Source organism: Chryseobacterium sp. FH2 (genome assembly GCF_001045455.1).
Lineage (GTDB): Bacteria > Bacteroidota > Bacteroidia > Flavobacteriales > Weeksellaceae > Chryseobacterium.
Map to the genome: position 1 here is coordinate 1 of NZ_LFNE01000011.1, position 115,343 is coordinate 115,343.

Consider the following 115,343-nt stretch of genomic DNA (forward strand, 5'->3'; position numbering starts at 1 on the left):
ACTCAAAAGTATTCCGTTTTAAGTGGGGCAAAAGTATGACATCTTTACCTTTACTTCCAAATTCACTTAACATAAAATTTAAAATTGTGGGAAAATAAAACCCTAAAATACTGATAGACCAAAACTTAAAATATAAACAATACTTATCCACAATGAGCAGATTTTTATTCTAACCGTTTTTAATCGAGTCCGGAAAGGAGTTTTGCCCCTCATGATATCCTTTGCTCCCGACGCAATAGAACAGTTGGAAGGCTCGCAATTTAATATAATGAGCTAAAATTTAAGTGTCTTTTTTGATCGAAAAGGATTATATAATAAAAAAGCAGAGTTTAATTACTCTGCTCATGATTTACATATATAACGCTTAAAAATTCGGCATAGGATTTTTCTAATCCTATTATGTCACCACTTTTTAAATTTAAACCACCTATTCCTGTATCGTCCGATTTAATTTTTGTTGCTGAAATCTGGAAATACTGATTTTTTTCTCCAGATTTAGGCTGCAATTTTATCGTAGAGCCTAACAATTTTTTTGTGGATATTGTATAAATTTCGCCAGGAACAGTTTTCAAAACTAAATAAGTACGTGGTGATAAAATATAATCTTTCTTGTTTATGCTAATTTTCTGATCCTTATCCGAAGAAGCAAACAAATATAAATTTCCTGTTTGATCCGTAAGCTTTTCTTCTGATAGGTAATATAAATTGAATCGGTAATTGGCCGGGTTGAAATCAAGTGGAGAACCATCTACATTTTCGAAAGCTTTTAATGAAAATGTATTTGCCCCAATTTCTTTTGCTTTCTTATATATTAATGAAAAAACATTTACATCATTTTTTGAGTAACCCTGAACTTCTATTTCTCCCAAATATTCTGCGTCTTTTTCCTCACCGTTTATTTTATACAAAAACTTATCTGTATTTTCATGTGTCTTCTCAACTTTTGTCATGTACACATTTTGCGCATTCAAAAACTGAGCAAAAATAACAAAGACAACTATAATTAAATTTTTCATATATTATGTTATTGTGAAAGGATTTCTATACATTCTTCCAAACTATTTTCCCAATGCTTCGGCTCAATCTTATAGATTTCTTCTATTTTATCTAAACACATTGTGCTTCTTTTGGGTCTTTTCGCCGGTGTTGGATATTGCCCGGTTGTCAATGAGTTTAGCTTGATTGAAGATTTTGAAAGCTCAGCTATTTTTTCAGCAAATCCAAACCATGTGGTTTCCGGATAATTGGAAAAATGAAAAACTCCGAAAGTCTTATGTGGAGCTTCAATAATATTCATGATAGCTTCGGCAAGATCGTTTGCGTTGGTTGGCTGACCGAACTGATCTCCAACAATTCCTAATTCTTCTTTTTGTAAGAATAAATTCAACATTGTTTTCACAAAATTTTTATTGAATTCAGAATACAACCAAGAGGTTCTTAAAATGATAGTTTTCGGATTATTTTCTAAAGCTAATTCTTCTCCTTTTAATTTTGATTCTCCATAAACTCCGATTGGACTTGTAAAATCATCCTCAGAATAACTAAGATTGGTTTCTCCATCGAAAACATAGTCTGTAGAAACATGAATTAAAATAGTTCTGTACTCTTTACAAGCTTGAGCAAGGTTTGCGACACCTTGTGCGTTTACTGCAAAAGCTTTCTCTTTTTCAGTTTCAGCAAGGTCTACTGCTGTGTATGCAGCTGCATTGATGCAAAAGTCAGGTTTATTGTCGTAAAAGAAGCTATTTACCTGATTTTCGTTTGTGATATCTAAAGTTTGTGAATCCGTAAAGATAAATTCATAATCTAATTCAAAATCAGGAGCAATTTTTCTGATGCAGTTTCCCAATTGCCCGTTACTTCCTATAACTAATATCTTTTTCATTATGAATTTTTTGCGTTTTGAACTCTTAGAAACTTAACTCTTGACTGGAAATCTTTCTGTTCCAAATCAACATAGAATTTATTAAAGGTATTTTTGATATCTTCAGGATGAACTTCTGATTTTCTGGTTTTCATATTAAAATAAATAACCGTAACCCATAGAACTGCATGAATTATTTTTTCATCCAAACTTTTCATTAAAATTTCAACTTTTGCAGTTCTGTCCTGCACCTCTATAGTTTTGCTGCTAATGACAACTTGAGTATTATATCTTACTTCTTTTAAATATGCTATTTCATTTTGAATTGCAATCCAAGTACAGCCGGTCTGTTTTGTATATTCTTCATAAGTGAAGCCATAAAAAGTTTCTACATGATCTTCTCTGGCATTGAACATATAATCCAGATATTTTACATTGTTCAAATGACCTATCGGATCACAATCACTGAAACGAACCTTGACTGTCGTTGATACTTCTCTTTCCATTTGGCAAAAATAAAAAAACCACCTCTAAAAGAGATGGTTATTTTATAAATGTTTATTAATTTATTAAAATTATTGAACACCTAATTCTTTCTTAACAGCCGGAGTAGCATCAGGACCTCCTTTGAATACAAATGCAGAAGAATTAGCATCCATAATGTAGTCATACCCGTTTGCTTTAGCAACTTTGCTTACCGCATCGTTTAATTTTTTCTCGATTGGTTCGTAAGCAGTATCTTGTTTTGCAACGAAATCCTTCTGAGCTTTGTCGTTCATTTGTTGAATTTCTTCTTGCATTTTAGCTAATTCGCCTTCTCTTGCTTTGTTTTCTTCAGCAGTTTTCTTCGGAGCTTCCTCAGAATATTGTTTTAATTTAGCTTGTCCTGCATCAGCTTTCTTTTTGATTTCAGCTTGTTTAGTATCTAAGAAAGCTTTCAAATCAGCGTCTGCTTTTTTCTTTTCAGGCATACCGTTAAGAACAGCAGCAACATCTAAAGTAGCAATCTTTTGAGCTTTTGCCATACCTACTGATACAACCATCATAACTGCCCCAAATAATACACTTAATTTTTTCATAATTGGTAAATAAATAATTTAATTTGTTTTTAGATTTTAAATAATGGTAAAAGTTAATTCCTAATTACTACTTTTTACCTTTAGTTTTAGCTTTATCGTTTTTATCATTACCTTTCAGCAAGATATCTAAAACTTTATCTGTATAGTCATATCTTGGTTGAAGGAAAATAACATTCACGTTATTGCTTTTATCAAGAACTATGCCCAACCCATTTTTCTCAGACATCGCCTTGATTGCTTCCCAAATCTGATCCTGAAATGGTGTGACTAAGTTCGTTCTCAGTTTTGTAATCTCTCCATTTGCTCCGAAACGTAAGCTGGTAGTGGTTTTGATATTTTTTTCCAAATCCAAAACCTCTTTTTCTCTAAGCTTTAATTGTTCACCGACTAATAAAACCTTTTCATTTTCAAAAGCAGATCTCTTCTTTTCGTATTCAGACTGTAAATTTTGAAGGTCTGACTGCCAAGTATCGATCTGTGAATTTAATCTTGCTTCAGCTTCTTTATACTGAGGAAGTTTGTCTAAGATAGATTCTGTATCTACAACTCCTATTTTCTGCGCATTCCCGAAACTGAACAGCAAAAATAATACAAATGTGAAAACTATTTTAAAATTCTTCATATATAATGAATTATAATGATTGGTTCATCAAGAAGTGTGTTTTCCAGCCTGAAGGTTCAGTTCCGAGAACTGTTTTATCAAACCCGTATGCGAAGTCAAATCCGATTAACCCGAAAGCTCCCATATAAACTCTTACCCCAATCCCGACTGATCTTTTAAGCTGGAATGGATTGTAATTGCCCCAAGAGTTCCAAACGTTACCTCCTTCAGCAAAAGTCAAAGCATAAATTTTAGCTGTCTGATTCAGTGAAATCGGGTATCTAAGTTCTAAAGTAAATCTGTTATAGATTGTCCCCCCTCCTTTTTGAGTAATATCATCTGCAGTGCCTCCATAGGTAGAAGCGTTTTCATAACCTCTTAATGGAATAAGCTCCCTACCATCATATCTACCTCCGAATAAACCGGTACCTCCTACATAGAATCTTTCGAATGGCGGAGCACCCAGCTCTTTACTATATCCGTCCATGAATCCCATCTCAGCAGAAGATCTCAATACAAGTTTTCCTACAATTTCGTTATATACATCAGCTTTAAACTTGATTTTATAGAATTCCATCCACTTATATTTGTCAGTAGGAGACATTGTAGAATAATCTTTATTACTAAATAGCGAGTATGGCGGAGTGAATTTTGCCGAAAGCTCAATATTAGAACCTACTGTTGGGAAAATCGGATCAATACCTGCCGAGTTTCTGCTCAAACCTAAGTTAAGACTGAAGTTATTTGCAGTTCCGTAGTATTCCGTTGTATCTCCAAATTCAAATGGATAATTACTGAAATCATATTTCTGATATTGAATACCAGTATACAATGAGAAATAGTCATCCGGCCACTTCAATAATCTGTTAAGACCTACAGAAGCGGAGAAAATATTTAATTTCTGATCGTTTCCGTAAGTATCTGAATATTTAACTCTTGAGTTATTTAAACTTACAGAAAGTGCAGTTGGCCTTGTTCCAAATAACCAAGGTTCTGTGAAAGATACTCCATAGTTTTGGAAATATTGTCCGGCCTGTGCCTGAAGAGATAATGTCTGACCATCACCCTGAGGAACCGGCTTAAAGTCTTTAAACTTAAGGAAATTTCTTAATGAGAAATTATTAAATGTCAATCCTAAAGTTCCGATAAAGCTGTTACCTCCGTAACCTGCTTGCAACTGAACCTGAGAAGAACCTTTCTCAACTAATTTCCAATTGATATCTACAGTATTATCTTGTTGATTTGGCTGAATGTCCTGACCAATTTGTTGAGGATCAAAGAATGACATTCCCGCTAAATCAAAATATGTTCTTTTTATATCGCTTTTAGCAAAAAGGCTTCCAGGTTTTGTTCGTAAAGCTCTCAGAATAACATGGTCATGGGTCGTTACGTTACCTTGCCAGCTTACTTTATTCCATGTTGCTTTTTCCCCTTCATTGATACGGATTTCAAGATTAATTTTATCTCCATCTACAGATTTTTCAACCGGAGTAACGTTAGAGAAAAGGTAACCGTTATTCATGTAAACTGATTTTATATCAGAATCATCTTCTTTACCACCGTCTTCCCCAACTTTTTTATTGAAACCTACAGCATCGTAAATATCCCCTTTCTTATATCCTAAAAGTCTTTGTAAATATTCTGTAGAGTAAACCGTATTCCCTGTGAAAGTCACATCCCCGATATAATATTTTTTACCTTCGGTAAGCTTCACATTAATTTCATAATTGTTTCTCTTATTTCTCCAAACGGAGTCAGAAACAATAGTAGCATCCCTATAACCTAATGAATTATAGTAATTAATAAGACTTTGCTTATCTTCCTGATATTTGTCTTCAATAAATTTTGAAGATTTCAAGATACCTCCAATACCAAATCTCTTTTGCTTAGTTTCTTTAAATGCTTTATTTCTAAGCTTAGAATCTGTTACAGTCTGGTTACCTTCAAATTCGATATGATCGATTTTTATTCTTTTTCCTTTGTCTACATTTATCGTCCAGTCTACCAAAGCAGGATCATTAGCATTCACTTTGTCCTGAATAGTAATTTTAGCATCAGCAAAACCTTTCTTTATGTAGTCTTTAGGAATGTTTGTTTTAAGGCTTGAAACCAAATTCTGAGTGATTTTGGTTCCAGGTTTTAAGTTATTATCTTTTGCAAGCTTTTCATTTTTAGATTTACCTATTCCTTTTCCGGTAAATTTTACCTCTCCAAGTTCTTTTAAATCCTGAAGATAGAATCTCAAAATGACAGTCTCTCCTTCAATACTTTGTACATAAACCTCTACTTCCGAAAAAGATTGAGTGTCCCACAGTTTCTTTACAGCATTGCTGATTTTCTGCCCCGGAATATCTACACTTTCTCCTTTAGTAAGCCCAGTAAATCTAAGGATTTGGGCTGGTGTGTATTTTTTAACCCCATCTACAACAATGTCTTTAAGGACATAGGTTCCTGTCTGGCTTTCTGCATATACAGCATTATTTACTTTAGTGCTGTCTTGTGGCGTTACCTGTCCATAAAAATGTGCAGAAGCAACAAACATAACGATGGGCAATAGTCTAAACTTCATTTTATCGTAGTCTTTCTTTTCTTAAAATTATTGGATTTTTATCTGTTCACCGGTCATACCGTATCTTCTTTCTTTGTTTTGATAATCTACAATACACTGAAAGAAAATGTCTTTACTAAAATCCGGCCATAGAACATCTAAAAACTGCAGCTCTGCATAGGCGATCTGCCAAAGTAGGAAGTTGCTGATTCTTATTTCACCACTGGTTCTAATAAGTAAGTCAACAGGAGGAAAATCTTTTGTATAAAGATAGTTTTCGAATAATTTTTCATCTATATTCTCTACGTCCACCTTGCCCTCTTTCACATCAGAGCTTATATTTTTTACAGCATTCAGTATCTCATTCTGAGAGCCATAGCTTATAGCTAATACCAAATTACCTTTTGTGTTTTCCTTTGTAAGCTCTACCACACGCAGTAATTGTTCTTTTACTAACGTTGGAAGCTTTTCTAAGTTCCCGATAACATGCATTCTCAACCCTTTGCTGAAAATCTCTTCTGCTTCCAGCAACAAGGTTTCAACAAGCAAATTCATAAGGGTATTTACTTCCTCTGCCGGGCGATTCCAGTTTTCTGATGAAAATGTGTAAAGAGTCAGATATGGAATATTAATCTCATTACAGGCGTTAATTGCATTTCTAACCGCATTAATAGCATTTTTGTGACCGAAAGTTCTTTCCTCGCCACGAGATTTCGCCCATCTTCCATTACCATCCATAATAATGGCTACATGTTTCGGTAAATTCTCAGAATTTATTTTATCTTTTATCAATGACATATTAATATTACTCACAATAACATGGTGGTCTTCCGAAAGAATAAGTCAACCCTAAACTAAAGGTATTGATCCAATCTCTTGAACTTCCATCTCCAACGTTTCTTTTATTCACAAACTCAGCTTCTCTTTCTTTCGCTACTACGTAATAAGCTCCTGTTTCAAGCAAAGAGCCACCTGTAGAAGGGCTTAGGATATCTCCATTAAAATTAGACTTCACATCTTTTGTAAGAATCTTACTATAATCCAACTGGTCTGTAAATGTATATCTAAATGTAGCTTCCGCAAATATTCCCCAACTGTGATTGAATTTATATTTTAAACCTAATCCAAAAGGAATATTAAAAGTTGTTTTCTTTCCTGTAGAGTAAACGGGAGTTGTCACAAAATCCAATTCATTGATTGGAGCCTGAGCAACGCCATCACCATCTCTTCTAAAATCATGTACCATTGTGGCTCTAGGTGCATCAAACATTAAAGTACCGATTCCCCCAAAAATATAAGGGCTTACCATACTTATCTGCTCATTATTCACAGGGAAGAAGTTGTATTCAAACATTAAACTTGCTTCATATACATCATTCTTACCAAATGAGTTTCTATTCTTTCTATACTCTTCTTTAGCTACTTTATCATTAAACTGAATCTGGTTGTAACCAAGGTCTAACCTTACAGTCTGATATGGGTTAAAATTAAATCTATATAATAAACCTCCATAAAATGGCACTCCCCAATCTGATGCCTTACCTAAATCCAATGGCTTCTGTAAAATATAATTCGTTCTTCCTATATCACCCACTAGGTTACTCATACCTAGACGAATTCCCAATTCGTTTCTTTGAGCTTTAACACTTACCACTGTTCCTAAGGCGGCAAGGAAGCTAAACAATAATTTTTTATTCATAAAAGAATACGGATTTATGGTTATTTTAAAATTTAATTTTTGCAAATATAAAACATTTTTATATTAATGATAATCTTAATGTTTAGTTAAAAATAAACAAAAAAACATAATTTGTTATAAAGTAAACGGCAAAGTAGCAAAATTATTCTTTTTTTAATAGAAACAAAACAATTTATACAAAAACAAACCCCCATTATATGAGGGTTTATTAATATTATTTTCTACTCAATATTGTTCTTACCTTATTTCTGATCCTTATTAGTAAAGGCTCTTTATAATTTTTATCTTCATCAAAATAGCCGTATCCGTAACCATAACCGTATCCATAACCGTAACCATAGCCCTGCTTCGTATTATAGTCATTATAGACAAGTCCTAAATGCTCGATTTCACCGTTATGATACTTTTCGGTAATCATTTTCAGCATATATTTTTCTGTATATTCATGACGTACAACATATATATTTGCATCAGAATATTTCATTAATTCATAAGAATCTGCCACCAATCCTACCGGTGGTGAGTCTATAATAATAAAATCATATATTTCTTTAAGCTCTTCAAGAAACTTAATATTTCGCTGACTCATCAATAATTCTGAAGGATTCGGCGGAATAGGACCTGAAGTTGCCACATCCAGATTCGGAATATTCGTTTTATTGATAATTTGATCAATCGGAACTTCCCCCGTCAGATAATTGGAAATACCATATTTATTATCAATCCTAAAATCTCCGAAAATTTTCGGTTTTCTTAAGTCCATTCCAAGGAGAATTGTTTTTTTATCACTTAACCCCAGAACTGAAGCAAGGTTGATCGAAACATATGTTTTTCCTTCTCCTCCAATCGAAGATGTCACTAATATGATCTTGCTTTTTCCGTTTTCACCTGACAAAAACCTTACATTGGCACGGATGCCTCTAAATGCCTCTGAGACAGAAGATTTTGGCTGTTCCAAAACGGTAAGCATGTTTTCATTATTATTGTTACCAATAACTCCCAGCAATGGAATTTTAGTTGCACTAAGAAGTTCCTTGATATTACGAATCTTATTATCCAGCAATTCGCCAACCAAAATGAATAATAATGGCAAGCATAGTAACACACCATAAATTCCAAGTTTTGTGGCCTTTACATTCGGCCCAATAGGAGGTTGCCCTACATTTTTGGCCGGGTCAATCACTGTAACATCAGACTGATTGGTTGCCATCCTCATCTGAGTTTCATTTTGTCTGCTCAATAAGCTGTTGTAAGTTGCTTCAATCATACTATAGCCCCTTTCTGCATCAAGATATTTTCTTTCTTTTTCAGGATAAGATGTCAGATCTGAATTTGCATTGGAAACCTCAGTATTAATTTTATTAATTTCAGTATAGAATTTTGTATAATAATTTCTTAAGGCTCCGTTAGATGTTAATTTAGCATCGCTAATCAATCTATCAATCTCCCTCATCGGCTCTGAATTCGGAGTATAAATTGTAGCCATTTCTCTTTTTTTAAGATATAAGGCTTTTAATTCTGTCACGGTAGCTGTGAAAATACCATCTTGGAAACCTGCAGCACTTGTACTGATCATGTTATCAAAATTCTGGGTTTCCATGTTTCTTCTGATTTCATTTAATGATTCCAGCTTACTTTCAAGATCAGCTTTTTTAGCTTCAAGATCTTTAATTTTAGTTAAAGATTTTTCATCCCTGTCTTTAATATCGTAAAGTTGTTCCGAAGTTTTCAGGTAATTGAGTTCAGCCGCACTGGAATCCAACTTCTTTCTTATAGCATCTAAATTTCCCTGTAAATAGGATGCCGTGTTTTTATCTACCGTATTCTTATCTATAAGCCTTTTCTTTTGTAATTCACTTACAGACTTATTCAGGAAACTGACAGTACCATTCAAATTAAATCCTTTTTTGGTAATGATCATGATAGTTCCAATTTCTTTATCAAACTCAATACCTATAGTAGAAACGATGTCATTAACAGACTGATTTACAGAACTCAAACTAACAATAATATTATCAAGTTTGATTTTAGTGGCAACAGGATTCTGAATCAATCTGAATCTTAAATTCGGACTGTTATACCATTCACCAACCCTAATCGTTTTGTTTTCAGGTCTGGCATAAGGATTTATAACCTGATATCCTTCAGTTTCAAAATTGTATACACTTGTAGACTGCCCTTCTTCGGGTAAAATAACTTCATAAGTATTTCCGCTTTTAGGAATTAAAGTGATGGGATAATTTATTTGCTGAGGATATTTCTTATCGATTTGTAAAAAAACCGGTGAATCATCTTTGTCTAAATAGGTGGATTTAATAGCTCCTTTAGTAGAGTAATTAACAAAAAGATCCAGCTCTTTTACCAGAAACTCATTATGAGATCTCGATAAAAGCATCTTTTTTAAATAAATCCCGTCCTGATTTCCGTTTTGCCCCCAAATAAAGTTGATAGACTGGCTTGGTGTAAAATAACTCGCAGTATTATTAGAAACACTCAAGGATAGATTCGATGCATATATATTCTGAGCATAATATTTATTATAAACCCATGCTACTCCGTATCCTATGAGCAACATAAGTGCAAACCAATACCAATTGCTTATTATACGTCTAATAAAATGTTCAATATCAAATAAAGTAAAAGCACCATACTTCTCTTTATCTTCTTTTTTCTCTACAGTAGTATCTTTTTCTGGAATCATGATTAAAGGTTTTTAAGAAGTAGATAGATTGATAATGCCGTAGTGATTACCGACACTCCTGTAGTCAATGTCTGAATAGGATCTTTTCCGAATCCATTTAAGCTTTTTGCTCTCGTATTAAGCAAAATTTCATCTCCATTTTGTACATAAAAGTAAGGAGAATTCATTACATCCTCACGTGTAAGATCTATTTTTGCAATTTTGATTCCTTCAGGTAGCTTTCTGTGGATTACAATATTTTTTCTGTCGATTGTTCTGTTTAACCCTCCGTTTATTGCAAGAGCCTCAGTGATAGTAAGTGTATTTTTATGAGCTACTTTTTCTCCTGTAAGACCTGAGGTTTCTACATCTCCTAAAATATAATAAGTGATACCATCCGTATTCAACCTTACCTCAGTCTTCCCTTCCTGAAAATTTTCATTTACTTTTTGCTGGATTTCTGCAGTGATATCTTCAATAGTTCTTCCTTCAGCCTTGATATATCCAATCCCAAAAACATTTATATCACCTTTAGAATCTACTTTTAACCCATTGAAATAGAAGCTGACATTACCGCCTCTTCCTCCGCCTCCGCCTACAATTCCCGCTCCACCCCCGCCGCTTCCGGAAGCTGCATTGTTCGCACTTGGGGCAACTGAACTTCCTGATGTATTCAGGGAAGAATAAAACTGCGAAGCATCTCCTTTAGGAGTCGTAATAATATTAAGATTTAAAATATCATTTTTTGTAACTCTATAAATAGGAACATTATAGGGAACAAGCCCTTCTTCATTGATAACGAGGCTTTCATTAGGCTGCATGTACCTTACATCTTTCGTTGTAACACAAGATGTAATCAATAAAGGCAATGTCAAAAGTAAATACTTAAAATTTTTCATCATATTTCAACGTTGTTTGCAAAAATAAAGATTTAATTGATAGTCTTTTTATTATTTCTCAAAAGATAAATAATGTCTGGCAAATAAGCACCTATAAAGCCTAGAGCAATTACAATCAATAATAATAAGTTTATATTAAAATGTCTAAAACAGTAAGCAATAGCCACTATAAAAAGATAATACAATATTATATAAAAACTTGATCTTCTATGGGTCAAATCAAGTTTAAGTAATTTATGGTGAATATGGTTTTTATCGGCATCAAAAGGAGATTTTCTATTATATAATCTCACAAAAATCACATTCAGAGTATCCACAATAGGTAAAATTAATATGGCCACAGCTATTACCGGTGCAGACTGAAGATGATATTTTGGAACTCCAGGCAGCGATTTATCTATAAAAATATCAATAAAACAAATAGAAGTAAATGCCAATAAGAATCCTAACAACATAGAGCCGGTGTCTCCCATAAATATTTTATTAGTCCTATAATTAGACAGATTATAATACAAAAATGCTAAAACAGCTCCGATTATTACAACAGAAAGCACCACTAAAGGGTAATTATATTCCCCTAATCTATAATAACTTATGCCAAAAAGTGCGCTGCAAATTATGGAATATCCGCCTGCCAGACCATCTATCCCATCAATTAAGTTAAATGCATTAATAAGTATAATAAAAGTAATAATGCTGAATAAAATACTCACAAAATACCCAAGTTCAAATATCCCAAAAATCCCAAATAAACTTCGTATTCTTATATCAGATCCTATTACAATCAAGGCAGAAACTATAATCTGTGCAACCAGTTTTTTATAAGCCCTCATTACGACAATATCATCCATTACACCAATGTATAACAGGATAATCATAGACGCAAATAAAAACTTATACAGTTCGAAAAGTTCGTACGCAAAAATAGAAGCACAAATCCCTATAGAATAAAAAACGGCAATCCCTCCCAAATTGGGAATCTTTCTGAGATGAGAACTTCTCACACCGGGCTCGTCCATAAGATTTTTCCTTCTGGAAATTTTTATGATGGTAGGAACAGAAAAGAATGAGATTAAAAAAGAGAATATAAAACCTAACCCTATTTTTACATAAAAAATAGAAATTCCCGTCTCGCTCAAGAACAATTCAAAATTCTTCATTTTTTCTTATCAAGTACGTGTTTGTGTTTACTTCTTCGCAGAGTCTTATGAAGAACCTCAAAAAGGGCTTTCATATCAACGAAACCATAAGTACTTACATTTGTGTTTAAATTATTTTTCTTATCAATTTTTTTTGCCCGGCAAAAAATAATAAATAAAAGATCTTTTTTTTCAGTGGCAAATATAACAGATAATTCTTATCAAAACGACAATAGTTTAATATATCTTTAATTTTTATACTTCTTTCATCCATGAAAACCTCCAGTTTATCAGCCATATTATAAAAAGTTTTTTCATCCTTTACATAAGCCAAATAAGCCAAAAATGAATATACACCTTCAAAAATTTGAAAATTTTTCAATTCTTTCTTTTTATGAAAATAATTTGATCCTCTGAAAGTATATTCAACATCTTCAACGGCTTTCAAAATATCCAAACCTCTTTCTGTATGGGTTTTCGTGATAGAATCCGTGCGCTCAAGATACTGATAATGAAAGCTTTGAGTCTGAGCCAACGTTTCACATTTTAATAAAAGTTGCGGGATTAGCTGAATGTCTTCAAAATGAGCTCCTTTTTTGAATCGTTTTCCGTCAAAAAGTTCTTTTTTGAAAAGTTTATTACATGCAAAATAGCTTACATCCGAAAACACAGAAAAATTCTTTTCCAAATCAATTTTTTCCGGCATATTTGGAATTTGTGTCAATTTTTGAGTAATATTTCCGTTCTGATCAACTTTTTGGATGTTGCAGATAACCATTTTCGTCCGGTGTTTTTCTGCAAGGGCCAGCATTTCTTCAAACATTGTTGAAGTAACATAATCATCACTGTCTACAAAACCGATATAATCACCTGCAGCTCTGTCAAGTCCGAAATTCCTGGCATCACTTAAGCCTCCGTTTTCTTTATTGAAGGCTCTAATTTTTTCAGGATATTTCTGAACATAATTTTGAATAATCTCTTCAGAATTATCTTTACTTCCATCGTTTACCACCAGGATTTCAATATTCTGAAGAGTCTGATTAATCAAAGAATCGAGGCATTTTGCCAAATAATTTTCGACATTATAAACAGGAACAATGATGGAAACTTTTACGGGGATGTTTGTCATACACTAAATTTTCATCAGTCTTGCATTCAGCCAACCTTTTTTGGCATCATCAAAATCTTTTCTGGAACATGGAATACAGTTTTCTATATTTTCATCATCCCCAAAATACCACAGATTACTGAAAGTATCACGTCTGAAGGTATATTGTCTGTCATCAATCAGAACATAAAAGGCTTCGTAATGCCTTTCTTTCGGGTGAGACCTTTGAATGTTAATTCCTTCTATCAAATACCACATCATTTGTGCTAAAAGCTGATGATTTAGTTGATTTTCAGAATATATATTACAATTAAAGATTCCCACAGATTTTAGATTTTCGCTTAACCCAATTTCTTTCATATATGCACAAATTTCTCTTCGATTCAAGCCGTTCACTTGCGGATTCATAGAAAAGGGTTCGCTAAAACTCTCAATAGCATCACAATTTACCGTTACCAAATCTGCTTTTCTGAAAAACGGCTCTGTTTTTTCTGTGGAATTCATCATTTCAGCTAAACGGACAATATCAAACTCTACTTCTTTAATTAACCTCACTGAATCAACTTCATTTAAATGTTTCTGATATCCTAAATGATGATAATTTTTTATGGCAAAATCTTTTGCACCAAAAATTTTACTTAAAAAAGTATGATCGTTAATTATTTCGCCCTGCTTTAGAGAAATAATATTGCTTACCTGAGTATAATTAATACTTTTTATATGAAAATTTAAAGCTGAGAATAATGAAAATGCAAAATCATTTGAGCCTCCAATAACTATCGGAATAGCCCTTTTATAATGACAAGCAGATAAGACTTCCTGTAAAATATAATGAGAATCCTGAATTGATTTCCCCGAAACCAAATCACCCAAATCCACAATTGGAATTTCAAAATCTAATTGTGAAAGCTTATAAAACTCTTTTCTGACATTTGTAAAATCCTGTACTTCGGCATCCCCATTTGCTCCTCTGTAATCTGAAACAAATAAAAGTACAATGCTGTCTTCTTTTATATTTTTAGTAATCCGGCTTCCGATTTGCCAGTTTTCAGTTTTAAAATTTCTTGGTGAAATTATAAAATCTTCAAAATTCATTAGTCTGAAATTTTTATATTAATATCTTTTGGCATGGTTACTCTGAATTCTTTAAGATTTTCTATGAGTCCATTTTTCCCGTCAGGTCTTATAGAATAGATACTGACTTTTGAGTCACCGCTAATATAATTATTTTGTATCGTCCATTGGCCAACTTTTTGGAAATTATCGGGCATATGAAGCCAACTGTCATATACAAGAGCGATATCATAACTATTATTTTCCGAATATTGATAAACAAAATTTCTTAACTGAGGATTTTCTTTATTGAATTTGCCATGATCATTTTTTCTTATTTCCGCTATTTGAGCAGTTCCTAAACCAAAAGTATCTAATAAATGAATATCCGTAAAATACGTAATAGCGCCAATATCATTAGCTACAACTCTTGACTGGTTATAATATTTTTTGAGAAAATTTGCCATCTGAATCTGCTGATCAAAGATATTTTTTGATGCTAATGTTTGTTTCTCAAACATTGTCCATGTCCTGAAATAAACAGGCAGTGCTAATAAAAGTATAAAGGCAAACCTCAAAATTCTCTTTTCGGAATTGAGAATATCTTCGATGAAATCTTTCAGCGCATAAACAAATAAAACCAGCAAATAGGCTTCGTATCTCAACAGCCATCCAAAATTGGCAAACAAAAGATGCAGAAAAAACCCTAAAAAAATTATGATTTGAATATTATTACTCTTTAGAAAATCAAACCAACCACTCTTTTTATTTTTGAATATTGATATCAATAAAAATATGAATAATGCCAATAAAGAAAGTGCGCGGTATCCGTTTCCTAAAACTCTAATAATAAATTCTGTGAATCCCCCATCATTAGTATTTCCCTTTAGAATAAGAGAATTTGGCAAAAAAAACGATCCATTTTGAATTGAAATAATCCCGTAAATAATAACCGGTGATAAAGAAATAATTCCAAGAAAAATACTTGTAAAGAATTTTTTTTCAACAAAAAATAAGTAAATACACATAAAAAATATAAAGAACAGACTCTCATATCTGAAACCTATCGACAGAACAGAAAACAATAACAACAGATTAAAATCTTTTGACAGATGATATTCTGAATATTTTTTAAAATAAAATATACTCAGCAATAAAAATAAAGTGTGAAAAATATGTTCCATCCCTACCAATACCATTGTAAATAAAGGCATACACCAAATTACAAGATTTATACAGACAAAATAGGTCTTATTGCTTACGGTCTTAAAAATAGTATTAATAGAAAACAATAAAAAAAGAGCGGCAATCAGATTTAGCACAATTGGCCAGTATTCATAATTACCAAAACATTTAATAAAGAACGCCAGCAATAAAGTAAAAAAGGGCGAAGATGTAGTAGATGAAAATTCATACTCTGTAATTCCCCATACATTATGCAGTGCAAAATTTTTCGCTATAGAAAGATGAATATAGGCATCATCTAAAGGATAAATATATTTTCCTGCAAACGAGGTCACATCATACATCAAAAAAATGATACAAAGACCAAAAAGTAAAAGTATCAATAAGGAACAAAGATTTCTCATTATTTATGTTTTTTTAAACCCAAAATTACCATGTACATCAATAAATGATTAGCTCAATAGTAATTAACGGAAAAAATCAGCATTTATGTATCAGCCACTGAGGGGAACAGGTCTAATACAGAAACGCTAACAATTTATTATTTCTTTTTTGCCGGAGCTTTTTTCGCTGTTGTCGTCTTTTTTGCCGTTGTTGTTTTTTTAGCTGCAGGCTTTTTCTTTTCTACAAAAGCATTTTTATCCTGAGCAGTAATCCATTTCTTGACTTCATCAAGAGAAATATCTTTTAACTCTTCCGCATCATATTTTGTATCATCATTTTTCTTTGGAATTTTAAACATCGCTTTTCCAAATTTGATGAATGGCCCCCATCTTCCGTTTTCAATGGAAATTTTTTCTTTTTCCCACTGTTGGATATATCTGTTTGCCTCTTTTTCTAATTTAGCATCAATTAATTCATTAATATCACTTTGAGAAAGATTATCAAAATTATATCTCTTCGGAACGTTGATGAAAATACTTTGATATTTGATAAAAGGCCCAAATCTTCCTGTTCCTTTTGTTACAGGCTCACCTTTGTATGTTGCAATCGGTGCGTCTGCCTTTTTCTTTTCATTGATGATTTCCTCGGCACGTTTTTGATCTACGGAAAGAGGATCTTCACCTTTTGGAATGCTGATAAAAGTTTCTCCCCATTTCACATAAGGGCCAAATCTTCCAACACCTACAGAAACAGGCTGCCCATCAAACTCATTTAAATCAAAAGGTAATTTGAAAAGCTCCATTGCTTCTTCAAAAGTGATGGTTGCGATATTTTGCCCGGTCATTAACGATGCAAAAACCGGTTTTTCCTCATCCTCCGTTTCTCCAATCTGAATCATGGCACCAAATCTACCGATTCTTGCATGAACATTTTTACCTGTTTTAGGGTCAACCCCTAAAAGCCTATCTCCTGTGGCCCTGTCTGCATTTTCTTCTACATCTTCAATTCTCGGATGGAATTTAGAATAAAAATTTGTCATCATTTCCTTCCACTGCTGGTCACCGTTTGCAATTTCGTCAAAGCTTTCTTCTACTCTTGCTGTGAAACCGTAATCTAAAATTTCTTTAAAATTATCTGTCAGGAAATCACTTACTACCTCACCAGTATCTGTTGGGATAAATTTATTTTTATCTCCACCAAATTTTTCAACAAGAATTTCTTTTTTTATTTTATCCTTCGTTAAAGACATTTTAATCACCTCCCGAGTTTGCGGATCAATCTCACGCTTATCAACATATTCACGGTTTTGAATCGTCTGAATTGTTGGTGCGTAAGTTGATGGGCGACCAATTCCCAATTCTTCAAGCTTTCTTACCAAACCGGCTTCTGTATATCTAGCGCTTGGTCTTGTAAATTTTTCTGTTGCTGTGATTTTTTTGTATTCTAATGTTTCTCCGACACTTACTTTTGGAAGTAATTTTTCGTTGTTCTCTTCGTCATCATCTTCTGTCTTAACAATTCCGTAAGCTTTTAAGAAACCATCAAAAATGATAACCTCTCCCTGTGCTTCAAAATTCTGTGGTAATTTGGCATTACCTATTTCAATCACGGTCTTCTCAATTTTAGCATTTGCCATCTGAGAAGCCAGTGTTCTTCTATAAATTAACTGATATAATCTATTTAATTGAGCATCGCCAATGCTTGTTACTGCAAAATCAGTCGGACGAATAGCTTCGTGAGCTTCCTGTGCCGATGCCGATTTGGTTGTATAATTTCTTGGTGAAGAATATTCAGCGCCATATTCTGAAATGATTTGTTTCTTTGCCCCTTCAATAGCTTCCTGAGAGAGATTTACCGAGTCTGTTCTCATATAGGTAATATACCCTTCTTCATACAGCCTCTGGGCAAGACGCATGGTGTTGGTAACATTATATCCTAATCTTGAAGAAGCCTCCTGCTGTAACGTAGAAGTTGTAAAAGGTGCAGAAGCAGAACGTGTTCCCGGTCTGGTTTCAACATTAAGAACTTTGAATTCTGCAGTTTTTGCCAACTCTAAGAATTTTTCTGCATCTTCTTCTTTTTCGAAGTCTTTTTTTAGTTTGGCAGCAATTTCCTGCTCTGTTTTATTTAAGAAAATCCCGTCAAGTTTGAAACTTGCTTTCGGTATAAACTCGCGTATTTCTTTTTCTCTTTCAACAATTAATCTTACGGCAACCGACTGTACTCTGCCTGCCGATAATCCCGGTTTTACTTTTTTCCAAAGAACGGGAGACATTTCGAAACCTACGATTCTGTCTAAAACTCTTCTTGCCTGCTGTGCATTTACTAAGTTTTGATCGATATCTCTGGGATTATCAATCGCTTTTAGAATGGCATTTTTAGTAATCTCATGGAAAACGATTCTTTTCCTGTTTTCGGGCTTTAGCTTTAGCTCGTCCGCCAAGTGCCATGCAATAGCTTCTCCCTCGCGGTCTTCATCGGAAGCTAACCAAACCATTTCGGCTTTTTTCACAGCAGCTTTCAGCTCTGTTACCAATTTCTTTTTGTCGGCAGAAACTTCGTAATCGGGGCTGAATGTAGTAAGGTCAATTCCCATTCCTTTTTTAGGTAAATCTCTGATGTGTCCGAAGCTTGATTTTACTTCAAAATCTTTTCCTAAATATTTCTGAATAGTTTTGGCCTTAGCTGGTGACTCTACGATTACTAAATTTTTCGACATTCTAAAAATTTTTGCAAAAGTAAAGCTTTTTTATTATATAGGTTTTGTAATATCAGTTTAATTTAAAAATCTCCCTTATTTGATTAAAACTCCCTGAGAAAAAATTAAAAGAACTAAAACCTTCGCACAGAGCCCTTTAACACTAAAAATACGGAGTATTAGTATTGTTTATATTTTATAGATATAGAATTTTTCTTCAATTGTAATAGATAAGGTTTGTAGTAAAACAAAAAAAGAGATGGGATGCTTAGCCGTCCACCTCTTTACCTTATCATTTAACAGCTATTGTTTTATAATTTTCCCTATTATTTCAGAATTTACTCTTATGAGGTAAACCCCGGGAACCAACGATGACAGGTCTGTCTGCCCATTTTTGAATTCACCCGATTTCACAACCTGTCCTGACATATTATAAACCTGATAAAAATATCCTTTCTCTTCAGGAGCTTTGATGTGAAGAACATCTTTTACCGGATTCGGGAATATAGAAATTTTATTTTCCTTAATTTTTTCCATAACCTCAGCTTTACTTAAAGGAGAAGAGGCTTTTGTCGCAGGAAGTGTTGTAATTTGTAATTTAGGAATTGGCCCGCTTTCGTTATTACCTGTTTCGTATTTTACTTTCACACAACGACAACTCATCGCAAAGTAAGGATCGTTGTTATCATAATAAGCAGTCATCTTATTTGCTGTCGCAGCAGCATCAAAAATAACATTTACAGGTCTTCCCAGATAATTTGAGTTCAAAGCGTCTGTCCAAATTCCCGGAAACTGAAAATTTATCACATTAAATGTTCCCTGCGGAGATTGATTACTTATCACACCTCTGGTTCCTCTGGACCCAGCATTCGGGTAATTACCAACACGATAAGAAGGATCATTATATATATATCCAATGGTTGTCGCCGTACTATTCCTTACTCTTAAGCCCAAATAATCATTAAGAATACTCCATGCACTTGCTGCATTTTTATCTTTTTTATACCATGGTGAGTGACCGAAGTCTTTATTTGAAATAATAGAAACACTCGTCACATCCGGAATCCTCCAGCCTTCAGGACATGGGTCAAAAGGGGATTTTTCGCCCCCTCTCCCCCATCTGTCATAAGCCAAATTAGGCTCTGTTGCCAGCCAGTCTGTACCATTAGTATAAAGAGGCTGAGCGCTATTGTAAGAGGAAAAAGTACTCGGAACCATATAAACCAAAGGATTTCTCACTGAATACGATAATACTTTCGCCACTTTTTCAGAAGGTTTATCTGTTGGTAAAATATTTGAATTTACAGCATTAGCATACATATTATAGGGAACAATATAACTTCCCGACAAATTATTGTAAGCCGCATAGGTAAGTGTGGTATAAGTAACCGTTCCATTAGCCGTTACGCTACCTAAAAATACATTGCTTGAACTTCTATTATCTACATTTTGCAAAACAGGAAGCGGATCCTTTCTTCCCCACTGATAATGGAGACCTCCGGAAGCTCTGATTTGTAACAGCTCCGCAGCATTTGGAGTCAGTGGATTGATTACAGTCGGGAAAGCATCTGTTGCCCCAAGATTTCTATCCATAAACTCCGTTTGCAATGGCGAATATCCTTTCTCTATGTAATTCACATAATTCGTAACATTTGAAAGCGGAAGCTCTGTTGTATAATGATAAGATGCAACGGGAGTATCTGTCACCCAAATATGCCACGACCAATACACAGGATTTGTAATACTTCCGTTATGAAGTGTAATTACAGCATTTCCGCTTTGGTTTGGATTAATCAATACCGATATTTTAGAATTGAGAAGATCTTGCAATGAACTTGGTGAAGCATTAATAATATTCACTTTATTTATCATGTTTGAATTTGTTGTCCAAAGTACATTTGCTTTTAAACTATTAAAACTTGCAGAATTTAATATATTTTGGTTATTAAGAATCTGACTCTGAACTGAAAAAGCTTTACTTACAGGAATTTCAATAGTTGATCCTGCGGAGTTCTTCACAATCTGATACGTATTGGGGTTATTAATTCCTTCTCTATATTCTAAAATAGGAGCTAAATACTCTGTAGGAAAATCATAATTATCAATAATATATAAGGGATCTTTAATACATCTGCATCCGTTTGCATCTGAAGTCCCTGAAGCCATTAAAGGCATATAAAAATATCTTCCTTTTACATTCGGCAGGCCTGCATCCGGAACATCCGGCTGATCTTTGTCTGGTATCATCCATAACATTCTTGCGCTTACAGCAGGAGAAGCGTCAAAATGTCTGGGCATTGTAGCTGTCCACAATCCTGTATGATGTGCATCACTATATTGGCCTTCATGGGCACTCCTGACCAACTGCCCTGTCCCCGGATAGATTCCCATATTATTTCCGCCAACATTTGATAAATCAAATCCAAAATTAGAATATACCCTAAATCCCGTCATGTAAGCCGGCACGCCTGAATCAGTCGGTTTAATTATATAATATTTATTAGATTCAAAGATATTTTTTCCAATACTCGTTCTTACACTGAAAGGAGAATAATCAATTCTGATATCATCAATATACGAGGTAGAACCCAGATTTGCTACCAAGACTGATGGAATACGCCAACCATTCGGACATGGATCATAGGCTGATTTATCCCTGTAAGGATTTGAGTTTGCATCTGCGTTGTAATTAGCTGTTATAATTTTCCCCTGAGCATTATCAGACCATAAATTAAGCTCTCCGAGCTGATGATCAGGCAGTGCAGAAGAGCGGCCGAACCAATTGACGGGCAAATTCGAGTTGTTATTATAATAAGCCTGGCCTGAATTGTCATCTTTATTTACATAAATAAGACTTAATGGATTTTTAATCGCAAGCTTAATATTGTTTTCTATAAAAGCGCTTGACAAAGGCACATACTTCGTAAGATTGTCAATAGTAAAAGCTCCGGACATATTTTTTGCACCTCTGTGACGAACTCTTCCTATCGTACCGCTTACTTCATAAAAATCATCTGATTTTGTTATTAATGGCGGGATTGGATCTTTTCTCCCCCATTGGTAAAGCAGTCCTCCACTTCTGCTCCACTCCGAAGATGTCATAGAGCTGCTTATGGCTCCAAGATTTCTATCCATCCATTTCCATTCAGAATCAGGGATTACTTCTATTGTTCCGTCATTTCTTTGTCTTTTAACATTTGCATAGCTTTTATAAGAAGGCCCGTTTGCAGGATCATCAGTCACCCAAATATGCCAGCTCCAATATACTTCACCATTTACTTTTAACACAACAACAGCATTTCCTTCTCTGGTCTTATTTATAGGAACTCTGATTTTGGCATTTGCTCCCGAATCTACTAATTCTAAAGAATAAGAAGCACCTGTTTTTATCAATCCGTGAACATCTTCCCACAAAACCTCAGCAACAGCTTTACCCATCGGAATACCGGACGCACCCAGCATCTTCTCCTGCTCCCACATGACATAAGCTTTTTTTACAGGAATATACAAGCCTTCATTACCCTGAGAAGGATCAAAAATATAGCTATTAGGAGCCTTCGTCCAATCCGGAGCAGCCGATTGTCCTCTTTTTTGGTTTAATTTTGGAATATTATTTACAGACGTTGGTTTTACCATTGTATTATCAAAAAACATATTCTTTTTTGGATAGGAATTCCTGATTAAAGAATCTGAATGCGTGAGCTGTAATTGGTTTTTATATACTTTTAAATTCTTAGAATAAATACCGATCGAGACTAGGCAAAAAATTGCCACTAAATTTTTTACTGACTTTTTCATACTCTTGAATTTTGCGCTCTTTATCAAAATACAACATTTACGCCCTTAGTAATAAAACTTTATTTATTATATAAATTGTAAATAGATAAACAAATTATACAAATAAAAAAACATTTATAATTAATTACAAGTACGAATAGTTTATTTCAAAACACAAGCATTGCAAAAATAAAAGAATATTGGACTGTTTTTTATTACTATAATCAATATAAACGAATATTAATAATAGAAAATTAATAGATAAAATAAATCCATATTGAATCAATAAAAAAAAAGACAACATATAAATGCTGTCTTTTTTATCATTTAAAGAGATCTTTAACTCCAAAAATATTATTTATGTTTCAATTCATTTCTTTTAATATTTTTTAACAGGAAAGCCATTGTCAAAGATATTAATACTATTACCAATATCATAAATGGACAATACCATATAAAAAAATCAATATGCGGATGAATATGTGCATGCTCCTTAAACAAAATAAGCCAACTGAGCGGAGCTGTTATCGAAAACCAGGTGGTAATAACTAATCTTCTGTCAATATTTTTTACATACAAAAATACAGAACAAACAATACCCAAGAAAATAATAACAATAAAAGGCATTTTTACAAAATCTTCATTTACGAATGAGCCTCCAATATACCTGAGAAGTATATCCAAATGATACTGCTTCAGAGTATTCAGATAAGCGTATTCTCCATTATATGAATATTCTCCGTTAGCCCTTCTTGCATAGGCATCTACAAGGTGAGCAATTCCATCTTTAAAATTACCCGTTAAGATGTTAAATTGAAATAATTGAAATGAAATTGTGAGTATAAACGGAAGTATGACAATTAAAAAATGCCTTCCTATAAAATTCAAATAAAACGATCTTTTATTTTCGAATAAATAATAGATATATGGAATAGCAGAAGATATTAAGAATACTGTAATAAATTCAAATCCGGTGAACCAAAACTTAATAAAAAATAACAGCGATGATACAATTACATATTTTTTAATGCTATAATTTTCTTTATTTTGTTCAAAAAAGAACATAGAATAAACAAAAGGCAAGAAATAAACCCAGTTGCACCACCAGGTACTTTTCCCGTATAAAAATATCCAATAATTTAAAATTAAAATCAAGAAAGAGATTATAGTTGTCAGTAATCCGAATTTTCTTTTTACCCAAATCATAAATAAAGTTAACAAAACACTTAACGCTAATGAGTTTAGCATTCTAAAAATAGTTATACTGACTTTATTATCTAAGTTGAAAATTTTATCAAAAACGCTGTACAATATAGCCTGACCTCCAATTTGAGATTTATAAGCCCAATAATAATATTTTCTGGGATGCTCGTTATTGATATACTTGGCATAAGATTTTCTTCCGGCAATACCCCTGTTAGAGAAATCCCGATCAACATAAAAAACGCCTGTAAAACCTCCGTCTTCAAATATTCCACCCTGTTGAGAGTTTAACAGTTTCCCAATGACTAGTGTCTCAGATACTTCAACTAAACTGTAATCAAACCTTTCCTTTGGAATAAGATGAAACAAATTAAACTGACTATTACAAAACAATAAAATAGCAAAAAGAAGGAAAATCAATCTATTCTTCATGTCATTTTGTACTATTATACCTTACCTTAAAGTTCTTTTTATCAATTATACTGATATTATCCAGAATAAGGCCGGTCATAAAAGAAAGCAGAGATACAATGACCAACATTATCGAAAATATAAGAGTCGGAACTTTATATACATATTTATATTCAAAGTACTCTTTGATAGGAACAATCATAAATAAGAGACCAATAACGAATAACACACCAGCCACTGCACCGAAAAACAATAAAGGTTTATAAAGCCTTACCAGATTAAAGAAAAGTTTGATAACTTTAAATCCGTCGGTAAAAGTATTTAGTTTTGATTCACTGCCTTCCGGTCTGTCTCTATAATTTATTGAATATTCTTCTATTGACAAGCCGTTATGAAGAGAATAAATTGAAAGGTCTGTTTCTAACTCAAAGCCTTTTATAGTGCTGGCATAATTTTTCACAAATTTTCTTGAAAAAATTCTATAACCAGATAAGATATCTTTCAATTCTGATCCAAAAAATACATTAATGAGACTTCTTACCAGATTATTTCCGAAATTGTGAAAAGCTCTTTTGTTTTCTTTTTTGTAACTGTTATTAGATAATCTATCTCCTACAAGCATATCACAATTGTTCTCAATAAACTGATTCACCATCTCCTGAACACAGTCTACCGGATAGGTATCATCCCCATCAATCATAATATAAATATCAGCATCTATTTCGCGAAACATTTTGAAAACAACGTTTGCTTTTCCCTGTCTTCTTTCATGCCGGACAATTGCACCCGCTTCCTTTGCAATATCAGATGTCCCGTCTTTTGAATTATTATCATAGACAAAAATTTCTGCTTCAGGAAGAAAAGTTTTAAAATCCTTTACAACTTTCCCAATCGTCAGAGCTTCATTATAACAGGGGACAAGTACGGCTATTTTAGGATACATCATTAGCGATAAAATTTTCTATTTGATAGTAATCCAATTTGTTGAGAGACCTGCAAAAACAGACAAGCCGTTTCTGCAAAAATGCTTTTTTCTTCATCATGAGTATATAAATTTTTGACAAAAATAATAAAAAACTGCAGATAGTCTTTTAAATTAACATAAATAAAAAAACTGCCCCAAAAATTTGGGGCAATATAAAATTTAGAGAAAATTATTAATGAAGTTGAATATAGTTTCTATGTATGCTGTCATTTAAGTATTATGATTAGGGGAGTAGAAAGTTTTGGTAAAGATCAATTGTAAATTTACCCGCAGTAATATTTCTAAAGCTGGAAAAAACCAAGAAATTAAATACAACCAAAAATATTATAAATGCATAAATAAGCGTTTTACTGGTTTTTGAGACCACATACATTGCATTTGGAATTATTAAAAATCCAAAACCGGTAAATGCACCCACCAGTCTCGAGGAGAAAACCGGGTTATTCCTGAATATAAAATAAAAACAAATCCCGACAAGTGCATAGTTTCTTTGATATTCATAATACGGATATTTCTCTTTCAGCTTGGTATCATAGAAAAACAGGAAAAACGTAAGAATTGCGGTCATTACTTCAGGAATACCTATTCCTCCATTAAGCCTTTCTGCACTTTCCTCCATATAGGCATTAAAACCGCCAATGACCGTGCTATCAGAAGCAATACCGTCCAAAAAGCTGCCAAAAACCCTATACACCTCAAAAGGTGATAAAAATATAGATACTACAATTGCACCAAGCATAATTGCTTTATTTACAGGAATACGGGCCACCCAATACATAGGTAAAACAGCATAACATACATTATGAATTCCCCCCGCTAAATAAATACATAAAAGATAATAAAACAGCTTTCTCTCCTTGATAAACCTTACAGCATAGTATACTATAAAAATTCCTAAATTCTGTCTCATCTGCCCACATTCTCCAATAAAAAAGCCGGGTATGAACATAAACAAAATGAAGGTAAAGGGATAAAACGTATTATCTTCCACATACCTCATCTTAAAGAATATTGCTAATACAGCCACTACAAACGTAAGCATGTAAAAGGGGGCATTAAAAATATTAAGCAAAATTTTATTGATAAGGATATACAGCCATTCTACAGCTATAGGCTGCGGGCTATCAAGATGTAACCCCTTTAAAATAATACTGAAATAATCAATGGTATCAGAATACACATATATTCCCCTATAACTACCATAATCAGGGCCCGCATCACGAAAACCCGCCACAAGAATCATAAAGCCTCCAAGGAAATACAGGTATTTTCTATCTACCTTTCCTCTAAATACTTCTTGGTAACTAAATATAACTAGGAAAAAGATTATTATCAGAAAATATGGGTGTAGTAAACTCATTATCTAGGTGTATGAATTTTTATAATTTTTTTTCATCTGTCGGAACTTTGCAAAAGTAGAATATTTTTTCATTTTCGTCAGAATATTTTGTTGATTTTCAATGAAAACTTATTATTAAATGTTTTGAACTAATACTTAAAAAATTAAATTTGCAAACTTGATTTTATAATGCAATGCATCATTTCTTTATATTTTTATATTATTTAATTTCCAAAAACAGGCTTCTTTCTGCATGTATTGCAGTGGGAATTGCTCTTTTGTGCGGGTTTTTTGCTTCAAAAATAAATTTTGAGGAAGATATCAACCAGATAATTCCTAAAAATGAAAAGTCTGATCTTACTGCCAAAGTTTTGAAACAGCTCAACTTCTCAGATAAAATCATTGTTATCATTGAAAATAAATCCAAAGAGGATAATTTTCAGCTTTCGGAAACTGCAGATGCTTTTTTAATTCAAATAGAACCTTTACAAAAATATATCGGCTCTATTCAGGGAAAAATAAATGATAACGAAATTTCAGAAACCTTCGATTTTGTCAATCAAAACCTTCCTTTATTCTTAGATGAAAACGATTACAAGGAAATTGAAAGAAAACTTCAGATAGACAGCATTGCAAAACAGGTGGAAAACAATTACATTTCTTTAGCTTCACCCACAAGTTTGGTCACAAAAGACTTCATAAAGAAAGATCCGCTGGGAATCACTTTTTTAGGAATCAAAAAGCTGAACGCTTTAAATATCAGTAAAGATTTCAAGCTTGAAGACAATTATATCGTTACTAAAAACGGGAAAAACCTGCTTCTATTTATTGAACCAAAAAATAAAAGCAACGACACAAAAAATAACGAAGTATTTGTTAATCAATTAAATGAAATAAAAGATAATCTCAACAAACAATTCAAAGGAAAAACCGAAGTCAGTTATTTTGGCTCGCCTGTCATTGCTGTTGCAAATGCTCAGCAAATCAAAAAAGATATCCAAAATACAGTCATGATTTCCATGACGGTACTTTTGATTTTGCTGATTTATTATTTCAGAAACTTTTTTACACCAATCATTGTTTTTCTTCCGACCGTATTTTCAGTTTTACTGGCTTTGTTGATTTTATATTTTATTAAAGACAAAATTTCTGCAATCTCATTGAGTGTAGGAGCTATTTTAATAGGAATTACGATTGATTACGCCCTGCATATTCTTACCCATTATAAGCACAATAATAATATTGAAGAGCTTTATAAGGAAATCACACAGCCTATCATTTTAAGTAGTGCGACGACTGCTGTTTCTTTCTTATGCCTTATTTTTGTTCGCTCAGAAGCATTGAAAGATTTAGGACTTTTTGCAGCAATTACGGTTATTTTATCTTCTATTACAGCATTGATTATTGTTCCTCAACTATATAAACCCAAGCAAAAGGAACATGATTTAAATACCAATTTCATAGACAGAATCGGTTCTTATCCGTACGAGAAAAACAAACCTTTAATTATTGGCTGCTCTATCATTATTATTGCCTGCCTTTTCGGTTTTAGACACGTTGGATTTAATGAAGATATTGGGGATTTAAATTACATTCCGAAAGATTTGAAAATAAGTGAGGCAAAACTTGAAAAACTTTCAGACATCACTTCAAAATCCATTTACACCATTTCTTATGGAAATTCCGAAAATGAAGCGCTGACAAGAAACTCTCAACTGAGCAATTTCCTTGAAAAAGAAAAAAAAGACGGAAAAATTTTAAGTTACAACTCTCTTGGAAATGTGGTTTTATCTGAAAAAGATCAACAAAAGAAAATTAAGGAATGGAATGCATTCTGGAACAGCAATAAAAAGAACCAAACTATTTCCGAACTAATCAATAACGGGAATAAATTTGGCTTCAACGGTTCTGCATTCGACCAATTCAATGAAAATTTAAATAAAAACTATTCTACTTTAAGCTTAAAAGACTACAAAAAAATAAAAGCTTTACAGATTTCAGAATTTTTAAGTCAGGAAAACGGTTTTTATACCGTTTCGAATGTTGTGAAAGTAGACGAAAAGAAAAGGGATACTTTCATCAAAGATGTTGAGAAAAAACATGATGCTTTGGCTATCGACCGCCAACAAATGAATGAAAATTTTTTAGGCTTGTTAAAAAGAGATTTTAATACATTGATTAATTATTCTCTTCTGGCAATTGTTTTGACGATAATTGTTTTCTTTAGAAATTTTGAACTGACAGTTCTTACCATGTTTCCCATTGTGTTAACGGGAGTAGTGACGGCAGGAATTTTATATTTTTTAGGTTTAGAATTAAATATTTTCAGTACCGTTGTTTGTACATTGGTTTTCGGGGTTGGAGATGATTTCAGTATTTTCCTGACAAAAGCAATGCAGAAAGAGCACACTACAGGGAAAAATGAACTTCCCACATACAGAACATCTATCATTTTAGCAGTTTTCACAACAATTCTTTCCATCGGTTCTTTGATTTTCGCGAAACATCCGGCACTGCATTCTTTAGCATTAGTTGCATTAATAGGAATGCTCTCCGTAATTATCATCACTTCAACTTTGTATCCGTTTTGGTTTAGATTGTTAATTACAAACAGAGCAAAAAAAGGACTTTCACCAATAACGTTCAGATTATTTATGCGTTCAATTCTATCATTTTTGTATTATGGATTGGGCGGATTATTTTTCTCTTTCTTCGGGCACTTTTTTGTACGAAAGGCAAAAGGAAAGACGTTGGATAACATTAAGAAATTTATTGCATTATTTTTAAAATCTGTTTTACATGTTACACCATTTGTAAAGAAGACAGTCATTAAAAATCCGAATGAAGATTTCAGCAAACCTTCTGTCATCATTGCCAATCACACCTCTTTTCTGGATACTTTAGCGCTTGCGATGGCAACACACAAGATTGTCTATTTGGTGAATGACTGGGTCTATGATTCCCCGGTTTTCGGAAAACTGGTAAAAGCCTTAGGCTTTTTCCCCGTTTCTCATGGTATTGAAAACGGAATGGAAAAACTGAAAGAAAAAATAGCAGAAGGCTACTCATTAATGGTATTTCCGGAAGCTGAACGTTCTTATACTAATAATGTAAAAAGGTTTCACAAGGGAGCATTTTATATTGCAGAACAATTCGGATTAGATGTTGTTCCGGTTTACATTCATGGAAATTCCGAAGTTTTGCCTAAAGGTGATTTTATAATCTATGACGGAAGCATTACCGTAAAAGTTGGTGACAGAATCAGTAAAAATGATATGAATTTTGGGGAAAATTATTCCGAAAGAACTAAAAAAATTAATGCCTATTTCAGAGAGCAGTTTGCGAAGCTGAGAAACGAAATTGAAAACGAAAATTATTTTAAAAACAAATTATTTTTAAGCTTTTTATATAAGGAAACTGAAGTTGTAAAAGAATTAAAAGACGATTTCAATAAAAACAAATCTGTTTATTTTGAGCTGAATAAACAGATTGCAGATGATGCAGTGATTTTACATATTGCTGATGATTTTGGGCAAAAAGATGTTTTGCTTACCCTTCAGCAGGCAAGTAGAAAAATTTTCAGTTTAATCAATAATAAAGAAAAAAGAGAAGTCGCTGAACAAAGTTATTTGGTAAAAAGAAGAAAGATCAATTACATCAATGATATTTCGGAAGTAAATAAAAAAATAAATGTGCTTTTAATTTCTGACGAAAACTTTAATCTAAATAATATCACAGGCCTGCCGGAAACTATCATTTTTGTTAACAGAAAAAATAATTTATTAGACAATACTAATTTTACCCTAAAGTTTAGTTCTGAATCATTAAAAATATTTAGTTCTAAATAATAAATATGAAAAGCATATTTTTGTAAACGCTAAAAAATAGTAATGAAAAAAAATATACTCGTTATATATTATTCACAAACCGGTCAATTGGAAGATATTGTAAGGAATGTCACCCTGCCTTTTGAAGAAAAAAAGGACGAATACGATGTTACTTATTATAATATCCGGCTAAAACAAGATTTTCCTTTTCCCTGGCCGAATGATGTTTTTTTTAACACATTTCCGGAATCTTATCTTCAGATTCCGAGCGAAATATTGCCTCCGTCCGAAGAGGTACTGGGTAAAAAGTATGACCTTATTATTTTTGGGTATCAGGTCTGGTATTTAACGCCATCTATCCCGATTATCTCATTCTTAAAAAGCGGCTATGCTGAGAAAATAATGAAAGACACACAAGTTGTTACCATTTCTGCAACAAGAAATATGTGGATGCTCTCTCAGGAAAAGCTAAAAGTTTATCTAAAAAACATGAATGCCAAACTTGTAGGAAACATTGCTTTGGTAGACAGGCACGATAATTACACGAGTGTACTGACCGTTATTCGGTGGATGATTGGCGGACAAAAAGAAAAATCAGGACTACTTCCTGCAGCCGGAGTTTCAGATGAAGAAATTAATGGTTCGGTAAAATATGGCGAAATTATTGAAAGACATTTCAATAATAATGACATAGAAAACCTTCAGTCTGATTTGGTAAAAAACGGAGCTATAGAAATCAGGCCTTTCCTGGTAAGAGTAGAAAAAGTAGGAAATAAAATTTTCACTATTTGGTCAAATCTTATCATAAAGAAAAAAGAGAAGCGCCCATTGCTTATCAAATTGTTTAAGGTATATTTGATGGCAGCGATTTGGATTATATCACCAATAGTACTGGTTTTACACTTGCTGACAACACCAATTTTTTGGTTCAAAAGAAAAAAACAGAGAGAATATTTACAAGGAATTAATTTAAAATAGAATGTACGACGTATTTATAACAAAAGCATCAAAATACTTACCCAATGAGCCGGTTTCTAATGATGAAATGGAAACGTATCTTGGTTATATAAATGACGCAAAATCTAAAGCAAAGTCTATTATTTTAAGAAACAACAAAATCACGACAAGATATTACGCTTTAGACAAAGAAGGAAACCCAACGCATACAAACGCTCAGCTTACAGCAAAAGCTATTGAAGGGCTTTTTGACGAAAATTTCAAAAAAGAAGACCTGAAGTTGTTATCTGTGGGGACTACTTCTCCCGACCAGATTCAGCCTTCACACGCTTCCATGGTTCATGGTGAATTAAACATCGGAAAATCTATTGAAATTAATACCGCAACAGGTCTTTGTAATTCGGGAATGAATGCTCTTAACTACGGATTTCTTTCCATCAGAGCAGGAGTTCAGGAAACTGCTGTTTGTGCAGGCTCTGAAAGGATGTCCGCCTGGATGACAGCTGATAAATTCAACCACGAAGCTGAGAATTTAATTTTATTGGAAGAAAGGCCGATCATCGCCTTCAAAAGAGAATTCTTAAGATGGATGCTTTCCGACGGAGCAGGTGCTTTTTTACTGGAAAACAAGCCAAGAGAAAACGGAACCAATCTAAAAGTAGAATGGATAGATTTTTATTCTTACGCTCACGAAATCGAAGCTTGTATGTACGCAGGCTGTGAAAAACAAGAAGACGGAAGCTTAAAATCCTGGGCTGATTATCCATCTGATGAATGGTTGAAACAATCAATTTTTGCATTGAAACAAGACACTAAAATTTTAGATAAATATATTTTGGTAAAAGGTGCAGAAAGTTTAAGGTCTTCTTTTGACAAGCATCATCTTGACCCGGAAACCGTTGACCATGTTTTAGCTCATATTTCTTCCGGTTATTTTAAAGAAGGTCTGAAAAACGAATTTGCTAATGTAGGATTGGATTTCCCTTGGGAAAAATGGTACTACAACCTTTCTGAAATAGGAAACATCGGCGCAGGCTCTATTTTTGTGGCTTTAGAAGAGCTAATGAATTCAGGAAAGCTGAAAAAGGGAGAAAAAGTACTTCTTTGTGTCCCTGAAAGCGGGAGATTTGCTTATTCTTGTGCTTTATTAACGGTTTGCTAATGGAAAACAAATTGCCTACCTCTGATCAACATTTTGTCGAAAGCTTAATTCCGCAAAGATTTCCTTTTGTAATGGTAAACAGTATTACAGACTATTCTGAAAATCAACTGATTTCAGGACTTGAGATAAAAGAGGAAAATATTTTTGTTCAGAATGGAGTTTTTCAGGCTTCCGGTTTGGTAGAACATCAGGCTCAAAGCGTTGCTTTACACACCGGCTACCAATATTATTTATTAGGGAAAAAAGCTCCGACAGGATATATTGGTGCCATTAAATCTTTTGATGCAGAAACATTACCAAAAGTTGGAGATAGATTGGAAACAGAAGTTACCATTCTGAGTGAAATAATGGGAGTAACATTGGTAGACGCCGTTACGAAATTAAATGATGAGGTTATTGCAAGCTCTCAAATGAAAACTGTTGTAAAATAAATTTTAATGGAAATCAAGGAAGAGAACCTTATCAATATACACAATTTTCTTCCGCATCGCGAGCCGATGCTGATGGCAGATTATATTCTGGAATTGACCAAAGAAAAAGTTATCACTTCCTTTGAAATTTTACAGGATAATATCTTTGTTCATAATAATGAATTTGTAGAAGCCGGTTTGATTGAAAATTTAGCACAAACCTGTTCTTCAATTTTAGGACAAAGCTTTTTTCAAGACCCGGACACGGATACAAAAGTGATTGGCTTCATAACCAATATCAAAAAAATTGAAATTTTCACATTGCCGAAAGTGGGCGATAAAATCATTTCGAAAGCATCATTGATTTCCCAATTTGAAAATATCTGCAATATCTTTTGTGAAACCTTTAATCATGATGAATTATTAATAAGAGCTGAAATTAATTTGTTTATTCAAGAAATAAAGCCATGAAAAAACAAAACCTGCCTCAAGACGAAAGTAATCTGAAATCAGCAAACATGACCGAGGTGTTGTATGTCACAGATGAAAACGATAATTATACAACCGCAAGAAGCATTGGTTGGGATATTAAAAAAGCAGCTTTAGATGAATCTTTAGCTTTAATTAACGAAAGAATTGAAGAAGCAAAACAAAATGTTGCCAATCATATTGTAAGTCCAATCATTTATTTCATGGAACTGAATAAAATGGATGTACAAGTGCTTGCTGCTTACGTCGGAATGTGGCAATGGCGCGTCAAAAGACACACAAAACCAAAAATATTTAAAACACTAAGCGAATCCGTACTGAAAAAATATGCCGATGCCTTCGGAATTTCAGTGGATGAATTAAAAAATTTCAACGGAAAATAGAATTTCCGGATAAAAAGATAAAAGCTAAATGAAATGAAAATTCCACTTGGCTTTTTGAAAAAATTAACAAACTATAAATGAAACTTAATTTTGAACACCATCAGACTGCGCATTGCGAAAACGGTGTTGCCTCTAATTTATTATTAAACAAAGGGTTGAAACTCAGCGAACCCATGATTTTTGGAATCGGTTCCGGATTGTTCTTTGTGTATCTGCCTTTTTTAAAAGTAAATTTTGCTCCCGGTTTTAGTTATCGTCCGATGCCGGGTGCTATTTTCAGTAAGGCAGCAAAAAGATTGGGAATTAAAATTAAAAGAGAAAAATTTTCAAATCCTGCTGATGCTCAAAAAGCATTAGAACGAAATTTAAATCAAAATATACCAACAGGTTTACAGGTCGGCGTTTTCAACCTTACTTATTTTCCTGAAGAATATAAATTCCACTTCAACGCCCACAATTTGGTCGTTTATGGCAAAGAAAACGGAAGATTTTTAATCAGTGATCCTGTAATGGACTACCCCACTTCTCTTTCCGAAGCTGAACTGGAAAAAGTAAGATATGCCAAAGGCGCACTTCCGCCAAAAGGTCATATGTACTACCCTATTTATATTCCTGAAAACATAAATCTGGAAAATGCTATCAAAAAGGGAATCAGAGACACTTGTAAAAATATGTTGGCTCCTGTTCCTCTTGTTGGGGTAAAAGCAATAAGATGGGTCGCAAAAAGCATCCCGAAATGGGCTGAAAAAAAAGGCACAAAAGTGACCAACCACTATCTTGGACAATTAATCAGAATGCAGGAGGAAATCGGAACCGGCGGTGGCGGTTTCAGGTTTATCTATGGTGCATTTTTACAGGAAGCTGCAGTAATTCTTAAAAATGACCAGCTAAAAGAGTTGTCTAAAGAAATCACCACTATCGGAGACCTTTGGAGAGATTTTGCAGTGGATATTGCAAGGGTTTACAAAAACAGGAATTCAAAAAGCGATATTTACAACCAGCTTTCAAAAACGATGCTTCATATTGCAGATTTGGAAGAAGCTTTCTATAAAAAACTGAGAAAAGCTATCTAATCATGGCGAATATTATTGAAATCAAAAATTTATATAAAAAATATAAAAATGCAGAAGAGTTTTCTGTAAATGATATCTCATTGAATATTGAGAAGAATGAAATCTACGGAATTCTCGGGCCCAACGGAGCAGGAAAAACAACTTTGATATCCATGCTTTCCGGCTTAGTTAAACCAACTTCCGGAAACTTTAAAATCAACGGATTATCACCACAAAAAGACGGTTTTAAATTAAGACAAATCATCGGAATCGTTCCGCAGGAATATGCATTGTATCCGACATTAACGGCAAGAGAAAACTTAATGTTCTTCGGAAGTCTCTACGGCTTAAGCCACAAAAAATTAAGAAGTGCTATTAATGAAGCCCTAGAAATTATGGGTTTGTCAAAATTTGCCGATAAAAAAGTTGAGCAATTTTCGGGAGGAATGAAGCGTCGCTGCAATCTTATCGCAGGAACGCTGCACAATCCTAAGGTTTTGTTTTTGGACGAGCCAACTGTGGGTGTAGATGTTCAGTCAAAAAAAGTAATCATCGACTTCTTGCAGGACTTAAACAAAAATGGGACGTGCATCATCTACACTTCGCATCACCTTTCAGAGGCGGAAGAATTTTGTACTAAAATTGCGATTATCGACAGAGGGAAAATCCACGCAGTCGGAACACCTGAAGAATTGGTAAACAGAGTGGCAAGTGCCGAAAATCTAGAAGATGTTTTTATTTCATTAACCGGAAAAGAATTAAGAGATGTTGTTGTATAAATTGTGGAGAAGCTTCGTTAAAGAAATCCTTTTACTGAAAAGAGATATCGGAGGAATTGTCATTATTTTTGTGATGCCTTTGTTGCTGATTGTAACCATTACATTGATTCAGGATTCTACTTTCAAAAACCTGGAAGGTTCAAAAATCCCTATCATTTTCATTGATAATGATAAGTCCGAAGTTTCCAAAAATATAAAACTGGAACTGGAAAACAGCAAAACATTTCAGCTTTTGACCAATTATAATGAAAAATCTGCTCAGGATGTGGTTTTCTCAGGTGATTATCAAATGGCGATTGTCATTCCTGAAAATTTAACGAAAGATTTAAATTCCAATATCGATTCCAAAGTTCAGGCAATTGTAAGTTCGTTTGGTTTGGAAGAAAATTCAGACCAAAAAGTTCAGGTTCCGGGCGTGAAAGCAAAAGAGATTCATTTATATTTTGATCCTGCAACCAATGCCGGATTCAAAAATTCCGTGATGAATTCCGTGAATAAAATGGTCTTTGAAATTGAGAATAAAAAGATTTACAAGGCTTTCCAGGACCAGCTGGGAACGACAGAAAATCTTGAGGAAAATAAAAATTTAATCAGCTTTAAAGAAATCACCCCGAAAAAAGGAGAAATGGAAGCGATTCCGAATTCCGTTCAACACAATGTTCCGGCTTGGGCACTGTTTGCAATTTTCTTTATTGTTGTCCCTTTGTCGATTAATCTGGTTAAAGAAAAAAGCCAGGGAACGAGCGTAAGGGTAAGAGTGAGCCCTACTCCGTATTACATTCACATTTTAGGAAAAACTTTTACTTATCTTATCATCTGTGTCATTCAGTTTTTATTGATGGTTGCTGTAGGAATTTACCTTTTTCCTTATATGGATTTACCGCAGTTTGATGTCACAGGGAAAATGTTCCAGCTTATTGTGGTAACTTTATTTTCAGGATTGGCGGCGATTGGGTTCGGAGTATTATTGGGAACCATTGCCGATACACAGGAACAGTCTGCGCCGTTTGGAGCAACTTCTGTTGTAGTTTTGGCCGCAATTGGAGGAATCTGGGTTCCTGTGTTTTTAATGCCTGACTTCATGCAGTCTGTTGCCAAATTCTCTCCAATGAATTGGGGACTGAATGCTTATTATGACATTATTTTAAGAAACAGCGGAATCGGAGGAATTGCCAAAGAATTGTCTTTCTTATTTTTATTCTATATTACAATGGTCGGAATTTCATTAATTTACGAAAGAAAACAGAATGCAGTCTAAAGAAAATATATTAAGCTGTACGGAAGAGGCCCGGGTAAGATTCAGCGAAACAGACCCTTTGGGAATTGTGTGGCACGGGCATTACATCGTTTATTTTGAAGACGGCAGGGAGGCTTTCGGAAGACAGCACGGTTTGACTTATCTCGATATCCAAAAAGCCGGATTTGTAACACCTATTGTAAAAAGTACGTGTGAACATTTTCTTCCATTGAAGTATGGAGAAACATTCAAGATTATAACGACTTTCGTAAATTCAACTTCAGCGAAATTAATTTACCGATACGAGCTCTTTAATGAGCAAAATAAACTGGTCTGTACAGGAGAAACCATTCAGGTTTTTTTGGATTCAGACAATAATTTATGTTTATATAATCCTGAGTTTTTTCAGGCTTGGAAAGATAAAATGGGATTGTAATGAAGAAAGAAGTTTATATTACAGATTATCATTGTGTCACGCCTTTAGGTTTTGATGTTTCTTCGAATTGGAATGCCCTTTTGGAAGGAAAATCAGGTGTAGCATTACATAAAATCATACAAAATCAGGAATCTTTTTACGTCTCCGTGATAGATTCTGAAAAATTGGAAACCGAGTTTCAAAAAAACTTCGACAATCAGGATTTTACAAGACTTGAAAAAATGTTTTTGTTAAGTTTAAAACCTTTGGTTGAAAGACATAACATTACAGACGAAACCGCTTTTATTTTATCTACAACAAAAGGGAATATAAGCCTTTTAAAAAATCAGACAACTTTACCGGAAGGCGTTTTTCTTTCAAGATTAGCTCAAAAGATTGCTGATTTTTTTGGATTTAAAAGTAAGCCAATAGTAATTTCAAATGCCTGTGTATCCGGAGTAATGGGGATTGCGGTTGCGAAAAATATGATTCAGGCTGGAAAATATAAGGATGCTTTTGTGATTGCCGGGGATGAGGTTTCAGAATTTGTAATTTCAGGATTCAACTCTTTCCAGGCAATCGGAACGGAAATCTGCAAACCTTACGACAAAAGCCGTGACGGAATCAATCTCGGTGAAGCGGCAGCGGCAGCTTATATCACTTCAGAATTAAATCAAAACGAGAAATTTAGTTTTAAAATATTGGGAGATTCTGCTATTAATGATGCCAACCACATTTCCGGACCTTCAAGAACCGGTGACGGATTATTTGCCAGCATCCAAAATGCCATGACAGAAGCTCAAGTTTCAGCAGAAAAAATTGATTTTATTTCCGCACACGGGACAGCCACGATATATAATGACGAAATGGAAGCCGTTGCTTTCAACAGAATGAAATTACAAGATGTTCCTTTAAACAGTATGAAAGGCTATTACGGGCATTGTTTGGGCGCATCAGGACTTTTGGAAAGCATTATTTCTATGGAAAGCGCAAGAAATAATACTTTAATTCCATCTAAAAATTTTGAAGAGACGGGAACTTCCCAATCTTTGAATATTATTAAAGAGAACCAACCGGCAGAAATCAGATATATTTTGAAAACAGCTTCGGGTTTTGGCGGGTGTAATGCAGCTATTGTTCTGGAAAAATGTTAAAATGAAAACGATGAAAAAAACTGGCATTTGCACCATAGAAAATTCAAAAATCATTCTCAACAACGATATTATTTTTGAAACCCAAACTGAAAATTTTTCAGATTTCGCAAAAGAAGCTTATAAAAGTTTAGAACTGAACTATCCGAAATTTCACAAAATGGATAACTTGAGCAAACTGACTTTTCTTGCTTCTGAAATGATTTTAAAAAACGAAGACCACAGCAGAACAGCATTGGTTTTTGCCAATAAATCATCAAGTTTAGACACTGATTTTAAATACCAGGAAAGCATCAATTCCCAGGAAAATTATTTTCCTAGTCCTGCGGTTTTTGTATATACTTTACCGAATATTTGTGTAGGTGAAATCAGTATCAGGCACAAAATGCAGACAGAAAATGCTTTTTTTGTCTTGGATGAATTTGATGAAAAATTTTTAAATGACTATTCAAAACAGATTTTAGATTCCGGAAAAGCAGATAAAGTATTGTGCGGATGGGTAGAACTCTATCAGGAAAGTTATAATGCTTTCGTATATTTGCTGACTACGTAATGTAACAAATTAATAATATAACAATGTAGCCATGTTTTGCAGTAATCCATTGGTAAATTGGTAAACTACTACATAGTACATTAAAATAATTTTTATGGAAAACTTAAGAGAAGAATTAAAGCACAAAATCATTGAAGTACTTAATCTTGAAGATGTTGCAATAGAAGAAATCAAAGATACAGACCCACTATTCGGAGGAGGTCTTGGATTGGATTCTATTGACGCTCTTGAATTAATCGTTCTTCTTGATAAAGAATATGGAATCAAATTATCTGACCCTAAAAAAGGGAAGGAAATCTTCCAGTCTATTGAAGTAATGGCGAAATTCATTGAAGAAAACAGAACGAAATAAGTTAATATACCAATGTATCAATATAACAGTCTAGCAATTATTGGTAAACTGTTATATTGATATATTGCTACATTTTGTATAAAAATGAGTCAAAAAATTGCCATAACAGGAATGGGTATCATTTCCTCCATAGGAAACAATGTGGAGGAAAATTTCATATCGTTAAAATCCGGGAAACATGGGATTTCAGACATTCGGTTGTTTGAAACGCGTCATGCCGGAAATATTAAAATTGGCGAGATAAAATTGTCTAATGAAGAATTGGTGCAAAAGCTTCAGCTGAAGGAAGACAATAATGCCACGAGAACCTCTTTATTAGGTATGGTTGCCGCAAAAGAAGCGGTAGAAAGTGCCGGAATTTTGAATATTAATGAGTATAAAACAGGGCTGATTTCCTCAACCAGCGTTGGCGGAATGGACATCACCGAAAAATATTTCTACACGTATGAAGACCTTCCTGAAAAGCAAAAATATATTGACTCTCACGATGCGGGAAATTCATCATTGCTGATTGCGGATTATCTTGGCTTAAAAGGCATGGTTTCTACCATAAGTACAGCTTGCTCGTCTGCTGCCAATGCCATTATGATGGGTGCAAAACTCATTAAAAACGGAGTTCTTGACCGGGTAATTGTTGGCGGAACAGATTCTCTTTCAAAATTTACATTGAATGGGTTCAATACCTTGATGATTCTTACGGATTCTTACAACACGCCTTTCGATAACGACAGAAAGGGTCTGAACCTTGGTGAAGCTGCTGCTTTTTTAGTTTTAGAATCTGATGAAATCGTGAAAAAAGAAAACAAAAAAGTATTGGGCTATCTTTCAGGTTATGGGAATGCCAATGATGCACACCATCAAACCGCCTCTTCAGAAAACGGGCAAGGAGCGTTTCTGGCCATGGAAAAAGCGTTGAAAGTCTTTGGCTTAAACAAAGAAAGTATTGATTACATCAACGTTCACGGGACAGCAACCCCAAATAACGATTTATCTGAGGGAATTGCAATGCTTAGAATTTTTGGGGAAAATAATGTCCCGGAATTCAGTTCTACAAAAGCGTTTACAGGTCATACTCTCGCTGCGGCTGCGGGAATTGAAGCAGTTTATTCCTTGTTGGCAATTAACAATAATGTCATTTTCCCGAATCTGAATTTTAAAACAAAGATGGGAGAATTTGATTTGACACCCGTGACTGAACTCAAAGAGAAAAACATCAACCACGTTCTTTCCAATTCGTTTGGTTTTGGAGGAAACTGTTCAACCTTAATCTTCTCAAAATCATGAGTGCAGTTTACATCAACAGTGCAGCCTGCATCTCAGTTCAGGACACTTTAAATGAAAATTTTTTCCAAAATTTAATGCCTGAAAATTCAGCTCAGGTTTTAAAAGCTATTGAACCTAATTACAAAGAATTCATACCTCCTGCAATGATTAGGAGGATGTCTAAAACGGTAAAAATGAGCTCAGTAGCCTCAAAATATGCTTTGAAAGAAGCAGGAATTGAAAATCCCGATGCCATTATCGTTGGAACAGGAATGGGCTGTTCGCAGGATTCTGAAAAATTTTTAAAGAATGTGATTGATAATAATGAAGAGTTTCTGACTCCGACTTATTTCATCCAATCCACTCATAATACAGTCGCAGGGCAAATCGCTCTCGGATTACAGTGCCACGCTTACAATTTTACGTATGTAAACACTTCTTCTTCTCTGGAATTTTCTTTTTTGGATGCCAAACTTCAGATTAATGATGGTGAGGCGGAAAACGTTTTAGTTGGTTCAACAGATGAGCAGACCGACAGAACAATGGAATTGTACAAATTAAACAATACCATTAAAAAAGAAGAAAATTTTCCTGTTGATTATTTAAAATCGAAAACTGATGGTGTAATTTGGGGTGAAGGTGCGAGCTTTTTTGTTTTAGGAAAAGACAAAACAGAAAGTTCTTATGCTCAATTAAAAGATATCCAAATTATTAACAATTTAGAATTAAGCGAAACACAACAATTTATTGAAGATTTTTTAACCAAAAATAACTTAACTACCCGTGACATTGATGCTGTTATGTTGGGCTTCAGCGGAGATGCGAAATCTGATGTTTATTATGCCAATGCAATGGATTATTTTTCAAATTCTGCTTTTTTGTATTATAAACATTTGAGTGGAGAGTTCAATACCGCAAGTGGTTTTTCAACATTTTTAGCTTGCCACATCCTTAAAAATCAAGAGATTCCGGAAGTGATGATGATTAATATCGTGAAAAAAGAAGAGATTAAGAGTATTCTTTTGTATAATCATCTTGGAGGACATGACCATAGTTTGGTTTTACTGGAAAGAATATAGATAAAACCATATAGACTTTGATGTGAAATAATACATTCTAAAATAAGAAATGAAGCACTACCCATTTATACTGTTTTATCTTTTCTGTAACGTTTTTATTTATGCGTTTCATGGAACTTTTTGGGTGTATCTGTTTTGTTTTTTTACTTTTTCTGCGGTTGTTGTTTGGGGTTCTTTTGATATTACGTTAGGATATTTTGTCAACAGCATTACTCATAAAAGAACGAAAATCAAAGAAGTGGCCTTGACTTTTGATGATGGTCCCACTGAGTTTACTCCAAAATTTTTAGATTTATTAAAAGAAAATAATGTGAAAGCAACGTTTTTCTGCATCGGAAAACAGATTGAGAAATATCCTGAAACTTTTCAGCGAATTATTGCAGAAGGCCACACGGTTGGAAATCATACCTTTTCACATTCTAATGCCACCGGATTTTTATCATCCTCAAAAATGGTTGATGAAATTGAAAAATGTGATGAAGTAATGGCAAAAGTTGGAAATATCAAAACCAATTTATATCGCCCTCCTTTTGGTGTCACCAATCCTAATATTGCAAAAGCGATAAAAAAAACCCGTAAAAAAAGCATCGGCTGGAATGTCCGTTCCTTAGATACCATTACAGACGATGAGAAAAAAATATACCGAAAAGTGACAAAAGGGTTAAAAAAAGGAAGCATTATTCTTCTTCACGATACTTCGGAGAAAACGTACAATGTTTTGGTAGATTTATTGTTATTTTTGAAAGATAAAAAATACTCAGCTTTTACAGTTGATACCATTATTAAAAATCAAAAAAATGATTAAAAATATGGCGCTCGGAGCGTTTTTATTAGTTTCAAGCTTCTTTTTTGCACAAAATACAGCAATGTCAGGAACGGAAGCAAAGGCATTCGTGGCTAAAGTTTCATCTGAAACAAAAGAAATAAAAACCTTACAGGCTGATTTTACTCAAACCAAAAAGATGGATTTTTTGGATAAGAATATCGTGACTTACGGAAAAATGTCTTTGAAATCTCCCAATATGCTGAGCTGGAAATATACAAAACCTTATCAGTACAGTATTATTTTCAAGGATAATAAAATCTTTATCAACGACCAGGGGAAAAAATCCTCTGTAGATGCAAAGAGCAAAACCTTTGAGAAAATCAATAAACTGATTGTCGGAAGTTCCAACGGACAGATGTTCAGTGACCCGGAATTTACGGTGAGTTATTTAAAAAACGCGAATTTCAATATCGCAAAATTCACTCCGAAATCTGCTCAATTATTGAAATACATCAAACAAATCGAATTGCAGTTCCCGAAAAACGAATCAACCGTTTCCCAGGTCAATATGACAGAGGCTTCCGGAGATACAACGAATATTGTTTTCAAAAATACAAAGATCAATGCGCCGATTTCTGCTTCAGAGTTTTCTTTATAGCCTGATTTTCCTGCTGCTTGTTTCGTGCAAAACATATAAATTAACAGACGTAACATCAATTCCGGCTTCTGAAAAAACGGTTAGAAACCTATATTTCTCGTCAAATGAAGATTATGTTTATAAATGTCAGATGGATATTTATAAAAATCATGTAAGCGGAATTTTAATTATTAAGAAACTCAACGAAACGACACACCGCGTTGCGATGACTTCTGATTTTGGGAATAAATTAATTGATTTTGAAATTTCAGAGAATAATTTTAAAGTCAATTATGTTTTTCCGGATTTAGATAAAAAAATTGTCATCAATTTTCTAAAGAATGATTTTCAGAGGCTTTTAAAAAGAGAATATCCTGTAACAAAAAGTTTTGAAAACGGAAATTCTAAAATTTATTTTTCAAAAATCGATAAAAAAGCTTATTATTTATTCTTTAACAAAGAAAATGGTTTATTACATCAAATTATTTATACGAAAAACAATAAGGAAAAAATCGATTTTACTTTTGATGCGAAAAAACATATCTTCGCGGATAGTTTAAATCTTCAACACAAAGATTTCAACATTAACATAAAACTATTTCAAATAACCGAAACTGAATAAATTAACCATGAAAAAACTATCATTATTATTCATACTGCTGATTTCAGGCTTATCTTTTGCACAGGTAACTTTTAATCCGGGAATCCGGGCAGGTGCCAATTTCTCACATTTTACAAATAACGAAAATTATACCTATTATTGGGCGGATGATTTGTATTACCCGGAAGCTAATGTCAACATGGATTTTAAAACCAAAACTGATTTTTATATCGGGCTATTTGGAAATATTCGTTTTGCAAAATTTTATGCTTTACAGCCGGAAATTAATTATTCAAGGCAGGGAACAAAACTGGATACCAATGTGAATAACTGGAACGGACAGACTCTTACGGCAACTTATCTTGGAATTCAATTAGTTAATAAATTTTATTTCAACAAATTCAATATTCATTTTGGCCCAACATTAGATTTCTTGGTAGAACATAAAAATTTCGATACCGAAAATGAAGTTGATTTAGGTTTAACTGCGGGTTTAGGATACGATATCACAAAAAACTTCGGTGTTGAGGCAAGAGTAAAAAAAGGTTTTATCCCTGTGTATTACTTCAACGACAATCACTCAAATGTTACTTTCCAAGCGGGGGTTTATTATACATTTAACATGAAAAAATAATTTATGCAGACTATTCTTACAGACTTTTATACTTTAAAATCATACGAAAAAGCTGAAAACGGAAATTTTATTGCGGCTATCAGTTTAAACAGAGATCATGATATTTTTAAGGGACATTTTCCCGGAAATCCTGTGACTCCCGGAGTTTGTATGATGCAGATTGTAAAAGAACTTACTGAAGAATTTACAGGTAAAAAATTATTCTTAAAAACCGCTTCCAATGTGAAATTCATGGCGATTATCAATCCTTTTGAAACACCTGATTTGAAACTTCAGTTGGATATTACAGAAAGTGAAGAAGATGTAAAAGTAAAGAATATAACTTCTTTTGGCGAGACAATTGCATTAAAAATGTCAGTAAACTATAAAAAGTTGACATCATGAAACTTATCTTATCATTCTTAGCTGCTTTTACTATTTTTTTTCAGTCTGGTCTTGAAGCATTAAGAGATAGTTATGAAAAGGCCAATGCTTCTAATGCAAACACAGAATCTTTCATTAATATAGCAGAAAAAACATCTGGTTCCGATGCTGTGACACAAGGTTACAAAGCTGCAGCCCAGATCATGGAAGCAAAGATTTCAAAAGCGAACAGAAAAGCACTTGTAAAATCCGGAGCAACAAGTCTGGAGAGTATTATTCAATCTCATCCTTCGAATATAGAGCTAAGATTAATAAGATTGAGCGTTCAGGAAAATATTCCTAAAATTGTAGGATACAGAGGAAACCTTAAAGATGATAAAGTTTTTATCCTGAATAATTATGCCAGGCAAAATGCCACGTTAAAAAATTACATTAAACGATTTGCAGCTCAGTCTAAAACTATTACGGCAGAAGAACGAGCAACATTAAAATAAAACAATGATCCTTTCCGAAGTACAAAATGCAATTTCCGAAAAGAAAATCTGCGTTTTAATACCTACTTACAACAACGAGAAAACTCTGAAAAGAGTGATTGACGGTGTTTTAGATTATACTGAAAATATTATCGTTATTAATGATGGCTCAACCGATTCAACTCTGAAAATCTTAATTAATTATTCTCAAATCACAGTAATTAATTTGCCTGAGAATAAAGGAAAAGGAAATGGATTGAAAACAGGTTTCAGAAAGGCAAAAGAACTGGGTTATAACTATGCTATAACAATTGATTCTGACGGACAGCACTATCCCGATGACATACCTGTTTTTGTGGAAGCTTTACTGAACGGAAAGGAGGACGTTTTATTAATCGGGAACAGAAATATGTCACAAGACGGGATTCCGAAAAAAAGTAGTTTTGGAAACCACTTTTCTAATTTCTGGTTTTGGTTTGAAACAGGAATCAAACTTGAGGACACGCAATCCGGTTACAGATTGTATCCTTTACACAAAATTCCTAAAAAATATTTTACCCCAAAATTCGAGTTTGAGATTGAAATCATTGTAAGAACAGCATGGAGACATATTCCCGTAAAGAATGTCCCTATAAAAGTTTTATATGATCCCCTGGAAAGAGTTTCGCATTTCAGACCTTTCAAAGATTTTACGAGGATTAGTATTCTTAATACAATTTTAGTAACAATTACCCTATTCTATATTATTCCGAGAAACTTTCTGAATAATTTCAAAAAAAAAAGCTTTAAAAAGTTCTTAAAAGAAGACGTTCTGGAAAGTGACGGAACCAATCGTACAAAAGCATTTTCCATTGCTCTTGGTGTTTTCATCGGGTTCTCTCCATTTTGGGGGTTTCATACTTTACTTGTGATTTCTCTGGCTGTTTTATTTAAACTTAATAAAGTGTTGGCTTTTGTAGCGTCTAATGTGAGTTTACCTCCTTTTATTCCGTTCATTATTGCTGCTTCACTATTTCTGGGAACACCTTTTGTAGCCGGAGACAGTAATATTTTAAGTCAGGATCTGAATTTTGACCTGGTAAAAAACAATTTTCTTCAATACGTAATCGGAAGTGCTATTCTGGCAAGTACAATGTCTGTACTTTCAGGAGTTTCCGCATTCCTTTTTCTCAATAAGCTCAACCCTGAAAATAATTAATCTCACTTTAAATTAAAATGGATTTTATAGCCTTAATATGTATTGTACTTTGGATTTTATTTTACGCTATTGATAAAGAGTATACCAAAAGACGCAGAAAATATTTAATGATAACTTTTATTATTTGTATGATTTTGATATCCTACAAAGCGTATCTCGTATATGCTAATTGATTACTAAATCTTTTTGAGAGTCTTTTTTAAATATTTTTCAATATTTTTTTTATCCGAGACAGTTGTAATTTCTTTAGTTAAAGCTTTTTCAAATTCAGTTTTTGCTTTGTAATATTCCCTTCTGTTAAAATAATATTTCCCGGTTTGATAATAAACCAGCCAAAAATCAGGATTTAAAGAATGGTAATAATTAATAAAATCTTCTGAAAATATTTTTGTCCTGTCGTTAACTGAATCTTCAATTTGCGAACTTAATATTTTGTATTGTCCGTAATTTTTAAAATCCTGAGAATCAACAAAAGGATCTTTCGCTATATTTAAATCTGACTTTGCAAACTGCCCGCTTTTGAGCCTTTTATCAGAAAAAATTTCATTTAAATCATAACAAACAAACTCCCCCATCTGATAAGGATTTGAAGAAACCCAGACCAGTTTTTTCTGAGGTGAAAAAATTACCGCATGATGTGCTAAAAGCTGATTAATAGCTTTTTCGTTTCCAAAGCCAATCTTCTCACCTTTCAAACCGGATTGATCTCTTAAAATGGAAGCCATTTTCTCAGGATTCAGCTTTTTGTTTTCCTGCAAAAGCTCCTGAAGCTTTTCATAACGATATTCAGAATGGCTTTCTAAAATATGCTTTTGATTTCTTTTATCGTCTTTATAAGCATCAGATTGAAAATGATTGGTACAAAAAATACGACTCGTATTTTCAACTTTGTACACGCCAAAATTGTCCGGAGAAACCTCAATAATCATGGCATTTTTGTCATTTGCGCTTCCTACCAGAATAGATTCTGAAACGAATACTTTCCTCTTTTTGGCAATTGCAATCGCTTCATCTATATTTTTAGCATACTGTAAAATTTCCCGTGTTACCAGAGAAATCGGAGTCTTAGCCGTCAAGGGGATTTTAGATTTTCCGGCATTGATTGTTACTGTAAGACCTTCCTTATTCATCCCTGAAACTACTCCAATCATTCCTGGCCAACTTACAGACAGATAAGGAATTCCGTCTTCCGGTTCTACAAATTCTATTAATTTGTTTTTAGCAAAATCATCTCCTACATAAAAGTCAAAATTCCGTCCGATCAATAGATCTCCATCTTCCGTATTTTCATTCCAGACTGCAAGAGAAGTACAACCAACCATCATTAAATCCTGCATTGCATGGCCGATATCATGAGCCCCATGCAAATACAAACTTCGTAAATATTTGGGTGCTATAAAATCATATTTATCTGATGAATATTGAGCTAATCCGTATAATTCTGCCTGATAATCTTCACGCACATTCAGATACATTTTTCGGTTATACCATTTTAGAAAACCCCGCAATAAATTTTGCTTAAACTTTGAAGGAACGAGACCTTCCACTTTTGAAAAGAAAATTTCTTCTTGTTTTTGCATTAAGTTTTGCGTTAGAGCCCCATTATTGTAGCCTAACTGTAAAGGATTCCCTTTAATATAAAGCTCCCAAAGTTGCTGCTTATTTTTGGATAAATAATTTTGTTTAAAACTAAAAGTTGAGTCATTGATTTTATTGACTTTTGGAACTTCTAATGAATATTGTTTTACATCGGGAATGTGCTTTATTGATTTTCTTATTCCACAAGACGTAAGATTGAGAACTAAAACAATGAAAAATAATAATCTTTTTATATCTTTTTGGCGAAAGAAGAAATCTGTACGTGCTAATTCAGATTTTTCATTCCAATTTGTTCTGTCCTGAATGACAGTATCTAACACGCTATTTTTCTTCACCTTTGTTTTTATTAATCAATTGTGTTAATCTTTCATCGATAACTTCTTTCCCTAAAATTTCCGCACAAGTATTGAAAGCCCCGATTGTACAGCCTAAAATCCCGTGCATATTTACAGATTGGCCGGTCAGAAAGAGATTATCAATTTTTGTTCGCGGAGAAACCATCGTTTTTAACGGGTTTTCTGAACTTTTTATATATCCGTACATATTACCTTCAAAACTCCCGATATAATCCCGGTAAGACAGCGGAGAAGATGTGTAAATTTTCTTGATTGCCTGTCTTAAGTTCGGAATTTTCTTTTCCAAAGCTTCAACCATTTTTCCCGCTTTCTCCAGCTTAAACTTTTCATATTGCTTTCCTCTCTCATGTTCATCCGTAACAATATTGACCGTTTTCTCCCATTCTTTCACTTCATCAAAGTCCATATACGAAATTGCAGTTAAGCTTTCTGCATATTCAGGCTCATGTTTTGATTGTGTTGATGAAAGCATATAGGTTTCCGGCCAGGTTTCTTTCCTATATTCATATGCCCTCCAAACTGATTCTTCTGATAAATAATGATAAATATTATAATTAAAATTTGGAATAGCATGAGGTTTTAGAACCAAATAAACACTGAAACATGAGGAAACAGGTTCCCAGCTTAAAACTCTGTTTACAAAAGATTTCTTTAATCGATCTTCTCCAATTAATTTAATCGTTGAACGAATTTCTATATTGGAAATAAACCGTTTTGCTGAATATTCTCTCCCCGTATTCGTTTTTACACCCGCTAAAGAATTGTTTTCATTAAAAATAAACTCTGAAACCTCAGAATGTTTATGTACTTCTGCCCCATACTGACGAAGCTTCCGAATCAATAATTTTGAAATCTGGCTTCCGCCTTTTATACATTTGTAGGCACTTTGAATATAAGAATTCACCGTCAGAGCATGAACATAAAAAGGAACACTTTCAGAATCTCCTGCATATAAAAAATTTGACCCTAATAAAACAGATTGTAATTTTTTATTTACAGTAATCGATTCTATAAATCTTTTTGTATTTAAATGGAGAATTTCTTCATTATAATTATCTTTTCCGATGACATTATATCGCGGAAACTGGCTGCAAACTCTCTGAATTTCTTCACAATAATCTTCTAAGTTCTCTCTCTCTTCGGGAAAATAGTGAGACAATTGTTCAACAAAATTTTCATATCCTTGAGCGTGAGGATATTCGATTTCATCATCTCCGAAGGTGATTTTATCGTAACCATCTTTATCCATCTGCCGGATTTCTAGTTCATCCATTATTTCCAGATAAGAAAAGTACTGGTGCAGGTTTTGCCCTTCTGACAGCCCGCCAAGATAATGAACTCCAGTATCAAAAATAAGTTTATCACGGGAAAAAGTCTGTAAGTTTCCTCCATATTGATTATTTTTCTCCAGGACACAGACTTTTAAGCCTTCTTTCGCCAAAATTAGAGCCGAAACAAGACCTCCCAATCCGCTACCGATTACAAGTATGTCGTATTCTTTCTTCAAAGGAGAATTTTTTAATTAAGACGTAATTCAACACAAAGGCCGCAAAACCTGTATCTGCTTTGTGTTTTAGACTATAATAAAGTCATTGGGCAAAGCGAAACTTCCCTTTGTTGAATTACCTTAATGATTTTGAGTTCCTTAGTTAGTTTTCTAAGGTAAAAATAGAAAAATTAATCAATATCATCCCAAAAATCAAAGTAATTGAACCATTGAAGAGGGTATTTTTTAATCATGGATTCGAGATTTTGGGTATATGAGTTTAAAAGCCCCTGTGCATCACGTTTTTTTACCTGCTGAGCAACTCTTGCATATAAATGATAATGAAGATTTATTTCTTTCATGACATATACGTAAACTACCGGAACGCCCAATCGGGAAGCAATCAAGAAAGGCCCTGCCGGAAACTTTGCGCTTTTTCCCAATAAATCAGCTTCCAGGAATTTCGACCCTTCAAAATAACGGTCACCTGTAAAGCAAATCAGTTCATTTTTTGACAATGCCTCATTGATGTCAAAAATATGCGACATATCGTCTTTTACATAGATGAATTTGATATTACTTTTTCTTACGGAAACACTTTCAAGATATTCTTTTATGACTGTAACTTCCTGATCTGTTGTCACCAGATTAATCTGACAATCAAAATCTATATCAGCAAAAAAGTGTTCTGCAATTTCAAAATTTCCAATATGAGCGCTTATTAATACCCCTCCCTTTTTTTCAGCTAAAAGATTTTTAAGGTTTTCAACTCCATCAAACTCGTAAGTGAATTTTTCTCTTAAACCGGCAGAAATGGCTGTTTTATCAATTAAGATTTTTCCAAAAGTGGAATAACTTTTAAATACAGAAATTTTCGCTTTCCAGAAATTATAATTTAGTCGTTTTTTGAAATAATATGAAATGTACTGATTACTCTTTTTCTCGAATAAAAAGTAATACACCGCAACAAAATAAAGTACAAAATAAGAACTTCGGATTCCGATATTTCTAATGCACCAGACGAATATTTTATATCCTAATATTGTCCCCTTAGACTTACCTTTCCACTTGTTCATAATTTTAAATTAACAATCTGTCATTCTAACAATGTAACAATTTTTAAACATTGGTAAACTGCCGGATTGCTATATTGTTATATTTTTAGAGTAAAGTTTAATCGATAATTAAGCGTTTTTTTCAGCGATTTTGTTTTCAATAGTTGAATAGAAATCATCAAAAGTGATCATTTTTTTAAAGTCTGCTTCGCCCAATTTCACCCCAAAATTAGATTCAATCACCACAACCATATCAATATAATCTAAGCTGTCTAAGCCTAAAGTTGTTTTTAAGTTTGCTTCATTGCTGATTTCATCACCGTCTACCTCGAATTCATTCACTAAAAAGTCGTTGACGATCGCAACAATTTTTTCCCTTTCCATGTTTTTAATCAAATTTTTTAACAATTAATGCAGAATTTGTTCCCCCAAATCCAAAAGAATTTGACAAAAATACGTCAATTTTTTGACTTTTTGTTTCAGCTATTAAATTTATCTTTTTCGCCTCATCATCAGGATTTTCCAGATTGATATTCGGAGCAATGAAATCGTTTTGCATCATCAAAATAGAGTAGATAACTTCACTTGCACCTGCCATCCAACATTCGTGACCGGTCATGGATTTTGTAGAACTTACCGGAACCCCGCTTCCGAAGATCTCATAAATTGCTTTCGCTTCATTCGCATCTCCAATAGGTGTGGAAGTCGCATGAGCATTAATATAATCAATATCTTTTACTTGTAAACCAGACTGTTGCAAAGCTCTGTTCATCGCTAAAGCCGGGCCGTCAACATTAGGAGTTGAAATATGCCCTCCGTTTGATGAAAAACCGTAGCCAACGATTTCTGCCAAAATTGTAGCGCCTCTTTTTTTTGCAGATGCTAGACTTTCGACAATTAAAGATGCCGCTCCTCCACTAGGAATCAAGCCGTCTCTCGCTGAATCAAAAGGTCTTGATGCTTTTGTAGGCTCATCTTCTCTTACAGAAAAAACACCCAAACCATCAAAACTTGCCATCGAATATTTGTTGGTTTCCTGGGCACCACCGCAAACAATCATATCCTGAAAACCGTTCCTGATCATCATATAAGCCAGTCCCAAAGAATGAGAACCGCTCGCACAGGCTGCACTGATAGTCAAGTTGATTCCTCTCAATTTAAAAATTGTGGAAAGATTCATCGTAACAGTAGAGTTCATCGATTTGAAAATCGCCCCTGAACCCATTAAAGTTGTGTCTTTTTTTTCCCTTGCAATATCGATTGATTCTACAACAGCTTGAGAAACACTATCATTTCCGTATAAAATGCCGACTTCGTTATGATCTAAAAAATCCTGATCAATATTTGCCTGTTTCAAAGCATCAAGCGTCGCAATATAAGCATATTCACTTTCTTCACCCATACTTACACGCTGTCTGCGGTTCAGAAGATTTTTTAAATCCGGTTTCGGAACAACACCTGTAAGTCCTGATCTGAAACCAAATTCTTTTCTTTCGTCCACTAAAACAATACCGGATTTTCCTTGATACAGAGATTCCTTCACCTCTTCCAAAGAAGTCCCGATACAGGAATAAATTCCCATTCCGGTAATTACAACCCTATTTTCCATGTTATTAAATTTAACAATGTATCAGTTTAACCATGTAACAATTTAATACAATTTGAAAAGATTGATACATGGGTATATTGTTACATTATTTTACGAATAAATTCCACCATTAATATTAATCACTTCACCCGTAATGTAAGAAGATTTTCTAGATGCTAAAAACGCAACTAAATCTGCCACTTCCTCTGCCTCTCCAAATCTGTTGGCAGGAATCATCGCCTTCAATTCATCTTCATTGAATTCCTGCGTCATATCTGTTCTGATGAAGCCCGGTGCAACTGCATTTACAGTGATATTTCTTTTCGCAACTTCCTGTGCAAGAGCTTTTGTAGCTCCTACCAAAGCTCCTTTTGCGGCAGAATAATTGGTCTGACCGGCTGTTCCTTTTACTCCGGAAACAGAAACCATGTTGATAATTCTGCCATATTTATTACGCAGCAATTTTTGAATAAAGAAATTCGTCACGTTGAAAAAACCATTTAAACTTATGTTAATCACAGCATTCCAATCTTCACTTGGCATCCACATAAACAATCCGTCTCTTGTGATTCCGGCATTATTTACAATTACTTCAACAACAGCTTCCAGATTGCTTTCCTGCCATTCTGTTAAAACTTTTTGAGTCTCTTCAGCATTACCAACATCGAATTTAAGAATTTCTCCTGTAGAACCCAATTCTTCAACTTTAGCTAATGTTTCCTTTGCTGCAGTTTCATTTGAAGTGTAGTTAATAAGTATATGGTAATTTTTTTCTTCTGCCAGTTTTATACAGATCGCTCTTCCAATTCCCCTTGAGCCTCCTGTGATGATTGCACATTTCATGTGTTGCTTATATTAGTTTTAGTTTTTATAGTATAATTTTTCTCCTTATTTTATGACAATTAATTTCAGTTAAAAATTACATTGTTTTTAAATATTTCTTTACCTCCTCCAAATATGGATACATCACCATATCATTGGAGAACGCTGGAATTATATTTCTTATTTCATCGTACAACTCTTTTGTAGAAGATGAAACTTTATCTTTAAAATCGAGATATTCAATTGCCTGGACAATTGTAATCGCTTCAATTGCCAATACCTCGAAAGCATTTTCAATCACTTTTCTGCAAATTACAGCCGAATTTGTTCCCATACTTACAATATCCTGATTATCATTATTATTAGGAATACTGTGAACATACATTGGGTTTGACAGCATTTGGCTTTCTGCCGTTGTAGAAGTTGCTGTAAACTGAACACCCTGCATCCCGAAATTGAAACCCAATTTACCTAAATTGACAAAAGGAGGCAAAATTTCGTTGATTTTGGCATTTAAAAGATAGTTTAATTGTCTTTCTGCCAACATTGTCAATTTTGTAACCACAATTTTCAACTTGTCCATCTCCAGGGAAATATAGTCTCCGTGGAAGTTTCCGCCGTGGTAAACATGCTGGTCTTCAACATTTATGATTGGGTTATCATTTGCTGAATTGATTTCATTTTCAAGAACTTGCTCTGTATATTCCAACGTATCTAAAACGGGTCCTAAAATCTGCGGAACACATCTCAAAGAATAATATTCCTGAACTTTTTCTTTAAATACCTTTTCCTGTTCTTCAAAATGCGTATAAAGATGGTCTTCCCTTTTTCTAATTAATTTACTGTCAGACAAATGAGCACGCATTCTTTCTGCAATTTTTTGCTGACCGTAATGTTTTTTTGTTCCGTTTAAAGCTTCAGATAAATGATCATCATAAGCCTGAACAATTTCATTGATAGCACAAGAAAGCTTAATTGAAATATCCGTTAATTGATTGGCTTTGTACGCATTAACAGCACCAATCCCTGACATAACGGAAGTCCCGTTCATTAAGGCAAGACCTTCACGGATTTCTACATGGATTGGCTCTAAACCTTCAATATCAAAAACTTCTTTCGTAGATTTTCTTTCACCTTTATAGAAAACTTCACCTTCACCGATTAAAACTAATGCTAAGTGTGCCAGCTGAACCAGATCCCCGCTTGCTCCAACACCCCCGTGTTCAAAAATCAACGGTGTAATATCTCTGTTTATTAATTCTTTAAGTAAATTCACAACAGAGTTGTGGACTCCTGAATTTCCAAGAGATAAGGTATTCAATCTTGCCAGCATACATGCCTTCACTTCTGCCGGAGGTAAAGGATTTCCAATACCTGAAGAATGGCTTCTGATTAAATTATATTGAAGCTGATGTGTATCCTCATCACTGATTTTGAACTGAGCCATTGGTCCGAACCCTGTGTTCACACCATATATAACTTTATTTTTCGAAAATTCCTTTAAAAACTGAAAACTTGCATCTACTCTGGCAAGAAGTGTTTCATCCAGTTCTATTTTTTGATTCTCAACAATTATTTTTTGAAAGTCTTTCAGTTCTAAAAAGTTATTTATTTTCATTAATTAAAAGTAATAATAGATAATTTTGTAATTATTAATTAATTGTCATTAATTTTGCGGCAAAGATAGAAGTTATTATTAAAATAAAAAATCAAAGATGAGCAAAGAATTTGTTGATGTTCTCGTAATCGGTGCCGGACCTTCCGGTTGCGTATCTTCTTCATACTTAAAGAAGAACAATATCAACGTAAAAGTTGTCGAAAAGACAAAGTTTCCAAGATTGGTTGTCGGGGAAAGCTTAATTCCAAGAGTAATGGATCACTTTGACGAAGCCGGGCTTTTTCCTGCTTTGGATAAAATGGGATTTGAAAAGAAATTGGGAGCACGTTTTTTAAGAGGAGACGAAGTTTGTATCTTTGATTTCAGTGATAAATTCGGGGAAGGCTGGGACTGGACCTGGCAGGTCCCCAGAGCTGATTTTGACAATACTCTGGCTCAGGAAGTGATTAATAAAGGTATTGATCTTGAATTTGAAACAGAAGTAATCGGTATTGAATTTAACGGCACTGATTCTATCACCACTGTAAAAAATAAAAATGGCGAAACGAAGGAAATTCATTCAAAATTTGTAATCGATTCCAGTGGTTACGGAAGAGTTTTACCAAGATTATTAGATTTAGAAAAACCTTCAAAATTATCTCCTCACTCTGCCATTTTTGCTCATGTAGAGGATATCAACAGAGAAGAAGGAACGGAGGGGACATTGATTTCTTTTGATATTATCGAAACTGAAGTCTGGCTATGGGTAATTCCTTTCTCTAATGGAAATACAAGTGTAGGAATTGTAGGCCCAACTGAATATATCGACAAATTATCTGAAAACGGAGATACAACAGAGGCGTTGAAAAAAGCAATTTCTCTTTCTGATTATTATGTAAAACGTTTTGGAAATGTGGATTTTCTTTTTGAGCCAAGACACCTGAAAGATTATTCTTGTTCTGTAAAAAGTTTATTTGGAGATGGATTTGCGTTGACAGGAAATGCTTCGGAATTCTTAGACCCAGTTTTTTCTTCAGGGATGGCTTTTGCAACAGAATCAGGTATGTTGGCTGCAAAGTTAGCGTTAAGACAGTTGAATGGCGAAAAAATCGACTGGCAGAAAGACTATACAGATTATATTTTATACGGAGTTGATGTTTTTACTACTTATGTAAAAGAATGGTACACCGGAAATCTTCAGGAATTATTTTTCCACCGACCTGAAAATGAAGATGTAAAAAGAAAAATATGCGCTGTTTTAGCAGGTTACGTATGGAATAAAGACAATCCTTTTGTGAAAAAGCATGATACAGTCATAAAAAATCTTGCGAATCTTATTAAGATGGAGAAGCAACAACAATAAAAAAACGGCCTGAAAATTCAGGCCGTTTTTTGTTTTTTATTTCAAAGCTTCTTTGATTTCTTTCCCTAATTTTTTCCCCAGAATCTCATATGTAGCAGCAATTCTTCCATATTCCCAAGAAAAATCTTTATTCATTTGTCTTCCCAGAATTTTATCTGCTTGTAGTTTCATCACAATATTTGAAGGATTATCAGTTTCCACAAAAGTCAGATCAGCATCAAGTTTTCCTTCCTGAGAACCAATCATTCCGCCATACCATCCTGCATAAATCCATTTTGCATCAATAATTAAAGTATATTTTGCTTTAACATTATTTCTGAAAAAAACTTTTTTCGCTCTATTATTTACACCTTTAAAGAAATATTCCTGAAATTCTGTAGATTTAAACCTGTCCCACTGATAATTCCAGTTTTTCCAAACTTCTTCGCTTTTTTTAGCCGTAATATCTGCTTTCCTGTTCTCAAGATATTGTTCTTCTGTAAAATTTTTCTCCTGGTAAACAGCATTATCGAATTTTAATTGAACATTCACTTCAGTCTGATCTTTTAAAAAATCAAAGTTTCCCTGAATGATATTAATCTGATTTTGAGCAAAAGCTGTCGTCATAATTGCCACAAACAATAGCAAAAATAATTTTTTCATAGTTTATAATTTTATTTAATTTTTTAGAAATAGAATGTAAAAGTCATTTTGAACTGGCCTTTATTTTTTAGTATAATGATCAACCTTTAGAGCGAGCATCTTTGAAGTTTTCGCATAACATTCAGCAATTCTGTCATTGTTATTGGGAATTCCAATTACATTATCTCCCGTAGCTTTTATTCCTTCAACAACCATTAAAATATTATCCGGATTATCGGTTTCCACGAAAGACATTTTAGAATTCATCTCGGCAGGAATACTGCCTATTCCTCCAAAAATACCTTGAGAAACCCATGTTGGTTCCATAATTAGGGTATATTTCGTCATCTCAAAATTTGTTGCTGCTTTTATATCTGTATTTTTATTCCAGGAAGCCAGAAATTTATCCTGAAAAGTCTTTGCTTTTGAATATTCCCAATCATTCTTCCATTTTTCAGCTTCTTCCTTACCACTTCTTTTTTCAATTTCCCCCATTCTATTAGCGACATATTGCACTTCACTGATTTTCTTCTTGGTAAAAGTGACACCTTCAAATTTGAAAACTACTTTAATGAATTTTTGATCTTTTAAAAAGTTATAATCTCCTGAAATTACTTTAACTCTTTGGGCTGTAAGGCATGATGAAAGAATTATTAAAAATAAAAATAATGTTTTTTTCATGGTTAAATAGGATTCGTTTATCTTAAATCTATAAATGTAACGGGCTTTCTACTATTTGGATTAAACACTGTTTTAGACAAAATATCAAAATCAATGATTTCAATTTTCGGGCTCACCCTCAATTTTGCCCGGAAATGATCTCTTACTTCGTTTACAAAATTTTCAGAGTCACTGTCTGTACTTATTTTAATGATAATTTCATCTAACCCTATTTCATTCGACTGAATAACGATTTGATAGCACAAAATATTATTAAAATCATTCAAAATATCGTTCATAGCAGGTGGATACAAAGTCGTTCCTTTATATTTTATCATCTGTTGCTTTCTCCCAATGACAGGTCCCAACCTCATCGTATTTCTTCCGCATTGGCATGGTTCATAATGCGCTTTTACAATATCTCCGGTTTTAAATCTTAATAAAGGAATCGCTTCAACACCTAAAGTTGTAATCGTCAATTCTCCGCTTTCGCCTTCTTTAACAATATTTCCCCCATCATCAAGAACTTCTGTGATAATTAATTCAGGATGATGATGTCCTCCGATTTGATATTCACATTCTGTAAAAGCTGTGCTCATTTCCGTAGAAGCATACGTTGAGAATAACTTAATATTCCACTTTTCTTTAATCTTTTGTGAAAGAATATTATCTGTAAAGTCCTGATTTTTGATGCTCTCCCCGATACAAACTGCCCCGTAAACGCTGGAAGCTTTATAATCTATCCCATGTTTTTCTGCATAATCAATCATTTTCAACAAAAATGAAGGAACGGTGATCAGGTATTTTGGTTGATATCTGAAAATTGAATCCCATTGTAATTCTGGAATTCCGGGGCCCATTCTGACAACGCTCGCTCCCATTTTTCTTAATCCTAAAAAATACGCAAGCCCTGCCATAAACCTTTTATCAATAGTCGTAATCATCTGCACAACATCCCCTTTCCTGATTCCTGCACAGGCGAAAGAAATTGCTTCATTGTAAGCCAGTCTTTCAAGGTCGCTGTCAGACAATCCGAAAGTTACAGGGTCGCCCAGCGTTCCTGAAGTTGTACTGTAATCAACAATTTTATCCGGTGTGATACAAAAGAAAGCATCATTATATTGTTGCAAATCATTTTTTGTTGTAGTTGGAATTTTCTGCAAATCCTCCAAAGTCTGAATATCTGAAATGCTGATATTGTTTTCTTTAAATATTTTTTGATAAAATGGTGAGTTGTTTTCAAGATACGTTAAAAGCTCCTGAAGTTTTTGCTCCTGAAACTTTTTTATTTCCTGAATGTCTGATTTTTCAATTGATGGATAGAATTCCAATGGTTTTTATTTTTAAAGAACAAATTTATTTAATTAAAATTAAAAGATTGAAGGATTAAAAAATTCTCACACAGATTTGCACGAATTTTCACAGATCATTGGCGCAATCTGTATATAATCTGCGTAAAAACATTTTTATCTCTGAAAAACAAAGGTCTGTGTATTGATATTTCCAGCCGTGTTAATTGTTGTGACTTTTAACGTGTGCAATCCGGAACCTTTCGGGCATTTTTCATCAAAAATATATACAAAATCATCTTTTAAACGGGCAAAACGAAGCCATTTCCCATCCAATTCTGCATGGAAAGATTCTATATCCCCAATTTTGGCTCTTCCTTTCAATCTTAATGAGTTTACATTTACAAGTGTCCCATCTTTCCAGCTCGGAGAAACAGCAGGCAAACTATCATCCAATAATAACCTTGCAGTTCCCAGCCTGTTGAGTTGCCCTTCTGCCCAATCACCATTCCATTTTACTTTGAGTATATTCTTATCGCTTCCGTAATTAAGCTCAATAAGGGCATTATCTTTTTCTTCTTTGGTTAATTTCCTGTTGGGTTTTATTTTTAATGTAAAATAATCATGAATCGGAATGTATGGGTTATTTAAAACAATTGTATTTGAAACAGCGTATGCATCCGATTTTTCATACATATTAAAGTTAACAGCATCATAAACGGCCCTGTTACTCAAATTGATCTCTGCATTTTCAGTTTTAATCGTTTTTGATTCATTTGGAGAAACCGCTTTATTATTTGTTAAAATTTTATCTGATGATGGGTTGCCCAACTGAACTTTTGTGGTTAATCGGCTTGTATTCCCGCTGACATCTTTTAAAATAATTTCAATATTATGAATTTCATTATCCTGAAGATTGATAATTCCATCAGAACCGGAACTATAATTTTTCAATTTCATTCCCGGCAAGGCCGACAAGTGCTGAAGACTCATCTTATCACGGACAAATTTTGTATAATCAATACAACCGTTGATGTAACGTGTATCATTATAGCCTATCCTATCAATTTTGAAATTGTAAACCAATTTGCCATCCATCAATAATTCGGCATTATAAATTCCCAGATTAAAACCCTGATTAGCTTTATCCACCGCTTTTATCGCAAAACTAATTAATGGTGAGCTGACCTGAATAACATTTGAAGTATAAACACTTCCTGCTTTTTTGACAGCAATTCCATTCGCTCCAGGCTCATAAGTGCTAAAACGTCTGTCATACCAATACAACTCACTGATAATCGGCGCAATATTATCAGGAATATTAAAACCGAACAATAAAGGATTGATGCATTCTTCCGTTTTTGTATCCCTGACTTCAAAATGTAAATGAGGTCCTGCCGAACCTCCTGTGTTTCCACTCAAAGCAATTAACTGTCCTTTCGTCACAGGAAACTGATTGGGTAAAAAAGTAATATCCTGCTCCCATTTTTCATCTTTATACTGTTTTTCTTTTACAAATTCATCGAGTTTATCAAAATATGTATTTAAATGGGCATAAACAGTTGTGTAACCATTCGGATGTGTGACGTATACTGCATTTCCAAATCCGTACCGCTCAACTTTTATTCGACTTATATAACCATCTGCCGCCGCAGCTACAGGTAAATTTTCCTGGCTGTTAGTACGGATATCCAATCCCATATGAAAATGATTGGCGCGGACAGCCCCAAAATTGGCTGCAAGATTAATAGGAATATTTAAAGGATTTCGAAAATAATTTTGAGGATAATTATTCTGAGCAAATATTGCAATGCTGTTGATAAAACAAAAAAGAAATATCAATCGGGGAAAAGCTTTCATACAAATGGTTTTAAGTGTTATTTTAAAATTACGAAATTTAAAACAATAATTAAAAAATAAATTCTTACCGATTTAGCAGATGACGCAGATTTTCAGGTGCATTTATTTATGAAAATTAGCGAGCATCTATGGAAAACTGCGAAGGAAAATGATTCACAAAACTCACATTTCACCATCGATAATTCATAAATAATTAATTCCGGCATTTACATTTCTGAAACAGAACTTTTTAATAGATGATATCAAAATAAAACATATATTATAAACCGACAAATTTTAGTAAATTTGCCAACTTAATTAATCAACGATATTGAGATTATTACAATGAGCCAATTTAAAGAATACAAAAACCTCAACCTTATTGACATAGCAGAGAATGTAGCGGAATTCTGGAAACAGAATAAAACTTTCAATAAGAGTGTTGAGATTCGTGAAGGGCAACCTGAGTTTGTTTTTTATGAAGGCCCGCCTTCTGCAAACGGTATGCCCGGAATTCACCACGTTATGGCTAGAGCATTAAAGGATATTTTCTGTCGTTATCAGACTCAAAACGGAAAGCAGGTTTTCCGTAAAGCGGGTTGGGATACACACGGACTTCCTGTGGAACTAGGCGTAGAAAAAGAATTAGGAATCACTAAAGAAGATATTGGCAAAAAAATCTCTATTGAAGACTACAACAAAGCTTGCCGTGAAGCGGTAATGCGTTATACAGACGTTTGGAATAACCTTACTGAGAAAATCGGATATTGGGTAGATCTTGATGATCCTTACATCACATATAAATCAAAATATATGGAGACGGTTTGGTGGCTATTGAAGCAATTGTATGATAAAGAATTATTATACAAAGGTTACACCATTCAGCCATATTCTCCAAAAGCAGGAACCGGACTCTCGTCACATGAATTGAATCAGCCAGGAACATATCGCGATGTTTCGGACACTACGATTATAGCCCAATTTAAAGTAAAAAAAGAATCTTCCGAATTATTTAATGATGTAGAGGGAGATGTAAATATCTTAGCATGGACAACAACTCCTTGGACATTGCCATCAAATACGGCCCTTGCTGTGGGCAGAGATATTGAATACGTTGTTGTAAAAACATTCAACCAATATACATTTGAGCCCGTAACAGTTGTTTTGGCAAGGATTCTTTTGCCTAAAGTTTTCGGTAAAAAATATACTGAGGGTACAGATGAGGATTTTGCAAATTATACTTCAGAGAGTAAAACGATTCCTTTTAAAATATTAAAAGAATTCACAGGGGAAAAACTTGCTAAAACTCAATATGAACAATTAATTCCCTGGTTTACCCCAAATGATACACCTGAAAATGCTTTCAGAGTAATTTTAGGAGATTTCGTAACAACAGAAGACGGTACCGGTATTGTCCACATCGCGCCTACTTTTGGTGCAGATGATGCAAGAGTGGCAAAAGAGGCAGAAATTCCGCCAATGTTGGTGAAAGACGAAAATGATAATCTTGTTCCGTTGGTAGATTTACAAGGGAGATTTATTATAGGAGAAAATGTTCCTGAATTATTCTCGGGAAAATATATCAAAAACGAATATTACGACGAAGGAGCTGCCCCTGAGAAATCCTGGGATGTAGAATTAGCAATTTTGTTGAAAACAGAAAACAAAGCCTTCAAAGTAGAGAAATACGTCCACAGTTACCCACACTGTTGGAGAACTGATAAACCAGTATTATATTACCCGCTGGATTCTTGGTTTGTAAAAATGACCGCTGTAAAAGACAGATTGGTGAATTTAAACAAAGAAATCAACTGGAAACCAAAAGCAACAGGGGAAGGGCGTTTTGCCAACTGGCTGGAAAATGTAAATGACTGGAATCTTTCCCGTTCAAGATATTGGGGAATCCCGTTGCCAATCTGGAGAACAGATGATTTGAAGGAAGAAAAAATCATAGGTTCTGTAGAAGAACTATACAATGAAATTGAAAAATCTGTTGAAGCAGGATTTATGAAAGAAAATCCGTTCAAAGGTTTTGTGGTTGGAAATATGTCTGAACAAAATTATTCTTTGGTTGATTTGCACAAAAATGTGGTTGACAAAGTAATTTTGGTTTCAGATTCAGGAAGGGAAATGAAGCGCGAGAGTGACCTTATCGACGTTTGGTTCGATTCCGGTTCGATGCCTTATGCACAGCTGCATTATCCTTTTGAAAATAAAGAATTAATCGACAGTAATAAAGCATTTCCTGCAGATTTCATTGCAGAAGGTGTTGACCAGACCCGTGGTTGGTTCTATACACTTCATGCTATCGGAACAGCAGTTTTTGATTCGGTTGCTTATAAAAATGTAATGAGTAACGGGCTTGTTTTGGATAAAAACGGTCAGAAAATGTCAAAACGTTTAGGAAACGCAGTTGATCCGTTTGAAACACTTTCAGTATACGGACCGGATGCAACGCGTTGGTATATGATTTCCAATGCCAATCCCTGGGAAAACCTGAAATTTGACATCGAAGGAATAGATGAAGTAAGAAGAAAATTCTTCGGAACGCTTTACAATACGTATTCATTCTTTGCTTTGTATGCAAATGTTGACGGGTTCAATTATTCTGAAAAAGAAGCAGAAAACCGTCCTGAAATAGACAGATGGATACTTTCCGAATTAAATTTATTAATCAAAGAAGTAAAAGCATTCTACGAAGATTACGAGCCAACAAGAGTAGCCAGAGCTATCAATACTTTTGTAAATGACAATTTGAGTAACTGGTACGTAAGATTATGCAGAAGACGTTTCTGGAAAGGAGATTACACAGATGACAAGATATCGGCTTACCAGACATTATATACTTGTCTGGAGACTGTTGCCAAATTATCCGCGCCAATCGCTCCGTTCTTTATGGATCAATTATATCAGGATTTAAATAAAGTAACAGGAAAGGAAAGCTGTGAATCTGTCCACCTGACAGATTTCCCGATTGCTGATGAAAGTTTAATCGACCAAGATTTGGTTGAAAAAACACACTTAGCACAGAACATTACAAGTATGGTTTTCTCTTTAAGAAAAAAAGAAAATGTAAAAGTTCGTCAGCCATTACAAAAAGTATTGGTTCCTGTAATGGATTCTAAAGCAGAAGAACAAATATGGGCTGTTGCAGAATTAATCAAGCAGGAAGTAAATGTGAAAGAATTACAGCTCATCAATGCAGAAGAAGCATCGCATTTAATTGTAAAACAGATAAAACCAAATTTCAAAGCTCTTGGCCCTAAATTAGGAAAAGATATGAAAGTGGTTGGAGGAGAGATTGCAAATCTTGATGCAGAACAGATTTCAAGCCTGGAAAAAGAAGGAAAAATAGATGTTCAGGGATATGAAATTACGCTTTCAGATGTGGAAATTTCAACAAAAGATATCCCGGGATGGACAGTAACTTCCGACGGAAAAACAACTGTGGCATTAGATTTGACGTTAACAGATGAATTAAAATCTGAAGGTATCGCAAGAGAGTTCATTAATAGGGTTCAAAACTTGAGAAAAGATAAGGATTTCGATTTGACAGACAGAATAAATATCTTCGTGGAGGAATCTTCACCATTCTTACATGACATTAAGAAAAATGAAGAATATATTTCATCTGAGGTCTTGTCAAATAAAATAGAAATTGTATCTTCACTTTCAAATTTTAACGAAATCGAAATAGATGAGGTTAATTTTAAGATAAATGTTGAAAAAAATTAACATATAGTTATTGTTTTTCAAATTCCATTTCATAATTTTATTAAAAAAGAGAAAAGAACATGTCAGACGAAAGAGTAAGATACAGTGATGCTGATTTACAGGAATTTAAGGCTATCATTAAGGAAAAAATAGAAAAAGCAGAAAGAGATTTACAACTAATCAGAGAGAGTTTTATCAATGATCAAAATAATGGTACTGATGATACTTCTCCTACATTCAAGGCATTTGAAGAGGGTGCAGAGACATTGAGTAAAGAACAAAATTCTATTTTGGCCGGTAGACAGGAAAAATTCGTACGTGATTTGAAGAACGCTTTAATAAGAATTGAAAATAAAACTTACGGCGTTTGCAGAGTAACAGGTAAACTGATTCCTAAAGAACGACTGTTGGCTGTTCCTCATGCTACATTGAGCATCGAAGCGAAAAATATGCAAAAATAACCACTAAGGTTAGTTAAAATAATTTTGGGTTTATATCGTATTTCATGAAATACTTTATAAACCTAATTTTTAATTTATACCCATGACCGGATTATTAATTTTAGGAATTATAATTGTTGCAGTATTAGGATTTTCAAACAGGGATTGGATCAAAAGCAGGTTCTTTCCTGATAAGCAAAAAAATTATACTATTGATGACAAGTTTAACTCTGATAAACGGGAAAGGGAAAAAGAAATCGACGAACTTTTAAGTAAAATAGGCAAAAACGGCATCAATGACCTGTCTGCAAAAGACAGAAAACGACTGAACGAATTGTCTAAAAAATAAAATTAAACCAAGAAAAAATGGAATCCATAATAGTACATACTAAAAATGCAATGGAACTGAATGCTTTAAAAAGTGTTCTAAAAGAGATGAATATTAAGTTCGAGAAATTCCATACTAAGAATACACACCATAATCAGAAGACCATCAAAAAAATCGTTGACAAGAAAAACGAAAAAATAGGAAAACCGTTTAAACCAAAAGGATTATAATGAAAAAGATAGTAGCTGTAACATTTCTTATCTTATTAATTGATCAGGCTTCAAAGATTTACGTAAAAACACACTTTAATCTGGATGACAGTATTTCGATTCTTCCTGGTTTCAAGCTGACTTTTGTAGAAAATCCGGGAATGGCATACGGACTTCATTTTGGAGGAGTGATTGGGAAGTATTTTCTGGTTATTCTGAGGCTTTTCCTGATTGGAGGGATGGTTTATATGTTTAAAAAATGGCTCAAGCAAGGAGCATCCAATTATCTTATCATTCCAATGGCTGTTATTTTTGCAGGAGCAATAGGAAATATTATTGACGGGATGTTTTATGGTTTGATTTTTGACAGCGGAACAGTTTATGACCCAAGTATAGACCGATGGATTGGGTATGGCGGGATTTCCAAAGTAGTTCCGTTCGGACAGGGTTATTCTACTTTTATGAGAGGCTGTGTGGTTGATATGCTTCATTTTCCTTTAGTAGACTGGAACGTTCCTGAAAATTTTCCGATCATAGGAGGAAAACATATAGAATTTTTTAAATATATTTTCAATGTCGCAGATTCAGCAATTACTGTAGGAGCTATTTTATTATTAATTTTCAGAAAAAAGGCTTTCCCGAACGGCCTCGAATTTTAGAATAATTTACACTCAAATGAAAAAATTAATTAAAACTTTATTTACAATTTTCCTGCTTCTTATCGTTGCAGGAATTATTTTTATTGCCTGGGCAAATTACAGCATCAAAAAAAACAGTAACAATTTTGTCTCTTATAATATCGCAGATGTTCCGGAAACAAAGACAGCTTTACTTCTCGGAACCAGCAAAAATCTAAACAGCGGACTTCCTAATACCTATTTTTACAATCGTATTCAAGCTGCCATTGATTTATACAAAAGCGGAAAAATAAAATATATCATCGTAAGTGGTGACAACAGCACAAAAGATTATAATGAGCCGGAAGACATGCAGTTTATGCTCATGAAATACGGAATTCCCAAAGATAAAATTTTCCTTGATTATGCAGGTTTTAGGACATTAGATTCTGTAGTGAGAGCCAAGGAAATTTTTGGTCAGACGAAATTGGTTATCATTTCACAAAAGTTCCATAATGAAAGGGCTGTTTTCTTAGCTGAACAATATGGAATTGAAGCATTTGGATACAATGCAAATGATGTAAATAAATATGCCGGGTTTAAAACCAACATAAGAGAGTATTTGGCAAAAGCAAAAGCATACTGGGATTTGATTTTAGGAGTCGCACCTAAGTTTGGAGGAGAGAAAATTTTGATTCCATAAGTTTTTTAAATCCCATCAAACCTTGTAAATTTGCAATTCATTAATTTTAAAAATAAATTTTAAACAATGTCAAGAATTCTTACCGGCATTCAAGCCACCGGAACCCCACACCTTGGAAACTTGTTGGGTGCAATCATTCCTGCGATTGAGCTATCAAAACAGGAAGGAAATGAATCATTTTTATTTATTGCAAATTTACACTCGTTGACACAGATTAAAGACGCAAAAGAACTAAAACAAAATACCTACGAGATTGCTGCGGCTTGGCTTGCTTGTGGATTAGATACTGAAAAAACATTTTTTTACAGGCAGAGTGACATTCCTGAAACCTGTGAACTTTCTTGGCATTTATCATGTTTTTTTCCTTATCAGAGATTAACGTTGGCTCATTCATTTAAGGATAAGGCAGACAGGCTTCAGGATGTAAATGCAGGCTTGTTTACTTACCCTATTCTGATGGCAGCAGATATTTTATTGTATGATGCAGAAATTGTACCTGTAGGAAAAGATCAGCTTCAACATTTGGAAATTGCGCGTGATGTAGCTTCTAGATTTAATAATCAGATGGGGGAAGTTTTTGTTTTGCCCCAATCTGAGCTTCAGGAAAATACAAAATATGTTCCCGGAGTTGATGGTCATAAAATGTCAAAATCAAGAGGAAATATCATCAATATTTTCTTACCTGAAAAAGATTTGAAGAAACAGGTAATGAGCATAGAATCCGATTCAAAAACACTGGAAGAGCCTAAAGATCCCGAGACTGATAAAACATTTGCAATTTACCAGCTCATCGCGACACCTGAACAGACTGAAGAATTAAGAGCAAAATATTTAGCCGGAAACTTCGGATATGGTCATGCTAAAAAAGAGCTTTTAGATTTGATTCTTACCCGATTTGGGAAAGAAAGAGAATTGTTCTCATATTATATGAACAACCTTGATATACTGGAAGCAAAACTTCAGGAAGGAGCAGCAAAAACAAGAGTAGTTGCAACACAAACTATCAAAAGAGTAAGAGAAAGTTTAGGACTTTAATTCCAAGTTTTTTTAAAATAACAAAAGCCTTTCAACATGAGAGGCTTTTTGCTTTATAAATAATCTTTAAGCTGCAGAAGATGTTTAATCACTTTCACCTCCTTTTCTTTATTTTCATTAAAAACATCAAAGAAAATCACATCCATTCCGAAATTCTGAGCTCCGACAACATCCGCTATCCAATCGTCACCAATCAAAATACTGTTTTCTTTTTTAGCATCAGAAAGTCCTAAAGAATATTCGAAAATCTCGGGTTTTGGCTTTCTCACCCCTACACTATCTGCACTCGTAATGGTTTGAAAATATTTATCGATCCCTGATAAAATACATTTTCTTTCTGTTACTTCTTTGAATCCGTTGGAAATAATGTGCAAAGTATAGTTTTTGGCTTTAAGATATTCTAAAATATATTCTGCGCTTTCCACCAGTTCATTATGATTCAAAATTTTATCTAAAAAATGTTCCTCAAAATACATTGAAAGTTTTTCATCCTCAATACCGAAATGTTTAAAAGTATCATAAAAACGATGCTTCCTCAGATATCCCTTATCAATAATCCCGTCTCTGATTTTTTTCCACAAATTTTCATTAATTCCGTGATAAACAGAATGAAAATCTTCAAAGCTGATATTATATTCTGAAGTAATTTCTTCCTTTTCGAAAAGATCCTGGATAGTAAGATAAGCGTTTTTGCGGTGATCCCAAAGTGTATTATCGAGGTCAAAAAAAATGTGCTGAATTTTCATACAGCACAAAATTACTCAATTTAATTTTTGGAAATTGGAAAATTTGCGGTTTTACCTTTTGCTATTTCCAGACTTTTGGAAAAGCTTAGCAAAAAATCAATTGTTTGTTTTTTCGGTTTCAAAGTTTTCACTTTTAAAGAATCATTTTTTTTCATAGGCGAAACATGTTTTTCTTTAAAACGAAAATTTTAGAAAATTATTATCTATCTGGTCAAGACAATATTATTTTCATCCATGATTTTTCTCAGGTTTATTAATGCATATCGTACCCTTCCAAGCGTAGTATTGATACTCATATCGGTATGGTCTGCAATTTCTTTAAAGCTCAGCCCGTCAAAAAACCTCAATTTAATTACTTCTTGCTGATTTTGTGGTAAAAACTGTAGCATTCTCAGCAAATCTTCCTGAATCTGGTTTGTTACCAATTGATCTTCAATATTTTCTGAAGGTTCTCTTATTAAATCAAAAATAGAATATTCATCTGTCTCGAAAGTAGTTTCCGAAACTTTGATATTTTTAGCTTTCAGCCTGAAATGATCGATAATAAGATTGTGTGCAATTCTTTTTGCCCAAAGAATGAATTTTCCTTCTTCGTTATAGCGTCCTTCTTTTAGCATTACAATAATTTTCATGAATGTATCCTGAAAAACATCATTCGCTAAATCTTCATCATTAATTTTGTAATAAATGAATGTAAACAGTTCTCTCTGATGACGATGAATAAGTGTTGACAACGCCTCTTCGTCTCCTTTTTGATAAAGGGAAATTAGTAAACTATCCGATTTTGATTTCATAACTTCTTCTCAATAATATATTTGTAGACAATTCATCATCCAGATATTTTATCTGGCTCTCATTGTAAATACAAAACAATTCTTTAGAGTAAAGTCGGATCAATAGGCAGTACAATTTTTATAGGTGTAAATATAATAATTTTTTAATAACTGTTAACCTATTATTAAATTTTTACGAGAAAAATTTAAAAAAAGTCACTTAAGCATATCGTGAATGAATACAGTAGGGATATTTAGTGTGAAATTAACATTCAACCCTTTTAATTCTTTACCGTTTATTCCGGAGTTCCCTATTGGAAAAGCATATCCTCCTGTAAGATCAAGAATTCCGAATAGTGAGACCCCTATTTTCGGTGCGATATATTTGTTGGTTCCTTCAGCTCCTGCCAAAAAATAATACGAGTGATAAAAATCTACATTTTTCTGAAAATTTAACAAAATATCTGCCTGTAGTTTTGGCATAATAGCAAATTTAGAATTGGCAGAACCCATTAAGGCAGATCCTCCTAATCTGTAAATCACATCATCATTTTTTAAGAAAAGCAACTTGCCTCCTACTTCTCCAAAGCTTTGATTTTGATAAGTATACCCCACAGTAATCATTTTATGCATTGTATATTGAGCTCTTGCAAATGTGCTTAGGAAAAATACCAAAAGGATTATAATTGCGAATCTGACGTTCATATCTTTTATTTAAGTGTAAAATTAAAAAAAACTGCCTTATCCGGAGGTAAAGCAGTCAATTATATTCTTTAAAACTAAAATTAAATTCCGAAAGCGGTTTTAATCTCGTCTACCTTGTCTAATTTCTCCCAAGTAAAGAATTCCAAACCTGTAAGAGTTAATTCGTTTTTATGACCTTTATTGAAAGTCTTATCACCTATATAATGCTCTCTTCCCATGTGGCCGTAAGATGCCGTATCCTGATAAATAGGATTTCTTAATTTTAAGTTTTGTTCGATTGCATAAGGTCTCAAATCGAAAATCGCAGAAACTTTTTTAGCAATTTCCCCGTCGTGAAGATCAACTTTTGCAGTTCCGTAGGTGTTGATGTATAAACCACAAGGCTCTGCCACACCAATTGCGTAAGAAACCTGCACCAAAACCTCATCGGCAACTCCTGCAGCAACTAAATTTTTAGCAATATGCCTTGTGGCATAAGCAGCACTTCTATCTACTTTTGAAGGATCTTTTCCGGAGAAAGCACCACCTCCGTGAGCGCCTTTTCCACCGTAGGTATCAACGATAATTTTTCTGCCTGTAAGACCTGTATCTCCATGAGGGCCACCAATTACAAACTTACCGGTTGGGTTGATGTGATATTTAATCTGATCATTAAATAAAGCTTTAATTTCTTCAGATTGCAGAGCAACAACCCTAGGAATCAGAATATTTTTGATGTCCTCACGAATCTTGTTCAACATTTCTTCTTCACTTCCAAAATCATCGTGTTGAGTAGAAACTACGATAGAATCAATTCTTACCGGTTTATGATCATCAGAATACTCAATTGTAACCTGGCTTTTTGCGTCAGGACGAAGATATTTGATTTCAGAATCTTCTCTTCTGATTGCAGAAAGCTCTTTAAGAATAGTATGTGCCAAGTCTAATGCAAGAGGCATATAATTAGCCGTTTCATTAGTTGCATAACCAAACATCATCCCTTGATCACCCGCACCCTGAGCATTTGCTTTAGCTTCGAAAGATTCGTCGTTTACAGCCCTGTCAACACCTTGGTTGATATCCGGAGACTGCTCGTGAATTGCAGAAATAACTCCACATGAATCACCATTAAACATATATTCTCCTTTCGTATAGCCAATTCCGTTGATAACTTCTCTTGCAATAGTCTGTACATCCAGATAGGCATCAGACTTCACCTCTCCAGCCAAAACTACCTGTCCTGTTGTAACAAGAGTCTCACAAGCTACTTTTGAGCTTTTGTCGTATGCTAAGAAATGGTCAATTAATGCATCAGAAATCTGATCTGCGATTTTATCCGGATGTCCTTCTGAAACTGATTCAGACGTAAATAAGTAAGACATATTATTCTTTGTTTTTTTAGATTAAAAAAAATATTACGAAGAAAAATAAGAATAAAATTGTCTAAAAAATCTAAAAAAGGAATACTGTTTTAGCATATTTTTATAGAGGTTGCAATCAGGTCAAATTTTTCCTCGTTCGTAAACGTTGGCAAATTTAAGTACTATTTTTTAATACTCAAAAATTTTTGTTTACTAATTATAATTTTCTTTAAATTAATGATTTATCAGGCGTTAGCAAAAAGAAACTATTGTGGTTTTATGCTTACGAATTCTTTCGGATTTTCATGATAGTTAAGCTTTTGTTCTAATGAAGCCCTAATAGAATGTGATAATTCATCAATAATCTTTTGCTTAAATGTCGGTTTGTAATAGATAATGCTGATCTCTCTATAAGGAAAAGGTTTTTTGAATCTGAAAACATTTTTTTTCTGTTCTTCAGAAAGCTGGCTCAATGCCAACTCTGGGAGAATACTGATTCCTCCAACTTTATCGACCATATGTACCAACGTCTGAATATTTGAGGCAAGAAAATCTAAATTCTTAGGTTTTAATGTATTTTCTTTCAAATGACAAATATTTTCAAACTGGTTTCTCAAGCAGTTCCCTTCCTCCAGCAGCCAAACTTTTTCTACGTTTAGATCTTCAGGAACGACATAAGAATTTTTCTTATTAGCTTCAGTGTCCGAGCTGTAAATCATCAATTCCTCATTAAATAAGAAATCCTGATAAAATTCATCAGCCGTATCATAAGGGGTAGAAATAATACCAGCATCTAATTCTCCAGCTTTCAAAGCTTTTACAATATTATCCGTAGTCATTTCTTTTACGTTCATCTGAATTTTCGGATTATCTTCCAAGAATTTAAAAATCTCAGTTGGTAAAATAAAAGAAGAAACAGTAGGAATAATTCCTAAGTTGATGGTTCCTCCTAAAATATTATTCAAAAGATTTGCTTTATTTTTCAGTTCATTGACAGATTCTATAATCACCTTAGCCTGATCAATAATCTGAAGCCCAACATCTGTGGTACGAATAGGATGTGTAGTTCTGTCAAAAACCTTTACATCAAGCTCATCCTCAAATTTTTGTATCATTGCACTAAGTGTAGGCTGTGTAATGAAGCATGCTTGAGCCGCTTTACCAAAATGTTTGTACTTATCTACAGCGATAAGATACTCCAATTGCTGAATGTTCATCTGATTAATATTATCTATTACAAAGATATAATGTTTTTGCTATTGGCAATCAAAAATTCAGGTAAATTTGATATTTACTACCTTTACATAATCGAATATAATTAAGAAATAATCATACAAATCATAACTCTATGGATTCTAAAAAATTAACGTTAAGCAGCGGAGCTCCATACTTTGATCATCAGGACTCGCAAACGGTAGGCCCGAGAGGCCCGGTATTGCTTCAGGATTTCATACTTCAGGAAAACCTTGCTCATTTCGTAAGAGAAAGAATTCCGGAAAGAATCGTTCATGCAAAAGGAAGTGGTGCTTATGGAAAATTTACCGTGACACATGATATTACAAAATATACAAAAGCAAAATTATTCTCACAAATTGGAAATTCCTGTAAAATGTTTGCACGTTTTTCCACCGTTGGAGGGGAAAGAGGAAGTGCGGATACAGCAAGAGATCCCAGGGGTTTTGCTCTAAAATTTTATACCGAAGACGGGAACTGGGATTTGGTAGGAAACAATACTCCAGTTTTCTTTATTAAAGATGCTAAAAAATTCCCGGACTTTATCCATACTCAAAAAAGAGTACCAAAAACAAATTTGAAAAGTGCAACCATGATGTGGGATTTCTGGAGTTTAAATCCTGAATCTTTACATCAGGTTTTAATTTTAATGTCTGATAGAGGAACACCTTACGGATACAGACATATGCATGGTTTTGGCTCTCATACTTTTTCAATGATTAATGATAAAAATGAGCGGGTTTGGGTAAAATTTCATTTTAAAACAAAACAGGGAATCAAAAATTTTGTAAATGATGAGGCTGTAAAAATGGCGGGCGAAAATCCTGATTTTGCACAGGAAGATCTTTGTAATGCCATTGAAAATGGAGATTTTCCAAAATGGACAATGTATATCCAGGTGATGACAGAAGAACAAGCAAGAGATTTCAGATGGAATCCTTTCGATATTACAAAGGTTTGGTTCCATAATGATTTCCCATTAATTGAGGTTGGAGAAATAGAGCTCAATGAAATTCCTGCGAATTATTTTGCTCATGTAGAACAATCTACTTTTTCACCAAGTAATCTAATTAACGGAATAAGCTTTTCACCAGATAAGATGCTTCAGGGAAGATTATTCTCTTATCCGGATGCTCACAGATACAGAGTGGGTGTAAATTCTCACCAATTGGAAGTAAACAGGTGTCCTTTTGAAGTTAATAATTATCAGAGAGACGGTTTCATGGCAGATTCAAGCCTTTATCAGGATAAACCCAATTATTTTCCGAATAGTTTCGATGATATAAAACCAGATTCAGCGTATAAAAATTACGAATACGAATTAGACAGCGCTCATGTTGCCAATTACAACAGAAATGATAACGACGATGATCACTACACCCAGCCAGGGTTGCTATATTCAAAAGCGATGAATACAGAGGACAGAGAAAACCTTATCAATAACATCGTTGGAAGTATGAAAGGAATTGACGGGCCAAAAAGACATGAAATCATAAACCGTCAGCTATGCCACTTTTTCAGAGCTAATATAGAACTTGGCATGAAAGTAGCTTCTCAATTAAATATAAATATTGATGCCAATATGATGAATCACTCGAAATAAACATATTCAAACAATATTTGTAATTAAAAGGAAAAAATATTACTTTTTTTTCCTTTTTTTTGTAAAAAATTTATAATTTGCACAAAATAATATTTCAAAGTGGAAATATGAGTTACGAAAATATATTATTAAAAAAAGAAGATAAAATATCTATCATTACCATAAATAGACCTGAAAGTTTAAATGCATTAAATGCCAAAACAATCCGGGAACTTAGTAGCGCTTTTGACGAACTGAATGCTGATGAATCCTGTAGAGCTATTATTATTACAGGAAGCGGTGAAAAATCTTTCGTTGCGGGCGCTGATATTAAAGAATTTAGTGATTTTGGACAGGAGAAAGCTGAAGAATTAGCCAGAAATGGACACAACTCCCTGTTTAATAAAATTGAAAATATGAATAAACCTGTCATCGCAGCCGTAAATGGCTTTGCTTTGGGAGGAGGTTTAGAGCTTGCTATGGCTTGCCACATCAGATATGCATCGGAAAATGCTAAATTGGGTTTACCTGAAGTAACATTAGGATTAATTCCCGGTTACGGAGGAACTCAAAGATTACCGAAGCTTGTAGGAAAAGGCATTGCCAATGAAATGATCTTCTCTGCCAAAATGATTCCTGCGCAAAGAGCAAAAGAAATCGGCCTGGTAAATGAAGTATACTCTATCGAAGAATTATTAACCAAAACAAAAGAATTAGCATCTGTTATTGCCAAAAACTCACCAATGGCAATATCAAAGGCAATACATGCCGTAAATTTATCTGATACGGACAATGGTTTTGAAACCGAGATCAAATCTTTCGGAGAACTTTTTGACCTTGAGGATAAAAAAGAAGGAGTTGCAGCTTTTATTGAAAAGAGAAAGCCCAACTTCTAAAAGACTTCCACCCTTAATACAAATTATTTCGAAAAACAAAAACAATGCTGCGGTATGAATAAGTTTGACAAGGCTTATCTAAAAATGGCTCAGGAATGGGCAAAACTTTCCTACTGTGAAAGAAAACAGGTAGGAGCTCTTATTGTAAAAGATAGGATGATTATTTCAGATGGTTATAATGGTACTCCCTCAGGATTTGAAAACTGCTGTGAGGATACAGAAGGAAAAACACACTGGTACGTGTTGCATGCAGAAGCCAATGCTATACTAAAATTAGCAGCTTCTACTCAATCTGCAAAAGGCGCTACCTTATATCTCACATTATCTCCCTGTAAAGAATGCAGTAAGCTTATTTTACAGGCAGGAATTTCCAGATTAGTGTATATCAATGAGTATTCAGACGATGATGGGATATCGTTCTTGAGAAACCATAACATTGAAATAGAACAAATATCGGACTGTGAACTAAAAAAATAACACAACATGACTTGGGATGAAAAGATTAAGGATTTTGAAATATTTCTTCGTTTCGAACGAAATTTTTCAGAAAACACACTCGACGCATACGTGCGAGACATCAAAAAATTAAAAGAATACGCTGAAGTAGACCTAGAAAACATAGGTCCTGATATTATTGCATATGAAAATCTGCAGGAATATATCTTCAACCTTTCCAAACAAAAATTCAGTGAAAGATCGCAGGCAAGATGGATTTCTTCCATAAAAGCTTTCTTTAAGTTTTTACTTGAAGACGAGTTTCGGGATGACAATCCGGCCGCTTTGCTTGAAGGTCCAAAATTAGGGCTCTATCTTCCTGACACACTCAGCTTGCCTGATATCAATAAGATTATCAGCGCAATAGAGTTAAATTCTGATTTAGGAAAGAGAAATCAATGCATTATTGAAGTACTTTACGGATGTGGGCTTCGTGTTTCAGAGCTTATTGACATAAAAATTTCGAATATTAATTTCCAGGAACATTACATCAAAGTCAACGGAAAAGGAAATAAAATACGCTTCGTACCTTTGGCTGATTATACTGCGGAATTACTGAAAAAATATATTGGTGAAGTACGCTCGAAAAATAAAATCAATAAGAAGTATGAGGATACATTATTCCTGAACAGCAGAGGAACATCAATGTCCAGAGTAATCGTATTCCTTATTATAAAAGAGCTGACAGACAAGGCAGGTGTAAGCAAGAAAATCTCACCTCACACATTCAGACATTCTTTTGCCACACATTTGTTGCAAAACGGTGCAGATTTACGTTATATACAAGAAATGCTGGGACACTCTAGTATTACCACAACGGAAATATACACCCACCTGAAAACAGAAGAACTTCGAGATGTAATTTTAAATTTTCATCCGAGAAACATTAATATTGCTTAATGAAAATATTGAAATACTGCCCGAGTTGCGGCAAGGAATCTTTACACTGGGACGGTGAAAAAAAATGGAGCTGCCCTGAATGCAGTTTTACTTTATACAACAACGTTGCCGGTGCTGTTGCGGTGGTAATAAGATGCGGAGACGAGATTTATCTTACAAGAAGAAACCGTGAGCCAAAAAAAGGAAAATTGGATTTAGCCGGAGGGTTTGTCGATCCAAAGGAAAGCGCCGAAGAAACCTGCAAGCGAGAACTTTTTGAAGAATTGCAACTACAGGTGGATATTTCAAAATTAAAATATTTAGCAAGTCTTCCAAACATTTATCAGTATAAAGAAATCGATTATAACACGATTGATTTGTTTTACGAATACAATGTTTCGGAAAAATTTGAGGTCAATCTGGAGCTTTCGGAAATTTCGGAAGCAAAGTGGATTCCTCTAAAAGAATTAAATCTGGATGATATTGCTTTTGACTCCCAGAAAATATTCTTTACAAATTATTTAACATCAATTTAAAAATAAAACCCGTAGATTTTTTCTGCGGGTTTATATTTAATACGTTTTAGAGTTGAGCATTTCTTCGAAGTAGTGAACCAATAAAGTCCTTTCTGCCTCTGATAAATTAGCTTCTTTGTGATAGACAATGTACCCCGGCATCGGCATTACTTTAGCTTGAATAGTCGAAATAGCACTCGTCAGCATATTTTTCTTTAAATCATTATTGTATGTATCCCAAACAGAGAAATTCAGATGTTCCCTGCCTTCATTGATGTGACTTTTTATAGACCACGAAATAGGTGCAATATGGGAATATTTAGGATATACGGTTTCATCTGAATGACAATCGTAGCAAGCCCCTTTTATCAACCCGGCAATCTTTGCCGGAGTTTTTTTAGCTTCAATAAAATTTACTTTGTGATCAACTGGTTTATTGACTCTGTCAATTGGAATGAACTGAATCAGTGCAAATGCAGCTACGCACCAAAATACAATCTTCTTTGCCGTCTTCATTAGGTTTTTGTTTATTTTACTGGAGTTACTACAGCTGTATTTGATTTGAGCTGCTTGTTGTTTGCATCTTGCGAAACAGGTTTTTCTTCGCCCTCTTCATTTTCTTTCGAATCTGCTGCAGAAGTGGCAGGTGGTGTCGGAATTACTGTTCCTTTTGGATTGTCAAGCGTTCTTCTGTCATTCAAATCCCAGGTTTCAACAGAATCCCAAAGCTGTTTTACAAGAGCTGTTTTATAGTAAACAAAAGAATCTTCCGCGAAAACATCATGCTCAAAATCTGCTTCATCCCAATATTTATTCCCGTTGTTATCTACCAAAATTCTGACAATATATTCAGCAGGTTTCAGGATATCAAATTTCACTTCATCTGTATTCACATACTTTTGATAAAGCACTTTCTCAGAATTATCCAATAACTGGATCCAATAATAACTTGTATTTGGCCTGTTTTGAAGCTTAAATGTCAAGCTTCCGTAGTTCTCCACTTTATCTGCTTCGAAATCGAAACGATATGGATCTGATGTTCTTTCATAAAAAGAATTAACTGTCTTACTTGGAACCGTCAATTGATATTTTTTTCCAACTTCAAAGTCAGACTGTACCAAAATCTGATAAGGATTGGTTTCTGAAATCTTTGCTGTGAAATTATGAGTCGTTACACTATCCGTTTTAAGCGTCCATTTTTCAGGCTCAATTTTATTGATAATGTAATTAGAAGTAAATTTAAAATTCGTTTTAGGAGGTAAAAGGCTGCCTTCATTGTTAGAAAGAGTCATTTTATTTTTGGCATTATACTTATAGAAAACAGAAACCGTATCTTTTTTGTTATCAGCATCATAGCTGAATTTCAAATTTTCAGTGGTTTCCTGCCCCACTTTATTTTTCACAGCATCAAACCAAATATTCACAGTATCTGATTTTGGACGGTGAGTTACTTGATAATCCTGAATCTTATCATTTAATGACAATACTTTGACATTATCCGGATGCCCTTCAAAAGTCATGACAATTCCCCCCGGAGTCTCTTTCATTTCGCCATATTTCAATGATTTTTTGGAAGGATAAACTTTTAAATTTAATCCGGAAATTGATTTTTCAACATTGACAATATCTTTCTGGAAACCCACCTTTTCTTTACCCGGATCATAAATAGAATTACTGTTTTCATCTTCAAAAGCGATGATTTTGTATTTACCCGGAGACAGATAATTCAATTCATAATATCCGTCTGTGTCTACTTTTGTGATGTAATAAGGTTTCTGTTTATAATTAATGGTATCTTTTACCTGATATAATCCAACGACCAATTTATTTTCACTTGTCCCTGTTTGCTTTTTTGTATTTAAAGCATCTTTTACTTCTCCACTGATGTACAAATCATCTAATTTTTCACCGGTAGAAAAAGCAAAATTGAAATAGGGCAAAACATTCGCCTCATTGTTATCAGCAATGGAATTTCCAAAGTTAAAATTGTAAGTTGTATTGGCCTGTAAAGTATCTTCCCATTGGATCAGCACATATTTGTTGGCAATTCCTGACGGGAGAATACGTTTGATTTTTTTTATTGGCGGAGAAATAATCAGGTTTTTACTAACATCTTTCAATGTCACATATTCATCAAAATCAAGACGTAGCTCACGGATATCCCGTGCAACATTCACTCTTGTCGAATCTATATTTGAACTTAAAAATTTTGGAGCAATGGAGTCTTTGGGCCCGCCCACAGGAGATCCTACTCTTGCACATGACTGCGCAAGAAAAGCGAATATGAATAATAAAAGAAGTCTCTTCATGAATATGTTTAAGCAAAAATAAACATTATTCTCCATAAACGTCATGTTGACCGTTCAAAGTATCTTTATTATCATTCATTACGCTGTGAAGCTTATCTTTCTGAGCCGGGAAATCTTCAAATAATCCTGAAAGAGCCAATGCTGTGTATACTCTGTTTGAATATTTGTTACCAATAGCAACGATAGTCACTTTTGACTTTAACAGATGGGCGAAAACTGAGTTTGTTCCGTGCCACCAGCCGTTATGATAAGTAAGCTTTTCACCATTATCAAAAATTTTCATTCTGAAGCCTAAGCCGTAGTTATTCATTCCCGCTTTTTCATTACTGTAAGGAGCAAAAACCATTTCCATCAATTCCGGTTTTAGGAAATTTTTTGAAAACATGGCTTTAGAGAAGTTGTACAAATCTCTTGGCGTGGTGTAAACATTTTTATCTCCATAAACCAAATCTAATCGGTCTAAAGGATATAATTTATTTCCTCCATAATAAAAAGACTGTGTTGCAGTCGGAATATCATTTTCCTGGAAAATATAGCTATTATTCATTTTCAACGGCTCAAAAACCATCTCTTTCATTGCTTGTGGAAAAGAAGTTTTTGTAACTTTTTCAATTAATAAAGCCAACAAAGCGAAATTTGTATTACAATACATGAAACCCGTATCTGTATCCCTTGCCAAATCCGGTTTATATTTGATAATCATATTCAATATATCCTGATTTGTAATAAATTGTTTTGAAAGTTCCGCAGGAGCCGGCTGAATTTTAGTAATAAAATATTCGTATTTCGGAAGGCCGCTTCTCTGAGACAACAATGTTTTTACCGTAACATCAGGATAAGGAAATCCCGGGAAAAATTGAGTTAAATGATCAGTCATTTTTATTTTTCCTGCTTCTATCAATTTCATCATTGCCATGGCAGTCATTGTTTTTGAAACCGAAGCCACATGAAGAGGTGTATTTTTATCAATCGGAAGTTGATTTCCTTCCCTACCATAGCCTCTATAATTTTCGTACAAAATATCATCCCCTTTTGCCACCAAAATTCCTCCGCTCAAATCACTTCCTTCCCAAACTTTTTTATAATATTGATCGATATAACGAACCAGGGAAGCTTTATCTGAAAGCTGATCATCTTCTTTTGTAAAAACTTTACTTAAATCGACATTGCCGTAATTGGGAAGACTGGTCGTATTTTCAGTTATGGTTTCTTTATTTTCAGATTTATTTTTACAGGAAAAAATGATTAAAAAGGCAGATAAAACAAGTACAAAATTACGCATCCTCATGAGTTTCAAAAATGAGCGGCAATTTAATAAAACTCAAAATAAATACTAAATATTGAGTGTATATTATGAATTATTTAACATAAAATAGTAAAACTGCGCAATTGTAAAATTATTAAACTAAGTCTTTTTAACAAAAAAGCATTAATTTAATGATCCAAAAGATGCTATAATCTTATCAACTATTATCTGCGCCAGTTTTTCTTTACTTTGATGCGTCCAACCTGCGATATGAGGAGTAACAATTACTTTTTCTGATTCTAAAAGATATTTTAAGTCTTCATTTTCAATCTCTAAATTCTCAAAAGAAGATTTTTCATATTCCAAAACATCAAGACAAGCTCCTTTTACCTTTCCAGCCTTTAATGCCTCAACTAAACTTTTAGTTTCTATATTTTTCCCTCTTGCTGTATTGACGAAATAGAAATCTTTTTTCATATCAGAAATGAAGGGACCGTCAACCAAATAATAAGATTCATCAGTTAAAGGAATGTGTAAACTTAAAACTTCAGCTTCTTCTTTTAATTCGTCTAAAGTAACCTGCGTAGCATATTCATCAGAAAGATCCGGCAAAATATCATGGAAAATGATTTTACAGCCAAACCCTGAAAATCTTTTTGCGGTTGCTTTCCCCATGTTTCCATAGCCTATTAAACCAACAGTTTTACCCAGAAGCTCGTCTCCCCTGTTTTCTTCACGCAACCAGATTCCGTTTTTTACTTCCTGAGATGCAATAAAAAGCCTGTTCATTAAAATCAACAACATTCCGATTACATGCTCTGCCACAGAATCTCTGTTTCCCTCAGGAGAATTAATGAGCCGAATTCCTAATTTCTCAGCAATGGGAATATCAATATTTTCCATCCCTGCCCCTACTCTTGCAATGAATTTCAAGTTTTTTCCTTTCTCTAAAAAATTTTTATCTAACGGAATTCTGCTCCTGATAATAACACCATCATAATTCTCAATTTTATGGCAAACTTCATCATAAGTCGATGTAAAATCTTCTTCCAAAATAAAGTTTTTTGCTAAAAGCTGTTCCGTAATTAAAGGATGGTTTTTATCTAAAAGGAGAATTTTCATTTTTCAAAGAATTTAAATTGTAACGAAATTTTTTCAAAAAGCTATTAAAAGAAAAAATGCTTTTAAACCCGCAAGATATTAACACTTAGCACAGATTAAAAGCATCTTTATTTTAAAATATTACATTTATTTTTTATCTTTCGTTGGCTCTTGTGGCTCTTGGAAAAGCTTTTTAAGCTCTACAGATTCCAACGGTTTCATTCTTCCTGAAAGAATTAACGAAAGTTCTTTTCTTCTGAATGCTGCCGCATATCTTTCTTTTTCCTCTTCCGTTTCAGGAACCATTTCAGGAATTGGAATAGGCCTGTTGAATTCATCAACTGCTACGAATGTATAAATTCCGGCATTTGTGTGAATTTTCTTTTGGTTAATCGGGTCATCCAGCCAAACATCTACATATACTTCCATTGAAGTAGAGAATGCTCTGGAAACTTTAGATTCCAACACCACCACTCCACCTTCAGGAATCGGATGGTTGAAAGAAACATGGTTCACAGAAGCCGTTACAACCCTTCTTTCGCAATGTCTTGCTGCCGAAATAGATGCACAGCGATCCATTTTTGCTAAAAGTTCACCGCCAAAAAGATTTCTCAAAGAATTTGTCTCGTTCGGAAGAACTATATTAGTCATAATTGTCAGAGATTCTGACGCCTTTTTTATTTTTGCCATCTACTTCTTAGTATTGTTAATTGGAGCCGCAGGAGTTTTTACATTTTGCAGAGCAGGTTTTATGATAGAATCTTTTTTCAAAGAATCCGCGACTTTCATCATGGTAGAATCAGTCGCAGTTTTCACGGTATCTACTACTACGACTTTTGGTTTATTTAGTTCAGCTTTAATAGAATCTTTCTCTTTTTGAAAAGATTGATTTCCGAAAAGAAGTTCAGGAGTGGTAATCGCCAGATATACAATTACTGCAACAGGAATCACAATAAGTAGAATCCATAAAAGAGATGTCGCAAACTTATACTGTTTCTTCGGATTTTCAGAGGTTCCTATTTTTTCGTTGTTTTTGATGTCAGAAAATTTTATTTCTTCCAATCCGTAAAAATCAGGATGCCCGGATTCTATTCTGTTTCCATTAAAATGAGTTTCTGAATCCTCAACAGTAATTGTTCCAAGATTCGGAATTTCCAAAATATGATCTGCCTGGATCTTTTTTTTCCAAAAATCTGTCTGAATCTTCAAATCGTTCTTTGAAGCTTCTAAAGACATCTGTTTTTGACTGCTAATAAAAGCGGCAAGATCATCAGATTGCATCTCATAATCAGGAAAAAAAGTAATTTTTCTCGCAGGCGGAAGAATACTTCCGTTCTCAGAATTGATAATCGCTTTGGAATTTTCCAGAGAAAACACACCGAAACCCGGAACTGTAACAGTCCCAAATTGTTTCAGATATTCTAAAATGTAAGCTGAAATATTCATTTAGTGGCAAATTTATAACTTTTTCGTGACTTTTTGCAGCATTTATTTTTACAAAAAGATTTAAAAATATATTAATTAAAACTACATTTTTCAAGATTTAATACATTAATTCTGATATTCCTTTTGCTTTTTTAATTTTTAGCAGTAAAAATCACTTTCTTCGTTATAAAATATGTAATTCAATTCATTATTCTTTTTTTAAATATTTCATAATTTTTGAGCTGATTTTCAAACAATACGTAAAATAAAAAGACTGCCGAAGCAGCCTTAAAAAAAACTTAAACTAACATTTTACTTTATAATAAGTATAAAACATTTATAATGAATGCTATTGAATTTTCCAGCTGATTCCAAACATAAAATTTGTTCCAGCCTGAGAAAAATAATATGGTTCCCCATCATAAACTGCCCCATTATTCACATATTTTTTATTAAAAATATTATTTACCAATAATTTCAGTGCGATATCATTATTTTTAATCTTAAACTGATATTGTGCATTAAAATCTGTAAGCAGATAATCTTTCAATTCTAAATTTTTGTCCTCTGTATTATCCAGATATTGCTTTCCTACATATTGATTCATCAAAGCAAACTGGAAACTTTCATTTGGACTAAATTTTAATCCTAAATTGGCAATCACATCCGGTGAAAACGAAATCTGTGTGTTGCCAAGATCTTTAACTTCTGTTTCGTTTTCAATTTTGAAATCTAAATTTCTGTTGTTGCTGAAACTTACATTTCCTGTCAGTTCCCATTGCTTTGAAAGTTTTGCTAAAGCGCCCAATTCGATCCCGCTTCTGTAACTTTTTCCGGAATTGGTCCTGATAAAAGCCCCCACATTATTCAATTCACCATTTAAGACCAACTGATTGACATAATACATATAATATAAATTCGCAGTAAAGGATACCACTCCGAATTGCTTCTCAATCCCCGCTTCAAAATCATGAAGTTTTTCTGCTTTTACATCATTATTTGCCAATAAATCATCTCTGTTTGGTTCGCGATGAGCATGCGCATAAGAAATAAAGATTTTACCCGTCGGAATTTTATAGTTTATACCTGCTTTCGGATTAAAAAACAGCCAATTTTTGTTCAAATTTGCACCTTCATCATCTCCAGCAGTAATAATTCTTGTGTCATAATCAACATTTCTTAACTGCAAATCTCCGAAAAATTCAAAATCCCGGACTCTTATCAAAGCCTTTGCAAATCCAGAAACTTCATTTTTCACAGAACGGTTCCTGTAATATTCGTGTTCGTCAATCTGAGGAAGAAAAACTCCGGTTACATTTCCAAAATGCCTTCCGTAATACTGATTGGCAACAGCTCCGAAATTAACATCAAGGATTCCCAATTTCCCGTAAAGCGTAGAGACAATTCCGTAAAAATCATTATTCAACCATTTTTTTCTGATAAAATCTGTGCGTGATAATGTTTGTGTACCATCAATAAAATCCGGGAGATTATATTTTGAAAATTTCGCATCCTGCTTATAATTTTCGTAATATCCCTTTCCTTTTGTATAGTGTAAAGTAGTTTCTAAATTCCATTTCTCATTGAACTTTTGTTCCCACAGCAACTGATAATGGTTTTGTTTATAATTATCTGTTTCATTATCATAAAATCCAACTATATTTTCCCAGTTTGAGTCATAAATTGCTCCGGAAATATTGAATTTCGGGTCTGTCTCCCAAGTTTTTCTATCAATTCCGTTCCAGGCCTGATACGTTTTTTCTTTTCCTCCGAAAGCCATTAAGCGGATTTTTGTTTTACCTTCTTCAAACAGAGCTGTAAAGTTGTATGAATTAAGCTTAGATGATGCCCTGTCAATATACCCGTCAGAATTAATGTGTGTATATCTTCCCATCACTGAAAGTCGGTTTCCCAAAAACTTTCCGGAGCCAATTTCCGCAGAGTATTTATAGGTATTGAACGAACCATAACTATCATCTGTTTTAAAATAAAACTTCTCTTCAGGATCTTTGGAAAGAACATTAATACTGGCTCCAAATGCGGCAGCTCCGTTATTGGAAGTCCCTACACCTCTCTGAATTAAAATTTGTGAAGCAGAACTTGTCAAATCCGGCACATTTACGAAAAATGTTCCCTGACTTTCGGAATCATTGTACGGAACGCCATTCATCATGACATTGATTGCACTCCCGGCAACTCCACGGATTCTGAAACCCGTGTATCCAACACCATTTCCAGCATCGGAAGTAGAAATTATGGAAGTTTGATTTTTAAGTAAAATAGGTAAATCCTGTCCTAGATTTTTACTGTCTAAATCTTTCTGAACATTGATAATTTCTTTAGCGACAGGAAGTCTTTTGGTAAAATTAATAGCTTCAATTTCCTTTATTTTTAAGGAATCTGTATTTTGCGCCTGCAAAAAAGCGAAAGAGCCAACGGTAAGCCCTAAAAAAAATAATCCTTTCATTCTATAAATTTTTAAAATTTAATGAATAAAAGGGGCGGATTATGACGAATCATGAGTAAATTGGTAATAAGTAATGTTTTGATGATTATTCATTGCTGATTACCTATGCTCATTTTTAATTTCCCTAAACAGCATTATCTGTTCCAGGTTCATTGGGTATAATCTCAGCTTGTTACAGCACCCCTTTATTTCAGCCGCGAAATTACGAAAAATATATTAGTGAAGCAATTTAATAAGCTTTGTTATGAGAATCAATATAATAATAGTTTTTCCCGTCTTTTGAAACCTCAAACATTTTACCCAATTTCCAACTGAAGTTTCTCTTTATATCATCATATTCAAAAGGGATAATAATCTTATTATTGATGTCAATCACTCCAAAACGATCATTTTTAGAAGCAACAATCATCGGATCTGAAACATCGTCCCCTTCCATAATGTGAAGATATTCGTATTGGGGATAAACCTGATAGTCTCTATAATCTTCTGCGTTTACAAATTTTGCCTTTTCAATAATGCCGTAAAATCCGTTTTTGACATAAGCCTGATATTCTTGTTGTTTAAATTCAATTTGACATTTCCCTAAGTCTGAATTTTTATATTGATAAACTTTTTTTCCATTCTTATCTATTCGGTAAGAAATCAAATCTTTTTCCACTGTTCCGTATTCTTTTGTTCCAAATTTTCGGACTTTTTCGTTGGGGGAGTTTAAAAGATTACAATCTTCGTAGAAAAAAACAGCAATATGATATTCCGGCTGAATGACAAATTTTCCTTTTTGATTAATATATCCAAATTTTCCATCTTTCTTTTTGGGAATTAAAACAGGAAGCTCATCATTAATAATATCTAAATCCGGATTTGGCTTATACCCCTGCAATGGCTTTTTGACAGCAACTTTAGAAATATTTTTAATGGGATTTTTTTTCACAGATTTTGCCTGAGAAAAAGTAAAAATCGAAATAAATAAACATAAAAGCTGAACAGCATTTTTCATAATCACCATTTGTTTGCAAAAATACAGCCAAAAATAGAAAATATAAAATTCATATTTATAAAGAATCTAAATAATTTCGAGTATAAAAAATATTAAAAATCCGTAAATTTGGGAACATTTTTAAGTGTTTGATAATCTAAAACGTTTTGGAGATATGATTTTTGGTATTGTTATTATCAAAAAAGTGTACAAATGTTACCCAAAAAGCGTTTTTGTAATTAAGACAAATCGCGGGCAAACCACTTACACTTCCGAAAAATCATATACTTAACTTTTAAAACGGAACATTATCTTATATTGTAAATGAAGTAGATTATGTTGTCATTACTACAGTCGTTTTTTTGCGGCAGATTTAAATAATTTTATTGTAAATTAAACACTGTTAAGAAAAAAATGACAGGATATAAACAACTGCTAAAATCTACCTTTTAAATTGAAAAGACTTCTATTATTATGAATATTTATCAGGATTACATCCAAGAAATTGAAGAAAGAAAAAACCAAGGGCTTCATCCAAAGCCAATTGACAGTGCAGAATTATTAAACGAAATCATTTCGCAGATTAAAGATACAGCCAATGTATACAGGGCTGACTCTCTTAAATTTTTTATTTATAACACTTTACCCGGAACTACAGGTGCAGCAGGTGCCAAAGCTAAGTTTTTAAAAGAAATCATTCTGGGTGAATCCGTAGTAGAAGAAATAACACCGGCTTTTGCTTTTGAGCTGCTATCTCACATGAAGGGAGGTCCTTCTATTGAAGTATTGCTTGATTTGGCTTTAGGGGATAATATTTCCATTGCTAAAGAAGCGGCAAATGTTCTTAAAACACAAGTTTTCCTTTATGATGCTGATACGAATCGTCTAAAGGATGCATTCAATAACGGTAACGAAATCGCAGAAGAAATCATAGAAAGCTACGCAAAAGCTGAATTTTTCACTAAACTTCCAGAAGTAGCGGAAGAAATTAAAGTAGTGACATTTATTGCTGGTGAAGGAGACATCTCAACAGATTTACTTTCGCCGGGTAATCAGGCTCACTCGAGATCAGACCGTGAGTTGCATGGTAAATGTATGATTACTCCTCAAGCACAGGCAGAAATCAGAGCGCTTCAGGCGCAACACCCGGATAAGAGCGTAATGCTTATTGCAGAAAAAGGTACGATGGGTGTAGGTTCATCGAGAATGTCAGGAGTAAACAACGTAGCTTTATGGACCGGTAAACAAGCAAGCCCATATATCCCATTCGTAAATATTGCTCCAATCGTTGGGGGAACAAACGGTATTTCTCCAATTTTCCTTACAACTGTTGATGTTACAGGAGGTATTGGTATTGACCTTAAGAACTGGGTGAAGAAGCTGGATGAAAACGGAAACCCTATTCGCAATGAAAACGGCGAACCTATTCTTGAAGAAGCTTATTCTGTGGCTACCGGAACCGTCCTTACCATTAACACAAAGACAAAGAAACTTTATAATGGAGACCAGGAACTGATTGACATCTCTAAGGCATTCACTCCTCAGAAAATGGAATTCATTAAAGCCGGAGGATCATACGCTATTGTATTTGGTAAAAAGTTACAAACATTTGCTGCTAAACTTTTAGGAATAGAAACACCTCTTGTTTTTGCTCCGTCTAAGGAAATTTCTCACGAAGGGCAAGGCCTTACAGCAGTAGAGAAAATATTTAACAGAAACGCGGTTGGTACAACACCAGGAAAAGTTTTACACGCAGGTTCTGACGTTCGTGTAGAGGTTAACATTGTAGGTTCTCAGGATACGACAGGTTTAATGACAGCTCAGGAATTAGAATCTATGGCTGCTACAGTGATTTCACCAATTGTTGACGGTGCTTATCAGTCCGGATGTCACACCGCTTCTGTTTGGGATAAAAAAGCTCAGGCAAATATTCCTAAATTAATGAAATTCATGAACGAATTCGGCTTGATCACAGCTCGTGACCCGAAAGGTGAATATCACGCGATGACAGATGTTATTCACAAAGTTCTTAATGATATTACAATTGACGAGTGGGCAATCATCATCGGTGGAGACTCTCACACAAGAATGTCAAAAGGGGTGGCTTTTGGAGCTGACTCAGGAACAGTTGCCCTTGCATTGGCTACAGGTGAAGCTTCTATGCCTATCCCTGAATCTGTAAAAGTAACATTCAAAGGAAACATGAAAGAACACATGGATTTCCGTGATGTTGTACATGCAACTCAGGCTCAGATGTTGAAACAATTTGGAGGAGAAAACGTATTCCAAGGAAGAATCATTGAGGTTCACATCGGAACACTTCCGGCTGACCAGGCATTTACATTTACAGACTGGACAGCAGAAATGAAAGCAAAAGCTTCTATCAATATTTCTGAAGATAATACCTTAATTGAATCATTGGAAATTGCAAAAGGCAGAATCCAGATTATGATTGATAAAGGTATGGATAACCACAATCAAGTTCTTCAAGGATTAATTAACAAAGCTGATAAGAGAATCGCTGAAATTAAATCTGGCGAAAAACCGGCCCTAACCCCGGATGCGAATGCTAAATATTATGCTGAAGTTGTCGTTGACCTAGATGCAATCGTTGAGCCAATGATTGCTGACCCGGATGTAAACAATGATGATGTATCAAAAAGATATACTCACGATACCATCAGAGCGCTTTCTTATTATGGCGGAGAGAAAAAAGTGGATCTTGGTTTTGTTGGATCTTGCATGGTTCACAAAGGAGATTTAAAGATTGTTTCTCAAATGCTTAAAAATATTGAAAAACAACAGGGTAAGGTGGAATTTAACGCCCCTCTTGTAGTAGCAGCTCCAACATATAATATCATTGATGAATTAAAAGCAGAAGGAGACTGGGAATTTTTAGAAAAATATTCCGGATTCGAATTTGATGATAATGCTCCTAAAGGCGAAGCACGTGTTGAATACAAAAACATGATGTATCTTGAGCGCCCAGGCTGTAACCTTTGTATGGGTAATCAGGAAAAAGCGGCTAAAGGAGATACAGTTTTAGCAACTTCTACGCGTCTTTTCCAAGGAAGAGTGGTTGAAGATTCTGAACGTAAGAAAGGAGAGTCTTTATTGGCTTCGACTCCGGTTGTTGTACTTTCTGCGATTATGGGGAGAATTCCTAATATTGACGAGTACAAAACAGCTGTAGAGGGCATTGACCTTACAACTTTTGTACCTTCAATTAAAGAATTGACAAGTACAAGCGCTCACTGATAGAATGTAAAAATAAGTCGAAAGACTTTTTAAGTCATATAAGAAAGATTTTAGTCCTTAGGATTAAAATCTTTCTTTTTTTATTTAGAACCTTTCCATTTAAGAGGTATGAAAATTATTTTAACCTATGTCAATGAATCAAAATTTATTTTTTCCTTACCTTCATAGGTATAAAAAATAGTAGTCATTCATCATATTTATCCTATTATATAAGGCTAGGAATAGATTTTGATATGTTGTATTAGAAGTTTTCCGCTTAAAATAACGGAAAAAATTATAAAAAGAATAAAAAATTACATTTAGATATGACTTTTGATATTGATATGATCAAAAAAGTGTATGAGCGTTACCCAGAGAGAATTGCTGCAGCAAGACAAATTGTGGGAAAACCTCTTACCCTTTCAGAAAAAATCCTTTACACTCACTTGTGGGAAGGTAACGCTACACAAGCACATGAAAGAGGAAACTCTTATGTAGACTTCGCACCGGACAGAGTAGCAATGCAGGATGCAACAGCGCAAATGGCTCTTTTACAATTCATGCAGGCAGGAAAAGCTAAAGTAGCAGTTCCTTCAACCGCCCATGCTGATCACTTGATTCAGGCGAAAGTAGGTGCTGATAAAGATTTACAAGAAGGTATCAACAAAAACTCGGAGGTTTTCAACTTCCTGAGTTCTGTTTGTGATAAATATGGAATTGGTTTCTGGAAGCCGGGAGCCGGTATTATCCATCAGGTCGTATTAGAAAATTATGCTTTCCCAGGCGGTATGATGATTGGTACAGACTCCCACACAGTAAATGCAGGTGGTCTAGGAATGGTAGCTATCGGTGTAGGTGGAGCTGATGCAGTAGACGTAATGGCCGGGATGGCTTGGGAACTTAAGATGCCTAAGCTTATTGGTGTAAAACTGACCGGTAAAATGTCCGGCTGGACTTCTGCAAAAGATGTTATCTTAAAAGTTGCAGGAATCCTTACCGTAAAAGGAGGAACAGGATGCATCGTAGAGTATTTCGGGGAAGGAGCACAATCTCTTTCAGCAACAGGTAAAGGAACTATCTGCAACATGGGTGCTGAAATCGGAGCTACAACTTCTACCTTCGGATATGATGATTCTATGAGAAGATACCTTGCTTCCACCGGAAGACAGGATGTAGTAGATGCTGCCGACGTAATCGCTGAACATTTAACCGGTGATGCCGAAGTATATGCAAACCCTGAACAATATTTTGATCAAGTTATTGAAATCGACCTTTCTGAATTGACACCTCACCTGAACGGACCTTTCACTCCGGATTTGGCAACTCCGGTTTCTGAATTCAGAGCTAAAGCTGAAGCAAACGGATGGCCTTTAGAAGTAGAATGGGCATTAATTGGTTCTTGTACCAATTCTTCTTACGAAGATTTATCAAGAGCAGCTTCAATCGTTGAAGATGCAGTGGCAAAAGGTGTTAAGCCAAAGGCAATTTTAGGTATTAACCCGGGTTCTGAGCAGGTAAAATTCACGGCAGAAAGAGATGGTTTCTTAGATTCTTTCAGAAAATTTGAAAATGCAAGGATTTTTACTAATGCTTGTGGACCTTGTATCGGGCAGTGGGACAGAGAAGGCGCCGAAAAAGGTGAAAAAAACTCAATCATTCACTCTTTCAACAGGAATTTTGCGAAAAGAGCTGACGGTAACCCAAATACTCACGCATTTGTAGCTTCGCCGGAAATGGTAGCTGCTGTTGCGATTTCAGGAAGATTAGACTTTAATCCTATTACAGATACATTAACAAATGAATCTGGCGAACAGATAAAATTAAACGAACCTCAAGGTTTTGAATTACCGGCAAAAGGCTTTGCGGTAGATGACAACGGATACCAGGCTCCATCTGAAGACGGATCTTCAGTGGTTGTAAACGTAAGCCCGACTTCAGACAGGCTTCAGCTACTGGAAGAATTTCCAGCTTGGGACGGTAAAAATATTACCGGAGCCCGACTTTTAATAAAAGCTTTTGGAAAATGTACAACGGACCATATTTCTATGGCCGGGCCATGGTTAAAATACAGGGGTCACCTTGATAATATTTCAAATAACATGTTAATTGGAGCTGTAAATGCTTTTAATATGGAAACCAACAAGGTGAAAAATGTATTGACTGCAGAATACGGAGAAGTTCCTGCTGTACAGAGAGCTTATAAAGCCGCTGGTGTGCCTTCAATCGTTGTGGGTGATCAAAACTACGGGGAAGGTTCTTCAAGAGAGCATGCAGCAATGGAACCAAGACATCTTGGTGTAAAAGCTGTTCTTGTAAAATCATTCGCAAGAATCCATGAAACAAACCTTAAAAAACAAGGTATGTTGGGAATAACTTTCGCCAATGAAGCTGATTATGACAAAATTTTAGAAGATGATGTTATCAACTTCTTAGATCTCGACCAGTTTGCCCCCGGAAAACAATTGACTTTAGAATTCATCCATGCAGACGGAACTAAAGACATCATTATGGCCAACCATACTTATAACGATCAGCAAATTGACTGGTTCAAAGCAGGTTCTGCTCTTAATTTGATTAAGCAACAAGAAAATTAATTGTTAGATTTAATTAATCATAAAAAAAGCAACTTCAAATGCGGAGTTGCTTTTTTATTTAAGCTTAGTTATAAAAATACTTCTATAGCTTTCACCAATAGGAATTTCCTGATCCAAAAATAAAATTACCTTTTTAGAATCGAAAACTTTAATTTGATTTAAATTAATAATAAACGATTTGTGAATTCTGGAAAAAGAGTTTTCAGGAAGTTGCTGTTCCATAGATTTTAGGGTATCTAAAACAATGTATTCCTGCTCGTTTGTTTTGATACTTACATAGTCTTTGATACTTTCCACATAGAGAATATCTTCAAAATTGATTCTGTGCTGTTGCCCTGAAGATTTCACGAAGAAATAAGAACCTTCTTGATTTTCATGTAAAGTAAGTCTTTCCTGAGCCTTTAAAGCACTCTTATAAAATCTTTCAAACGAAATTGGCTTCAAAAGATAATCAATAATATTATGGTTGTACCCTTCCAAAGCATACTCTGAATACGCTGTTGTTAAAATATATCTTTGCTTATCTCCAAGAATTTTCATGAAATTAATTCCCGTCAATTCCGGCATTTGGATATCAAGGAAAACCAAGTCACATTCATTATTTTGAATATAGTCCAGCGCTTCGATAGGATTTTCACCGGAAGAAACCAATTCTAAGAATGGAACTTTCTGCACATAACTTCCCAACAGCGCAATCGCCAACGGTTCATCATCTACAACTATACATTTAATTTTATTCATTTCGCAAATCAATTTTTAAATCTACAACAAAATCTGCTTCTGAATCTTTTATACTTAATTCATACTTTTTAGGATAAAGAATTTCAAGTCTTTTTTTTACATTTTCAATTCCAATCCCAGAACCGGAATCTTTCATCCTTTCTTTTTTAAAGTTTAAAAGATAAAAATGCAATATCTGATTGTCATCTGAAAGTTTCATTTGAAAACCTTTATTTCTGAAATCTCCATGCTTGAAGGCATTTTCCACGAACGGAACTAAAATCATCGGTGAAATACTCAGTTTCGGATGATGGATCTTCTTCTCAATAGATAATAATTCAGGATTTTTGAGTCTTAGCTTTTCAAGAGCTGTTAAACTATCAATATATCCAATTTCTTTGTCTAAAGTAATCACATCCTCTTCCAAATCTTTCGTACTGTATCGTAGCAATTGGCTCAATTCTTCAAGTGCAGGCAAAGCCTTTTCAGATTTTTGATAAACGAGAGAATAAATATTATTCAAAGAGTTAAAGATAAAGTGTGGATTGATTTGTGTCTTTAAAGCCTGTAATTCTGCTGTTTTCTTTGCTTCAATTAGTTCTGATTTTTCCTGTTCGGCATTAATAAAGTATTTAAAGAACCAAAAAGTGGTACTGATGAAAATCGTAGTACTGCTGTAAAAAATATTATCGAAAAAATAATACCCAAAACCCGTTCCTTTCGCATAATTCCTGAATCCCAATGTTGCAGGAAGCAAAACTTCTTCCACCGAATACCTGACCATTACGAAGCATGTAGCACTCAATAAAAAAGCAATAACGGATTTATATAAGTTGCTTGTATCAAAGAATTTAGGAACTACAAAAAAATAATTGATATAGAAGCAAGTGAAGCTTGTGATAAAGAAAGTAATATGAAGAATATTCGAATTCTTACTAGAATTAAATGCAAAATACGGAATCAATACCGATCCGATAATGTAAATTCCCCAGAAGAACAGATGAAGGTATAATAGTTTGTTCGTTTTCATAAAACAAAAATAAACTTTCCGGTAAAGCATAAGCCTGATTTTTCGATGAAAGCCAATTTTTTACCGATGAAAATATTTTGGTCGAATTAATTCCTTTGTAAATCTAAATGCTATTTCACCAAATCTTACTTCAAAATACTTTTGGAGAAAGACTTTAACCATGAAACTATCCTATATTTTTATCACAACATTACTTTCGGCAACAGTATTTGCTCAAATTAAAAAAGACAGCATCCAAAATATTGAAAAAATTGATATTCTTGTAAAGAAGAAATTACTGGAAAGAAAAGCTGACAGGCTGATCTTCAATGTAGCTTCGTCTATTGCTTCCCAGGGAATGGACGCTTCCGAAACCCTTGCCAATGTTCCGATGTTGAAAGTTGACGAAAATATGGGTTCAATTTCTATCGTAGGAAAAAGCAGTGTGAATGTAATGATTAACGGAAGAATACTGAATCTTTCCGGAACTGCACTTTTGAATTATTTAAAATCAATTCGTTCAGAGAACATTGCTAAAATTGAAGTTATTACTACACCGCCTGCGAAATACGAAGCACAGGGAAACAGTGGGCTGATCAACATTGTTCTGAAGAAAAATCCAAATTTAGGTTTTAGCGGAAGTATCAATTCGAATCTGATTCAAAGAACTTATGCAGGTTTTAATGATAACGGAGTACTAAATTATCAGACTGAAAAATTCAGCAGCAGCGTAAAATTAACCTATTATGATTCTTCGAAACGCACAGATGAAAATTATACCATTCTTGCAAATACCCAAAACTACAGCAATTCCATTAGAAAAGATATGTGGAAAGAATTGACTCCAAGTTTAAATTTATCTTACAAAATCACCAAAAATTCCGAAATCGGTATGGAATATATTTACGCTCATCAGGAATCCGGAATGGATATCATTAATAAAACAAAAAATATCAGTCCGGAATTTGGTGAAGAAAATCTCTTAACCAATACATCTCACCGTGAAAAACTTCCTACGCATACTTTGAGCGCTTATTATGACGTAAAATTAGATTCGCTTGGGAAAAAACTAAGTATTGCAGGGAATTTTTATAAAAATAATTCAGACACAGACGTGAATTTTTCAACATTGACACTTTCTGACAATTCTATACAAAATGTAAAAACAGTTTCGTTGATTTCTCCCCAAATTTTCTCTGCACAGGCAGATTTAGAGCTTCCTTTTTCCTTTGGAACCATTGAAACCGGTATGAAGTTTAACCAGTTTAAAAACTTTTCTGATTTAAAATATTTCACATTGATCGATGAACAATATATTTCGGATGAAGAAAGAGCCAATCTTTTTCAATATAAAGAAGAAAACTATGCGGCATATTTTAGTTATGCTAAAAGTTTCGGGGAGCATTGGGAAACAAAAGCAGGTCTTCGCTATGAAAATACTTCTGCAGAAAGCTTTACACCATCTGCCAACTCTGGAAACCAGTACAATTACGATCAATGGTTTCCTTCAGCTTATGTTTCTTACAAAAATGATAAAAATGTTTTTAGCTTATCATATTCAAGAAGAATCAACCGTCCCAGCATGAGCAATCTGAACCCATTCCGTTGGTATTCAAATCCTTATTCTTATTCTTCGGGAAACCCCTTGCTGACACCATCTTACATCAATAATCTGGAGCTGGGATATACTTTTGACGGCAAATTTTCTACAAGCATTTATTATCTCAAACTAAAAAACGCGTTCGGACAGCTTTCTTTTATTGATAATCTTTCTCAAATTTCAACTTACCTTAATTATTATAACAATGATTTTTTAGGACTTAATGCTTCTTACACAGATACTTTTTTCAAATTTTGGGAAGCAAATCTGACATTCAACGCTAGCCTTCAAAATTCTGAAACGTTTAATGTAAACGCCAAAACACAAAAGGGACATTCCATCAATTATTCCATCAATAATACCTTCACTTTAAATAAAAATAAAACAATTGCTTTATTTCTAAATTATAGTCAGAATTTACCTTACAAAAACGTAAATTATTCTTTTCAAAACTTTTCTGACCTTAGTTCTGGGTTGAAAATTTCACTGATGCAAAAACAACTTCAAATCAATGCCACTATCACTAATATTTTTGCACAAAGATATCGTGGAGATATGTTTTTTGACGACAGTACACAGCACATGGATAATTATTGGGACGGCAGAAGTTTTAGATTAAGTATAATTTACACCTTTGGAAACAATAAAAATAAAATTAGCAAGAAAAACATCAATTTTGAAGAAAAAGATAGAGTACAATAGTTTTATGTAACAAAATTTAATTTTCTGCGTCTAACTGAGTAGTAGAAAAAACATTATGAAAAAAACAATTATTGCTTTATCTTTTTTGGGAACAATACTTACTTACGCCCAAGAAAAAAACAATAACCCGGTCAAGGAAAAACAAATTGAAGGTGTCACTATTACAAAAACTAAAAAAGCCGTTGAACAAAAAGCAGATCGTACAATTTTTGACTTTTCAGAACAACCTCAGCTTAATAACGGAAATGTCTTAGAAGGAATCAAAAAACTTCCGGGATTAGTTTCTACAGATATTGCAGGAATGATGTATCAGGGAAAAATGCTCGATGTTTACCTGAACGGAAGACCTTTAAATATCACTTCTAACGAATTAAATTCTTTCCTTGAAGGAATGCCTGCAAATTCGGTAGACAGAATTGAAGTAATTACTCAGCCCGGCGCAGAATTTCCTGCAACTTCGGGTGGTGCTATCATGAATATTATTACAAATAAAAATGCTAATAAATATTTAACCGCTACGTATTCAGGAAATTACTCGTTTACGGATTATGATCAATTCAGAAGCAGAACTACGAATTCTATTAATTTAAATGCAAGAAACAAAATTTTCGGATGGCAATTAAATGTTGGTCAAAACTACCGCGAAAGTATGCTGAATGGTCAGCAGGACGATTTACTTACCAGTAAAACAGATAGATACAGCCGTGGATATTTTGCTAAATCTGGATTAACTTTTGATTTAGGACAAGACAGATTATTATTAAACTACGATATTTATCACAATAATAATGATAACTACACTTTGAGTAACGGCCACGGAGACTTACCTTTTGAAAACAATCTCAATGATTTAAGAGAAGCTTTTTATAATTCTTCAGATGTTGCTCATACCAATAACTTGAGACAGGAAGCCGTTGTGACTTATCAAAAACGTTTTGCTGATAAATCTCAAAAACTAGATTTCCAGTTTGGATACACCAGATCAGACAGCAAATTTGCTCAGGATAATTTCTTCCAGGATGGTGAATTTGCAGATGCTCCCAATCTGCCAATCAATAGTGCAACAAGCGGTTTAAAAGATATTTTGAATAACCGTTCCGTCATGAATATTGCCAATTTCAAAATAGATTATTCTCAGCCTATAAAACTTCTTGACGGCGGAAAAGTAAGCTTTGGAGGCCTATATGAAAGGCAGGATTTTGATACGGAAAGTTTTGGCTTAACGAACTTGGAATATCAAAGGCAAACGGCTTCAACCTATTTGGAATTTCAGGCAAAATTGAAAAAATTTGATTTTACTTTAGGTTCTCGGGCCGAAAATTATGATATTTCGGGAGTTACAAGATATTTGGATAAAGACACGAAATTGGTGGAAGGCGATTTGATTCCCTTCAATAAATTTAAACTTTTCCCGAATGCCAGTGTTCAATATAACATGATGAACCAAGTCTATATTGCAGCGAATTACAACAAAAAGATCAGTTTACCGAGTATTTCTGCATTGAATCCGAATAACGTAACATTCTCCGGGCCAAGTACAGAAGTTAATGGTAATCCAAACTTACAGCCAACTATTTTTGATAACTACGAATTGAAAATTTCAGCTTTTGATTATGCATTTATGGGTTACAGCGTAAGTTCGGCAAGCAATCAGGTTGCGCAGATTATCAGAAAAGACGGAAGAAAATTATACAACGAACAAGTGAATATTTCGAATATGAAAATTCATAATTTTAACGTTGGACTTCCTATTCCCTTCATGATTTTCAGTAAACCGCTAAGCGAAATCATGAAGTTTAATTTTAATCCTGACAAGATTAATTTCATGTATCTATATGCTGGTTATCAGAAACATGACATTGATAATTTAAACAATAAAGGGTTTTGGATTTTCAATATCATGACCCAAATAATTTTGCCTAAAGACATCAAACTAACGGCAAATTACAGTTACCTGACTCCCAAAGCGGGCTATTTCTACTTTACGGCAGAAAAACCATTCAACAATTCTTTTGACATTACGCTGACAAAAAAATTCATGGACAACCGCTTGACGCTTTCTGTTTTTGCCAATGACATTTTCAACGGACAGGTAATGCAGGTACGTTCTAATCCACCTTCCGGAACCCCGGTTATCATTAGCAGCAAATATGATACTAGAAATTTCGGACTTTCTATTAATTATAAAATTCCGACAAAAAATAAATTAGCAAAAGAAGACGCGAATATTTTAAATCAAACAAAAAAAGAGGATAACGGCGGTGTAATACCACAGGGACAATAATATAATCCTAAATAAATTAAGAAAACGAGTCAGCAAATATTTTGCTGACTCGTTTCTTTATAAAACAAAATATAATTTAAAAATCAATCGTCTGAAATTTCCAGCTTAGGGTATCGACTAACGTCATTTGATTTATATTTAATGGTAGACCCATTATTATTTTCAAAGCCTGATCCGCCATCATACTTCCCACAATTCCGGGCAGAGTACCCAAAACACCGAGACTATCGCAATCCGGAAGATTTTCATCAAAAGGAGGTTCAGGGAAAATATCTCTTAAATTTCTACTTCTATTATGATTGAAAATGGCAATCTGTCCCAAAAAACCTAAAATGCTCCCATACACTAAAGACTTTTGCAATTTTACACAAACGTCATTAACTAAATATCTCGTTTTAAAATTATCCGAACCATCAACAATAATATCAAATTGAGAAATAATTTCTTCCGCATTCGATTCTTCAATTTTACTTTTAATTCCGATAAAATTGACCTGATAATTCAGATTTTTCACGAACTCTTCTGCACTTTCCACTTTCAAATTTCCAACAGAATTTTCGTTGTGAATGATTTGTCGGTTTAAATTATGCAATTCAACCTCATCAAAATCTGCAACGCCTAAAGTACCAACTCCCGCCGCAGTCAAATATTGAATAACAGGACTTCCTAAGCCTCCCGCTCCAATTACGAGAACCTTAGAATTTATTATCTTTCTTTGACCTTCCAAACCGATTTCTTCAATAAAAATCTGTCGGCTGTATCGTGCAAAAATATCTTTGTTTTTCATTACCCTATTTTAATTTAAACCATTAAGATTTTAAATTCCACTATACACAGAATCCCAATCTTTCATCACGGGATCGTAACCGGATTTTTTAATCACATTTTTGATATCCTCCATGCTCCTTTCATCACTGGTTTCAAATTGTTCTAGAGATTCTTTATCCACTGCATAACCTCCCGGATTGGTTTTAGAGGCCGCACTCATTGCCGTAGCTCCCAATGAAATAATATTATTTCTGAATTTTTCGTTTTCCCTTGTAGAAATTGAAATTTCCAAATATTCATTCCAGATTCGGTACGCGCAAATTAATTGGAGTAAATCTCTATCTGACATGACAAAATTTGGTTCAATAATTCCTTCTGCAGGCCTAAGTCTTGGAAACGAAACCGAAAACTTGCTTTTCCAATATTGTTTTTGAAGATAATCGATGTGAAGCGCATTGAAAAAACTGTCAACTCTCCAATCCTCCAAGCCAAGCAAAACTCCCAACCCCATTTTATGAATTCCGGCTTTCCCGATTCTGTCAGGCGTTTCCAAACGGAAATTGAAATTTGATTTCTTTCCTTTCGGATGATATTCTTTGTAAACTTCCTGATGATAGGTTTCCTGATACACTAAAACGGCATTCACACCCGTATCGTGAAGCCGTCGATATTCTTCCTCTGACAAAGGTTGTACTTCAATCGAAATATTGGCAAAATGTGGTTTCAGCAAACGAACAGCATTCAGGAAATAATCAATCCCTACAATTTTATTCGCTTCTCCGCTTACCAGCAAAACATGATTTACACCCATTGATTTTAAAACCGTTGCTTCAATCATCAATTCTGTGTCAGAAAGCGTTTTTCTTTTAATGGAATTATCCAAACTAAAACCGCAGTAGGTACAAATATTCTGACATTCATTACTCAAATATAACGGCGCATACAACTGAATCGTTTTGCCGAAACGTTTTTGGGTGATTTGCTGAGTCATTTTCGCCATCATCTCTAATTTCTGAGAAGCAGCAGGTGAAAGAAAATTCAGGAAATCTTCTATTGTTTTATTATTTTTCTGAAGACTTTTTTCAACATCGGATAAAGTCACTTTTTCAAGTTTCGCTTTTACCTCATCCCATTGATATTTTTCAAAAAAATCTTTAAAACTTTTCATAAAATTAAATTTTAATCAAATAAAAAAGAAGTCAGCGGGCTTGATGCTTCTGCATGTTGTGCAATTGCTCCTAATCCGGATTCAAAAGCTCTTCTTCCGGCAATTACGCCTTCTTTAAAAGCCAATGCCATATTCACAGGATTTCCTGCGACCGCAATCGCTGTATTTACCAAAACCGCATCAGCGCCCATTTCCATTGCCTTTGCTGCATCGGAAGGTGCGCCAATTCCAGCGTCAACAACAACAGGAACATTGCTTTGGCTGATAATTATTTCTAAAAAATCCAATGTTCTCAAACCTTTATTTGTACCAATCGGCGCTCCCAAAGGCATCACAACTGCTGTTCCTGCATCTTCGAGACGTTTGCATAAAACCGGATCGGCGTGAATGTAAGGCATTACAATAAATCCTAATTTTGCCAATGCTTCTGCTGCGTACAGGGTTTCAATCGGGTCAGGCAAGAGATATTTGGGATCAGGATGAATTTCCAGCTTTACCCAATTGGTTTCCAGCGCTTCTCTTGCCAATTGTGCAGCAAGAACAGCTTCTTTCGCTGTTCTTGCTCCGGATGTGTTTGGTAAAAGATGGGTTTTTGCAGGTTTTAAGGCATTCAACAAATCATCTTCTGAAGATTGGGAGTCGATACGCTTCAAGGCCATTGTTACCATCTCGCTTCCTGAAGCAACAATGGAATCGGTCATTTCCGAAAGATTTCCGAATTTTCCTGTTCCTAAAAACAGTCTCGATTCAAAAACTCTGTCTGCTATTAGTAATGGTTGATTTTTCATATAAATATTTTTATTTTTTTAAGACCATGTAATCACTATTTCATTGCATTGCTGTTTTAAATTCATTGATAATGGAAGGCTGGTGGGTAATTTGTCCTGAAACTGCAACTCCGTGAATTCCGATTTGCTGTAATAATTCTATATCATTTAAAATCACTCCTCCAATGGCGAATATTTTTGGAATTTCTAATGATTTTTCTTTTAAATTTTGGATGATTTTTTGATAACCTTCAAAACCTAAAATCGGACTTAACTGTTCTTTGGTTGAAGTAAATCTTAAAGGCCCCAAACCAATATAATCACACGGCTCATTCATCCTTTGGAGAACATCTGAGATTGTATTTGCCGTTCCTCCGATAATTTTGCTTTCTCCTAAAATATATCTCGCAATATCAATGGATACATCTTTTAAACCTAAATGAACTCCGTCTGCATCAATCTTTTTTGCAATCTGAACATCGTCATTAATAATACAAACCGTGTGATTGTCTGAGCATAGCCTTTTTGAGATTTCACAAAGTTTGACAAATTCACTTTGAGGAGCATTTTTCCAGCGAACCTGAATCCATTTTATACCATTATCAAGAGCTTTTCGGATATTTAATTCCTGGTCTTCTCTTGTAAATCCCTGAGAAATGTATTGTAATTTTTCCATTATTAATTTGAATGAAATCCCAGCAAAGCAGGATTACTTGTTAAAAATTTTTCGATGTATAACTTCCCGCTTCGACAGGCTTCTTCTAAATTTTTCCCCAAACCTAAATAACTCGCAATCGCAGAGGAAAGTACACAACCCGAACCATGTTTCGGATAATATACTGAAGTGTCACCATTTGGCTGAATTGGGATTTCTTTCCCCTTGACCGTTAAAATGTCTGTTCCCAACTTATCGTTTCTGTGTCCTCCTTTAATTAAAACTGAAATTGAATTTTCTGTTTTTTTTAACAGATTACTTTCCTTTAAAACCTGGTATTCATTATAGTTTGGAGTAATTAAATCTATTTGTTGTAAAATATTTTCCAAGTGCGGAATCGTGTTTACATCAAAAAAAGAAAACTTGGAAGTGCTTTTCAGAACCGGGTCCCAGATAATTTTTGTTTCAGTATTAACAGATTTTATTTTTTCTACAATTTGAGTTAAAAATGCAGTATCTTTTACAATTCCAATTTTAACAGCTTCAACGCAATAATTTTTCATTAAAACATCAATTGCCAATAAAATGTCTTCCAAAGGCTGCCAATTTAGGCTCAGGCATTGAGATTCTGTCTGAACTGTCATTGCTGTACAAATTCCTAATCCGTAAACTTTTAACTGTTCAAAGGTTTTAATATCTGCCAACAAACCTGCTCCGCCACTTGGATCGTAGCCCGCAATACTCATTACGAAAGGCCGTTCTTTCTGCATTTTTTGAAAATATTTATTGGTTCATTATTTTCCCAAATCGCTCCTAATAAAGCCACTCCATCAACATTATTGTCAAAAACTTGGTTAATATTGTTTTCATCAATTCCTCCTAGAGCAATCAATTTCACATTTGGATTATCCTGTTTTTTAATATCATTTAAAATAGCCGAATTTTCACCATATCCTTTTTTAGAGATACTCAGAAAAACAGGACTGATAAATGAATATTCCCATTCTTCACCTAATTCATTAAAGGTTTCAATGTCATGAACAGACGTTGAAATTATTTTATCTGTAAAAGATTTAAACACCCCATTTTGCCTGTCAGTTTCTCTGGAATGAAGTCTTGAAATCTTAAAATCTTCAGTCAAGCCATAATGACTGTGCAGAACCAGTTGAGAATGAAATTCTGAATTTATCTGTTGAATAAAACCCATCATTTCTTCTGAACTTATAAAAGGCTTTCTGATATGTAACAAATCCAAGCCTTCATGAAACAATTCATTGATAATACCAGTTTCGTTCTCTGTAATTTTTTCAGGAGTGATAACGATGATCATATATAAATTTCTTTCCCTTTTTCGATGAACTCCTGTGATTTGTCGAACATCCCTTTTTCGGCAGATTCACGGATTTCCTGCGTGATTTTCATCGAACAGAATTTTGGCCCGCACATTGAACAAAAATGGGCAATCTTTGCACCATCCGCAGGAAGTGTTTCATCATGATACGATCGTGCTGTATCTGGGTCTAATGAAAGATTAAACTGATCTTCCCATCTGAATTCAAATCTGGCTTTACTTAAAGCATTATCTCTGTACTGCGCCCCGGGATGTCCTTTCGCCAAATCAGCAGCATGAGCAGCCAGTTTATAAGTAATAACTCCTACTTTTACATCTTCTTTATTCGGAAGTCCTAAATGTTCTTTCGGTGTTACATAGCAAAGCATCGCACAACCAAACCATCCAATCATTGCCGCCCCGATTCCCGAAGTAATGTGGTCGTAACCAGGAGCAATATCCGTCGTCAAAGGACCTAATGTATAAAATGGTGCTTCGTGACATTCTTCCAATTGTTTATCCATATTTTCTTTAATCATGTGCATCGGGACATGACCGGGCCCCTCAATCATCACCTGAACATTGTGTTTCCAGGCTATTTTTGTTAACTCTCCTAAAGTTTCCAATTCTGCAAACTGTGCTTCATCATTGGCATCAGCAATTGATCCCGGACGGAGACCGTCTCCCAGAGAAAAAGCAACGTCATATCTTTTCATGATTTCACAGATGTCTTCGAAATGAGTGTACAAAAAGTTTTCTTTATGATGGTACAGACACCATTTTGCCATGATAGAGCCTCCTCTGGAAACGATTCCTGTAACGCGTTTTGCAGTCAGATGAATGTATCTCAACAAAACCCCGGCGTGAATTGTAAAATAAGAAACTCCCTGCTCTGCCTGTTCAATCAATGTATCTTTGAAAATTTCCCACGTTAAATCTTCTGCAACCCCTTTTACTTTTTCCAAAGCCTGATAAATCGGAACTGTTCCGATTGGAACCGGGCTGTTTCTGATAATCCACTCTCGTGTTTCGTGAATATTTTTTCCGGTTGACAAATCCATGATGGTATCTGCTCCCCATCGACAAGCCCAGACTGCTTTTTCAACTTCTTCTTCAATACTTGATGAAACGGCGCTGTTTCCAATATTGGCATTAATTTTAACCAGGAAATTCCGCCCGATAATCATCGGTTCGCTTTCAGGGTGATTGATATTGTTGGGAATAATCGCTCTGCCCGCTGCAATTTCGGCTCTTACAAATTCAGGAGTAATTTTATTTTTCGGAGTTTTTGCCCCAAAACTGTTTCCCTGATGTTGAAAAGCCATTTCTTTTGAAACTGAATCCAATTGCTCAATCCGTTGGTTTTCTCTGATGGCAATATATTCCATTTCAGGAGTGATGACACCCTTTTTAGCGTAATACAATTGTGTAACTTCCTGACCTTCTTTAGCCACTTTCGGTTTGTGATTGTAAGAAAAACGCAATTCATCCAGTTTTGAATCAGCAAGACGTGCTTTTCCGTATTCAGAAGTAATCCCATCCAGAATTTCTACGTCATGCCTGTCTAAAATCCATTGTTCCCTTATTCTTGGCAACCCTTTTTCAATATCAATTTCTGAATTTTCATCAGTATAAGGCCCTGATGTATCATAAATTGTAACAGGAGGGTTATCTTCTAAAGTTCCGTTGGTAAGCCTCGTCGGACTTAATTGTATTTCTCGCATCGCTACATTGATGGGATGAATTTTCCCTTTAACATAGATTTTTTTTGAGTTCGGAAACGGCGAACGTGTGATGTTATGTGCCATAAAATGATTGGGTTTTTATGAGAATTAACCGCCTTGTGTAGCAGTGATAATTAAAATTGAATCTTTGTCGTTGAGAAATGTTCCCGCCCAGAATGGCTGCGGAATAATGCGATTGTTGAGCGCTACTGCGATACCCTTCCTTTTTTGGGGTATTTCAATAGTTAATAATGCTTCCAGCGTTTCGGGAAGTATATCAAAAGTTCTGAGTGTGTGATTAATTGTGAGCTCCATTCCTAAATTTTTAAATACACTTTAGGAATGCCCATCATTGTACAATAGAATGTACAGCAAGTCATCTCACTTTTCCCTACGCTAGTATGATCTAGAAATCAGGTTCAAAGGGTAAAATCTCAGCCTGTTTTATAATGTTTTATAAACAGACACCCCTAAAGTTGGGGCGAAGTTAGACATTTTTTTGAAATGAACAAAATTTGGTTTAAATAAAAAAGACTGTTCCGGATTGAGACAGTCTTTTTTATTTTTTAATTTAATTATCGTAGGCTTAGCCATTTTCACAAGCTCTCCAAATCGCATCATTTTGCGGAACGGGAGCAATAATTTCAATATTCTCTTTAGTGACAGGATGTATAAATTCCAGTTTTCTGGCGTGAAGATTAATTCCTCCATCCGGATTTGAACGGGGTGAACCATATTTTAAATCCCCTTTTATAGGAACTCCTGTTTTCGATAGCTGAGCTCTGATTTGATGATGCCTTCCTGTTTCCAAATCAATTTCTAGAAGAAGATAACTATCTAAACTTTTAATGACATTGTAAGTTAGGATTGCTTCTTTTGCTCCATCTGTTGCTTTTGGAAAAACAATTGCTTTATTATTTTTTTCGTTTTTCTTTAAATAATGAACCAGCCTTTGATTCTGAGGAATCATATCTTTTGCTACAACAGCCCAATACGTCTTTTTAACTTCGCGATTTTTAACCATCTGAGTCAACCGGGACAAAGCTTTGGATGTTTTAGCATAAATCACCAAACCCGAAGTCGGTCTGTCAATACGATGAACCAAACCCAGAAACACGTTTCCGGGTTTAGCATCTCGTTTTTTTATAAAATTTTTAATTGATTCTAATAAAGATTCGTCGCCGGTTTTATCGCCCTGTACAAGCTGCCCGACTTTTTTATTAATCACCAAAAGATGGTTGTCCTCATAAACAATCTGCTCCTCCATGATTTACTGACGATAAGTAGGCCTGTTTACAAATGAAAGAATAATCCCACCCAAAAGCCCAATAGTCTTTAGTGATGCAAGTTTAGAATCTTCCGGTAAAAAGGCTCCTATTACACAAATCGCAGCCGCTGCATACATTGCATACATAAAATTTTTATTTGTAAGTAAAGGTGCCTGCAGAAAAAAGCTTATCCCAATAAGAATATAGAAAACCTTTCTTGAAAGTAAATGATTAATTTCGGGAGAGAAGAAATTAAACCATCCAGCCGCAAGACAAATCAATGCGACAACAGATAAAATTCCTTGTATAGATTGTTGGTTTTTCATTAATTAGTAGCTTTCGTTTTCGTTAGGGAAATCCTGTCCTTTTACATCTTTCACATACTGAGCTACCGCTCCCGTGATTTCAGTATACAAATCAAGATATCTTCTTAAAAATTTCGGGCTGAAACCCTTGTTCATTCCCACCATATCATGATACACCAAAACCTGACCGTCACAATGAAGACCTGCCCCGATTCCGATTGTTGGAATTGAAATAGCCTCTGTCACTTTTTTAGCTAAATCTGCCGGAATTTTCTCTAAAACCACACCAAAACATCCTAATTCTTCCAAAATTTGAGCATCAGCAATTAATTTTTCAGCTTCAGCTTCTTCTTTTGCTCTTACTTTATATGTTCCGAATTTATAGATTGACTGAGGCGTTAATCCCAAATGTCCCATTACAGGAATTCCAGCATTGATAATTTTTTTAATAGATTTTGAAATTTCCTTTCCTCCTTCAATTTTCACTGCGTGAGCTCCTCCTTCTTTCATCATTCTTACTGCAGACTCCAATGCCTTCTCAGGATTACTCTGATATGTCCCGAAAGGTAAATCAGCAATAACCAAAGCCCTGTCAGTTCCTCTGACTACACTTTGAGAATGGTAAATCATCTGATCCAGAGTAATTGGCAACGTCGTTTCAAAACCCGCCATCACATTAGCTGCAGAATCTCCTATCAGGATAGCATCAATTCCCCCCGCATCTACCATTTTCGCAGTCGTATAATCGTATGCCGTAAGCATCGTTATTTTCTCCTTGTCGAATTTCATTTTACGCAAGGTTTCAGTCGTAACTTTTTTAATTTCAGAATGAACAGACATAATTTATCTATTTTTAAAAGTTAAAAAGTCGGCTTCCGCCGACTCAAGTTTTGTATGATTTATAAAACCACGTGTCCTAGTTTCATTAATTTGTCGTGATTGAGAATTTTGATATTTCTACCGTCTACTTCGATAAGACTGTCACCTTTAAACTCGGAAATCAAACGAATAGCACTTTCAGTAGCTGTACCAATAATATTGGCAATTTCTTCTCTTGTCAAAGAAATTTTGATGAAACCTTCAGGATCAACTCCTAATTTCTGTTCCAACAGCAATAAAATTTCTGCCAATCTTTCTCTTACCGTTTTTTGTGCAAGGAAAGTAATGGTATTGGATGATTCCCCCAATTCGTAAGAAATCTTTTGAAGCATTACGAAAGACAGCTGAGGATCAATTTCCAAAAGATACATGAATACATCAGCCGGTAAAAAAGTGGCCTCTATGTCTGTCATTGCCTCAGCCTTTGCCTGGAAATTTTCTCCGCAAAGTAAAGAACGATAGCCGATGATGTCACCTTCTTTGATAAATCTTAAAATCTGATCTTTCCCAAAAGCTCCCGATTTTGACAGCTTAGCAGCACCTTTCTCCAATACGTATACTCCTTTTGGAGTTTCCCCGTCCTCGAAAATAGTATCATGCTTCTGAAAACTCAGCTTCTTTTTTGCATTAATGTATTTCTCAAAATCAGTACTGGAAAGTCTTTCCTTAAATGATTTATCATTAAAAACTCTGGCGAACCTCTCTTCAATTGCAATCTGTTGTTCCTGCGACATTTTATATGACATTTATCACAAAAATAGAACTTTTTAACTCGATAAACAAAAAAAATTGTTATAATTTTGTGGTTCAATAATTTATGAGGTGAGCGAGAACTGTTTTCATTGTGGTCAAGATATCGAAAAGGAAAGAATTTTGTTTGATGAAAAGACTTTCTGTTGCAACGGTTGCAAATCTGTTTATGAAATTCTGAATATCAATAACTTAAGTAACTTTTACGAACTTAATAAAAGAGCCGGAATTCGACCTAATGATGAAAACTCCACCCAGTATGACTATTTAGACACTCCTGAAATTTTCGAAAAAGTAACGGATTTTTCAGAAGGAAATACGAGTCTGATCACTTTCAAAATTCCTGTAATCCACTGTTCTTCTTGTATTTGGCTATTAGAAAGTCTTCATACTATAAATAACGGAATTAAATATTCCCAGGTTAATTTCACAAGGAAAACCTTACAGGTTTCTTTCAATCACAACGAACTAAAATTAAGCGAATTAGCTAATTTTTTGACAAATTTAGGATACAAACCTGTCATTAGCCTTGAAACAGCCGACAAAAATGTCGATCATCTTGATAAATCACTGCTTGTAAAATTTGCCATTGCTGCATTTGCTTTCGGGAACGGAATGTTTTTAGCTTTCCCGGAATATATTGGCGGAGAAGATTATTGGATGGATCATTATAAAGGACTTTTCAGGACTTTGATGTGTATCCTGGCCATTCCCGTCGTATTTTATTCTGCTTCAGACTATTACAAATCCGCATGGTATGGTTTAAAAAATAAAATTGTAAATATTGATGTTCCGATTGTTTTAGGAATCATTGTTCTTTTCGGGAGAAGTGTTTATGAAATAGTAACGGATTATGGGCCAGGCTATTTTGACACTCTTTGTGGGCTTTTATTTTTCATGCTTTTAGGAAAAATTTTCCAGAAAAGGACTTATAACGCTCTTTCATACGATAGAGACTATAAATCATTCTACCCGATTGCCGTAACCAAAGTTGATTTTGAAGGAAAACAAAATAATATTTTACTTTCCGAGGTGAAAGTAGGAGACAGAATTCTTGTTAGAAATCAGGAAATCATCCCCGTGGATGCTATTTTAATCAATGGAGAAGGAAATATAGATAACAGCTTTATTACCGGAGAGAGCGAAAGTATCAGCAAACACCCCGGAGACAAAATCTTTGCGGGAGGAAAGCAAATCGGCTCCTCTCTTGAGCTTGAGGTTATTAAGAATGTCGATCAAAGTTATCTGACTCAGCTTTGGAATAAAGAGGCTTTTAAAAAGCATGAAACAGGGCTCGACACACTAACGAATCGCATCAGTAAATATTTCACTTTCATTATTTTAGGTATTGCTTTAATTTCAGGAATTTACTGGTCATTTGTTGATTTAGAGAAAATGTTCCAGGTAGTTTCCGCGATTTTGATCATCGCCTGCCCTTGTGCGCTTGCGCTGTCCGCTCCCTTCACTTTCGGACACATTATGAGAATTTTAGGGCGAAATAAATTTTATGTAAAAGATACTTTAACCATTGAAAAAATAGCAAAACTCAACACTATCGTTTTTGACAAAACAGGAACAATTACCCACAGAAAGAAGTCAAATATAAAATATGAAGGCTCTGAGATAAATGAATTTGATTTACTGAATATCAAAACTTTATTAAAAAACTCCAATCACCCTCTTTCAAAGTCGCTTTATGAATTCATTGAAGTAAATGACGATTATTTTCCTGTAGAAAACTTCCAGGAGATTTCAGGAAAAGGTTATGAAGCAAGCGTAAGAGGGATCGTATACAAAATTGGTTCTGCAAGATACAATAATCAAGCGTCCAAAAACCTTGAAACAGCAGTTTACATCAGCAAAAATAATGAGTTTTTAGGAAAATTTATCTTTAAAAACGAGTATCGTGAAAATCTTCAAAACTTATTTAAAAAACTTACAAATTATAATGTCTTCATTTTAAGTGGAGACAACTCTTCAGAAGAAAATCAACTGAAAGAACTTATTCCGAATTATAAAGGGATGGCTTTCAACCAAAACCCGGAAGACAAACTGAATTACATTAAAAATCTTCAGGATCAAAAAATGAAAGTTGCCATGCTTGGCGATGGCCTAAATGATGCCGGAGCCCTGAAGCAAAGTAACGTCGGAATTGCAATTGCAGATGACTCCAACAGCTTTACACCTTCATCAGATGTTATTATGAATGGTGAAAAAGTAGTAACATTAGACAAATACCTGAATGTTTGTAAGGGATCTATCACAATTGTGAAAATGACATTTATAATTAGTTTCTTATACAATATCGTTGGTTTAAGCTACGCAGTTACAGGACATATGCATCCTCTTTTTGCAGCATTAATAATGCCCGCAAGTTCTATAACCGTTGTTTCGTTTACTACATTTTCCACATGGATTCTTGGAAGAAAACATTTCAAAAAACAGGCTTAAAAGCCCCTTATTTAGACTGATTTTAAATTAGATGAAAACCGTATTTCGTGATGAATGTCATTATTTTTCACTAAATTTGAACCCCGAAAATAGGTTAATTTTGTTGTCTGATGGATATTCTATATTTAATGATCCTTTGCAGCGTTTCTTTGGCTGCTGTTTTCTTGGTCGTTTTTATAGTCAACGCCAAGAAAGGACAGTTTGAAGATGATGAATCTCCAGCTGTGAGAATTCTCTTTGACTCCGGTGAAGTGAAGGAAAAGAAGGAAACTGGCAACGAAAAGAAAGACGAAAAAGAAAAAGGAGAAAATAATAAAATTGAAGAAAAAAGTGAATAGTTGATATGGAAACACAAAAGTTTAGTTATGACAACAGTATTGTTCGGGCATTCCTTTATGCGACCATAGTTTTTGGGATCGTAGGGTTCTTGTTTGGGCTTACCGCAGCATTAATGCTTTTCTACCCTGAATTACCGGAGTTTTTGTTCGGGACTGATGATACTACCATCAATAGTTTGGCATCAGGTAATATTCAAGGCTTAATAAACACACATGGTGCATTTGGTTTTGGTAGAATTAGAATGTTGCACACAAGTAGTGTAATCTTTGCTTTCGTATGTAATATCGTATATACCGGTATTTATTACTCATTACAGAGATTATTAAAAACAAGAATGTACAGCGATACTTTATCATGGCTACATTTCTGGACTTGGCAAATCATGATTGTGGCAGTAGTAATTACATTCTTTATGGGTATTAATACATCTAAAGAATATGCTGAGCACGAATGGCCGATTGATATTTTGATTGCATTCTCATGGATCATCTTCGGTATCAACATGTTCCTGACTATTGCTAAGAGAAGGGTAAGACACCTGTATGTTGCCATCTGGTTCTACATCGGAACGTGGATTGCAGTGGCAATGCTACATATTTTTAATAACCTTGAAGTTCCGTTATCTTTCACAGGCTGGAAATCTTATTCGGCATATGCAGGAGTAAAAGATGCTATCGTTCAATGGTGGTACGGCCACAATGCAGTGGCATTCGTATTGACGACTCCTGTTTTAGGTTTGATGTATTATTTCTTACCAAAAGCTGCTGACAGACCGGTTTTCTCTTACAAGCTGTCTATTATTCACTTCTGGTCATTAATCTTCGTGTATATCTGGGCTGGTCCTCACCACTTACAATATACAGCCCTTCCCGCTTGGGCTCAGGCTGTAGGAACAGGTTTCTCCATCATGCTTATTGCTCCATCTTGGGGAGGGATGCTGAATGGCCTTCTTACATTAAGAGGAGCCTGGGATAAGGTAAGAGAAAATCCTATTTTGAAGTTCTTCGTTGTGGCTGTTACTTGTTATGGTATGGCAACGTTTGAAGGACCGCTTTTAGCTACAAAAAATATCAACAAAATTGGTCACTTTACAGACTGGGTTATCGGTCACGTACATTTAGGAGCTCTTGGGTGGAATGGTTTCATGGCATTCGGGGTTATCTATTATTTAGTACCAATCTTGTGGAGAACAAAATTATATTCTACAAAATTAGCCAACTGGCATTTCTGGCTAGGTACATTAGGTATTATTTTCTATGCCGTACCAATGTATATTTCAGGGTTCACTCAGGGATTAATGTGGAAACAATTTAACCCGGACGGAACATTATTATGGAAAAACTGGCTGGATACGGTAACTGCTATTATTCCGTACTTTAAAATGAGATTCGTTGGAGGTTTATTCTACCTTTCAGGAGCAATTTTAATGGTTATTAACGTGGTAGCTACTGCCAGAAGAGGATCATTCCAAAAAGAAGTTCCTGCAGAAGCACCTGCTTTGGCCAATATCGGAAACAAACGTAAAGAAGGGGAAGGAACTCACCTGTGGTTAGAAAGAATGCCAACACTAATGGCTATATTATCTTTACTTACTATCTCAATTGGTAGTTCTATTGAAATCATTCCTACTCTATCACTTAAGAAAAGCGTACCTACAATTTCAGCAGTGAAGCCTTATTCACCACTGGAACTAGAAGGTAGAGATATTTATATTCGTGAAGGTTGTAATGCCTGTCACTCTCAGATGGTAAGACCGTTCAGAGATGAGATTGTAAGATTTAACGGGAAAAACGGGCAATATTCCAAAGCAGGAGAATTCGTGTATGACAGACCATTCTTATGGGGTTCTAAAAGAACAGGACCAGATTTACACAGAGAAGGAGGTAAAAACCCAAGTTCTTGGCACTATAAACATATGTATAACCCAAGATCTACATCTGCAGGTTCTATCATGCCTCGTTACCCTTGGTTGATTGCTACTAATCTAGACAGAACTAAAATGGTAGATAAAATGAAGTTGATGAAAGGTGCTTTCGATGTACCTTATTCAAAAGCTGAAATTGATTCTGCCAATAAATGGGCAGACAACCAGGCTGCGAAAATTGTAAAAGATATATTCTCTGAAGCAAATGACCTGAAACAAGCTTATGCTAAGAGACCTCAAGGAGAATTGGAGAAAAAAGAAATTGTAGCTCTTATCTCTTATCTTCAAAGATTAGGTACAGATATCAAAACAACTGAAATAAAAACAGCAAGTAATAACTAATAACATTAAAAGGTTCATATGATTCCTCAGAACTTTAAAGATATATTATCAAATACAGAAAATGCTGGTTTTTACCAGACACTGGCACTGATTTTCTTTATGCTGTTCTTCGTAGCTCTAGTAATATATGTTTTTAGCAGACCTAAAAAATATTACAAGGAAGAAGAAGAAGCGCCGCTGGGGGATGATGAAGATGATTTTAATTTAAAAAATTAAACTATTTATTATGAAACAAAGAACACCGGTTGTTGTAAACATTGTAATAATAATTGGACTTTTAATAGTTTTTTATTATTTGTTTGTACAAAGCTACTCGTTTCTAGGCTCACCATATTTCTGGGGAACTGTAGTGATAGCCTCTATCCTTGCATACATCCACAGTGCCATTGGAGATTTAATTGAGAATAATAAATTCAAAAAATTATCTGCAGAAGAAAAAGCAGCATATTTGGCAGAAAAGAAAATTCCTTTCTTAAGAAGAATGTATGACAGTGCATTCAAAAAACAATCTGCTACAGAAGAAAAAGATATCCTTATAGACCATGGTTTCGATGGAATTATGGAGCTGGATAATCAATTACCAAAATGGTGGATCGGGCTATTTTATTTTGGGACTGCTTTTTGTATTGTATATATCGCAGCGTTCTCTTTCACAGATTTCGCTCACCCGTTAAGCGAATATGAGCAAGAATATAAGGAGCAGATTGCAAGTATAGAAGAGTACCAAAAAACTCAACCTCCTGTAACAATTGAGACCGCTAAATATTCAGCAGACAACATTGCAGAAGGTAAGGAATTATTTAAAACCAACTGTGCTTCTTGCCACAAAGAAGACGGGAGTGGAGGTATCGGACCCAACCTGACTGATAACTACTGGATCAATCAGCCTGAGAAAACATTATTTAAGAATGTATTTCATATGGACTGGAATGGTTCTCCTACTAACCCGGCAATGAGACCATTTGGTAAAAACGGAGAGGTTTCCGGAGCTGAGATTGAAAAGATTGCGGCCTATGTATATCATATCAATCAAGAGCAGCCTCCTGTAACACAAGCTCAGGGCGGAGCTGCTCCTCAGGGAACAGAAGCTCATTGGGAAAAGGAATAATTTAGAAAGAAAAAATAGAAACATATGAAAAAACATAATTTGTTATTAGATTAAAAAATAGTAACGAATTATGTTTTTCTTTTTTTAAACACTTTACAAAAATGTCAGAAATAGAAGAAATAGAAGTACGCGGCGGACAGGGGCAGGTTCTGGACCCTGAGACTTACAGAGATTCTATAGGCACAATGGATCAATCCGGTAAGAGAAAATGGGTGTTTCCAAGAAAACCAAAAGGGAGGTACACCAATTACAGAAATCTTGTAAGTTATGTATTATTATTTATTTATTTTATAGTACCATTTATCAAGATTAATGGTAATCCTCTTATCTTATTTAATGTAATTGATAGAGAATTTTACATCTTCGGACAGCCTTTTTATCCCCAAGACTTTTTTATACTTACACTAGGTGCTATCGCATCTTTAATATTTATTATCGTTTTTACGATTGCGTTCGGAAGAATTTTCTGCGGATGGATATGTCCTCAGACAATTTTTATGGAATCTATATTTCGTAAAATTGAATATATCATTGAAGGTGACAGAAACAAGCAGATGAAGCTGGACAGGCAAGAGTGGAATAGCGAAAAAATCTGGAAAAGGAGTCTGAAATGGACTGTTTATATTATCATTTCACTGATTATCACCCACTTCATGTTTATGTATATTGTGGGCTATAAGGAAGTATTTAAAATTGTGTCGGAAGGACCGTTTACCCACCCTACCAATTTTATCGTAATGATTCTTTTAACGGCAGCCTTTTACTTTGTATTTGCATGGTTCAGGGAACAGGTTTGTACATTAGTTTGCCCGTACGGAAGATTGCAGGGAGTTTTAATCGATAAAGATACCATTAATGTATTTTACGATTTCAAAAGAGGGGAAAACAGGTCAAAATGGAGAAAAGGAGAAGACAGAAAAGCAGCCGGAAAAGGTGATTGTATCGACTGTCATCAATGTGTCGTTGTATGTCCTACA

The 115,343-nt window shown here is 34.3% G+C and carries 102 protein-coding genes and 2 riboswitches (1 of these 104 running past the window's edge); of the genes, 45 read left to right on the plus strand and 57 right to left on the minus strand.

Features of this window, described 5'->3' with window-relative positions:
* Nucleotides 1–329: 329 nt before the first annotated feature.
* From ACM39_RS15715 to ACM39_RS15805, 19 genes are all read right to left on the minus strand, one after another.
* Nucleotides 330–1,016 (minus strand): hypothetical protein, encoded by a 687-nt coding sequence (locus tag ACM39_RS15715; RefSeq protein WP_048512001.1) that lies wholly within the window; start codon nucleotides 1,014–1,016, stop codon nucleotides 330–332.
* An 8-nt stretch (nucleotides 1,017–1,024) separates the two neighbouring features.
* Nucleotides 1,025–1,885: a dTDP-4-dehydrorhamnose reductase gene (gene rfbD, locus ACM39_RS15720; RefSeq protein ID WP_048512002.1), complete on the minus strand. Its 861-nt coding sequence runs from the start codon at nucleotides 1,883–1,885 to the stop codon at nucleotides 1,025–1,027.
* Nucleotides 1,885–2,370, minus strand: a complete 486-nt coding sequence (locus tag ACM39_RS15725; RefSeq protein WP_048512003.1) for an acyl-CoA thioesterase — start codon at nucleotides 2,368–2,370, stop codon at nucleotides 1,885–1,887. The genes rfbD and ACM39_RS15725 overlap by 1 nt, the downstream gene beginning before the upstream one ends.
* A 69-nt stretch (nucleotides 2,371–2,439) precedes the next feature.
* Nucleotides 2,440–2,943: an OmpH family outer membrane protein gene (locus ACM39_RS15730; protein ID WP_048512004.1), complete on the minus strand. Its 504-nt coding sequence runs from the start codon at nucleotides 2,941–2,943 to the stop codon at nucleotides 2,440–2,442.
* Between the two features lie 67 nt (nucleotides 2,944–3,010).
* Nucleotides 3,011–3,565: an OmpH family outer membrane protein gene (locus ACM39_RS15735; RefSeq protein ID WP_048512005.1), complete on the minus strand. Its 555-nt coding sequence runs from the start codon at nucleotides 3,563–3,565 to the stop codon at nucleotides 3,011–3,013.
* Nucleotides 3,566–3,575: 10 nt separating this feature from the next.
* A complete protein-coding gene (gene bamA, locus ACM39_RS15740; protein WP_048512006.1) occupies nucleotides 3,576–6,113 on the minus strand; it encodes an outer membrane protein assembly factor BamA in 2,538 nt (845 codons plus the stop codon).
* Nucleotides 6,114–6,140: 27 nt separating this feature from the next.
* Nucleotides 6,141–6,890 (minus strand): isoprenyl transferase, encoded by a 750-nt coding sequence (locus ACM39_RS15745; RefSeq protein WP_048512007.1) that lies wholly within the window; start codon nucleotides 6,888–6,890, stop codon nucleotides 6,141–6,143.
* 7 nt (nucleotides 6,891–6,897) lie between these two features.
* Complete coding sequence (locus ACM39_RS15750; protein WP_048512008.1) at nucleotides 6,898–7,791, minus strand: DUF6089 family protein; 894 nt, start codon at nucleotides 7,789–7,791, stop codon at nucleotides 6,898–6,900.
* A 214-nt stretch (nucleotides 7,792–8,005) separates the two neighbouring features.
* Nucleotides 8,006–10,492 carry an exopolysaccharide transport family protein gene (locus ACM39_RS15755; RefSeq protein ID WP_048512009.1) on the minus strand — a complete coding sequence of 829 codons (2,487 nt, stop codon included), beginning with the start codon at nucleotides 10,490–10,492 and terminating at the stop codon, nucleotides 8,006–8,008.
* A 2-nt stretch (nucleotides 10,493–10,494) separates the two neighbouring features.
* Complete coding sequence (locus ACM39_RS15760; protein WP_048512010.1) at nucleotides 10,495–11,373, minus strand: polysaccharide biosynthesis/export family protein; 879 nt, start codon at nucleotides 11,371–11,373, stop codon at nucleotides 10,495–10,497.
* Between the two features lie 29 nt (nucleotides 11,374–11,402).
* Nucleotides 11,403–12,530, minus strand: coding sequence for an MraY family glycosyltransferase (locus ACM39_RS15765; RefSeq protein WP_048512011.1), 1,128 nt, complete (start codon nucleotides 12,528–12,530; stop codon nucleotides 11,403–11,405).
* 106 nt (nucleotides 12,531–12,636) lie between these two features.
* Nucleotides 12,637–13,638: a glycosyltransferase family 2 protein gene (locus ACM39_RS15770; RefSeq protein WP_048512012.1), complete on the minus strand. Its 1,002-nt coding sequence runs from the start codon at nucleotides 13,636–13,638 to the stop codon at nucleotides 12,637–12,639.
* A 3-nt stretch (nucleotides 13,639–13,641) separates the two neighbouring features.
* Complete coding sequence (locus tag ACM39_RS15775) at nucleotides 13,642–14,712, minus strand: formimidoylglutamase (RefSeq protein ID WP_048512013.1); 1,071 nt, start codon at nucleotides 14,710–14,712, stop codon at nucleotides 13,642–13,644.
* On the minus strand, nucleotides 14,712–16,259 hold the full coding sequence (locus tag ACM39_RS15780) for a hypothetical protein (protein WP_131701470.1): 1,548 nt from the start codon (nucleotides 16,257–16,259) through the stop codon (nucleotides 14,712–14,714). The genes ACM39_RS15775 and ACM39_RS15780 overlap by 1 nt, the downstream gene beginning before the upstream one ends.
* A gap of 137 nt (nucleotides 16,260–16,396) precedes the next feature.
* Entirely contained in the window at nucleotides 16,397–18,958 is a 2,562-nt protein-coding gene (topA, locus tag ACM39_RS15785; RefSeq protein ID WP_048512015.1) for a type I DNA topoisomerase, read from the minus strand.
* A 282-nt stretch (nucleotides 18,959–19,240) separates the two neighbouring features.
* Complete coding sequence (locus ACM39_RS15790; RefSeq protein WP_048512016.1) at nucleotides 19,241–22,735, minus strand: T9SS type A sorting domain-containing protein; 3,495 nt, start codon at nucleotides 22,733–22,735, stop codon at nucleotides 19,241–19,243.
* A gap of 333 nt (nucleotides 22,736–23,068) precedes the next feature.
* A complete protein-coding gene (locus ACM39_RS15795; protein ID WP_048512017.1) occupies nucleotides 23,069–24,349 on the minus strand; it encodes a hypothetical protein in 1,281 nt (426 codons plus the stop codon).
* A gap of 1 nt (nucleotide 24,350) precedes the next feature.
* On the minus strand, nucleotides 24,351–25,274 hold the full coding sequence (locus ACM39_RS15800) for a glycosyltransferase family 2 protein (RefSeq protein WP_228377129.1): 924 nt from the start codon (nucleotides 25,272–25,274) through the stop codon (nucleotides 24,351–24,353).
* A 262-nt stretch (nucleotides 25,275–25,536) separates the two neighbouring features.
* Complete coding sequence (locus tag ACM39_RS15805; RefSeq protein ID WP_048512018.1) at nucleotides 25,537–26,673, minus strand: EpsG family protein; 1,137 nt, start codon at nucleotides 26,671–26,673, stop codon at nucleotides 25,537–25,539.
* A gap of 173 nt (nucleotides 26,674–26,846) precedes the next feature.
* Between ACM39_RS15805 and ACM39_RS15810 the strand changes: the two genes are divergently transcribed.
* The 22 genes from ACM39_RS15810 to ACM39_RS15915 all read left to right on the plus strand — a co-directional run bounded on the left by ACM39_RS15810 (nucleotide 26,847) and on the right by ACM39_RS15915 (nucleotide 46,433).
* A complete protein-coding gene (locus ACM39_RS15810) occupies nucleotides 26,847–30,500 on the plus strand; it encodes an MMPL family transporter (protein ID WP_048512019.1) in 3,654 nt (1,217 codons plus the stop codon).
* Nucleotides 30,501–30,542: 42 nt separating this feature from the next.
* Entirely contained in the window at nucleotides 30,543–31,457 is a 915-nt protein-coding gene (locus tag ACM39_RS15815) for a hypothetical protein (RefSeq protein ID WP_048512020.1), read from the plus strand.
* A 1-nt stretch (nucleotide 31,458) separates the two neighbouring features.
* Nucleotides 31,459–32,598: a beta-ketoacyl-ACP synthase III gene (locus tag ACM39_RS15820; RefSeq protein WP_048512021.1), complete on the plus strand. Its 1,140-nt coding sequence runs from the start codon at nucleotides 31,459–31,461 to the stop codon at nucleotides 32,596–32,598.
* Nucleotides 32,598–33,029 (plus strand): hypothetical protein, encoded by a 432-nt coding sequence (locus tag ACM39_RS15825; protein WP_048512022.1) that lies wholly within the window; start codon nucleotides 32,598–32,600, stop codon nucleotides 33,027–33,029. The genes ACM39_RS15820 and ACM39_RS15825 overlap by 1 nt, the downstream gene beginning before the upstream one ends.
* A gap of 6 nt (nucleotides 33,030–33,035) precedes the next feature.
* A complete protein-coding gene (locus ACM39_RS15830) occupies nucleotides 33,036–33,479 on the plus strand; it encodes an ABC transporter permease (protein ID WP_048512023.1) in 444 nt (147 codons plus the stop codon).
* Nucleotides 33,476–33,880, plus strand: a complete 405-nt coding sequence (locus tag ACM39_RS15835) for a hypothetical protein (protein ID WP_048512024.1) — start codon at nucleotides 33,476–33,478, stop codon at nucleotides 33,878–33,880. The genes ACM39_RS15830 and ACM39_RS15835 overlap by 4 nt, the downstream gene beginning before the upstream one ends.
* Before the next feature lie 77 nt (nucleotides 33,881–33,957).
* Nucleotides 33,958–34,953, plus strand: coding sequence for a BtrH N-terminal domain-containing protein (locus ACM39_RS15840; RefSeq protein ID WP_048512025.1), 996 nt, complete (start codon nucleotides 33,958–33,960; stop codon nucleotides 34,951–34,953).
* Nucleotides 34,954–34,955: 2 nt separating this feature from the next.
* A complete protein-coding gene (locus tag ACM39_RS15845) occupies nucleotides 34,956–35,711 on the plus strand; it encodes an ABC transporter ATP-binding protein (protein WP_048512026.1) in 756 nt (251 codons plus the stop codon).
* Nucleotides 35,698–36,969: an ABC transporter permease gene (locus ACM39_RS15850; RefSeq protein WP_048512027.1), complete on the plus strand. Its 1,272-nt coding sequence runs from the start codon at nucleotides 35,698–35,700 to the stop codon at nucleotides 36,967–36,969. Before ACM39_RS15845 ends, ACM39_RS15850 begins: the two co-directional genes overlap by 14 nt.
* Nucleotides 36,959–37,384: an acyl-CoA thioesterase gene (locus tag ACM39_RS15855; protein WP_048512028.1), complete on the plus strand. Its 426-nt coding sequence runs from the start codon at nucleotides 36,959–36,961 to the stop codon at nucleotides 37,382–37,384. The genes ACM39_RS15850 and ACM39_RS15855 overlap by 11 nt, the downstream gene beginning before the upstream one ends.
* Nucleotides 37,384–38,517, plus strand: a complete 1,134-nt coding sequence (locus tag ACM39_RS15860; RefSeq protein WP_048512029.1) for a beta-ketoacyl synthase N-terminal-like domain-containing protein — start codon at nucleotides 37,384–37,386, stop codon at nucleotides 38,515–38,517. Before ACM39_RS15855 ends, ACM39_RS15860 begins: the two co-directional genes overlap by 1 nt.
* A 10-nt stretch (nucleotides 38,518–38,527) precedes the next feature.
* Complete coding sequence (locus ACM39_RS15865; RefSeq protein ID WP_117590753.1) at nucleotides 38,528–39,067, plus strand: 3-oxoacyl-ACP synthase; 540 nt, start codon at nucleotides 38,528–38,530, stop codon at nucleotides 39,065–39,067.
* A 94-nt stretch (nucleotides 39,068–39,161) separates the two neighbouring features.
* On the plus strand, nucleotides 39,162–39,419 hold the full coding sequence (locus ACM39_RS15870) for a phosphopantetheine-binding protein (protein WP_048512030.1): 258 nt from the start codon (nucleotides 39,162–39,164) through the stop codon (nucleotides 39,417–39,419).
* Nucleotides 39,420–39,503: 84 nt separating this feature from the next.
* A complete protein-coding gene (locus ACM39_RS15875) occupies nucleotides 39,504–40,703 on the plus strand; it encodes a beta-ketoacyl-[acyl-carrier-protein] synthase family protein (RefSeq protein WP_048512031.1) in 1,200 nt (399 codons plus the stop codon).
* The gene (locus tag ACM39_RS15880) at nucleotides 40,700–41,761 is read left to right on the plus strand and encodes a beta-ketoacyl synthase N-terminal-like domain-containing protein (RefSeq protein WP_048512032.1); all 1,062 of its coding nucleotides are present in this window, start codon (nucleotides 40,700–40,702) and stop codon (nucleotides 41,759–41,761) included. The genes ACM39_RS15875 and ACM39_RS15880 overlap by 4 nt, the downstream gene beginning before the upstream one ends.
* A 49-nt stretch (nucleotides 41,762–41,810) precedes the next feature.
* Nucleotides 41,811–42,566, plus strand: coding sequence for a polysaccharide deacetylase family protein (locus ACM39_RS15885; RefSeq protein ID WP_053073340.1), 756 nt, complete (start codon nucleotides 41,811–41,813; stop codon nucleotides 42,564–42,566).
* Nucleotides 42,559–43,185 (plus strand): LolA family protein, encoded by a 627-nt coding sequence (locus ACM39_RS15890; RefSeq protein WP_048512114.1) that lies wholly within the window; start codon nucleotides 42,559–42,561, stop codon nucleotides 43,183–43,185. Before ACM39_RS15885 ends, ACM39_RS15890 begins: the two co-directional genes overlap by 8 nt.
* Nucleotides 43,151–43,786, plus strand: coding sequence for a hypothetical protein (locus ACM39_RS15895; protein WP_048512033.1), 636 nt, complete (start codon nucleotides 43,151–43,153; stop codon nucleotides 43,784–43,786). Before ACM39_RS15890 ends, ACM39_RS15895 begins: the two co-directional genes overlap by 35 nt.
* Before the next feature lie 7 nt (nucleotides 43,787–43,793).
* Nucleotides 43,794–44,399 carry a porin family protein gene (locus ACM39_RS15900; RefSeq protein ID WP_048512034.1) on the plus strand — a complete coding sequence of 202 codons (606 nt, stop codon included), beginning with the start codon at nucleotides 43,794–43,796 and terminating at the stop codon, nucleotides 44,397–44,399.
* Between the two features lie 3 nt (nucleotides 44,400–44,402).
* On the plus strand, nucleotides 44,403–44,783 hold the full coding sequence (locus tag ACM39_RS15905; RefSeq protein ID WP_082140624.1) for a 3-hydroxyacyl-ACP dehydratase: 381 nt from the start codon (nucleotides 44,403–44,405) through the stop codon (nucleotides 44,781–44,783).
* Nucleotides 44,780–45,256 carry a hypothetical protein gene (locus ACM39_RS15910; RefSeq protein WP_048512035.1) on the plus strand — a complete coding sequence of 159 codons (477 nt, stop codon included), beginning with the start codon at nucleotides 44,780–44,782 and terminating at the stop codon, nucleotides 45,254–45,256. The genes ACM39_RS15905 and ACM39_RS15910 overlap by 4 nt, the downstream gene beginning before the upstream one ends.
* A 4-nt stretch (nucleotides 45,257–45,260) precedes the next feature.
* Complete coding sequence (locus ACM39_RS15915; RefSeq protein WP_048512036.1) at nucleotides 45,261–46,433, plus strand: DUF2062 domain-containing protein; 1,173 nt, start codon at nucleotides 45,261–45,263, stop codon at nucleotides 46,431–46,433.
* 176 nt (nucleotides 46,434–46,609) lie between these two features.
* Here the strand turns inward: ACM39_RS15915 and ACM39_RS15920 are convergent, their stop codons facing one another.
* The 7 genes from ACM39_RS15920 to hutH form a co-directional block, all read right to left on the minus strand.
* On the minus strand, nucleotides 46,610–48,265 hold the full coding sequence (locus tag ACM39_RS15920) for an acyl-CoA--6-aminopenicillanic acid acyl-transferase (protein ID WP_048512116.1): 1,656 nt from the start codon (nucleotides 48,263–48,265) through the stop codon (nucleotides 46,610–46,612).
* An 88-nt stretch (nucleotides 48,266–48,353) separates the two neighbouring features.
* Nucleotides 48,354–49,895 carry a phytoene desaturase family protein gene (locus tag ACM39_RS15925; protein ID WP_048512037.1) on the minus strand — a complete coding sequence of 514 codons (1,542 nt, stop codon included), beginning with the start codon at nucleotides 49,893–49,895 and terminating at the stop codon, nucleotides 48,354–48,356.
* A 170-nt stretch (nucleotides 49,896–50,065) separates the two neighbouring features.
* Complete coding sequence (locus tag ACM39_RS15930; protein WP_048512038.1) at nucleotides 50,066–50,950, minus strand: lipid A biosynthesis acyltransferase; 885 nt, start codon at nucleotides 50,948–50,950, stop codon at nucleotides 50,066–50,068.
* A 108-nt stretch (nucleotides 50,951–51,058) separates the two neighbouring features.
* Nucleotides 51,059–51,313, minus strand: a complete 255-nt coding sequence (locus ACM39_RS15935) for a phosphopantetheine-binding protein (RefSeq protein WP_048512117.1) — start codon at nucleotides 51,311–51,313, stop codon at nucleotides 51,059–51,061.
* Between the two features lie 4 nt (nucleotides 51,314–51,317).
* On the minus strand, nucleotides 51,318–52,538 hold the full coding sequence (locus tag ACM39_RS15940) for a beta-ketoacyl-[acyl-carrier-protein] synthase family protein (protein WP_048512039.1): 1,221 nt from the start codon (nucleotides 52,536–52,538) through the stop codon (nucleotides 51,318–51,320).
* A gap of 90 nt (nucleotides 52,539–52,628) precedes the next feature.
* Nucleotides 52,629–53,360, minus strand: a complete 732-nt coding sequence (gene fabG / locus ACM39_RS15945) for a 3-oxoacyl-ACP reductase FabG (protein ID WP_048512040.1) — start codon at nucleotides 53,358–53,360, stop codon at nucleotides 52,629–52,631.
* A 76-nt stretch (nucleotides 53,361–53,436) separates the two neighbouring features.
* Entirely contained in the window at nucleotides 53,437–54,957 is a 1,521-nt protein-coding gene (hutH, locus tag ACM39_RS15950; protein WP_048512041.1) for a histidine ammonia-lyase, read from the minus strand.
* A 97-nt stretch (nucleotides 54,958–55,054) separates the two neighbouring features.
* Between hutH and ACM39_RS15955 the strand changes: the two genes are divergently transcribed.
* Nucleotides 55,055–56,299, plus strand: a complete 1,245-nt coding sequence (locus tag ACM39_RS15955) for an NAD(P)/FAD-dependent oxidoreductase (protein ID WP_048512042.1) — start codon at nucleotides 55,055–55,057, stop codon at nucleotides 56,297–56,299.
* 36 nt (nucleotides 56,300–56,335) lie between these two features.
* Here ACM39_RS15955 and ACM39_RS15960 read toward each other — a convergent pair whose 3' ends face one another.
* The 4 genes from ACM39_RS15960 to ACM39_RS15975 form a co-directional block, all read right to left on the minus strand.
* Entirely contained in the window at nucleotides 56,336–56,941 is a 606-nt protein-coding gene (locus ACM39_RS15960; protein ID WP_131701471.1) for a hypothetical protein, read from the minus strand.
* A gap of 60 nt (nucleotides 56,942–57,001) precedes the next feature.
* Nucleotides 57,002–57,601: a hypothetical protein gene (locus ACM39_RS15965; protein WP_048512044.1), complete on the minus strand. Its 600-nt coding sequence runs from the start codon at nucleotides 57,599–57,601 to the stop codon at nucleotides 57,002–57,004.
* 17 nt (nucleotides 57,602–57,618) lie between these two features.
* Nucleotides 57,619–58,911 carry a phenylacetate--CoA ligase family protein gene (locus tag ACM39_RS15970; protein ID WP_048512045.1) on the minus strand — a complete coding sequence of 431 codons (1,293 nt, stop codon included), beginning with the start codon at nucleotides 58,909–58,911 and terminating at the stop codon, nucleotides 57,619–57,621.
* A gap of 135 nt (nucleotides 58,912–59,046) precedes the next feature.
* Nucleotides 59,047–60,729, minus strand: a complete 1,683-nt coding sequence (locus ACM39_RS15975; protein WP_048512046.1) for a M23 family metallopeptidase — start codon at nucleotides 60,727–60,729, stop codon at nucleotides 59,047–59,049.
* Between the two features lie 324 nt (nucleotides 60,730–61,053).
* On the opposite strand from ACM39_RS15975, the gene ileS reads away from it, so the two are divergent.
* The 7 genes from ileS (at nucleotide 61,054) to trpS (ending at nucleotide 67,754) form a co-directional block, all read left to right on the plus strand.
* On the plus strand, nucleotides 61,054–64,443 hold the full coding sequence (gene ileS / locus ACM39_RS15980) for an isoleucine--tRNA ligase (RefSeq protein ID WP_048512047.1): 3,390 nt from the start codon (nucleotides 61,054–61,056) through the stop codon (nucleotides 64,441–64,443).
* A 59-nt stretch (nucleotides 64,444–64,502) separates the two neighbouring features.
* Nucleotides 64,503–64,883 carry a TraR/DksA family transcriptional regulator gene (locus ACM39_RS15985; protein WP_034726982.1) on the plus strand — a complete coding sequence of 127 codons (381 nt, stop codon included), beginning with the start codon at nucleotides 64,503–64,505 and terminating at the stop codon, nucleotides 64,881–64,883.
* Nucleotides 64,884–64,965: 82 nt separating this feature from the next.
* Nucleotides 64,966–65,211, plus strand: coding sequence for a DUF6576 domain-containing protein (locus ACM39_RS15990; protein WP_048512048.1), 246 nt, complete (start codon nucleotides 64,966–64,968; stop codon nucleotides 65,209–65,211).
* Nucleotides 65,212–65,228: 17 nt separating this feature from the next.
* Nucleotides 65,229–65,420, plus strand: a complete 192-nt coding sequence (locus tag ACM39_RS15995; protein ID WP_048512049.1) for a DUF2683 family protein — start codon at nucleotides 65,229–65,231, stop codon at nucleotides 65,418–65,420.
* Nucleotides 65,420–66,058, plus strand: coding sequence for a lipoprotein signal peptidase (locus ACM39_RS16000; protein WP_048512050.1), 639 nt, complete (start codon nucleotides 65,420–65,422; stop codon nucleotides 66,056–66,058). The genes ACM39_RS15995 and ACM39_RS16000 overlap by 1 nt, the downstream gene beginning before the upstream one ends.
* A gap of 16 nt (nucleotides 66,059–66,074) precedes the next feature.
* On the plus strand, nucleotides 66,075–66,719 hold the full coding sequence (locus ACM39_RS16005; RefSeq protein WP_048512051.1) for a vancomycin high temperature exclusion protein: 645 nt from the start codon (nucleotides 66,075–66,077) through the stop codon (nucleotides 66,717–66,719).
* 66 nt (nucleotides 66,720–66,785) lie between these two features.
* The gene (gene trpS / locus ACM39_RS16010) at nucleotides 66,786–67,754 is read left to right on the plus strand and encodes a tryptophan--tRNA ligase (protein ID WP_048512052.1); all 969 of its coding nucleotides are present in this window, start codon (nucleotides 66,786–66,788) and stop codon (nucleotides 67,752–67,754) included.
* Between the two features lie 53 nt (nucleotides 67,755–67,807).
* Here the strand turns inward: trpS and ACM39_RS16015 are convergent, their stop codons facing one another.
* The 5 genes from ACM39_RS16015 to ACM39_RS16035 all read right to left on the minus strand — a co-directional run bounded on the left by ACM39_RS16015 (nucleotide 67,808) and on the right by ACM39_RS16035 (nucleotide 72,535).
* Nucleotides 67,808–68,500, minus strand: a complete 693-nt coding sequence (locus ACM39_RS16015; RefSeq protein ID WP_048512053.1) for a YjjG family noncanonical pyrimidine nucleotidase — start codon at nucleotides 68,498–68,500, stop codon at nucleotides 67,808–67,810.
* Between the two features lie 203 nt (nucleotides 68,501–68,703).
* The gene (locus ACM39_RS16020; RefSeq protein WP_048512054.1) at nucleotides 68,704–69,294 is read right to left on the minus strand and encodes an RNA polymerase sigma factor; all 591 of its coding nucleotides are present in this window, start codon (nucleotides 69,292–69,294) and stop codon (nucleotides 68,704–68,706) included.
* Nucleotides 69,295–69,489: 195 nt separating this feature from the next.
* Nucleotides 69,490–69,978, minus strand: a complete 489-nt coding sequence (locus ACM39_RS16025) for a hypothetical protein (RefSeq protein ID WP_048512055.1) — start codon at nucleotides 69,976–69,978, stop codon at nucleotides 69,490–69,492.
* An 80-nt stretch (nucleotides 69,979–70,058) separates the two neighbouring features.
* A complete protein-coding gene (gene metK, locus ACM39_RS16030) occupies nucleotides 70,059–71,339 on the minus strand; it encodes a methionine adenosyltransferase (protein ID WP_048512056.1) in 1,281 nt (426 codons plus the stop codon).
* A gap of 245 nt (nucleotides 71,340–71,584) precedes the next feature.
* Entirely contained in the window at nucleotides 71,585–72,535 is a 951-nt protein-coding gene (locus ACM39_RS16035) for a LysR substrate-binding domain-containing protein (RefSeq protein WP_048512057.1), read from the minus strand.
* 131 nt (nucleotides 72,536–72,666) lie between these two features.
* On the opposite strand from ACM39_RS16035, the gene ACM39_RS16040 reads away from it, so the two are divergent.
* The 5 genes from ACM39_RS16040 (at nucleotide 72,667) to ACM39_RS16060 (ending at nucleotide 76,939) form a co-directional block, all read left to right on the plus strand.
* Nucleotides 72,667–74,154 carry a catalase gene (locus ACM39_RS16040; RefSeq protein WP_048512058.1) on the plus strand — a complete coding sequence of 496 codons (1,488 nt, stop codon included), beginning with the start codon at nucleotides 72,667–72,669 and terminating at the stop codon, nucleotides 74,152–74,154.
* A gap of 107 nt (nucleotides 74,155–74,261) precedes the next feature.
* Nucleotides 74,262–75,029, plus strand: coding sequence for an enoyl-CoA hydratase/isomerase family protein (locus ACM39_RS16045; protein WP_048512059.1), 768 nt, complete (start codon nucleotides 74,262–74,264; stop codon nucleotides 75,027–75,029).
* A gap of 54 nt (nucleotides 75,030–75,083) precedes the next feature.
* Nucleotides 75,084–75,506, plus strand: coding sequence for a deoxycytidylate deaminase (locus tag ACM39_RS16050; RefSeq protein WP_048512060.1), 423 nt, complete (start codon nucleotides 75,084–75,086; stop codon nucleotides 75,504–75,506).
* Nucleotides 75,507–75,512: 6 nt separating this feature from the next.
* Nucleotides 75,513–76,424, plus strand: a complete 912-nt coding sequence (gene xerD, locus ACM39_RS16055) for a site-specific tyrosine recombinase XerD (RefSeq protein WP_048512061.1) — start codon at nucleotides 75,513–75,515, stop codon at nucleotides 76,422–76,424.
* A complete protein-coding gene (locus ACM39_RS16060) occupies nucleotides 76,424–76,939 on the plus strand; it encodes an NUDIX hydrolase (protein ID WP_048512062.1) in 516 nt (171 codons plus the stop codon). Before xerD ends, ACM39_RS16060 begins: the two co-directional genes overlap by 1 nt.
* 36 nt (nucleotides 76,940–76,975) lie before the next feature.
* Here ACM39_RS16060 and ACM39_RS16065 read toward each other — a convergent pair whose 3' ends face one another.
* From ACM39_RS16065 to ACM39_RS16100, 8 genes are all read right to left on the minus strand, one after another.
* The gene (locus ACM39_RS16065) at nucleotides 76,976–77,434 is read right to left on the minus strand and encodes a heme-binding domain-containing protein (RefSeq protein ID WP_048512063.1); all 459 of its coding nucleotides are present in this window, start codon (nucleotides 77,432–77,434) and stop codon (nucleotides 76,976–76,978) included.
* A gap of 11 nt (nucleotides 77,435–77,445) precedes the next feature.
* Nucleotides 77,446–79,227 carry an Ig-like domain-containing protein gene (locus tag ACM39_RS16070; RefSeq protein ID WP_048512118.1) on the minus strand — a complete coding sequence of 594 codons (1,782 nt, stop codon included), beginning with the start codon at nucleotides 79,225–79,227 and terminating at the stop codon, nucleotides 77,446–77,448.
* A 25-nt stretch (nucleotides 79,228–79,252) separates the two neighbouring features.
* Nucleotides 79,253–80,515 (minus strand): serine hydrolase domain-containing protein, encoded by a 1,263-nt coding sequence (locus ACM39_RS16075; RefSeq protein ID WP_048512064.1) that lies wholly within the window; start codon nucleotides 80,513–80,515, stop codon nucleotides 79,253–79,255.
* A 141-nt stretch (nucleotides 80,516–80,656) separates the two neighbouring features.
* Nucleotides 80,657–81,595, minus strand: a complete 939-nt coding sequence (locus ACM39_RS16080) for a 2-hydroxyacid dehydrogenase (protein WP_048512065.1) — start codon at nucleotides 81,593–81,595, stop codon at nucleotides 80,657–80,659.
* 126 nt (nucleotides 81,596–81,721) lie between these two features.
* A complete protein-coding gene (locus tag ACM39_RS16085) occupies nucleotides 81,722–82,264 on the minus strand; it encodes an acyl-CoA thioesterase (RefSeq protein WP_048512066.1) in 543 nt (180 codons plus the stop codon).
* Nucleotides 82,265–83,020 (minus strand): hypothetical protein, encoded by a 756-nt coding sequence (locus tag ACM39_RS16090; protein ID WP_048512067.1) that lies wholly within the window; start codon nucleotides 83,018–83,020, stop codon nucleotides 82,265–82,267.
* 328 nt (nucleotides 83,021–83,348) lie between these two features.
* Nucleotides 83,349–85,466, minus strand: coding sequence for a TonB-dependent receptor (locus ACM39_RS16095; RefSeq protein WP_048512068.1), 2,118 nt, complete (start codon nucleotides 85,464–85,466; stop codon nucleotides 83,349–83,351).
* Between the two features lie 104 nt (nucleotides 85,467–85,570).
* Nucleotides 85,571–85,659, minus strand: a riboswitch (TPP riboswitch).
* Nucleotides 85,660–85,695: 36 nt separating this feature from the next.
* Entirely contained in the window at nucleotides 85,696–86,463 is a 768-nt protein-coding gene (locus ACM39_RS16100) for a WG repeat-containing protein (protein ID WP_082140626.1), read from the minus strand.
* 453 nt (nucleotides 86,464–86,916) lie between these two features.
* Between ACM39_RS16100 and ACM39_RS16105 the strand changes: the two genes are divergently transcribed.
* Both ACM39_RS16105 and ACM39_RS16110 read left to right on the plus strand, forming a co-directional pair.
* Nucleotides 86,917–89,700, plus strand: a complete 2,784-nt coding sequence (locus ACM39_RS16105; protein WP_048512069.1) for a bifunctional aconitate hydratase 2/2-methylisocitrate dehydratase — start codon at nucleotides 86,917–86,919, stop codon at nucleotides 89,698–89,700.
* A 305-nt stretch (nucleotides 89,701–90,005) separates the two neighbouring features.
* Complete coding sequence (locus ACM39_RS16110; protein ID WP_048512070.1) at nucleotides 90,006–92,273, plus strand: aconitate hydratase; 2,268 nt, start codon at nucleotides 90,006–90,008, stop codon at nucleotides 92,271–92,273.
* A 54-nt stretch (nucleotides 92,274–92,327) separates the two neighbouring features.
* Here the strand turns inward: ACM39_RS16110 and ACM39_RS16115 are convergent, their stop codons facing one another.
* Nucleotides 92,328–93,014: a LytR/AlgR family response regulator transcription factor gene (locus ACM39_RS16115; protein ID WP_048512071.1), complete on the minus strand. Its 687-nt coding sequence runs from the start codon at nucleotides 93,012–93,014 to the stop codon at nucleotides 92,328–92,330.
* On the minus strand, nucleotides 93,007–94,023 hold the full coding sequence (locus ACM39_RS16120; protein ID WP_048512072.1) for a sensor histidine kinase: 1,017 nt from the start codon (nucleotides 94,021–94,023) through the stop codon (nucleotides 93,007–93,009). The genes ACM39_RS16115 and ACM39_RS16120 overlap by 8 nt, the downstream gene beginning before the upstream one ends.
* A 160-nt stretch (nucleotides 94,024–94,183) precedes the next feature.
* On the opposite strand from ACM39_RS16120, the gene ACM39_RS16125 reads away from it, so the two are divergent.
* Both ACM39_RS16125 and ACM39_RS16130 read left to right on the plus strand, forming a co-directional pair.
* Nucleotides 94,184–96,304, plus strand: coding sequence for an outer membrane beta-barrel family protein (locus ACM39_RS16125; RefSeq protein WP_048512073.1), 2,121 nt, complete (start codon nucleotides 94,184–94,186; stop codon nucleotides 96,302–96,304).
* A gap of 55 nt (nucleotides 96,305–96,359) precedes the next feature.
* The gene (locus tag ACM39_RS16130; protein WP_048512074.1) at nucleotides 96,360–98,588 is read left to right on the plus strand and encodes an outer membrane beta-barrel protein; all 2,229 of its coding nucleotides are present in this window, start codon (nucleotides 96,360–96,362) and stop codon (nucleotides 98,586–98,588) included.
* A gap of 76 nt (nucleotides 98,589–98,664) precedes the next feature.
* Here the strand turns inward: ACM39_RS16130 and ACM39_RS16135 are convergent, their stop codons facing one another.
* The 12 genes from ACM39_RS16135 to ACM39_RS16190 all read right to left on the minus strand — a co-directional run bounded on the left by ACM39_RS16135 (nucleotide 98,665) and on the right by ACM39_RS16190 (nucleotide 108,186).
* Entirely contained in the window at nucleotides 98,665–99,375 is a 711-nt protein-coding gene (locus ACM39_RS16135) for a HesA/MoeB/ThiF family protein (RefSeq protein WP_048512075.1), read from the minus strand.
* A gap of 30 nt (nucleotides 99,376–99,405) precedes the next feature.
* Entirely contained in the window at nucleotides 99,406–100,524 is a 1,119-nt protein-coding gene (thiH, locus tag ACM39_RS16140) for a 2-iminoacetate synthase ThiH (protein ID WP_048512076.1), read from the minus strand.
* An 11-nt stretch (nucleotides 100,525–100,535) separates the two neighbouring features.
* Nucleotides 100,536–101,312 carry a thiazole synthase gene (locus ACM39_RS16145; RefSeq protein WP_048512077.1) on the minus strand — a complete coding sequence of 259 codons (777 nt, stop codon included), beginning with the start codon at nucleotides 101,310–101,312 and terminating at the stop codon, nucleotides 100,536–100,538.
* 40 nt (nucleotides 101,313–101,352) lie between these two features.
* A complete protein-coding gene (locus ACM39_RS16150; RefSeq protein ID WP_082140627.1) occupies nucleotides 101,353–101,967 on the minus strand; it encodes a thiamine phosphate synthase in 615 nt (204 codons plus the stop codon).
* 2 nt (nucleotides 101,968–101,969) lie between these two features.
* On the minus strand, nucleotides 101,970–102,716 hold the full coding sequence (locus tag ACM39_RS16155; RefSeq protein WP_082140628.1) for a hydroxymethylpyrimidine/phosphomethylpyrimidine kinase: 747 nt from the start codon (nucleotides 102,714–102,716) through the stop codon (nucleotides 101,970–101,972).
* A complete protein-coding gene (locus ACM39_RS16160; protein ID WP_048512080.1) occupies nucleotides 102,692–103,276 on the minus strand; it encodes a thiamine phosphate synthase in 585 nt (194 codons plus the stop codon). The genes ACM39_RS16155 and ACM39_RS16160 overlap by 25 nt, the downstream gene beginning before the upstream one ends.
* Nucleotides 103,273–105,084 (minus strand): phosphomethylpyrimidine synthase ThiC, encoded by a 1,812-nt coding sequence (gene thiC / locus ACM39_RS16165; RefSeq protein ID WP_048512081.1) that lies wholly within the window; start codon nucleotides 105,082–105,084, stop codon nucleotides 103,273–103,275. The genes ACM39_RS16160 and thiC overlap by 4 nt, the downstream gene beginning before the upstream one ends.
* A gap of 24 nt (nucleotides 105,085–105,108) precedes the next feature.
* Nucleotides 105,109–105,315, minus strand: a complete 207-nt coding sequence (thiS, locus tag ACM39_RS16170; protein ID WP_048512082.1) for a sulfur carrier protein ThiS — start codon at nucleotides 105,313–105,315, stop codon at nucleotides 105,109–105,111.
* Nucleotides 105,316–105,371: 56 nt separating this feature from the next.
* A riboswitch (TPP riboswitch) is annotated at nucleotides 105,372–105,482 on the minus strand.
* Nucleotides 105,483–105,586: 104 nt separating this feature from the next.
* Nucleotides 105,587–106,270, minus strand: a complete 684-nt coding sequence (locus tag ACM39_RS16175) for an RluA family pseudouridine synthase (protein ID WP_048512083.1) — start codon at nucleotides 106,268–106,270, stop codon at nucleotides 105,587–105,589.
* Nucleotides 106,271–106,594 carry a hypothetical protein gene (locus ACM39_RS16180; RefSeq protein WP_048512084.1) on the minus strand — a complete coding sequence of 108 codons (324 nt, stop codon included), beginning with the start codon at nucleotides 106,592–106,594 and terminating at the stop codon, nucleotides 106,271–106,273.
* 3 nt (nucleotides 106,595–106,597) lie between these two features.
* Nucleotides 106,598–107,413: a 3-methyl-2-oxobutanoate hydroxymethyltransferase gene (panB, locus tag ACM39_RS16185; RefSeq protein ID WP_048512085.1), complete on the minus strand. Its 816-nt coding sequence runs from the start codon at nucleotides 107,411–107,413 to the stop codon at nucleotides 106,598–106,600.
* Between the two features lie 59 nt (nucleotides 107,414–107,472).
* Nucleotides 107,473–108,186: a Crp/Fnr family transcriptional regulator gene (locus ACM39_RS16190; RefSeq protein ID WP_048512086.1), complete on the minus strand. Its 714-nt coding sequence runs from the start codon at nucleotides 108,184–108,186 to the stop codon at nucleotides 107,473–107,475.
* Between the two features lie 88 nt (nucleotides 108,187–108,274).
* Here ACM39_RS16190 and ACM39_RS16195 point away from each other — a divergent pair, with 88 nt between their 5' ends.
* The 6 genes from ACM39_RS16195 to ccoG all read left to right on the plus strand — a co-directional run.
* On the plus strand, nucleotides 108,275–110,653 hold the full coding sequence (locus ACM39_RS16195; RefSeq protein WP_048512087.1) for a heavy metal translocating P-type ATPase: 2,379 nt from the start codon (nucleotides 108,275–108,277) through the stop codon (nucleotides 110,651–110,653).
* 110 nt (nucleotides 110,654–110,763) lie between these two features.
* A complete protein-coding gene (ccoS, locus tag ACM39_RS16200) occupies nucleotides 110,764–110,991 on the plus strand; it encodes a cbb3-type cytochrome oxidase assembly protein CcoS (RefSeq protein WP_048512088.1) in 228 nt (75 codons plus the stop codon).
* 5 nt (nucleotides 110,992–110,996) lie between these two features.
* Nucleotides 110,997–113,258 carry a cytochrome-c oxidase, cbb3-type subunit I gene (gene ccoN / locus ACM39_RS16205; protein ID WP_048512089.1) on the plus strand — a complete coding sequence of 754 codons (2,262 nt, stop codon included), beginning with the start codon at nucleotides 110,997–110,999 and terminating at the stop codon, nucleotides 113,256–113,258.
* Between the two features lie 18 nt (nucleotides 113,259–113,276).
* Nucleotides 113,277–113,474, plus strand: a complete 198-nt coding sequence (locus tag ACM39_RS16210) for a cbb3-type cytochrome oxidase subunit 3 (RefSeq protein ID WP_048512090.1) — start codon at nucleotides 113,277–113,279, stop codon at nucleotides 113,472–113,474.
* A 10-nt stretch (nucleotides 113,475–113,484) separates the two neighbouring features.
* Complete coding sequence (locus ACM39_RS16215; protein WP_048512091.1) at nucleotides 113,485–114,366, plus strand: cbb3-type cytochrome c oxidase N-terminal domain-containing protein; 882 nt, start codon at nucleotides 113,485–113,487, stop codon at nucleotides 114,364–114,366.
* Nucleotides 114,367–114,467: 101 nt separating this feature from the next.
* A protein-coding gene (gene ccoG / locus ACM39_RS16220) for a cytochrome c oxidase accessory protein CcoG (RefSeq protein WP_048512092.1) crosses the window boundary here: on the plus strand, nucleotides 114,468–115,343 show its 5' portion. Its footprint extends 579 nt past the window's final position; the window shows 876 of its 1,455 coding nt (coding positions 1–876); it begins with the start codon at nucleotides 114,468–114,470; its stop codon lies beyond the right edge, outside the window.

Coding starts and splice junctions, on each gene's coding strand:
- ACM39_RS15715 (WP_048512001.1), bottom strand. CDS start 1,016: ATGAAAAATTTAATTATAGTTGTCTTTGTTATTTTTGCTCAGTTTTTG.
- rfbD (WP_048512002.1), bottom strand. CDS start 1,885: ATGAAAAAGATATTAGTTATAGGAAGTAACGGGCAATTGGGAAACTGC.
- ACM39_RS15725 (WP_048512003.1), bottom strand. CDS start 2,370: ATGGAAAGAGAAGTATCAACGACAGTCAAGGTTCGTTTCAGTGATTGT.
- ACM39_RS15730 (WP_048512004.1), bottom strand. CDS start 2,943: ATGAAAAAATTAAGTGTATTATTTGGGGCAGTTATGATGGTTGTATCA.
- ACM39_RS15735 (WP_048512005.1), bottom strand. CDS start 3,565: ATGAAGAATTTTAAAATAGTTTTCACATTTGTATTATTTTTGCTGTTC.
- bamA (WP_048512006.1), bottom strand. CDS start 6,113: ATGAAGTTTAGACTATTGCCCATCGTTATGTTTGTTGCTTCTGCACAT.
- ACM39_RS15745 (WP_048512007.1), bottom strand. CDS start 6,890: ATGTCATTGATAAAAGATAAAATAAATTCTGAGAATTTACCGAAACAT.
- ACM39_RS15750 (WP_048512008.1), bottom strand. CDS start 7,791: ATGAATAAAAAATTATTGTTTAGCTTCCTTGCCGCCTTAGGAACAGTG.
- ACM39_RS15755 (WP_048512009.1), bottom strand. CDS start 10,492: ATGATTCCAGAAAAAGATACTACTGTAGAGAAAAAAGAAGATAAAGAG.
- ACM39_RS15760 (WP_048512010.1), bottom strand. CDS start 11,373: ATGATGAAAAATTTTAAGTATTTACTTTTGACATTGCCTTTATTGATT.
- ACM39_RS15765 (WP_048512011.1), bottom strand. CDS start 12,530: ATGAAGAATTTTGAATTGTTCTTGAGCGAGACGGGAATTTCTATTTTT.
- ACM39_RS15770 (WP_048512012.1), bottom strand. CDS start 13,638: ATGACAAACATCCCCGTAAAAGTTTCCATCATTGTTCCTGTTTATAAT.
- ACM39_RS15775 (WP_048512013.1), bottom strand. CDS start 14,712: ATGAATTTTGAAGATTTTATAATTTCACCAAGAAATTTTAAAACTGAA.
- ACM39_RS15780 (WP_131701470.1), bottom strand. CDS start 16,259: ATGAGAAATCTTTGTTCCTTATTGATACTTTTACTTTTTGGTCTTTGT.
- topA (WP_048512015.1), bottom strand. CDS start 18,958: ATGTCGAAAAATTTAGTAATCGTAGAGTCACCAGCTAAGGCCAAAACT.
- ACM39_RS15790 (WP_048512016.1), bottom strand. CDS start 22,735: ATGAAAAAGTCAGTAAAAAATTTAGTGGCAATTTTTTGCCTAGTCTCG.
- ACM39_RS15795 (WP_048512017.1), bottom strand. CDS start 24,349: ATGAAGAATAGATTGATTTTCCTTCTTTTTGCTATTTTATTGTTTTGT.
- ACM39_RS15800 (WP_228377129.1), bottom strand. CDS start 25,274: ATGATGTATCCTAAAATAGCCGTACTTGTCCCCTGTTATAATGAAGCT.
- ACM39_RS15805 (WP_048512018.1), bottom strand. CDS start 26,673: ATGAGTTTACTACACCCATATTTTCTGATAATAATCTTTTTCCTAGTT.
- ACM39_RS15810 (WP_048512019.1), top strand. CDS start 26,847: ATGCATCATTTCTTTATATTTTTATATTATTTAATTTCCAAAAACAGG.
- ACM39_RS15815 (WP_048512020.1), top strand. CDS start 30,543: ATGAAAAAAAATATACTCGTTATATATTATTCACAAACCGGTCAATTG.
- ACM39_RS15820 (WP_048512021.1), top strand. CDS start 31,459: ATGTACGACGTATTTATAACAAAAGCATCAAAATACTTACCCAATGAG.
- ACM39_RS15825 (WP_048512022.1), top strand. CDS start 32,598: ATGGAAAACAAATTGCCTACCTCTGATCAACATTTTGTCGAAAGCTTA.
- ACM39_RS15830 (WP_048512023.1), top strand. CDS start 33,036: ATGGAAATCAAGGAAGAGAACCTTATCAATATACACAATTTTCTTCCG.
- ACM39_RS15835 (WP_048512024.1), top strand. CDS start 33,476: ATGAAAAAACAAAACCTGCCTCAAGACGAAAGTAATCTGAAATCAGCA.
- ACM39_RS15840 (WP_048512025.1), top strand. CDS start 33,958: ATGAAACTTAATTTTGAACACCATCAGACTGCGCATTGCGAAAACGGT.
- ACM39_RS15845 (WP_048512026.1), top strand. CDS start 34,956: ATGGCGAATATTATTGAAATCAAAAATTTATATAAAAAATATAAAAAT.
- ACM39_RS15850 (WP_048512027.1), top strand. CDS start 35,698: ATGTTGTTGTATAAATTGTGGAGAAGCTTCGTTAAAGAAATCCTTTTA.
- ACM39_RS15855 (WP_048512028.1), top strand. CDS start 36,959: ATGCAGTCTAAAGAAAATATATTAAGCTGTACGGAAGAGGCCCGGGTA.
- ACM39_RS15860 (WP_048512029.1), top strand. CDS start 37,384: ATGAAGAAAGAAGTTTATATTACAGATTATCATTGTGTCACGCCTTTA.
- ACM39_RS15865 (WP_117590753.1), top strand. CDS start 38,528: ATGAAAAAAACTGGCATTTGCACCATAGAAAATTCAAAAATCATTCTC.
- ACM39_RS15870 (WP_048512030.1), top strand. CDS start 39,162: ATGGAAAACTTAAGAGAAGAATTAAAGCACAAAATCATTGAAGTACTT.
- ACM39_RS15875 (WP_048512031.1), top strand. CDS start 39,504: ATGAGTCAAAAAATTGCCATAACAGGAATGGGTATCATTTCCTCCATA.
- ACM39_RS15880 (WP_048512032.1), top strand. CDS start 40,700: ATGAGTGCAGTTTACATCAACAGTGCAGCCTGCATCTCAGTTCAGGAC.
- ACM39_RS15885 (WP_053073340.1), top strand. CDS start 41,811: ATGAAGCACTACCCATTTATACTGTTTTATCTTTTCTGTAACGTTTTT.
- ACM39_RS15890 (WP_048512114.1), top strand. CDS start 42,559: ATGATTAAAAATATGGCGCTCGGAGCGTTTTTATTAGTTTCAAGCTTC.
- ACM39_RS15895 (WP_048512033.1), top strand. CDS start 43,151: ATGCGCCGATTTCTGCTTCAGAGTTTTCTTTATAGCCTGATTTTCCTG.
- ACM39_RS15900 (WP_048512034.1), top strand. CDS start 43,794: ATGAAAAAACTATCATTATTATTCATACTGCTGATTTCAGGCTTATCT.
- ACM39_RS15905 (WP_082140624.1), top strand. CDS start 44,403: ATGCAGACTATTCTTACAGACTTTTATACTTTAAAATCATACGAAAAA.
- ACM39_RS15910 (WP_048512035.1), top strand. CDS start 44,780: ATGAAACTTATCTTATCATTCTTAGCTGCTTTTACTATTTTTTTTCAG.
- ACM39_RS15915 (WP_048512036.1), top strand. CDS start 45,261: ATGATCCTTTCCGAAGTACAAAATGCAATTTCCGAAAAGAAAATCTGC.
- ACM39_RS15930 (WP_048512038.1), bottom strand. CDS start 50,950: ATGAACAAGTGGAAAGGTAAGTCTAAGGGGACAATATTAGGATATAAA.
- ACM39_RS15935 (WP_048512117.1), bottom strand. CDS start 51,313: ATGGAAAGGGAAAAAATTGTTGCGATCGTCAACGACTTTTTAGTGAAT.
- ACM39_RS15940 (WP_048512039.1), bottom strand. CDS start 52,538: ATGGAAAATAGGGTTGTAATTACCGGAATGGGAATTTATTCCTGTATC.
- fabG (WP_048512040.1), bottom strand. CDS start 53,360: ATGAAATGTGCAATCATCACAGGAGGCTCAAGGGGAATTGGAAGAGCG.
- hutH (WP_048512041.1), bottom strand. CDS start 54,957: ATGAAAATAAATAACTTTTTAGAACTGAAAGACTTTCAAAAAATAATT.
- ACM39_RS15955 (WP_048512042.1), top strand. CDS start 55,055: ATGAGCAAAGAATTTGTTGATGTTCTCGTAATCGGTGCCGGACCTTCC.
- ACM39_RS15960 (WP_131701471.1), bottom strand. CDS start 56,941: ATGAAAAAATTATTTTTGCTATTGTTTGTGGCAATTATGACGACAGCT.
- ACM39_RS15965 (WP_048512044.1), bottom strand. CDS start 57,601: ATGAAAAAAACATTATTTTTATTTTTAATAATTCTTTCATCATGCCTT.
- ACM39_RS15975 (WP_048512046.1), bottom strand. CDS start 60,729: ATGAAAGCTTTTCCCCGATTGATATTTCTTTTTTGTTTTATCAACAGC.
- ileS (WP_048512047.1), top strand. CDS start 61,054: ATGAGCCAATTTAAAGAATACAAAAACCTCAACCTTATTGACATAGCA.
- ACM39_RS15985 (WP_034726982.1), top strand. CDS start 64,503: ATGTCAGACGAAAGAGTAAGATACAGTGATGCTGATTTACAGGAATTT.
- ACM39_RS15990 (WP_048512048.1), top strand. CDS start 64,966: ATGACCGGATTATTAATTTTAGGAATTATAATTGTTGCAGTATTAGGA.
- ACM39_RS15995 (WP_048512049.1), top strand. CDS start 65,229: ATGGAATCCATAATAGTACATACTAAAAATGCAATGGAACTGAATGCT.
- ACM39_RS16000 (WP_048512050.1), top strand. CDS start 65,420: ATGAAAAAGATAGTAGCTGTAACATTTCTTATCTTATTAATTGATCAG.
- ACM39_RS16005 (WP_048512051.1), top strand. CDS start 66,075: ATGAAAAAATTAATTAAAACTTTATTTACAATTTTCCTGCTTCTTATC.
- trpS (WP_048512052.1), top strand. CDS start 66,786: ATGTCAAGAATTCTTACCGGCATTCAAGCCACCGGAACCCCACACCTT.
- ACM39_RS16015 (WP_048512053.1), bottom strand. CDS start 68,500: ATGAAAATTCAGCACATTTTTTTTGACCTCGATAATACACTTTGGGAT.
- ACM39_RS16020 (WP_048512054.1), bottom strand. CDS start 69,294: ATGAAATCAAAATCGGATAGTTTACTAATTTCCCTTTATCAAAAAGGA.
- ACM39_RS16025 (WP_048512055.1), bottom strand. CDS start 69,978: ATGAACGTCAGATTCGCAATTATAATCCTTTTGGTATTTTTCCTAAGC.
- metK (WP_048512056.1), bottom strand. CDS start 71,339: ATGTCTTACTTATTTACGTCTGAATCAGTTTCAGAAGGACATCCGGAT.
- ACM39_RS16035 (WP_048512057.1), bottom strand. CDS start 72,535: ATGAACATTCAGCAATTGGAGTATCTTATCGCTGTAGATAAGTACAAA.
- ACM39_RS16040 (WP_048512058.1), top strand. CDS start 72,667: ATGGATTCTAAAAAATTAACGTTAAGCAGCGGAGCTCCATACTTTGAT.
- ACM39_RS16045 (WP_048512059.1), top strand. CDS start 74,262: ATGAGTTACGAAAATATATTATTAAAAAAAGAAGATAAAATATCTATC.
- ACM39_RS16050 (WP_048512060.1), top strand. CDS start 75,084: ATGAATAAGTTTGACAAGGCTTATCTAAAAATGGCTCAGGAATGGGCA.
- xerD (WP_048512061.1), top strand. CDS start 75,513: ATGACTTGGGATGAAAAGATTAAGGATTTTGAAATATTTCTTCGTTTC.
- ACM39_RS16060 (WP_048512062.1), top strand. CDS start 76,424: ATGAAAATATTGAAATACTGCCCGAGTTGCGGCAAGGAATCTTTACAC.
- ACM39_RS16065 (WP_048512063.1), bottom strand. CDS start 77,434: ATGAAGACGGCAAAGAAGATTGTATTTTGGTGCGTAGCTGCATTTGCA.
- ACM39_RS16070 (WP_048512118.1), bottom strand. CDS start 79,227: ATGAAGAGACTTCTTTTATTATTCATATTCGCTTTTCTTGCGCAGTCA.
- ACM39_RS16075 (WP_048512064.1), bottom strand. CDS start 80,515: ATGAGGATGCGTAATTTTGTACTTGTTTTATCTGCCTTTTTAATCATT.
- ACM39_RS16080 (WP_048512065.1), bottom strand. CDS start 81,595: ATGAAAATTCTCCTTTTAGATAAAAACCATCCTTTAATTACGGAACAG.
- ACM39_RS16085 (WP_048512066.1), bottom strand. CDS start 82,264: ATGGCAAAAATAAAAAAGGCGTCAGAATCTCTGACAATTATGACTAAT.
- ACM39_RS16090 (WP_048512067.1), bottom strand. CDS start 83,020: ATGAATATTTCAGCTTACATTTTAGAATATCTGAAACAATTTGGGACT.
- ACM39_RS16095 (WP_048512068.1), bottom strand. CDS start 85,466: ATGAAAGGATTATTTTTTTTAGGGCTTACCGTTGGCTCTTTCGCTTTT.
- ACM39_RS16100 (WP_082140626.1), bottom strand. CDS start 86,463: ATGAAAAATGCTGTTCAGCTTTTATGTTTATTTATTTCGATTTTTACT.
- ACM39_RS16105 (WP_048512069.1), top strand. CDS start 86,917: ATGAATATTTATCAGGATTACATCCAAGAAATTGAAGAAAGAAAAAAC.
- ACM39_RS16110 (WP_048512070.1), top strand. CDS start 90,006: ATGACTTTTGATATTGATATGATCAAAAAAGTGTATGAGCGTTACCCA.
- ACM39_RS16115 (WP_048512071.1), bottom strand. CDS start 93,014: ATGAATAAAATTAAATGTATAGTTGTAGATGATGAACCGTTGGCGATT.
- ACM39_RS16120 (WP_048512072.1), bottom strand. CDS start 94,023: ATGAAAACGAACAAACTATTATACCTTCATCTGTTCTTCTGGGGAATT.
- ACM39_RS16125 (WP_048512073.1), top strand. CDS start 94,184: ATGAAACTATCCTATATTTTTATCACAACATTACTTTCGGCAACAGTA.
- ACM39_RS16130 (WP_048512074.1), top strand. CDS start 96,360: ATGAAAAAAACAATTATTGCTTTATCTTTTTTGGGAACAATACTTACT.
- ACM39_RS16135 (WP_048512075.1), bottom strand. CDS start 99,375: ATGAAAAACAAAGATATTTTTGCACGATACAGCCGACAGATTTTTATT.
- thiH (WP_048512076.1), bottom strand. CDS start 100,524: ATGAAAAGTTTTAAAGATTTTTTTGAAAAATATCAATGGGATGAGGTA.
- ACM39_RS16145 (WP_048512077.1), bottom strand. CDS start 101,312: ATGAAAAATCAACCATTACTAATAGCAGACAGAGTTTTTGAATCGAGA.
- ACM39_RS16150 (WP_082140627.1), bottom strand. CDS start 101,967: ATGGAAAAATTACAATACATTTCTCAGGGATTTACAAGAGAAGACCAG.
- ACM39_RS16155 (WP_082140628.1), bottom strand. CDS start 102,716: ATGCAGAAAGAACGGCCTTTCGTAATGAGTATTGCGGGCTACGATCCA.
- ACM39_RS16160 (WP_048512080.1), bottom strand. CDS start 103,276: ATGATCATCGTTATCACTCCTGAAAAAATTACAGAGAACGAAACTGGT.
- thiC (WP_048512081.1), bottom strand. CDS start 105,084: ATGGCACATAACATCACACGTTCGCCGTTTCCGAACTCAAAAAAAATC.
- thiS (WP_048512082.1), bottom strand. CDS start 105,315: ATGGAGCTCACAATTAATCACACACTCAGAACTTTTGATATACTTCCC.
- ACM39_RS16180 (WP_048512084.1), bottom strand. CDS start 106,594: ATGAAAAACCAACAATCTATACAAGGAATTTTATCTGTTGTCGCATTG.
- panB (WP_048512085.1), bottom strand. CDS start 107,413: ATGTCTGTTCATTCTGAAATTAAAAAAGTTACGACTGAAACCTTGCGT.
- ACM39_RS16190 (WP_048512086.1), bottom strand. CDS start 108,186: ATGTCGCAGGAACAACAGATTGCAATTGAAGAGAGGTTCGCCAGAGTT.
- ccoS (WP_048512088.1), top strand. CDS start 110,764: ATGGATATTCTATATTTAATGATCCTTTGCAGCGTTTCTTTGGCTGCT.
- ccoN (WP_048512089.1), top strand. CDS start 110,997: ATGGAAACACAAAAGTTTAGTTATGACAACAGTATTGTTCGGGCATTC.
- ACM39_RS16210 (WP_048512090.1), top strand. CDS start 113,277: ATGATTCCTCAGAACTTTAAAGATATATTATCAAATACAGAAAATGCT.
- ACM39_RS16215 (WP_048512091.1), top strand. CDS start 113,485: ATGAAACAAAGAACACCGGTTGTTGTAAACATTGTAATAATAATTGGA.